We start from the raw sequence: 113956 nt of genomic DNA on the forward strand, positions 1-113956 counted from the left end.
GCAGGGCGAGCGCCCGCGCGATGCCGATGCGCTGGCGCTGGCCGCCGGAGAACTGGTGCGGGTAGCGGTTGAGGTGCTCGGGGTTGAGCCCGACGACCTCCAGCAGCTCCTGCACCTTCTTCGCGCGCGATCCCTTGGGCGCCACGTCGGAGTGGATCTCGAACGGCTCGCCGACGATGTCGCCGACGGTCATCCGCGGGTTCAGCGACGTGTACGGGTCCTGCAGCACGATCTGGATCTCGCGTCGCAGCTTCCGCAGTTCGGTGCCGCGCATCGCGAAGATGTCGCGGCCTTCGAACTTCGCGCTGCCGCCGGTCGGCTCCTCGAGGCGCATCAGCACCTGGGCGAGCGTCGACTTGCCGCAGCCGGACTCGCCGACGACGCCGAGCGTCTCGCCCGGCATCAGGTCGAACGAGACGCCGTCGACCGCCTTGACCTGGCCGATCGTGCGCTTGAACAGGATGCCGGTGCGGACTGGGAAGTACTTCTGGAGGTCGGTGACGGACAGGATCGGATCAGGCACGGGAGTTCACCACCTCTTCGGCGAAGTGGCACGCGCTGGTGCGGCCGAAGCCGATGCCGTGCGGGGCCGGGACTTCTTCGGAACACCGGGCTTCGGCGCGCTTGCAGCGCGGGTGGAACGGGCAGCCCGGCGGGATGTCGAGCAGGCTCGGCGGCAGTCCCTTGATGGTTTCCAGCGTCTGTCCCTTGAGGTCGAGCCGGGGCAGCGAATCCATCAGCGCCGCGGTGTAAGGGTGCGCCGGCGCGCGGAACAGCTCGACGACGTCGGCCTGCTCGACGATCCGGCCCGCGTACATCACCGCGATCCGGTCGGCGACCTCGGCGACGACGCCCAGGTCGTGGGTGATGAGCACGAGCCCCATCTTGCGTTCGGCCTGGATCTCGGCGAGCAGGTCCATGATCTGGGCCTGGACGGTGACGTCGAGCGCCGTGGTCGGCTCGTCGGCGATGAGCAGGTCCGGGTCGAGCGCCAGGGACATCGCGATCATCGCGCGCTGGCGCATGCCGCCGGAGAACTGGTGCGGGTAGTCCCGGATCCGCCGGTCCGCGGCCGGGATGCGGACGATGTCGAGCAGCTCGATCGCGCGCCGCCGGGCGTCCTTCTTGGACATGCCGAGCCGGACGCGCAGCTGCTCCTCGATCTGGAACCCCACGGTGAACACGGGGTTCAGCGCGGACAGCGCGTCCTGGAAGATCATCGCGACCTCGCTGCCGCGCACCTCGCGGCGGCGCTCCTCGGACGCGGTGAGCAGGTCTTCGCCGCGCCAGCGCACCGCGCCGGCGGTGATCACGCCGGGCGGCATGTCGAGGATGCCCATCACCGTCTGCGCGGTGACGCTCTTGCCGGAGCCGGACTCGCCCAGCACCGCCAGGGTCTCCCCGGCGTGCACCGAATAGCCGACGCCGTTGAGCACCTTGGCCACGCCGTCGGAGGTGCGGAACTCGACGTGCAGATCCTCTACTTCGAGCAGGAGTTCGTTGTCGGACAAGGGGATCTACCTCGACTTCGGATCGAGCGCGTCGCGGATGCCGTCACCCAGCATCACGAAGGCCAGCACGGTCAGGGTGACGAAGGCGCCGGGGAACAGCAGCATGTGCGGGTCGACGCGGAAGTAGTCCCGCGAGTCGCTGATCATCACGCCCCACGAGATCACCGGCGGGCGCACGCCGATGCCGAGGTAGGCCAGCGTCGCCTCGGCGCCGATGAACGCGCCGAGCGCGATGGTCGCGTAGACCAGCACCGGCGCGACCGTGTTCGGCAGCAGGTGCCGGAAGATGATCCGGGGCGTGCTCGCGCCGAGGCCGCGCGCGGCCTTGACGTAGTCGAGCTGCTTGGCCACCAGCGTCGCCGAGCGCATGATGCGCATGGCCACCGGCCAGCTCAGCACCGCGATGGAGCAGACCACCTGGACGATGATCGTGACCGCGCCGGGGTTCGAGCCGGGTGCGTTGAACGTCGTCAGGATGACGATCGCGCCGAGCACGAACGGCAGGCCCGCGAAGATGTCGCCGAAGCGCGACAGGACGCTGTCGACGAACCGCCCGTAGTAGCCGGCGAAGATGCCGACGAGCGATCCGAAGAGGACGGTCAGCAGGGTCGAGAACACGCCGACCAGCAGGGACGCGCGGGCGCCGTAGATGGTGCGGGCGTAGACGTCGTAGCCCTGGTTGTCGTAGCCGAACCAGGCGTCCGCGGACGGGCCCTCGTTGGCGTGGGTGAGGTCGCTGAACCCCGCTTCCCGCGAGCTGAACAGGCCGGGCGCGATGGCGATCAGCACGATCAGCAGGATGATCACGGCCGAGATGACGAACGCCGGTTTGCGCCGCAGCTGGCGCCACGCGTCGTTCCAGAGGCTGCGGGGTTTCTGCGGGCCGCTGCCGGAGTCGTCGATGCGGGACAGCTCGGCCGCGTCGGCCCCGCCGCCACCCACCAGGTTCGGGTCAGTCATAGCGGATCCTCGGGTCGAGAACGGCGTAGAGCAGGTCGACGATCAGGCTCATCAGCAGGTACACCAGCACCAGCAGGACGACCACGCCGACGACGGTCGCGCTCTCCCGGTTCTGGATGCCGCGGAAGATGAGCCCGCCGAGGCCGTTGATGTTGAACACGCCTTCGGTGACGATCGCGCCGCCCATCAGGGCACCCAGGTCGGTGCCGAGGAACGTGAGCACCGGGATCACCGAGTTGCGCAGCAGGTGGACGCCGACGACGCGGCTCTGCGGCTGCCCCTTCGCGATGGCCGTGCGGACGTAGTCGGCGCGGCGGTTTTCGGCGATGCTCGTTCTCGACAGCCTCGCGACGTAGGCCATGGACAGGCTGCCCAGCGCGATGCCGGGCACGATCAGCTCGCCGACGCTGGGGTTGTCGGACACGCTGGCCTCGATCAGGCCGAGGCCGTTGCTGCCCAGCGCGAGCTGCAGCACGATCGCGGTGACGAACACCGGCAGCGAGATCAGGAACGTCGTCGAGACCAGGACGAGGTTGTCGAGGAAACCCTTGCCCCGCAAGCCGGTCAGCACGCCGGCGGTGAGCCCGATGAGGGCCTCGATGACCACGGCGATCACGGCCAGCCGCAGCGTGATCGGGTACGACGTCGCGATCAGCTCGCCGACCGAGGTGCCGTTGAAGGTCTCGCCCCAGTCGCCGGTGAACAGGCTCCCGAGGTACTTGAAGTACTGGACGAAGAGGTTGTCGTCGAGGTTGAACTTCTCCGTCATCTGGGCGATGTAGGCCTTCGGGCAGGCGGTCTGGCCGCACTTGCCCGAGAACGGGTCGCCGGGCACGGCCCAGACCAGGACGTAGATGAGGAAGGTGGTGCCGAAGAACACCGGGATCAGCTGGAGCAGCCGTCGCAGGACGTAGCGGATCATGACGAGTTCCTAGTGCGCGCCGGGCGTCGTGGGCGGGAAGGTGCTCCCGCCCACGACGCCGTGGTGGTGGTTGCGGCAGATCAGCGCGGCACCACTACTTCTTCAGGACCTCGATGGACGGGTAGTCCGGCATGCGCCGGAAGTCCAGGGCCGCGGACTTGAGGTTCTTCGACTTCGCCGCGACGCCCTTCTCGTCCCACGTCGGGATCGACGGCAGGTCCTTCGCGATCAGGTCCTCGGCCTGCTGGTACAGCTTGACCGCGGCGTCCTTGTCGGCGGTGGCGTCCGCCTGCGCGAGGAGCGCGTCGACCTGCGGGTTCGAGTAGTTCGAGTCGTTCGAGGAGCCGCCGGTCTTGTAGATCGGGTTGAGGAAGTCCTCGATGGACGGGTAGTCCGCGGACCAGTCGGAGCGGCCCATCCCGGTCAGCTTCTTGCCGGTGACGATGCTGCGCCACTGGCCGAAGTCGGTGGCCGGCACGAAGTCGCATTCGACGCCGAGGGTGTTCTTGATGCTGTTGCACGCCGCGACCAGCGGTTCCTTGCGGCCGCCGTCCGCGTTGGACGCGATGGTCAGCTTGCCCTTGAAGCCGGACTTCGCGAAGGCCTCCTTGGCCGCCGCCGGGTCGAACTTGCAGAACTGGCAGACGCCGGAGCGGGCACCGGTGATGCCCTGGGCGACGTACCCGTCCAGCGGGACGTAGGTGTCGTTCATGACGGTCTTGGTGATCTGCGCGCGGTCGATCGACATCGAGATGGCCTTGCGCAGCTCGAGGTTGTCGTAGCCCGGCACGTAGTACGGCACGGCGATGGTGCTGACGCCGAGCAGGTTGCCGGTCACCAGGCGATCGCCCAGGTCGGCCTTGTACTTGCCGCCCGCGACCGCCGACGGCGGCAGCGCCTCCATGAAGTCGAGCCGCCCGCTCAGCAGGTCCTGGTAGGCGGTCTCCTGGCTGGAGTAGATCTTGATGTCGAGGTCCTTGAAGTGGACCTTGTCGTCACCCTTGTAGTCGTCGTTGCGGGTGAGCTTGATGTCCTGGTTCGGCGTCCGCGAGACGAACTTCATCGGGCCGTTGCCGATCGGGTGCTGCTCGAAACCCTTGGGGTCCTTGAAGAACGCGTCGGGCAGCGGCGCGAACGCCTGGTAGCCGACCTTGATGTCGAACACCGAGAACGGCGCGTCGAGCGTCACCTGGAACTCGTAGTCGCCCTTCTGCACCAGGCCGGACATCTTGTCGGTGGCCGGCTTGGCGTTCTCGTCCGCGGGGTGGACGTCCTTGTACCCCTGGATGTTCGAGTAGAAGTCGGTGTTGAGCTGCCCGTTCGGGGCGTAGGCGCCGTAGTTCCAGGCGTCGATGAAGTTGTGCGCCTTCACCTCGGTGCCGTCGTGGAACTTCCAGCCCTGCTTGATCTTGATGTCGTAGACCTTGGAGTCTGTCGTCGTGATCGAGTCGGCCATCAGGTTGAACGGCTTGGCGTCCGCCCCCTTGAAGCCGACCAGCGTCGCGAACATGACCTGGATCGCCTTGGTGCCGCCGAGGTCGTTGATGTTGGTCGGGACCAGCGCGTTCTGCGGCTCGGTGCCGTAGACGCTGACCGTGCCGTCCGGGTTCGTCTCGCCGGCGCCCGCGGAGCTGCCCGAACCGCCGCCGCAAGCGGCGAGCGCGAGCGCCAGCGAGGTCATCACCACCGTGGGTCCCCAGAACCTGCGCGAACGACGCATGTCCCCTCCATCTCCGTCTGTCCGAAAGGTGAGACGCACGCTATCGGGGGCGATGAAGCTGATCACAGGACTGCGGTGTTGCAAATCAGTGACGACCGTCGGGACCACCTGGTTGGAGCACAACCAAGGTAGGAAACCGGGTACTCCGGACGGCGTAGCGCGGACAGGTGGTCATCACGCGCTCACGGTGGGTTCGTGTTCGATTCCCGTTGCGGCACAACCTCTTTCGGATGTCCGAACGGGCCGGTGGGGTGGTTGTCAAGCCCCTCTCCTGGCCGGAACCGGAAAACCGGCGCGTCCGTCCGAACCGGATCAGGCGAGCGAGAGGGCGATGCCGTCCAGGATGTCGTGCTCGCTGACCACCAGCTCGGTCGGGCCGCCGCGGGCCGCGAGCTGCTCGGCGAGGGTCTGGACCACCACCGCGCCGCCGGCGATCACGTCGACGCGGCCCGGGTGGATCACCGGGTTCGCCGCGCGGGTGGCGTGGTTCTCGGCCAGCAGCTTCGTCGCGAGCCGGTCGATGTCCGCGGGGCCGAGCTTCGACAGGTGGACGCGGTCGCTGTCGTACTCCGGCAGTCCGAGCGCGATCGCCGAGAGCGTGGTCACCGTGCCGGCGACGCCCACCCACGTCTTCGCGCGGGCCACGTCGACGACGTCGAACGCCTCGGTCAGGACCTTGCCGGCCAGGTCGCGGGCGGCGGCGATCTCCTCGGCGGTCGGCGGGTCGCTCTTCAGCGCGCGCTCGGTGATCCGGACGCAGCCGATGTCGACGGACTTCGCCGCGATCACGTCGGCCTGCCTGCCGTCCCAGGTGCCGAGGACGAGCTCGGTCGAGCCGCCGCCGACGTCGGCCACGACGAACGGGCCGTCGTCCGGGTCCTGCTCCCCGACCGCGCCGGTGAAGGACAGCCGGGCTTCCTCGTCGCCGCTGATCACCTCGGCCTCGACGCCGAGGGTCTCGCGCGTCATGCGGAAGAAGTCGTCGCGGTTCTTCGCGTCGCGGGTGGCGGAGGTGGCGACCATCCGCACCTTCTCGACGCCCTTGCGCCGGGCGGCGACCGTGTAGTCGGCGAGCGCGGCGCGGGTGCGTTCGAGCGCCTCGGGCGCGAGTTCGCCGGTGGCGTCGACACCCTGGCCGAGCCGGACGATCCGCATCTCGCGGTGCAGGTCGCGCAGGTCGACCGTGCCGTCGTGGCGCGGCGTCAGCTCGGCGACGAGCAGGCGGATGGAGTTGGTCCCACAGTCGATCGCGGCAACACGAGGCATGCGATCACCCTAACCGGCGGGTGTTGTCGTCCCGACGGTCGTGGTCGTGGTGGTGGTCGTGACCGAGGTGGCCGTCTGACCGCAGGTCGGGGGCGGCGGTGTGGTTGTCGACTCCGGCGTGGTGGTCGTGGTCGGCGGGGTCGTCGTCGGCGGCGGGGTGGTCGTCGTGCTGATGACCGTCGTCGTCGTGGGTGTCGTCGTCGGCGGCTTCGTGCACGACGGCGGCGGGGTGGTCGTCGTCGGCGGCGGCTTCGAAGTACCGGTCGTCGGTGGCGCGCTGGTCGGCGTCGTCGTCGGGACCGGGGGCGGCGGTACCGACGGCGCGGGCGGGCCGGCCGCCGCGTTCGGGGCGCCGATCGGGACCGTGCTGTCCGGCACCTGCATGATCCCGTTGCGGTAGGCCTCGGCCCACAGGATCACGGTGTTCACGTACGTGTCGGAGTTGTTGTAGCGGTAGATCGCGCCGCGCAGCTGGTCCGGGTTCGCCAGGTCGAAGCCGCCGGAGCAGAGGTAGCGGCCGGTGGCCAGTGCCGCGTCGAAGATGTTGTTGGGGTCGGACTTGCCGTCGCCGTTGCCGTCGGAGGCGTACGCGCGCCAGGTCGCCGGGATGAACTGGGTCGGGCCGACCGCACGGTCCCATACCGGGTCCGTGTCGAGCTCGCCGTGATCGGTGTCCGGGATCGCGGCGAACGCGCCCTGGCCGTTGAGCTCCGGGCCGAGGATCGGCTCGCGGGTGGTGCCGTTCGCGTCGACGTAGCCGCCGCGCGCGTGGTTGGACTCGATCCGGCCGATGCTGGCGATCAGGGCCCAGTCGATGTGGCACGCGGCCTGCTCGTGGCCGAGGATGCCGGCGGCGTTCTTGTACGCGGCGAGCGCGCTGGCGGGGATGCCGAGGGGGCCGTCGGGGAGCTCGTAGGCCGGGAGCGGCAGCGGGGTGGGCGCGCCGGGGAGGGTGCCGTCGACGGCGATCTGCTGGATGGCGGCGTGCCCGGGGTCGTAGCCCTGGCCGAGCGCGGCGTCGCGGGTGTGGTCACCGGTGCCGCCGAGCCAGCCGAGCGTGACGCCGCCGGCCAGCAACGCCGGGATCACGGCCAGGATGCCGGTGATCAGGGGGTACGCCGTGCGGTGGCGGATCCCGAATCTTCGGGTGTGGCTCCCGACTGCGTCAGGCAGTCGCCGCACGCGCATAGCTCGAAGCCCTCCTGGCCGGATCGGTCACCCACCCTCGGGTGACAGCCTGCCGTACCCGGGGCACGGTTTCACCCCTTCGGGAGTCTGGATCTCGCCGGACGGGGGTTTTCGCTCACCCAGCCCAGTTATCTGTTTACGCGGCGCGAGCGTTACTCGGCACAGTCTCCCGTCGGCCACCCGTTCGCCTTAAGCAGCTCCAGCGTCTCGTCACCGAACGGATTGACGCCCGGTCCGACCGCCAGCGAGTGGGCGACGTGCACGTGCAGGCACTTGACGCGGCCGGGCATCCCGCCGGCGGTGACCTGGTGGCCGAGCGGCTCGATCGCGTCGCGCTCGGCGAGGTAGGTCTCGTGGGTGCGCTGGTAGTGCGCGGCGAGCTCGGGATCGGTGGAGAGCCGCTCGGTCATCTCCTTCATGATCCCGGACGCCTCGATGGTGCCGATCATCGAGTTCAGCTTCGGGCAGGTCAGGTAGTAGAGCGTCGGGAACGGCGTGCCGTTCTCCAGCCGCGGGCTGGTCTGCACCACCGAAGGGTGGCCGCTCGGGCACCGCGCGGCCACCGCCCGCAGCGCTCGCGGCGGCCGTCCGAGCTGCTCCGCGATGACCTCGCGGTCGGCGTCGGTGACGGGCTCGAACCGGTGCTGCTGCGTGCTGTTCACGCGGTCCAGGTTAGTTCAGCCGCCGGAGACCTGGTTCCAGAGGTTCTCGTACCAGGAGCCGTCCGGGACCTGCTGCTGTCCCGGCTGCGGGGCCGCGTCCGGGGCCTTGTCCTCGGGCAGCTGGACGATGTACGGCGTCTCGCCCGGCTTGACGTACCGCAGCCGGCGCCGGGCCTCGGCCTCGATCTGCGCCGGGTCGCTCAGCTCCGCCTTGCGGCCCTCGAGCTGGGCGACCGTCTGCTGCAGCTGCGCCTGCTGCGCCTGCTGTTCGCGGATCTCGGTCCGCTGGGCGAGGTACGTGCGCAGGGGCACGGCGATGGTGAACGCCAGCGCGCACACCACGATCGCCACCACCGCCGCGCGGCGGGTGGTGGACATGCCGAGCACCTTCGCCGCACCGGACGCGCGCTTCGCCGCCAGGCTCCGGCGCAGCCGGGTCCGGGTCGTCTCCACGTCGCCGGTGCGGCGGCGCACCGCCTCGGGACGACGGGCCGGCGCGGGCCGGTTGGCCCGCGTCGCCCCGCCGCCGCCTCGGCGGTTGCGCGTCGTCCTCCCCCGGTCCGCCATCGGCGATCAGCCCTCGGCGCTGAACCGCGGGAAGGCCAGCTCGCCGGCGTACCGGGCGGCGTCACCGAGGGTCTCCTCGATGCGCAGCAGCTGGTTGTACTTGGCGATCCGCTCGCCGCGGGCCGGGGCACCGGTCTTGATCTGGCCGACGCCGGTGGCGACCGCCAGGTCCGCGATGAACGTGTCCTCGGTCTCGCCGGAGCGGTGGCTCATCATCGACTTGTAGCCGAACGAGGTCGCCAGCGAGATCGCGTCGAGCGTCTCGGACAGGGTGCCGATCTGGTTGACCTTCACCAGCAGCGCGTTGGCGGCGCGGCGGGTGATGCCCTCCTCGAGGCGGTCCGGGTTGGTGACGAACAGGTCGTCGCCGACGATCTGGACCTTCTCGCCGATCTCGGCGGTCAGGGTGACCCAGCCGTCCCAGTCGTCCTCGCTCAGCGGGTCCTCGATGGAGACCATCGGGTAGTCGCGGATCAGCTCGGCGTAGTACGCGGACATCTGCTCCGCGCTCTTCTTGCTGCCCTCGAAGGTGTACGCGCCGTCGGCGAAGAACTCCGTCGCGGCGACGTCCAGCGCGAGCGCGACGTCGCGGCCCGGGGTGTAGCCGGCCTTCTCGATGGCCTGCAGGATCAGGTCGAGCGCCTCGCGGTTGTTCGCCAGGTTCGGCGCGAAGCCGCCTTCGTCGCCGAGACCGGTCGACAGGCCGCGGCCCTTCAGCACCGACTTCAGCGAGTGGTAGACCTCGGCGCCCCAGCGCAGGGCCTCGCGGAAGGTCTCCGCGCCGATCGGCGCGATCATGAACTCCTGGACGTCGACGTTGCTGTCCGCGTGCGAACCCCCGTTGAGGATGTTCAGCATCGGCACGGGCAGCACGTGCGCGTTCGGCCCGCCCAGGTAGCGGAACAGCTCCAGCTCGGCCGACTCTGCGGCGGCCTTCGCGACGGCCAGCGAGACGCCGAGGATGGCGTTCGCGCCGAGGCGGGACTTCGCCGGCGTGCCGTCGAGGTCGACCAGCTTCTGGTCGACGATCCGCTGGTCGACGGCTTCGATGCCGACCATCTCGGGGCCGATCTCGTCGAGCACCGCGGCGACCGCGCGCTCCACGCCCTTGCCGTTGTAGCGGCCGGTGTCGCCGTCACGGAGCTCGACAGCCTCGTGTTCGCCGGTGGACGCTCCCGACGGGACCGCGGCCCGCGCCAGGGTGCCGTCGTCGAGGGCCACCTCCACCTCGACGGTCGGGTTGCCACGCGAGTCCAGAATCTCGCGCGCGCCTACCTGCTCGATGAGAGCCACGCCATGCTCCTCGGTGCGTCGTGCCTGCGGTAACGCGCCCAGCCTAGCCGTCACCCGGGTTCACCCGTTGGAGGACTCACCGCCCGCGCGGATCGCCTGCCAGCCCGGCGGCAGCTCCACGGTCTCGGACGTCTGCTGCCAGAACGTCCAGCTGTTGCCGCCGAGATCGGCGACGGTGAACACCCGCGCGCCGTAGGGCTGGTCCTGCGGCGGGTCGAGCTCGCCCTCGTCGCCGATCGCCGCCGCGATCCGCGCGTAGGCGTCGTCGACGTCCTCGACGTAGAGGATGTTGAGCTGGCCGACCGGCCCGTCCACGCCCTTGGCCTGCCAGTAGTCCGGCCCGACGCCGGCGATCTGGATCCGCGCGGCGCCCGCGCACAGGGTCGCCTGGAAGACCTCGCCGGCGCCGTCGCAGAACCGGACCTCCTCGGTGAACCCGAAGACCCTGGTCAGCCAGGCGAGCGCCGCCGTGGCGTCGGAGTAGTACAGGTAGGGCGCCAGGCCCCGGTACGGGCTGCTCATGGCGGCACAGTCCATCACGTCCCGTCCGGAGGCGTGTGCGCGGTACTGCGCCGATGGTCGCCGATCCGGCCACAGTCACGGCCGAATGGCTCCGTAGCAGCGATCACGCGCCGCCCGAAGGGTTGGCCTCCTTTTGGCCGGATTGGTAACGTGGGATGACCATGACGGACGCCGCAGCTGCTTCGCAGCCTCCCGAAGAGTCGCGGTTCCATGCCTTCCGCCAGGCCGAAGATCTCGTCACCCGCCGCCGTCCGCTGGACGCGTTGAAGGCGTTGCAGCCCCTGTTGGAATCGGAGACGGACAAGCCGTCGGTCCACCTCCTGGCCGGGCGCGCGTACTTCCACTCCGCCCAGCTGCGGCGCGCCGAGCAGGCGTTCACCCGGGTGCTGGAGCTGGACCCGACGGACCACTACGCCCGGTTCATCCTCGGCCGCACCCTGCAGCGGCTCGGCCGGTTCGTCGAGGCGCTGGCCCAGATGCGGATGGCGTCGGCGATGAACCCGGTGCCGGAGTACCTCGAGGCGATCAGCGAGGTCAAAGCGCACATCGCGCTGCGCGAATCCTGATCGATCCGGCCACCAGGGCCGTTCGGCCCGGCGGAGATCAGACTTTCGGCCGATCGGGCCGGGCCCCTCGGCCGATCCGCGGCACCCCCTCTTCCGGCGAAGCTGGTTCCAGACCGAATCAGGGAGGAACCGGAAATGTCGATCTTCGCCACGCTGGGTGCTTACGCCGGCTTGCTGCTGCTGGTGCTCATGGCCGTCACGCCGCTGTTCGCCGACCGGGAGCTCTGACTCACGGCGCGACGCTCGCCTCCGCGTAGGCGTCCGCCGCGCTGAAGACGTCCTGGCCGTACGCGACTCCCGAGTTGTAGAACAAGATCGCGCGCCACCAGCCCGCCGGGGTGCCCAGGTCGTCGCCGCCCGAACACAGGTAGCGCGCCGCCGTGAACGACGCGTCGTCCACGTTCTGCGGGTCCGGGGTGCCGCCGTCGCCGTTGGCTCGCTCCTGGTACTTCTTCCACGTCGACGGCAGGAACTGCAGCGGCCCGATCGCGTGGTCCCACGACTTGTCGCCGTCGAGCTTGCCGCCGTCGGTGTCGTGCACCGCCGGGACGCCGGGCGAGCCGTCCAGCGGCGGGCCGACCACCGGCTTCGCGACGCGGCCGTCCGCGCCGATCGCCGAAAGGTCGAAGTCCCCGCGCCCGGCCTCGACCCGGCCGATGCCCGCGAGCGTCGCCCACGACAGGTGGCACGTCGGCTTCTGCCGCTGCATCCACATCTCCGCCCGCCCGTACGCGGCGAGCACGCGCCCCGGGAGGTGCGTCTTGTCCGCGACGCGCTTCGCCCACGCGTCCAGCTCGGCCTGGTCGGACACCGCCGGCCGGTCGACCGGCGCGGCGAGCCCGGCGCGCGGCGACTCGGCGCCCGGCTGCGGCCGCTGCTCCGGGATGGCCAGCGCCGGTTGCGCCGGCGGGGGCGCGGCCGGGGCGTCCGGGTTCCGGATACCGATCGTGACGACCAGGACGACGCCGGTGACCACGAGCGCCAGCGCGAGGGCGGCCCGGCTCAGATAGCGCCGCGGCGGACCGCCCGTAGGCGACGACGGAGGCGTGACGGTCGGCTGAGCGGTTTCGGCCACCCGATCAGGTTACGGAGCCACTCAAGAGGGACCCTCGGCCGTCTGACCAGGCAAGCGGAGGGTAAAACAGGTCCGCTGCCAGCGACGTCACAAAATTCGTTATCGAGTCGACGCGCAAGGCCCTGACCTGCGGTTACCCTAACCTAACTTCTGCGCTGAGTCCCATTTGTCCGGTTGCATCGTTTCGACGGGACGTACGCTCGCTGGACTTACAGGTGAGCCTTACCTAAAAACTTCCTGGTACCAGAAACTCAGGGAGGCGGAACCGGTGTTGTTCTCGAGCGCGCTGATCGGGCTGCGGGAAGGCCTGGAGGCCGCCCTGGTCGTCAGCATCCTCGTGGCCTTCCTCGTGAAGACCGAGCGCCGCCACGCGCTGCGCTGGGTGTGGCCGGGCGTCGGCGCCGCGGTGCTGCTGTCGGTCGCCGTCGGCGCGATCCTCACCTACACGACCGCCCAGCTGTCGTTCGAGCACCAGGAGCTGCTCGGCGGCAGCCTGTCGATCGTCGCGGTCGTGTTCGTGACGGCGATGATCTTCTGGATGCGCAAGGCGTCCAAGAGCATCGCGGCCGAGCTGCGCGGGAAGATGGACGACGCGCTGGACGTCGGCCCGATGGCCGTGCTGCTGCTGTCGTTCCTCGCGGTCGGGCGTGAAGGCCTGGAGACCGCGGTCTTCTTCTACTCCGCCGTCCAGACCGCGCAGTCGGACACCGTGCAGCCGCTGATCGGCTTCGCCGTCGGCATCGTGGTGGCGGTGCTCCTGGCGTGGCTGCTCTACAAGGGCGCCGTCCGGTTCAACCTGGCGAAGTTCTTCACGATCACCGGCGTCCTGCTCGTGTTCGTCGCCGCGGGCGTGCTCGGCTACGGCCTGCACGACCTGCAGGAGGCCGCGTTCCTGCCGGGCATCGACACCCTCGCGTTCGACGCGTCGAACGCGCTGCCCGAGACGTCCTGGTACGGCGCCCTGCTCAAGGGCATCTTCAACTACTCGCAGCAGACGACCGTGCTGCAGGCCGTCGCGTGGGTCGCCTACGTCGTCATCGTGCTTCCCCTGTTCCTCAAGCCCAGCAAGAAGACCGCGCCGGCACCCGTCGCCGCGGCCGCCTCGAAGGAGTGACCGTGCGCAAGACCACCCCGCTGGCCGTCGTGGCCGGCGCCGCCGCCCTGGTGGCGCTGTCCGCCTGCGACAGCAAGAGCGACACCGCCGGTGCCGCGGCGGCAGGCGGCCCGATCAAGGTGTCGGCGTCCGACACCGCGTGCGAGGTCTCGGCGAACGCGGCCGCCGCGGGCAACCTGACCTTCGAGATCACCAACAAGGGCAGCAAGGTCACGGAGTTCTACCTCTACGCCGAGGGCGACCGGATCATGGGCGAGGTCGAGAACATCGCGCCCGGGCTGAACCGGCGGCTGATCGTCGAGGTCGCCGACGCCGGCAAGTACCAGACCGCGTGCAAGCCGGGCATGGCGGGCGACGGCATCCGCGGCGACTTCACCGTCACCGGCGGCGCGCCCAAGCAGAACGACGCGAACGCGCAGAAGGCCCAGGCGACCAAGAGCTACAACGACTACATCGCGAACAACACCGCCGCCCTGGAAGAGGAGACGGCCAAGTTCGTCGACCTCGTCAAGGCCGGCAAGGTCGACGAGGCGAAGGCCGCGTACGCGCGCACCCGCACCTACTACGAGCGCATCGAGCCGGTCGCCGAGAAGTTCGGCGACCTCGACCCGGCCATCGACGTCCGCGAGGCCGACCTCGAGCCGGGCCAGCAGTTCACCGGCTTCCACCGGCTCGAGAAGGACCTGTACGTGACCGGCCTGAAGCCGGACAGCTCGCAGATCGCGGACAAGCTGCTGACCGACGTCAAGGACCTCGTCGCGAAGTCGAAGACGCTGCAGCTGACCGCGCTCGACCTGGCCAACGGCGCCAAGGGCCTGCTCGACGAGGTCGCGACCGGCAAGATCACCGGCGAGGAAGAGACCTTCTCGCACACCGACCTGTGGGACTTCCAGGCCAACGTGGACGGCTCGAAGGGCGCGATCGCCTCGCTGCGCCCGCTGCTGCAGGAGCGTGACGCCGCCCTGGTGTCCACTTTGGACAAGGAGTTCGCGAACGTCCAGGGTCTGCTGGACAAGACGCGCGTCGGTGACGGCTTCAAGTTCTACAACCAGCTGTCCCAGGACGAAATCAAGGCGTTCGCCTCGGCCGTCGACGCGCTGGGCGAGCCGCTGAGCAAGGTCGCGGAGGTCGTGTCGAAGTGACGTCGGCAGAGGGCACGCGGGTTTCGCGGCGGAAGCTCTTCGGCCTGGCGGGCGCGGGGGTCGCGCTCGCCGGGGCGGGGGCCGCCGCCGGGATCGGGATCGACAAGGCGACGGGCAGCGCCGAGGCGGCGGTGAACACCGTCGAGTTCGAGGGCGAGCACCAGGCCGGGATCGTCACGCCCGCGCAGGCGAACCTGCATTTCGCCGCCCTCGACGTCACCACCAAGGACCGCGAGAAGCTGCGGCAGCTGCTGAAGACGTGGACCGACGCGGCCCGCCGGATGACGGCGGGCCAGGAGGTCGTGCCGAACGGCGCGGTGGGCAGCGGCAACTACGCACCGCCCGGCGACACCGGCGAGGCGCTCGACCTGCCCGCGTCGCACCTGACGCTGACGATCGGCTTCGGCCCGTCGCTGTTCGACGGCCGGTTCGGCCTCGCGGGGAAGCGGCCGCCGCAGCTGATCGACCTGCCGCTGTTCCCGAAGGACAAGCTCGACCCGGCCCGCGGCGGCGGCGACCTGTGCATCCAGGCCTGCGCGGACGACCCGCAGGTGGCGGTGCACGCGGTCCGCAACCTGGTGCGGCTTGGCTTCGGCGTCACCGAGGTCCGCTGGTCGCAGCTCGGCTTCGGCCGCAGCTCGTCGACGTCGCGCGCGCAGCAGACGCCCCGGAACCTGTTCGGGTTCAAGGACGGCACGAACAACATCAAGTCCGAGGACACCGACTTCCTGCGTGACCAGGTGTGGGCCACGGCCGCCGACGGCCAGGCGTGGATGGCCGGCGGCTCGTACCTGGTGGCCCGCCGGATCCGCATGCACATCGAGACGTGGGACCGCGAAACCCTCGACGGCCAGCAGCGGATCGTCGGCCGCACGAAGGGCACCGGCGCCCCGCTGGGCCAGACCGCGGAGTTCGACGAGCTGGACCTCGACGTCGGCGGCGCGGGCGGCGAGAAGGTGATCGCCGAGGACGCGCACGTCCGGCTGGCGTCGCACCAGGCGCTGAACGGCGTGCGGATCCTGCGCCGCGGCTACAACTTCGTCGACGGCTCCGATGGCGTCGGCCACCTCGAAGCGGGGCTGTTCTTCCTGGCGTTCAACCGGGACACGCGGAAGCAGTACGTGCCGATGCAGCAGGCGCTGTCGTCGAAGGACGCGATGATGGAGTACGTCCAGCACACGGGTTCGGCGCACTTCGCCGTGCCGCCGGGCGTCTCGAAGACCGGCTGCTGGGGCGACGGGCTGTTTGCCTAAAGCCTTTAGGCTGATCTACACTCTCTTTAGGTAAAGGAGGGTGTAGTGATGGTTCGTGCCGGACTGACCACGGACCGCGTGGTCCACGCGGGCGCCGAGCTGGCCGACGAGATCGGGTTCGAGGCGGTGACGCCGTCGGAGCTGGCGCGACGGTTCGACGTCAAGGTCGCCAGCCTGTATTCGCACGTCAAGAACGCGCACGACCTGCGGACGCGGATCGCGCTGCTGGCGCTGGACGAGCTCGCCGACCGGGCCGCCGCCGCGTTGGCCGGCCGGGCCGGGCGGGAAGCCTTGGTCGCCTTCGCCGGCGTCTACCGCGACTACGCCCGCGAACACCCCGGCCGGTTCGCCGCAGCCCAGCTGCGGCTCGACCCGGAAACCGCGGCGGCGAGCGCGGGCGTGCGGCACGCGCAGCTGATGCGCGCGATCCTGCGCGGCTACGACCTGACCGGGCCGGACCAGACGCACGCCGTCCGGCTGCTCGGCAGCTTCTTCCGCGGGTTCGTCGCCCTCGAAGCCGACGGCGGCTTCGACCACAGCGCGCCCGCGGCGGCGGACAGCTGGGCCCGCCTCCTCGACGTCCTCGATTCCCTTCTCCGCGATTGGCCACGACCGTGATCACCACCCCGCTGACCGCCGGCATCGTCCGCGGCGCCCTCGAACTCGAAGACACTCCCCGCGGCCTGGTGCCGCACCGGCTGCCCGCCCGCGCGCGGGCACAGAACACCGACGAGCGGCTCGCGATGGCCGAGGCGCAGCCGGCCGGCGTCCACCTGCGGTTCCGCACGACGGCTCGCGTGATCGAACTCGAGACCGTGCCGACCAAGATCGAGTACCCTGGCGCGCCGCCGCGTCCGGACGGCGTCTACGACCTGCTGGTCGACGGCAAGCTCGCGGCCCAGGCGACCGCGCCCGGCGGCGTGCGGTTCGCGGACCTGCCCGGGCACGACAAGGACGTCGAGATCTGGTTGCCGCACAACGAACTCACGGCGCTGGTCGCCCTGCGGACGGACGCGCCGGTCTCGCCGGCCGGGGCGGCGGGCCGGGTGTGGCTGCACCACGGCAGTTCGATCAGCCAGGGTTCGAACGCGCTCAGCCCGTCGACGACGTGGACCGCGCTGACGGCGGCGTCCGCCGGGGTCGAGCTGGTCAACCTGGGGTTCAGCGGCAACGCGATGCTGGACCCGTTCGTGGCCCGGGCCATGCGGGACACCCCGGCCGACGTGGTCAGCGTCAAGATCGGCATCAACATCGTCAACGCCGACGTGATGCGCCCGCGCGCGTTCGGCCCGGCGGTCCACGGGTTCCTGGACACGATCCGCGACGGTCACCCGTCGGCGCCGCTGCTGGTCGTCTCGCCGTTGTACTGCCCGATCCACGAGCAGACACCCGGACCGGGCGACTTCGACCACGCGGCGCTGGCGTCGGGGATCGTGCGGTTCCGGGCGACCGGCGTCCCGGGCCCCGACAAGCTGACGCTGGAGGTGATCCGCGCGTCGCTGGCACAGATCGTCGCGCAGCGCGAGGACCCGGCCCTGCACTACCTGGACGGGCTTTCGCTGTACGGGCCGGCGGACTACGCCGAGTTCCCGCTGCCGGACGAGCTGCACCCGGACGCGGCGGCGCACCGGCTGATCGCGTCGCGCTTCACGGAACTCGCTTTCGGCGGCCCGTTCGCTTGACTTCAACCTCCCTTGAAGTTGAATTCTGGGGAGCATGTTCACCGAAGCAGAGCTCGCGTACCTCGACGCCCAGCCCCTGGGCCGGCTCGCCACCCGGCAGCCGAACGGAACCCTCCAGGTCAACCCGGTCGGCTTCCGGTACAACCCGGACGAGAAGACGATCGACGTCACCGGCCACAACCTGCGCGGCAGCAAGAAGTTCCGCAACCTGACGGCCGACGACCACGTCGCATTCGTCGTCGACGACCTGCCGTCAACGAACCCATGGCGCGTGCGCTGCCTGGAGATCCGCGGCCGCGCGGAGGGGCTGACCGGGGTGAACCTCCCGGACAACCACTTCGACGACGCCGTGATCCGGATCCGTCCGTCGCGGATCTTGGCGTTCGGGGTGGAGGACTGGGACCGGGAGCCCCTCGATCTGGTGACGAACATCCGCGACGTGTGAGATCGGAGGCGGGCGGCCGCCACGGGATTCTGGGGGTTCCCGTGGCGGCCGCCGCCAGTCGGGAGGCGGTGGTGCGGCCGGGTTGGCGAGCTGTGGGCGCGCGATCGATGGCCGCGCGGCCGGGTGGCTCCAGCTGGCGCGAGCCGAGCCGCGGCGGCCGGGCATCCGCGGCTACCCGATCCCGGCCCGCCCGCTGTGAGCGGAGGGGCATCTCCCGTGACTGGCGGGGCATCACACGTGATTGGGCGGGCATCTCGCGTGATTGGCGGGGCATCTCGCGTGACTGGGCGGGCATCTCGCGTGACTGGCGGGGCATCTCGCGTGATCAGGCGGGCATCTCGCGTGATTGGCGGGGCATCACTCCGGTCGGCGTCGGAACGGCTGGGTCAGCGGCGGCCGCCCCGTGCGGTGTACGTCGCCGCGCCGGTGACCGTCAGGGTCAGGGCTGTCCAGGTTGCTGCTGGGGTGCCGGACGGCTGGAGCAGCCAGGCTGCGATGTGGCTTGTTGTCGAACCGTCGTGCGGGACGAAGGGTGCTATGGCCGCCCAGAGCAGCGGGAGCGTCCAGCCGAACTGGCCGCCCACGATCGTGGCCGCCAACCCCGCCAAGCCCAGCAGGCCCGCCGCGTCGCGGGTGATGATCGATAAGTCGACAATGTTCGGTCCCAGCTCCTGGACCGCCAGGACCGCTCCCCCGGCCGCCACGCCGATCAGGGCTAGGTGCGCGAAGCGGCGGAGCGGCCACGGGATCGCCGCCGTGCGGTCGAGGTCCGGGTCCTGGCCGCTGAGCCCGATCGCCGCCACCGCGATCGCCGCCGTCAGGGTCAGCATGACCGGCAGGGGCGACCACGAGTCGCGCGCCAGGAACCACATGCCCGCCGTCGCCGTCAGCAGGGCGATGATCGCCGCCGGGACCTGGCGCGAACGCGCGTAGAGCGTCACCCACCTCATCGCAGCGCTCCCGGAACCAGCGTGTCCAACGGGTCGCCCTGGCAGGTCAGGAGAACCTGCCGCACCGCGACGATCCGTGAGAACTGCTCGTCCGCCGGGAGCGCGTGGAACTTCTGCCACGCCTGCTCGATCCGGCCGGACGACTGGCGGAACCAGCCGCCGCCGTACTCGGGCAGCCGCTTCAGCTCGCCGGTGAAGTACGCCGCCGCGATCACGCGACCGCCCAGGTCGGACAGATCGCCGTAGCTCGCCGGCTCGCAGGCGGGCAGCCCGGTGCCGGACAGCACCGCCGTCCGCAGCGTGCTCGCGTCCGCCGTCCGCAGGTCGTCGTTGGTCTGGAAGTCCAGGTAGACGACACCCGCATCACGGGAAGGCACGGTGTTGACGGCGGCCGGCACCGTCCGCTCCTCGATCCTGGTGGGCGCGCCGGGCAGCTTCGCCAGCATGGCCAGCGCCTCCCGCCCCGGCCCGGCCAACGCGGCCAGCCTGTCTTCGTGCGCCCGGCTGACGCAGATCGGGCCGTCGCAGAGCCTCTGGGCGGCGACGCTGTCGGGGGTCAGGAGCCCGTCCTCGGAAGCCGGGAAGACCGGTAGCGCGATCGCCGCCCCGGCCACCACGGGCAGCAGGCCCAGGGCCCTGGCCCGCGCGGAATCCGCCGCCAGCACCAGGAAGCCCGTCGCCGCGAGGCCCGCGAACCACGCCGCCTGCCCGAGATCCACCGAAGCGGCGGTCGTCGTCAGCACACCCCGCGGCTCCGCGAGGACCGGCGTCAGCAACCCGAATCGGCTGTACATCGCGGAAAACGCGCCCGACGCCCAGGCCAGCACCGACACGGCCAGTGTCAGCACGGCCAGCGCCGGCGCGGTCAGCGGGTGCGGCAGCAGCCGCCCGACCGCCAGCCCCACCCAGCTCCCCGCCACGACGGCGAGCAAGCCGACCAGGAGGACCGGCAGGAAGCTCGCCGACACGAACCCGCCGTGCCCGAGCAACTCCGCCCAGCCGACGGCGAACACCAGCAGGAACCCGAGCGCGGTCAACGTCCCCACCGCGCCGGCCAGCCTGATCGCCCGGTGCCAGCCCGGCCGCGACGTCGTGGACAGCAGCTCGACCATCCCGGAACGGCTGTCGCGCATGCCCTGGATCGCCCCGGCGGCGACGGCGATCGGCCACAGGAACACCAGCAGGAACCGCAGCCACAGCGCGGTGGTCGTCGTGTTGCCCGTCCACGGCGCGGGCACCTTCCACCACGGCCCGGAGAGCAGGAACAGGAAGCCGAGCGCCACCACGAGCAGCGCCAGCCCGGCCCAGGGCGCGATCGAGCGCCGCAGTTCGATGCGCAGGATCATCACCAGGCCCCCTGCCCCGGCTCGTGCTTCAGCAGCGCCGAGTAGCCACGCTCGATCGGGCTGTCGCCCACGTGCTGCGCGGTGCCCGCCTCGGCCAGCTCGCCGGGCGTCCCCTGGAACACCAGCTTGCCCTCGGCGAACAGGACGACGTCGGAGCACGCCGTCGCCACGTCCTCGACCAGGTGCGTCGAGATCAGCACGCACGAGTCCCGCCCGAGCTCCTGCACCAGCTCGCGGAACCGCACGCGCTGCGCCGGGTCGAGCCCGGCGGTCGGCTCGTCGAGCAGCAGGATGTCCGGGTCGTTGACGATCGCCTGCGCGATCCCGACCCGCCGGACCATGCCACCCGACAGCGTCTTCATCCGGTCGTCCGCGCGGTCGGCGAGCCCCACCCGCTCGAGCGCGCGCTGCACCGCTCCCGGGATGCCCTCTTTGGACACTTCCTTGAGCCACGCCATGTACTCGACGAACTCCCGGGCGGTGAACCGCTTGTAGAACCCGAAGTTCTGCGGCAGGTAGCCGATCCGCCGGCGCAGGCCGCGCTGCCCGGTGTGCCCCCCGACCGGCGCGCCGAGCAGCGACAGGCTCCCCGACGCGGGCCGGAGCACCGTCGCCAGCGCCCGGATCAGCGTCGTCTTGCCCGCGCCGTTGGGCCCGAGCAGGCCGTGCACCCCCTTGCCGAGCGACAGGTCCAGCCCGTCCACGGCCATTTTCCGCCGTCCGACCCGCACCTTCAGCCCTTCGGCCTGGATTTCCCAGGCGTAGGCCGTTGGCGCGACCTCGGCGGCCCCGACAGCACGCATGTCCGTCCTCCCTAGTTGCGCGCGCCGAGCCGGGTGAACGCGCCCTTGTGCAGGGCGACGACCACCGTCGTCAGCGCGAAGATCCCCGCCCACACCGGCACCGCGCCGGTACTGAGCGCAAACGTTTGCTCCTGGGCCGCCAGCGTGGGCAGCACCAGGCCCGCGACCCACACCGCGATCAGTGCGTACGCCGCCCGGGTGACGCCGATCAGCCCGCCCAGCGCGAGCGTCCCCGTGGTGAAGGCCAAGCTCGGCAGCAGCCAGAGCGCCAGCGCCGTGCCGGTCAGCCAGCCGGCGACCCCGAGCACCGGCAGGACGACGACGAGCACCGCCAGCGTCCGCCGCGTGATGAGGTACAGCCCGGCCCGCGGGGTCGCGACGACGACCTCGTACGCCGGATCCAGCCCCCTCGCCCACGACGCCGCGACGCCGAGCACCGGCAGCACCGGCGCGAAGAGCTGCACCGCCGTCACGTCCAGCGCCGAGCGCCAGATCTGGTCGAACGCCACCGCGAGCAACGTGACCAGCACGATCATCCCCAGCCACGGCAGCATCACCGGCGTGACCCACGTGTCGAGCCACCGCCGCCGGCGCCGGTACGGAACCGGCTCGGGCGGCGGCGGCCCGTGGGCCGGAACGGCCGAAAGCCGGATCTCGAAGCCGAGCCGGTTCCAGACGGCGTCCACCACCGGCTGGACGGGCGCGACTTCGGCGAGCCGCGCCCGGCACCCCCGGCACGTCTCCAGGTGCGCTTCGAGACCCCACAGCCGGTCGGCCGGGAGGTCGAAGCCCGCCACGTACTCGGCGATGAGCTCGTCCGACGCATGGGTCATGACAGTGCCTCCCGCATCGCGAACCGCGCCCGGCGAGCGCGGGTCTTGACGGTTCCTTCCGGCAGTCCCAGCAGGACGGCGGTCTCCCGGACGCTCAGCCCGTCGAGCACCATCGCCTGCAGCACCGCCCGCAGCTCGGGCGCGAGGTCGCGCAGCGCGTCACCGACCTCGTCACCGATCGTCGCCGCCAGGGCCACGTCCTCCGCCGCCGGCACCGGCGCGACGTCCAGAGCCACCTCCGACGGCAGCTCGGCGTGGTGCGCCCGGCGCCGGAACGCGTCGACCAGCCGGCGCGCCGCGATCGTCCACAGCCAGCCGACCGCGGTGCCGCCGGTCGCGGCCCCCGCGAACGACGCCGCCGCGCGCCACACGGCCAGGTACGTCTCCTGCATGACCTCGGCGACGACGTGCTCGTCGGCGCACCGGCGGCGCAGGCGCACGAGGAGCCAGGGCGACGTGCGGCGGTAGAGCTCCTCGAACGCCGCGCGGTCGCCCTTGGCCGTGCGCCGGACGAGGTGCTCCTCGTCGGCGTCCTCCAGTGGCAGTTTCCTCACACCAGGCAAGACGCCGGATCGGCCCCGGCGGTTCTCACACGATTGTGTGCTGCGTCACACTGGACGTGGCGGCCAGAACTTCCGCCAGCCGTCGGCTTCCAGGGTCGTCGGCTCCAGGCCCACGTCGCGCGCGGCCTGTTCGGCGGCCCGGACGTCGTTCGCGAACTGCTTCGCCAGCGCCCGCAGCTCGCCCTCGGGGTCGACGCCCGCGCGCCGCGCCGTCGCCGCAATGCGGAACAGCTGGGCGGCGGCCGCGGTGCCGGTCGGGAAGAGGTCGAGCGGGATGCCCGCGCGCCCGGAGCGCTGCCCGAGCTTGCCGGCCAGCGCCACCGCCGGCTGGCCGAGCGCCACACCGTCCACAATGGACTTGCGTTGCTTCTCCTGCTGCTTCAGCTCTTCCCACTTGACGTTCTGGTGCTCGACGGTGTGCACCGAATCGGCACCGGCGAAAACGTGCGGGTGCCGGCCGACCAGCTTCGCGACCAGGTCGGCGGCGACCTCGTCGATGCCGAACGGGTCGGCGGCGTCCTCGGCCGCGACCCGCGCGTGGAAGAGCACCTGGAGCAGGACGTCGCCGAGCTCCTCGCGGAGCGCCTCGCGGTCACCCGACTCGATGGCGTCGAGAAGCTCGTAGGTCTCCTCGACCAGGTACTGCCGGAGCGAATCGTGGGTCTGCGCCGCGTCCCACGGGCAGCCGCCCGGCGAGCGGAGCCGGTCCATCACCTCGGCGGCCTCGACCAACGGCGGCGCCGGCGTCTCGATGACCTCCGCGCCGGTCGCGATGAGCAGCGACGCCGCGGGCTCGTCCCGGGACCCGGCGAGCAGCACGACGTCCTTCAGCGAAGGTGCCTCAGTGACGGCCGGGACCCCGAACACGCTCGCGTCGAGGTCCGTGGCCGCGTAGACCGCGGTGGCGTCACGAAGAATCTTCAGCGCCGCGGCGGGCAGCGTCGCCCCGCGGACGACTACGACGACGCCCGTGCTCACTGCTGCGTACGGCCGGGACCCGCGACGGGCACGATGAGGGCCGGGACGGCGTCCAGGTTCGGCACGACGCCCATGGTCGCGACATCCCACACGCCGTAGCGCGGGTTGATGCGCAGGCCGCTCTCCCCGACATAGGGCTGGAGCAGGCGGGTGCCGATGGCGGTCAGCTGGTCGTCGGTGGGCTTCTGCGGCTCCCCGTCGGCGGGCACCGGCTGGTCGGTGCCGCGGGTCCGGAGGACGAAGACGTACCAGTCGGGCTTGGCCGGCATCCGCGGCTGGAACGCGACGACGCTGTTCGCCGGGGAGCCGAACAGCACGGTCTCGGCGAGGGCGGGGTACTGGGCGGCGCCGAAGACCGAGGTGAGTCCGGCGTCGGAGAACCCGTTGGGGCCGGGCTGGCCGGTCTGCTGGGACTGCTGAAGCTCCTGGCCCGCCGCCTGCACGGCCGCCTGGACCTTCGACGGGTCGGCGGCGAACTGCTTCGCGACGTCGAACGCCCGCGCCCGGGCCTCGGGGTCGTTCGCGGCGGTGGCGCTGAAGCCGACGTAGTCCGCGCTGACCGCGAGCTTCGGCAGGAACTTGGCGGCGAGCTGGCGCTCCAGGTAGGTGTCCGAGGCGCGCTCGCCGCGATCGCGCACGTTCGCGGCGATCTGCGCGACGGCGAGCGAGTCGCCCTGCCCGGTGTCGGTGACGGGCGCGCCCGGCAGCGTCACGGCGATCTGCGCGATCTTCGCCTGGTCCGCGACGAGGTTTTCCTTCTTCGCGGCGTAGGTGATGAGCTGGTGGAGCGCCCCTTGCCGGACGATCTCCCGGCCCAGCAGGACGACCTTGTTCTCACGGGCGAGCTTCTGCGCGTACGGCTGGTCGCGGACGGCCTGGTCGATCATCGACTGCACCCGGTCGAGGCCGAACGACTGGTCACCGAGGATCGAGGCCGCGCCGACCTGGCTGGGGCCCGAGCCGCACCCGGCGAGCAGAAGAGCAGAGGCAACAACCGCGACCAGCGCGCGAGGGCGCCCCATGATCCGCATCACAGGCCATACCCTCTCACACCATCGCACCCGAAACGCAACACCCGTGCGGTGTCGCCGGGCGTAACCTCGACGACATGGACCACTGGCTGACCATCGAGGTCTTCGATGGCGAGTCCACGGCTTCCTTGTGGCGGCTCGCCCGCGGTGACGCTCTCACCGAAGCAGCTTTGACGAACGGCGCGGAACAGTGGGTGTGGCACGAACACCGCTGGGGCGTGGTGCTGGAGATCGAGTTCAAGTCGGAGGAAAGCCGCGACGCGTTCCGCGCGCTGCCGGTCGTGACGGCGGCGCTGGACGCCGTACCGGATCCGACCCGGGGGTTGCTGGTCTATCCCGGGCGCGGTGGGGGTGCGGGGTCTCGGAAGCCGCGGAAGCCCCGGCCGTTGCCGATGACCGGGGCCGGGGCGGTTCCGGTGCCCGTGGAGTCGGTGAAGATGGGGTTGGCGGAGGCTTTGCCGCCGATGTTCAGCGAAGTCGGCTGAGCAGCTCGCGCCAGCTCGGGGCGGACGCGGTGAGGGTGCCGCCTTCGCGGTCTTTCGTGTCCCGCACCAGGACTTCGGAGCCGGGGAGCACCTCGACACAATCGCCTTGGCTGCTGTGGGTGCTCTTACGCCATGCTTCCGGCATCTGCTTCTCCGATGAGGTCGGCGATCAACTCCTCTGAGTTTGCCTCATCCAGGGCACGGCTTTCCAGCCCGCGCAGCACTCCCAAGTAGGCCTCGATTTCTCGCGATTCTTCCAGGTACAGCGAGGTCGACTCGCTTTCGATGCAGACAACCGGCTGGTAGGTGTCCGATTCCATCAGCTGGAAGTGCCCGGCCGAGGCGGGATGGCCACCCAAGCTCGCCGGGACGATCCGGATGGTCACGTTCTGCTGGGCCGACAGACGAACCAGCTGCCGGAGCTGGCCACCCATCACGCGCGGGCCACCGACCGGGAGGCGGAGTACGAATTCGTGCAGGAAGAACCGGAATCGCACGCTTGGCCTCGTCAAGATGGCCTGGCGTGACAGCCGGGCGAAAACCTGCTCATCCAGCTTGTCCGGCTCGGGCTGGTTGCCGATTTCGATCGCCAGGTTGCGGGCGTAGTCACCGGTTTGCAGCAGCCCCGGCACCACGTTCGCCTGGAAGGCCGAGATGGCGGTGGCGTGTTCTTCGTGGCTGACCAGCGTGCGAATGTCTTCGGAGCGTTCAAGTAAGCCGGGCTTGCGCATTTCGTCGGCCATGGCCATCAGTTCGCGGTATTCCGCTCCCCTGATCTCCAGCGTCGTCAGGAACCGCGCCAGGCGGGCCGGGTCGGGCCTTGTCAGCCCTCGCGTCACCGACGAGACCCACTGCGCACTCATCTCCAGCTTCCGGGACATCTCGCGGACACCCCAGTGCTTCTCCGCCATGCGCTGGAGCAGCCGTTCGCCGAGCTGTCTGCTACGGATGTTCATGCGGCGAACCTAGAAGCACCGGCCGCGAAAACCCTGACGCCACAACGAGAGTTCCCCCGAAGTGGCGTCAGGTGTCCGCAGCGCGTTACACGGCAGCCGGCTTCTTCGTCAGCTGCGTCAGGAGCTTCGTGCACCAGTCCAGCAGCTCTTCGTCCCGCAGCGTCGGCGCGCCGATCCGGCCGCCGGCCGGGCCCTCCGTGGGCTTCGGGACCGAGACCGTGTTCGTCACGGCCTTGAACGTCGCCTTCGGGTACAGCCTCTTCAACCGGACCATCTGCGAGTCCTGCAACGGCAGTGGCGCGAACCGGATCGTGTTGCCCTGGACCGCCACCTCCGTCACGCCCGCCTCGCGGCACGTGTGCCGGAACCGCGCCACCGACAGCAGCCGGTTCACCGGCGCCGGCGGCTGGCCGTAGCGGTCGATCAGCTCTTCGCGGACCGCGTCCAGCCCCTCGGTGTCCGGCGCCGCCGCGATCTTGCGGTACGCCTCCAGCCGCAACCGCTCACCCGGGACGTAGTCGTGGGGGATGTGAGCGTCGATCGGGAGGTCGACGCGGACGTCGGCCATCTCCTCGTCCTCCGCCGGCTCGGCGCCCGCGTGCCGCCGGAACGCGTCGACCGCTTCGCCGACCAACCGCACGTAGAGGTCGAACCCGACACCCGCGATGTGCCCGGACTGCTCCGCGCCCAGGATGTTGCCCGCGCCGCGGATCTCCAGGTCCTTCATCGCGACCGCCATGCCCGCGCCCAGCTCGGTGTTCTGGGCGATCGTCGCGAGCCGGTCGTGGGCCGTCTCGGTCAGCGGCGCCTCCGGCGGGTACAGGAAGTACGCGTACCCGCGCTCGCGCCCGCGCCCGACGCGGCCGCGCAGCTGGTGCAGCTGGGCCAGCCCGAGCAGGTCACCGCGCTCGACGAGCAGCGTGTTCGCGTTCGAGATGTCGAGCCCGGTCTCGACGATCGTGGTGCACACCAGGACGTCGTACTCGTTTTCCCAGAAGCCCTGGATGATCTTTTCGAGCTTGTCCTCGTTCATCTGCCCGTGCGCGGTGACGACACGCGCCTCCGGCACCAGCTCCCGGATGTGCCGCGCGGCCTTCTCGATCGAGGAGACGCGGTTGTGGACGTAGAACACCTGGCCGTCGCGCAGCAGCTCACGGCGGATCGCCGCGCCGACCTGCTTGTCGTCGTACGAACCGACGTACGTCAGGATCGGGTGCCGGTCCTCGGGCGGGGTGAGGATCGTCGACATCTCGCGGATGCCGGCCAGCGACATCTCCAGCGTCCGCGGGATCGGGGTCGCGGACATCGTCAGCACGTCGACGTGCGTGCGCAGCGCCTTGATGTGTTCCTTGTGCTCGACACCGAAGCGCTGCTCCTCGTCGACGATCACGAGGCCGAGGTCCTTGTAGCGGATGCCCGTCTGCAGCAGGCGGTGCGTGCCGATCACGATGTCGACCTCGCCGGCGGCGAGCTGCTCCAGAATGAGGTCCGACTCGGTCTTGTTCGTGAACCGGGACAGGCCCTTGATCGTCACCGGGAACGAGCGCATGCGCTCCTGGAACGTGTTCAGGTGCTGCTGCGCGAGCAGGGTCGTCGGGACGAGCACGGCGACCTGCTTGCCGTCCTGCACCGCCTTGAACGCCGCGCGCACGGCGATCTCCGTCTTGCCGTAGCCGACGTCGCCGCAGATGACGCGGTCCATCGGGACGCCGCGTTCCATGTCGGCCTTGACCTCGTCGATCGCGGCGAGCTGGTCGTTGGTTTCGGTGAACGGGAAGGCGTCCTCCAGCTCGCCCTGCCACGGCGTGTCCGGGCCGAACGCGTGCCCGGGCGCGGCCTGGCGCGCGGCGTAGAGCTGGACCAGCTCGGCGGCGATCTCCTTGACCGCCTTCTTGGCCCGGGCCTTGGTGTTCTTCCAGTCGGAGCCGCCGAGCTTGTTCAGCGTGGGCAGCTCGCCGCCGACGTACTTGGACACCTCGTCGAGCTGGTCGGTCGGCACGAACAGCCGGTCGCCCGGGTGCCCGCGCTTGGACGACCCGTACTCCAGCAGCAGGTACTCGCGGGTCGCGCCGGCGACCGTGCGCTGCACCATCTCGACGAACCGGCCGATGCCGTGCTGCTCGTGCACGACGTAGTCGCCGTTCTTGAGCGCCAGCGGGTCCACCGCGTTGCGCCGCCGGGACGGCATCTTGGTGGTGAGGTCCTTTGTGGACGTTCCGGCGCCGGACCCGCGGCCGGTCAGGTCCGCCTCGGTGAGCACGACCAGGGCGCGCTCCGGCGAGACGAAGCCGTCCGTCAGGCCGCCGCAGGTGACCGTGACCAGGCCCGCCGCGGGCACCCCGGTGAGACCGTCGCCGGCCTGCGTCGCCGGGACGTCCGCGCCCGAGAGCTGCTCGACCGCGCGCGCCGCGGTGCCCTGGCCGGCGACGACGAGCACCGCCGTGCCGCCCGCCGCCGTGTGGGCGCGCAGGTCCGTCATCGCGCGCTCGAGCTCGCCGCGGTACGCCGGCGCGGCTTCGACCGAGACGCGGTAGACGTCCGGGTCTTCGCTGGTCAGCTGGGTGAGCGTCCACCACGAGCGCTTGGTGTCCTGCGCGTGGGACGCGATCTCGTCGAGCCCGCGGTAGGCGGACGCGCCGAGGTCGATCGGGGCCTGGCCACCCGCCGCGGCCGTCGTCCAGGACGCTTCGAGGAACTCCTGGCCGGTGCGGACGAGGTCGGCGGCCCGGGCGCGGATCTTCTCCGGGTCGGTCACCAGGACGTGGGTGCCGATCGGCATCGCGTCGGTGAGCAGCTCCAGCTCGCCTTCGCAGAGCACCGGGATGAGGGCCTCCATGCCCTCGACCGGGATGCCGTCGGCGAGCTTGGTGAGCATCTCGGCCAGGTGCGCGTCGGCCTCGTACGTCTTCGCCAGCTCCGCGGCCTTCTCCTTGACCGGCGGCGTGAGCAGCAGCTCCCGGCACGGCGGCGCGGTGACGCGCGCGATCTCGCCGGGCAGCGACCGCTGGTCGGAGACGGCGAACGCGCGGATCTCGCTGACCTCGTCGCCCCAGAACTCGACGCGGACGGGGTGCTGCGCGGTCGGCCCGAACAGGTCGAGGATGCCGCCGCGGACGGCGAACTCGCCGCGCTTCTCGACCATGTCGACGCGGACGTACGCCAGCTCGACGAGCCGTTCGAGGAGACCCTCGAAGCTCTGCTCCTCGCCGACGACGAGGTCGACCGGCTCGAGCGAGCCGAGGCCGGGGGCCATGGGCTGGATGAGGCTGCGGACGGTCGCGACGACGACGCGCAGGGTGTCGTCCTCGGTCTTCAGCCGGTGCAGCACCTCCAGCCGGCGGCCGACGGTGTCGGCGCGCGGGGAGAGCCGCTCGTGCGGGAGGGTCTCCCAGGAGGGGAAATCGACCACCCGGTCCTGGCCGACGAGCGCGCCGAGCGCGGCGGTCAGCTCGTCGGCCTCGCGGCCGGTGGCGGTGACGGCGAGGACGGGCTTGCCCGCGCCCTCGTCGGCGGCGAGGGCGGCGGCGACGAGCTGCCGGGCGGCGATCGGGCCTTGCAGCTCGAGCAGCGGCGCACCGGCGCGCTCGACCACGCCGCGCAACGCCGGGTCGGGCAGGATGGCGGTGAGGAGTCCGGACAATGGAGCGTTTGTCACGGTCCCAGCCTACGTGCCACCCCCGACAGGTTTCCGATCACGGCTGGTCGCGCAGCAGTTCCGCCACCTCCGCGAGCCGCGGCAACTGCTCGTCGAACACCTTCGGGTCGGTGCTCGCGATCCGCAGCAGGACGTGCTCCGCTCCTTCGTACTCACGCAGCCGCGAAGCCACCTCCGCGACGCTTCCCGTCACCTGCATCTGGATGCCCTGGACGTACTCCGCCGGCGCGCCGTAGTTGGTCAGGCAGTACTCCTCCAGCAGCGCGCGCCCGCGGTCCACGTCGTCCTCCACCAGGACCGTCGCGAACAACGCCGGCGTCACCGGGCGCGACGCCCGTTCGCGGATCCGGGCCAGGCCGGACCCGTAGTCCGCCGGGTCGGGCGGGTAGGGCAGCCAGCCGTCGTACAGCCGGCCGACGCGCTCCAGCGCCCCCGGCGTGTACGCCGCCAGCCACACCGGCGGGCCGCCCGGCCGCGCGGGCGCGGGATAGGAAGGCAGCGAGTCGTAGTGGAGCACCTCGCCGTGGAACGACGACTCGCCGCTCCACGCCGCCCGCCACAGGCCCACGATGTCGTCGAGGCGCGCTCGCCGGCGCGCCCAAGGCACCCCCACGAACGCGAACTCCGGCTCGCTGCGGCCGGCGAACCCCGCGCCGACGGCCACCGTGAGGCGGCCGCCGCTGAGCAGATCGAGCGAAAGCAGCTGGTTCGCCGAAAGAACCGGGTCCCGCAACGCCGGGAGCAGCGCGGACGTCCCCAGGGTCACCCGGGAAGTCCGGGCGGCGAACGCGCCCAGCACGGTGAAAGCGTCCAGCGGAGCCCGCGCGAGGGTGTCGCCCACCCAGACCGAGTCGAGGCCGAGCGCTTCCGCGGAGACGGCGACGTCGACCAGCTCGGGCGCGGTCCGCCCGGCGTCGAGGATGGGCTGGTAGGTCGGCACGACCAGGCCGTAGTTCGTCATGCCGGAAGCCTCGCCGAAGCGGGGAATGCCCTCAATTCCCCGCGGGGAATGGCGCGCCCGAGCAGGATGGGACCGTGGACTTCGGAACGGCGCTCAAGGACTGGCGCACCCGGCGGCGGCTCAGCCAGCTCGACCTGGCCCTACGCGCGGGCACGACGCAGCGGCACGTGAGCTTCATGGAAAGCGGCCGCTCGGTGCCCGGCCGCGGGATGGTGCTGCGCGTCGCGGAGTCCCTCGAACTGCCGCTGCGCGAGCGCAACGGCCTGCTCCACGCGGCCGGCTACGCGCCGACGTACCCCGAAACCCAGCTCGGCGACCCGGCGATCCGGCCGGTGCTCGACGGGCTGCGGCGGCTGCTCGACGGCCACCGTCCCTACCCGGCGATCGTCGTCGACCGCTACGGCCTGCTCGTCGCGAAGAACGACGCGTTCTCCCTGCTCATCGAGGGTGTCGCGCCGGAGCTGCTCGAAGAACCGGTCGACACGCTGCGGCTCGCGCTGCACCCGCGCGGAATGGCGCCGCGCGTGCTGAATCTCGACGACTGGGCCCGGCACATCCTCGAGCGTCTCCGCAACGACCTCGCGCGCACCCCGGACGACCGGCTCGCCGCGCAGCTCGCCGAGCTGACGGGGTACCTGCCGCCGGAACGGCCGCCGAGCGCGGACCACCTCGGGTTCGCCGTCCCCGTGCGACTGTCCACTTCGGCCGGTGAACTGCGACTGATCACGGCGATCACGACGTTCGCGACCGCCGCCGACGTCACGGTGTCGGAGCTGAAGCTGGAGACGTTCCTGCCCGCGGACGCGGAAACCGCGGAACGCCTTCAGAGCACCAGCGCCGTCAGGTGACCCACCAGCAGTTCCGTGCTCGCCCACAGCACGGCCGCGCACACGCTGACCACGGCGAACCGGCGGTACGGCATCGCCGCCGACCCCGCGACGCGCGGCACCAACGTCCGGACGCCGGCCAGGCAGCGGCCCGCGATCACCGCCGGGACGCCGTAGCGCGCGACCGCCGCTTCGGCGCGGTCCCAGCGGTCCTGGCCGATGCGGCGGACCAGCCGGGACCGGCGGAGCCGCCGTCCTTCGAAGTAGGCCAGCTGGTCGCCCACGACCGCCGCGACCACGGCCACCGGCAAAGCGATTCCGAGGTGGAGCGTGCCCCGCTCGGCGAGGAACCCCATCAGCAGCAGCGCCGACAGCGTCGGCAGCACGATTCCGGGCAGCAGCGCGGTTTCCGCCGTGATCAGCAGCGCGCAGACGAGGTAGACGACCAGCGGGGGCGCGTCAAGCAGTGGCCGCAGCAGGCTGTCCATGGCTCGTCCTCCCCACCGCCACCGGCAGCGCCGCGCGGTAGACGAACGCGGGCGGCAGGTTCCCCCAGACGACAGAAGTGCGCTCCACGACGGCGAAACGGCTTCGCAGCGAAGCGGCGAAGCGCCGCGCGGGTGGCGTCCAAGCCGTGTGCGCGTACGCGAACGTCGTGAACCGGCCGTTCGGGGCGAGCGCCGCCGTGACCGCGTCCAGGATGCGGTGCCGGCGGTCCGCCGTCATGGCCGTCCACGGCAGTCCGGAGACGACGACGTCGAGGTCGCCGGCGTCGAGGTGCTCCGCCGAAGCGGTGACGACGTCGGCCTGGGGAAAGCGCTTGCGCAGCGAGGCGGCGAAACGCGGGTTGATCTCGTAAGCGGTCAGACGTGCTTCGGGACGAAGCAGCGCGAGGACCGCTTCGGTGAACACGCCGGTGCCCGGGCCGAGTTCGACGACGCGGGCCGCGCGTTCCAGGCCGAGGCCCGCCGTCATCGTTTCGGCCAGCCTCGGCGAGCTGGGCGCGATGGCGCCCGTCAGCATCGGGTGGCGGAGGAATTCCCTGGTGATCGACATGATCCCGACGCTAGGAACGGCGGCGGTGGCCGCGAATCCGCCGGATCGCCCGGTCCGGTCCTCCCCGGGGAGGACACGGTCTGGCCGGAGGGATGACGACCCGGGCCGGGTCACGGCATTACGTTCGGTGGCGTGGAACGACTCGTGAGGTGGGTGCGCGGGCACCGGTGGACGGTGGACCTGCCGCTGTACGCCGTGTTCGTCTTCCTCGGGCCCAACTGGAACGGGGAGCCGGCGTGGGGTGTCCGCGCGCTTTCGATGCTCTTCCTGCTCCCGATCCTGGTGCGCCGCCGGTACCCGCGCACGGCCGCGGTGCTGATCATCGCCGGGGCGGCGGTGGTGTACCTCGACGAGATCTGGGCCTACGACCGCGGCCGGACCGAGCTGGCCATGACGGTCGTGCTGTTCAACCTCGTGAAGCTGGGTGACCGGCGCTTCGCCGCGCTCATCGCGGCCGCCATCGTCGTGCTCGACTTCCAGTGGGGCGTCCTGTGGGGCCCGGGCACCCAGAACCCCACGTTGACGATCATCGGCATCCTGCCGCTGCACTTCGCCGCGTGGGCGCTCGGGGAGTTCTTCCGCAAGCAGGAGCAGCTCACCGCGGAGGAGGAGAAACGCGCCGAAGCCCAGTCACGCGCGGCCGTCGCGGAAGAGCGCGCCCGGATCGCGCGCGAGCTCCACGACGTCCTCGCGCACAGCATGAGCGTCATCGTGCTGAACGCCGAAGGCGCGAAGCTCGCCCGGCACCGCGACCCCGAAGCCGTCGACCGCACGCTCGACACGATCGGCCGCACGGGCCGGGACGCGCTGGCCGAGCTGCGGCGGCTCCTCGAAGTCATGCACGCCGGCCAGGCCGCGCGCAGTCCCCAGCCGACCGTCGACGAGCTGCGCGCCCTCGTCGAGCAGTGCGGGCGCGCCGTCGCGCTCGAGGTCACCGGCGACCCCGGTGGCCTGCCCGCGAGCGCCGCGCTGCAGGCGTACCGGATCGTCCAGGAGGCACTGACCAACATGATCAAGCACGCCCCGGCCGACGCGACCGGCCGCGTCGAAGTCGCCTTCGGGCCGGCGGAGATCCGGATCGAGGTGACGAACACCGGCGGGAAGGCCGCGCCGGTGCCCGCGTTGCCCTCGTCCGGGCGCGGGCTCACCGGGATGCGCCAGCGCGTCGAGATGTACCACGGCGAACTGGCAGCCGGGCCTTCGCCGGAGGGCGGATACCGGGTGTGCGCGAGCCTGGTGGTGGCGTCGTGACGACGCGGGTGCTGCTCTGCGACGACCAGGAGCTGGTGCGCGTCGGGCTGCGGATGATCGTCGAAAGCCAGGACGACCTCGTCGTCGCGGCCGAGGCGGCGAACGGCGAGGAAGCCGTCGCGAAGGCCCGGGAGCTGCGGCCGGACCTGGTGCTGATGGACGTCCGGATGCCGGTGCTCGACGGCGTCACCGCCACCGGGCGGATCTGCGCCGAGCTGCCGGACGTGCGCGTCCTGATCATCACGACGTTCGACCTCGACGAGTACGCGTACGCCGCCCTGCGCGCGGGTGCCAGCGGGTTCCTGGTGAAGGACGCGCCGTCGGAAGAGATGCTCGTCGCGATCCGCGGTGTGCTGCGCGGCGACTCGATGGTCTCGCCGTCGGTCACGCGGCGGCTGCTCGACCGCTACCTCGACGACGACCGCGATCCGGTGGACATCGCGAAGCTCGGCGTGCTGACCGAGCGCGAGAAGGACGTGCTGGGGCTGATCGCGCGCGGGCACTCCAACGGCGAGATCGCGGCGAAGCTGTACATCGGCGAGACGACGGTGAAGACGCACGTCGGGCGGATCCTCGGCAAGCTCCGGCTGCGCGACCGGGTGCACGCGGTGGTCTTCGCCTACGAATCCGGGTTGGTGCGTCCAGGGGCGTGATCACTCCCTATTTATCCCCTTGATAGGGACGTATAGAGTACTTTGCATGACGATATACAAGTCCAACGCGGGCGCGCGCCTTCTGCGTGAGCGCTACCTCGAGGCACTGACGAGCTGGCCGGTCCCGCGCGACGAAGTGCGCGTGCCAACCCCCGAAGGCGAGACGTTCGTCCTGGTCTCCGGCCCCGAGAGCGTGCCCCCGCTGGTGCTGCTGCACGGCTCCGGCAGCAACTCGGCGGAGTGGGCGCACCGGATCCCGGCGCTGGTGGAGCGGTTCCGGGTGTACGCCGTCGACATCATCGGCGAACCCGGGATGAGCGCCGAGACGCGGCCGCCGCTCGACAGCGACCGGTACGCGCAGTGGCTGGACGCGGTGCTGGACCACTTCGGTGTCTCGCGGGCGGCCTTCCTGACGTCGTCGTTCGGCGGCTGGCTGGCGCTCGACTACGCGACCCGGCGGCCCGAGCGCGTCGCGGCGCTCGCGCTGCGGTGCCCGATCGGTCTCGGCCCGATGAAGAAGGGGTTCGTCGTCAAGGCGGTGCTCCTGTCACTGCTCGGGGAGAAGGGACGGCGGAAGTCGGTGGCCGGCGTCGTGGGCGAGCCGGAGTCGTCGCCGATCGTCGAGCAGCAACTGCTCGTGTCGGCGAACTACCGGTACCGCACCGGCCCGTTCCCGGTCTTCGGCGACGCGGCGCTGGGCCGGCTGACCATGCCGGTGTACGCCGTCGCCGGGGCGGAGGACGCCATGGTCGACTCCCGGACGACCCAGCGGCGGCTCGAGGCGGCCGGCGCGGTCGTGGACCTGGTGCCCGGCACCGGGCACTACATCCCGGGCTCGGCCGACCTGGAGTTCCTGAAGGAGGCCGCGGCGAACGGTGATTTCACCGCTTGATGGCAGGATGGGCCGTATGCGGCGTGTGCTGGGTCTCATCGGTGCGGTGTCCCTGCTGGTCACGGGCTGCTCGGGGGCGTCGAGCGCGCCCGTCCAGAGCGTCCCGCCCGCGGCCACGCCGGCGGCGGCGAGCGGGAAGTTCAAGGTCGAGACCGTGACGGCCGGGCTGCAGCACGGCTGGGACATCGGCTTCCTGCCCGACGGCGGCATCCTCGTGCCGCAGCGGCCCGGCAAGCTCGCGCTGGTCCGCGGCGGGCAGGCGACCGACGTCAAGGCCGACTTCTCCGACGTCCTCGTGCAGGGCGAAGGCGGGCTGCTCGGCATGGCCGTCAGCCCCGACTTCACGACCAGCCGCGAGTTCATCACCTGCCAGGACCACCAGGAGGGCGGCAAGGCCGTCGACATCCGGCTGGTCACGTGGAAGCTGGCCGACGACGGCGCGAGCGCGTCGAAGGTCAAGAACCTGCTGACCGGGCTGCCGGTGAACCCGAGCGGCCGGCACTCCGGCTGCCGTCCGACGTTCGCACCGGACGGCGCGCTGCTGGTCGGCACCGGCGACACGGCGCGCGCGTCGATCGCGCAGGACCGCCACTCCCTGGGCGGCAAGGTGCTGCGGCTGGACGCGAAGACCGGGAACCCGTTGCCGGACAACCCGTTCATCACGTCGTCGGACCCGAAGGAACGGCTGATCTACACCTTCGGCCACCGCAACGTCCAGGGCGTGGCGATCCGGCCGGGCAGCGGGCAGGTGATCACGGCCGAGCACGGGCCGACCTTCGACGACGAGGTCAACCTGCTGAAGCCGGGCGCGAACTACGGCTGGGACCCGTCGAAGGGCGGCACGGACTCGAGTTACGACGAGAGCGTGCCGATGACCGACCTCAAGCGCTTCCCGGACGCGGTGAGTCCACTGTGGACATCCGGCAAGATCACCGAGGCGATCAGCGGCGACGCGTTCCTGACGGGCGCGCAGTGGGGCAAGAACGACGGCGCGCTGGTCGTGGTGGCGTTGAAGGGGCAGAAGCTGCTGCTGTACCACTTGGACGCGGCGGGCAAGGTCCTCGACGTCTCGCTCCCCCCGGAGTTCGACGACAAGTTCGGCCGCCTGCGCGCGGTCCGCAGCGGCCCGGACGGCGCCCTGTACGTGACGACTTCGGACGGAACGGACGACAAGCTGCTGAAGGTCACACCTGCCTGAGCATGAGAAAGCCACGGTCCGCCGGTGCCGTGGACACTTCCGCCGGGGTGGCGGATCGCGGAACATGTTCTGTACCAAGAGTTTTCGCCCGCCCCCGACGAGTGTTGGACGCGGTCCGAAGATAGCGTTCCCGCGGCAGCACCGCGCCGGTCCCCGAGCGCCATCGCCGACCTGGCGATCGGGGACCGGCCTCCACTCCTAAGATCAGGACATGACCGAGATCGACAAGATCGCGTGGATCCACCTGGTGGACGGCCGGATCCTGAGCACGCGTTCCCGCGGCAAGCAGGTCTACTACCTGCCCGGCGGCAAGCGCGAAGCGGGCGAGACGGACGTCGAGACGCTGGTCCGCGAGATCCGCGAAGAGGTCTCGGTGGAGATCGCCGAGCCGACGATCGCGCCCGCGGGCGTGTTCGAAGCCCAGGCCGACGGCAAGGCGGCGGGGATCGTCGTGCGCATGACCTGCTTCACCGCGGACTACACGGGAACGTTGGCGGCGAGCAGCGAGATCGAGGAGATCGCGTGGCTCGGCTACGCGGACCGGGAGCGGGTCTCGCCGGTGGACAAGATCATCTTCGACCACCTGCGCGAAACCGGGCGGCTGAGCTAGCCGAGCCGCAGCTTCGGCTTGTGCTCCAGGTGCGACAGCCCGTTCCACGCCAGATTCACGAGGTGCGCGGCGACCTCGTCCCGCTTCGGCTTCCGCGCGTCCAGCCACCACTGCCCGGTCAGCGCGACCATCCCCACCAAAGCCTGCGCGTACAACGCCGCCAGCTTCTCGTCGTACCCGCGAGCCGCGAACTGCTGGGCCAGGATGTGCTCCACCTGGCTCGCGATGTCGTTCAGCACCGTCGAGAACGTGCCCGTCGAACTCGCCACCGGGGAATCGCGGACCAGGATCCGGAAACCGTCGTGGGAATCCTCGACGTATGACAGCAAAGCCGTCGCCGCCTGTTCGAGCATCACGCGGGGGTGGCCGCCGTGCAGGGTGGACACCATGCGCTCCAGCAGCAGCTGGGTTTCGCGGTCCACCACCACCGCGTAGATGCCCTCTTTGCCGCCGAAGTGTTCGTACACCACGGGTTTCGACACGTTGGCGCGGTGCGCGATCTCCTCGATCGACGTGCCGTCGAAACCCTTTTCGGCGAACAACGCCCGCGCCACGTTCAGCAATTGCTGACGCCGCTCGCTGCCGGTCATCCGGACGCGCGTCACCGGGGCGACCGGACGCGCCCCGGTGACCTGCTCACGTTTGGAACGTCGTCTCCCCGCCATCGGGGCAGCCTAGTTGACTAGCCCTTTTCCGTCGCGATTCGGGCCAAGCGCTGCGGCGTCGGCCAGCGCACGTCGTGCACCCAGCCGAACTTCTCGAAGATCCAGATCAGCCGCGCGGAAATGTCGATCTGGCCGCGCTTCACGCCGTGGCGCGCGGACGTCGGGTCGGCGTGGTGGAGGTTGTGCCACGACTCGCCGAACGAGAAGATCGCCAGCGGCCAGAAGTTCGCCGACTTGTCGCGCGCGGCGAACGGGCGCTCGCCGATCATGTGGCAGATCGAGTTGACCGACCACGTCACGTGGTGCAGCACGCAGATGCGGACCAGCCCGGCCCAGAAGAACGCGGTGACCGCGCCCCACAGCGACCACGAGATCAATCCGCCCAGCAGGGCCGGCAGCGCCAGGCTGACCAGCGACCACAGCCAGAACAGGTCGTCGACCTTCTTGATGGCCGGGTCCTTGACGAGGTCGGGCGCGAAGCGCTCGGCGTTGGTCTGGTCGCGCTCGAACAGCCAGCCCATGTGCGCGTGCCAGAAGCCCTTGGCGATGGCCCACGGCGAGGTGCCGAACGCCCACGGCGAGTGCGGGTCGCCGTCGCGGTCGGAGAACGCGTGGTGACGGCGGTGGTCGGCGACCCAGGTGATGACCGGGCCCTGCAGCGCGATGCTGCCGGCGATGGCCATGACCACGCGCAGCCACGGCTTGGCCTTGAACGAGCCGTGCGTGAAGTAGCGGTGGTAGGACACCGTGATGCCGAGCCCGCTGATCGCGTAGAACACCACGAAGATGCCGACGTCGACCCAGCTCAGTCCCCAGCCCCACGCGAAGGGCACCGCGACCAGCAGTGCCACCAGCGGCGCGATCACGCCGAAGTAGACCGACAGCTGCACGCCGATGCCTCGCGTGCCTTCAGTAACGGGTTTGGGCCCCTTGGGAGCCGAAGGCTCCCCGGCGGGCTGAGAACGGTCGAGCGTGGCCGTCATACGCTTCACTTCTCCCTATGCGGGCAACCCAATGACGTAGGGTGCCCTAACCTACGATGCCGTAAGTTACGGTACAGGAGGTTTCGGCGACTGGGGAGTGCCGGAAGCCTCACACCCGTACTTCGGAACCGGGGTACCCGGCGGACTGGGCGGTAACGCATCCCCCGCGCGGACGACACCCGATCGTCGCTATCCTGACCAGGATCGATCCGCCGTAGTGTAATCGGCAGCACTTCAGATTTTGGTTCTGACAGTTCAGGTTCGAATCCTGGCGGCGGAGCAGCTCGAGGACCCGAACCCACGACACCGGGAGGTTGGCGCTGACCGACGAGGCGACCGACCCGGGTGCGGCCAGGCGTCCCGCCCTGGCCGAAATGTCCGATGCCTGGCTGGTCGGGCGTGCGCGGGAGCTGATCGCCGCGGTCCAGCGGCAGGACTACACCCAGCAGCTCCAGATCGTCGAGCTGATGGACGAGCTCCTCGACGAGACCCAGCGCCGCGGCGAGCCGACGATGATCGCGCAGCTCCTGCGCGCGTCCGCGATCGCCCGGCTGATCACCAAGGGCCTGGCCGCGGAGGCCGAACCGCGGCTCGACGAGATGCTCGCGCACACCCGGCGCCACGGCCTCGCGCTGCTGCGGGCCGACGCGCACGCGCTGCGCGGCCGGCGGCTGGTGATCGCCGCGCAGGAAGACCCCGCGCTCACCGAGATCGCCCGCGCGCTGGCCATCCTCGACGACTCCGCGATCCCGAACCGGCAGGTCGGCATCCGCCAGTGGAACCGGATGCTGTGGTCGGCGCTGAACGACTGCTGGATCGTGCTCAACCAGCTCGGCGTGTACGAAGCCGCCGAAGAGGTCATCGGCCGCGCCGCCTCCGTGATCCGCGAGAGCGCGAGCCCGCACGAGATCACGCTGCAGCTGATGAACCGGGTCAAGATGCTGCTCGGCTGGGGCCTGCGGCTCGAGCGCATCGACGAGTACGACGAAAGCGCCGAGAAGTTCCGCACCGCCGCTTCCATGGCCGTGGCCGCCGAAGGCCCGTTCACCGAGTCGCTGTTCCCGCGGAAGGCGGGCGTCCCGGCCGTCGACCAGGTCGGCGTCCTCGCCTCGGCGCAGGCGCTGCACAGCCCGAGCGCCGACCAGATCGACCGGCTCCGGGCGCTGCACGAAGGCACCGGCTACCCGGGCGAACGCGAGATCGTCGCGATCGCGCTGGCCCGCTGCCTCGACCAGGCCGGCCGCCGCGAAGACGCTCTCGGCGTGCTGCGGCACGCCCGCGAGTCGCTGACCGACGACACCTCGCAGCCGTCGATGCGGCTGAACATCGCCCGTGAGCTGGCCCGGCTGGACACCAGCCCGGACTACGCGTCCGGCGCCAGCCAGTCGCTGATCGACTACGCCACCCGGCTCGAGTCCGAGATGTGGAGCCTGCGCGAGTCGCAGATCGCCACGCTGAACGCGCGTCGCGAGCACGAACGGCTCTCGGCCGAGCACGGCGCGATCACGCAGCAGGCCCTGCAGGACCCGCTCACCGGCCTGCCGAACCGGCGCGCGCTGGACGAGAAGCTGCGCCAGCTCGCGTCGTCGGCCGACGCGCAGCCGCTCGCCGTCGCGCTCGTCGACCTCGACGGCTTCAAGGGCGTCAACGACAAGGCGTCCCACGCCGAAGGCGACAACGTGCTGCGCGTCGTCGCGAGCACGCTGCGTGACGCGCTGCGCGGCGACGACCTCGTGGCGCGCTACGGCGGCGACGAGTTCATCGTCCTGCTCCCGGGCACGCCGGCGTCCGCGGCGAAGATGGCGCTCGGGCGCGCGGTGAAGTCCGTCGCGGGCCTGCCGCACCACCTTTCGCACGGCGTCACGCTGTCCATCGGGCTCGTTTCGCTGCGGCCGCAGGAGCGTGGCGAGCAGGTCCTCGCACGCGCGGACGCGGCCATGTACCAGGCGAAACGCGGTGGCGGCAACCAGGTGGCGTCGGCGAACTCGATGGCCGCCGACCCGGCTGCCGCGTGGGCGGGCGAAGGCATACCCACCGACCCCGCGTGGGACCCCGAAGAGCCCAGTTAGGATCGTGTCCCGACAGAAGCCATTTTTTGGTAACCGTTGGGAGCGCCGTTGACCGGCCCGCTGAGCACGTTGATCCTCGCCGCGGGTGAGGGCACCCGCATGCGATCCGCGACCCCGAAGGTGTTGCACCCGATCGCCGGGCGGCCCCTCGTGGAACACGCCGTCCGGGCCGCGGCCGGCCTGGACCCGGAGCACCTCGTCGTGGTGACCGGCCACGGCCGCGAGGCGGTCGGCGCCCACCTCGCCGACGTCGGCACGGCCCTCGGGCGCGAGGTCGGCACCGCCGTGCAGGCCGAGCAGAAGGGCACCGGGCACGCCGTGGGCTGCGCGCTCGCGACCCTGCCGGCGGACCTCACCGGCACGGTGATCGTCAGCTACGGCGACGTCCCGCTGCTGGACACCGCGACCCTGGGCGCGCTCCTCGACGAGCACACCGAGGCGAAGAACGCCGTCACCGTGCTCACCGCCGTCGTCGCGAACCCGTCCGGGTACGGCCGGATCGTGCGCGACGCGGCCGGCAAGGTCACCGGGATCGTCGAGCACAAGGACGCGACCCCGGAGCAGGCGGAGATCACCGAGATCAACTCGGGCGTCTACGCCTTCGACGCCGCGGTGCTGCGCGACGGCCTCTCCCGCCTCTCGACGGACAACGCGCAGGGCGAGCTCTACCTCACCGACGTCCTGGGCATCGCGAACGGCGACGGGCTGCACGTCGGCGCGCTCGTCGTCGACGACCCGTGGCTGACCGAGGGCGTCAACGACCGCGTCCAGCTGTCGGTGCTCGGCGCCGAGCTCAACCGCCGGATCGTGCAGCGCTGGCAGCGGGAGGGCGTCACGGTCGTCGACCCGGCCACTACCTGGATCGACGCGGGCGTGACGCTGTCGCGGGACGTCGTCATCGAGCCCGGCGTCCAGCTCAAGGGCACGACGTCGGTCGGCGAGGGCACGATCCTCGGGCCGGACAGCACCCTGACGAACATGGTCATCGGCGCCGGCGCCTCCGTCGTGCGCGTGCACGGCTCGGACTCGGAACTGGGCGACGGCGTCAACGTCGGCCCGTTCACCTACCTGCGGCCGGGCACGAAGCTGGGCGAAAAGGGCAAGCTCGGCGCGTTCGTCGAGACGAAGGCGGCCGACATCGGCGCCGGCACGAAGGTGCCGCACCTGACCTACGTCGGCGACGCCACGATCGGCGAGCACAGCAACATCGGCTGCTCGAGCGTGTTCGTGAACTACGACGGCGTGAACAAGCACCGGACCGTTATCGGGTCCTATGTCCGGTTGGGCGCGGACAACACGTTCGTCGCTCCGGTGCAGGTCGGTGACGGCGCTTACAGTGGGGCGGGTGCCGTGATCCGCGAGGACGTCCCCCCGGGCACACTCGCGGTGTCGGCGCCGCCGCAGCGCAACATCGAAGGCTGGGCGATCCGGCGCCGGCCGGGTACGCCCGCGGCGGAGGCGGCCCAGGCCGCCCTCGACGCCGAGTCAGCAGCAGGAACCGACGGGGAGTCGCCAGCATGAGTCCGAAGCAAGGCACGCCGAAGAAGAACCTCATGCTCTTCTCCGGACGCGCACACCGGGAGCTCGCGGAAGAGGTCGCCGAGCACCTCAACGTGACGATCACCCCGCAGACGGCCCACACGTTCGCCAACGGCGAGCTGTTCGTCCGCTTCGAGGAGTCCGTCCGCGGGACCGACGCCTTCGTCATCCAGGCGCACACCACGCCCATCAACGAGTACGTGATGGAGCAGCTGATCATGGTGGACGCGCTCAAGCGGGCGAGCGCGAAGCGGATCACCGTGGTGATGCCGTTCTACCCGTACGCGCGCCAGGACAAGAAGCACAAGGGCCGCGAGCCGATCTCGGCGCGGCTGATCGCGGACCTGTTCAAGACGGCGGGCGCCGACCGGATCATGACGGTCGACCTGCACACCGCGCAGATCCAGGGCTTCTTCGACGGCCCCGTCGACCACCTGATGGCGCAGAGCGTGCTGGCCGACCACATCAAGAAGACCTACGGCGACGCCGACATCACGGTCGTCTCGCCGGACTCGGGCCGCGTGCGGCTGGCCGAGAAGTGGGCGCAGCAGCTGGGTGACCGGCCGATCGCGTTCATCCACAAGACGCGCGACCCGGACAAGCCGAACCAGGCCGTGGCGAACCGCGTGGTCGGCAAGGTCGAGGGCAAGCTCTGCGTCCTGATCGACGACATGATCGACACGGGCGGCACGATCGTGAAGGCCACCGAGGCCCTGATCGACGAGGGCGCGGCGGACGTGGTCATCGCGACGACCCACGGCATCCTGTCCGACCCGGCGACCGAGCGGCTCTCGCAGTGCAAGGCGCGCGAGGTGATCGTGACGAACTCGCTGCCGATCCCGGAGGAGAAGCGCTTCGACGGGCTGACAGTCCTGTCGATCGCCCCGATGCTGGCGGAGGCCATCCAGCAGGTCTTCGAAGACGGCTCGGTCACTTCGCTGTTCGACGGCAACGCCTGACGGTTCTTTCCCGGAAGCCCGCTCTCCCGCGTCGGGAGGGCGGGCTTTCCGCTGCCGTCGTCCGCCGGGCGCGAACTTCGCGCCCGGCGGCGGTTCCCGCCGCTAGCGTCAGCGGCATGGGGAACTTCAAGTTCGGCGTCAGCTTCCGCGAAATCGGCAGCCGGGACGCGTGGATCGCCAAGTGCCGTCGCGCCGAGGAACTCGGCTACGACGTCATCACCGTGCCCGACCACCTCGGCACCGGGCGGTTCGCGCCGTTCCCCGTGCTCGCCATGGCCGCCGCCGTCACCGAACGGCCGCGGCTCGGCACCCTCGTCTCCAACGTGCCCTTCTACAACCTCGCGCTCTTCGCACGCGAAGCCTCCTCGACGGCCGCGCTGCTCGACGGGCGGCTCGACCTCGGCCTCGGTGCCGGGCACATGAAGGCCGAGTTCGACGCCGCCGGCCTCCCCTGGCAGAACGCCGCCAAGCGGATCGCCTACCTCACCGAGAGCCTTTCCTACCTGCGAAAACACTTCGAGGACGAGGGTATCGACCACCCGCGGCTGCTGATCGCGGGCAACAGCGACGGCGTCCTGGAGCTGGCCGCCGAGCACGCGGACGTCGTCGGGTTCGGCGGGCTCCGGCAGCAGCCGGGCAAGCCGCCGGGCACCTTCAAGCTCGACAACGCCGAGGCGATGGACGAGCGCGTCGCGTACTTCCGTTCCCGCACCGGCCGCGACCCCGAATACAACATGCTGGTCCAGCACGTCGAGGTCACCGGCGACCGAGACCGCGCTGCCGCGGCGTGGCACGAGCTGACCGAGCGCGGCGCCGTCGCCCGGGAACTCCTCGACGCGCCCCAGCTCCTGCTGGGCACGGTCGAGGAGATCGCCGGGCAGCTCGAACAGCGGCGCGAACGCTACGGCTTCTCCTACATCACGGTCTTCGAGCCGTTCATCGAAACCTTCGCGCCCGTGCTGAAAGAACTTCAGTAAGCGACGGTGAACCGCGCGCGGCGGTGCTTCGGCTGCTCGATCTCGTCGACGTACGCGGTCGCGAAGTCGTCGCCGCCGATGTGCGACTTGCCGTTCTCGTCGGTCACCAGGACGTCGCCGCCGAGCCGGAACTCACCCTTGCGCTCGCCCGGGGTCCAGGCCCCGAACTCGGCGGCCGGGCTGACGTAGAACCAGTCGAGGTCCTCGGGCTGCTCGCGCAGCAGGCCGAGCACCTCGGCGTGGTTGCCGGCCTCTTCCTTGTACTCGGCCGGGAACTCCGGGGTGTCGAACAGCCGCGGACCGCCTTCGGCGACCAGCAGGCTCGCCGCACCGCCGACGAACGACAGCCGGACGCCGTTCTCCCGCGCGATCCGGGCCAGCGACGGCACCGCGTCGATCAGCTTCCGGCCGTCGATCGCGCGGGCCGGGGTGGCGACCACGATGACGTCCGCGTCCTTGGCGACCCGCGCGACGAACTCCTCGTCGTGCAGGGAGCCCTGGTGCTCGTCGACGCCATCGGGCACCGAGCCGGGGTTGCGCGCGACGCCGACCACCTCGTGCCCGCGCCGCAACGCCTCGGCGCCGATCTTGCCCCCGGCGTACCCCGTCGCTCCGAAAACCACCAGCTTGGCCATGTCATTTCTCCGTTCGTTTCGGCTGTCCGCAGCCGATGCTAGGAACGGAAGTCCACCTACTTCAACGGAAGGAACGCACCCCCGGGTAGGTGTCCAGCTCAGCCGCCCAGGCCCGCGAACTCCGCGGCGACCTTCTGCTTCACCGCGTTGACGTCGAGGGCCGCGCGCACCTCCGCCGTCGCGTTCGGCTTGGACAGCACCTGGTAGCTGGCCGTGCGGTTCGGCAGCTTGAACTTGACCGTGCAGGACATCTTCACCGTCGCGTACGGCTCGGCGTCGGCCGCCGTCGTGCAGGTCTGCGCACCGAGCGAGTCGGCGCTGACCTCGACCGAGAGGTTGATGTGGACGACGCTCTTCCCGCCCGAGGCCGACGAGCCGACCACGCTGGTGGAGACGTCGACGGTCGTCGTGCAGGAGCCGACGAAGTCCTTGCAGTCGAGGGTGTCGTTCGTGACGACGGCGCTGGCCTGCACCAGGCCCTCGAACGGCTGCCCCAGTCCGCCGACGGCGTTGTCGAGATCGGTGTGGAACGTCTTCAGCGCGTCGCCGGCGATCGGGTCGACGCGGAACTCGGCACCGAACTTCGGCCCGGCCTGCGGGTCGAGCAGCGCCGGGGCGAAGCTGACGACCCGGTTCGGCTTGGCCGTGGTGACGCGCAGGACGCTGGGCGCGGCGCCGAGCTGGTAGACCTCGGTGCCGTCCGGCAGCTTCGCCTTGACCGGGTCGCCCAGCCGGTCGAGGCCGGACAGGGCCTTGCGCAGCCCGTCGGCCAGCGCCTGCGGGGCCAACCGGGCCGCGGGGTCGAAGGGCAGCTCGGAGCCGAGCGAGCGCACCCAGCTCGTGCCGAACTGCGTGCCCTCGTCGATGGCGTGCGCCTTCCAGTAGTCGGCGTCGGCCTGCAGGTAGAACTGGCCCGCGGCCGACGTCACCTGGACGACGCGTCCCTCGAGCGGCAGCCCGCCGAACGCGCTGCCGCCGCGGGTGACCCGGAACTGCTGCTCGGCGCCCTTGGTCACCGACTTCAGGGAGAGCGCAGGCGCCTGGCCCAGCGCGGTGAGGGCCGCGTCGACCGCGGCGCGCTGCTCGGCGCGCCGGTCGGCCGTCTGCTGCCCCGCGGCCGAGACCCCGGCGGTGCCGGGGACCGCCACCTGGCAGCCGGCCAGCAGTCCGCCCAGCAGCAGCACCGCCGCCGCCATGGCCCGTCGAGCCCGCATCTTCCGCCCCTTGCTCTGCGCCTGCGTCCGAGCACACCTCGGCCGGTGAAGTCCCGCCACCGGATTTGTGTCGTCACGCACCGGGGTTCAGGAGGGTTCTAGCCTGGCCCGGGCCCCCGCCGCAACCCACCGTGATGAGGTTGGTTTACACTCTTGAGGTTGTCTCGGCGAGGCGGGGCCCTACTCGGGTGCCCGGCGTGATCGACGCGGCGGCTCGAGTAGCCCCGGCTGTCGTGCACGCCTGAAACTCGCCGCCGCAACCGCCTGAACAGAACAACGCAAGCATCCCCGCCGCAGCATGCTGTCTCCCGCACCATGTTCGTGATTTGAAGGAGTGCCACACCGTGTCCGAGGTACGTCTGTCCGTCGAGCCGCGCACCGAGTTCGGCAAGGGCGCCGCGCGTCGCACGCGTCGCGCCGGCAAGATCCCCGCCGTCCTGTACGGCCACGGCTCGGACCCGCGGCACTTCGCGCTGCCGGCCATCGAGTTCGCCCGCGTCGTCCGCGAGAACGGCTCCAACGCCGTCATCACCCTCGCGCTCGAGGGCTCCGACGAGCTCGCGCTGACGAAGACCATCGTCGTGCACCCGCTCAAGAACTACATCGAGCACGTCGACCTGCTGGTCGTGAAGCGCGGCGAGAAGATCGTCGTCGACGTGCCGGTCGTCGTCACGGGCAACCCCGGCCCCGGTGGCCTGGTCAACCAGGACGTCGACACCCTGCAGGTCGAGGTCGAGGCGCTGCACATCCCGGAGCAGTTCGAGGTCTCGATCGAGGGCCTCGAGGTCGGCAGCCAGGTCCTGGCCGGCCAGGTCGAGCTGCCGCAGGGCGCCACCCTGGTCACCGACCCCGAGTCGCTGGTCGTCGCCGTGAACGAGCCGCAGCGTGAAGAGGCCGACGACGACGCCGCCGAAGCGGGCGAAGAGTCGGCCGAAGCCGCCGAATAGCCTCCGCCTTCCTCCCCGCCACCACCCTCAACGGAGGAGCTTCGCTCCGCTGTTACCTTTTTTGCATGACCGAAGACCTGCCCGGGGCCGGCGAGCTGATCCTGCTCGCCGGCCTCGGCAATCCCGGACCCCAGTACGCCGGAAACCGGCACAATGTCGGCTTCATGGTGCTGGACGAGCTCGCCTCCCGGATCGGCGGCAAGTTCAAGACGCACAAGAGCGGCGGCGAGGTGCTCGAAGGCCGGCTGTCCGGCCGCCGGGTCGTGCTGGTGAAGCCGCGCACCTACATGAACCTCTCCGGCGGGCCCGTGGTCGGCGCGGCGCGGTTCTACAAGGTGCCGCCGACCGGCATCGTCGTCGTGCACGACGAGCTGGACGTCGACTTCGGCGCGCTGAAGCTCAAGTTCGGCGGCGGCGACAACGGGCACAACGGACTCCGCTCGATCACGAAGTCGCTCGGCACCCGTGACTACTACCGGGTCCGGTTCGGCATCGGCCGCCCGCCCGGCCGCCAGGACCCGGCGGACTTCGTGCTGAAGGACTTCGGGACGGTCGAGCGCAAGGAGCTCCCGTTCGAGGTGGACCGGTGCGCGGACGCGACCGAAGCCCTGGTCGGAACGGGTCTCGCGGCCGCGCAAAACGCCTTCCATGCAGGCTGACATCGGTGGCAAGGTGAACCCATGACCCCTGACGAAGTCCGGGCGATCGCGTTCGGCAAACCCCGTTTCGGCCGGCGCGGCTACAACGAGGACGAGGTCGACGCCTTCCTCGACCTGATCGCCGATGCGCTCGACGGCCGGAACATCCTGACCGCCGACGACATCCACTACGTCGACTTCACGATCATGCCGGTCGGCATGCGCAGCTACGACCAGGCTCAGGTCGACCTGTTCCTGGACGAGGCGGAGGCGGCGCTCATCGAGCTGCGGAACCCGCGGCCGGCGGTCGAGGAGCGGCGCCCGGAGGGCCCGCGGAAGTGGTTCGGCCGGTCCTGACGAGTGTGAATCCGGCCACACAGCGCTGAGTAGTCCCGGCTCACTCACAGGCGGACGGCGTCCGCCCGTCGGGGTGAGCTTCGAGGTCTGCCCCTTCCGGGGAACCCGTCCGCGGGTTAGGACGGTGTACGGCAGTTCGCACCGCACAACCCCGGAATCGGAGAGTTGCATGTCGTTCACCGCCGAAGACCTCGCCGAGGTCACCTTCGGTAACGCCCCGATCGGCCGCCGTGGCTACGCGAAGCACGAGGTCGACGAGTTCGTCCGGCGCGTCGCCAAGACGCTCGCCGAGGAGGACGACCTGACCGCCGCCGAAGTGCACCACGTCATGTTCGCGAAGCCGCTGATCGGCAAGCGCGGCTACGACGAGCGCGAGGTCGACGAGTTCCTCGACTCGGTGGAAGACCAGCTCGCCGCCCGCACCGGCCACGCACCGGGCCTCCCGGGCGCGCGTACCCCATCGGAAGCCACGACCGAACGCGCGGCCCCGCCGACGATCCACGCGGAACGTCTCCAGCAGCGCTGACCTCTCCGGCGGCGGGTCCCCACGGCCCGCCGCCGGAGTGCGTCAGGCGTCGGCGTTCTTCTTGATCTTGTCGGCGAACTGCTGGGCCGTCGCCGCGCGCTTGACCTTGCCCGACGGGGTCTTCGGCAGGCTCCCCGCCGGCAGCACCACCACCGCGTACGGCCGCATGTCGACGGCGTCGCGCACCCGGGCCGAGACCTGCTTCATCAGGTTCTTCTCGGCCTCGGCGTCGCCCGCCAGCTTCGACTCCACGACCACCGCGAACCGCTCGCGGCGGCTGCCCGCGTCCAGCCGCACCGCCACCGCGTTGCCCGCCCGGACGCCCTCGACCGACGTCGCCGCGCGCTCGATGTCCGTCGGGTACAGGTTGCGGCCGCCCATGATGATGACGTCCTTGCGGCGCCCGCAGATGACGATCTGGCCGTCCACCAGGTACCCGAGGTCGCCGGTGTTCAGCCAGCCGTCGGCGTCCTGGGTGTCGAGCGGGCCCTCCATGGTCAGGTAGCCGGGCGTCACGGCCTCGCCGCGCAGCCGGATCTCGCCGACTTCGCGGTCGCCGAGCGACGCACCCGCGTCGTCGACGATCTCGGCTTCCAGCCCGTCCAGCGGACGGCCGAGCAGCGCGAACGACCGGACGCTGTCGGTGCCGCGCCGCGGGTCGCCCTCGGGGACCGGCACCGCGCGGTTGTCCGCCTCCAGCGCGTCGGCCTCGACGACGTCGAGCGTGAGCCCGGTGAACAGCGGGGCGAACGACACGGCGAGCGTCGCCTCGGCCATGCCGTAGGCCGGGAAAACGCATTCCGCAGGCATCTTGAACCGGGCGCCGGCGTCCACAAAGGTCTGGACGGCGGTCTCGTCGATGGGCTCGGCGCCGTTCAGGGCGATCCGCAGCTTCGAGAGGTCATAGGCGTCGTCCTCGTCGACGCGCGCCATCCGGCGCCCGACGATGGCGTACGCGAAGTTCGGCGCCGCCGTCGTCGTGCCGCCGTACTTGGTGATCAGCTCGGGCCAGATCAACGGCCCGGAAAGGAACTCGACGGGCGTGATCTTGACCAGCTCGACGCCGAAGGTCATCGGCACGGTCAGGAAGCCGACCATCCCCATGTCGTGGAACGTCGGCAGCCAGGACACCATCACGTCGGTGTCGAAGTCGAACTCCGCGCGGTCGACCATGGCCTTGACGTTGGAGTAGAGGTTCCCGTAGGTGATCCGCACGGCCTTGGGGTCGGCGGTCGAGCCGCTGGTGAGCTGCAGGAGCGCGGTGTCGCCCTCGTCCGTGGTGACGACGTCGGCGAGCGGCTCGGCTTCGGTCAGCTCGGTGATGAGCCGGTAGCCGATGCCCTTCTCCTCGAGCACCGGCGCGAGCTGGTCGAAGGGCTCGCCCAGCAGCACGAGGTTCGAGCCGATCATCCCGAGCACGCGCACGGTGTCCTCGGCCCATTCGGCGAGGTCGGTGCGCGGGGTGGGCTGGTGCAGCATGGTGACGCTGCCCCCGGCCAGCCAGACGGCCTGCACGGTCGGCGCGATCAGCACCGGCGCGGCGGCCAGCACCCCGACCGCCGTCCCCTGCTCGAACCCACCCGCGACCAGGCCACCGGCGACCCGCCGGGCCTGTTCGTGCACCTCGGCCCAGGTCCGCCGGACCGGCTCCTTCGGCTCTCCGGTGACCATGCCACGCTGCTGACCCCGGCCCGCCGCGGTGGCGACGAGCGTGTCCACGAACCTGCTCATGGCCAGAGATTACTGTCTCGCTGTCAACATCCGCCGATCAAGGCGGAAACAGCTCACTCCAGCAGCTCGGAGGTCTCCAGCCAGCGGCCCTCGACGTCCGCCACCTCGGCCTGGACGCCCTTCAGCTCGGCGTTGAGCGACATCAGCTTCGCCGGGTCCGTCGCCGCCTCCAGCAAGGCCGCGTGGAGCTTCTCCTCCTTCGCGTGCAGCTGGTCCAGCTTGCGCTCCAGGCGCCCCAGATCCTTCTGTGCCGCGCGCAGGTCCGCCGCCGACTTCTTCGCCTCTGCCTTCGCCGCCGTCGGGGCCGCCGCGGCCGCCGGTTCCTTGGCCAGCGCGCGACGGTTCAAGTACTCCTCGATGCCGCCCGGCAGGTGGGTGATGCGGCCGTCGCCGAAGAGGGCGACGATCGTGTCGCAGACGCGTTCCACCAGGTAGCGGTCGTGCGAGACCACGACCATCGTGCCCGGCCAGCCGTCGAGGAGGTCCTCCAGCTGCTGCAGCGTGTCGATGTCCAGGTCGTTCGTCGGCTCGTCGAGGAGCAGGACGTTCGGCTCGGCCATCAGCAGCCGGCACAGCTGCAGCCGGCGCCGCTCGCCGCCCGACAGGTCGCCGACCGGGGTCCACTGGCGCTCCTGCGGGAAGCCGAGCTTCTCGCCCAGCTGCGACGCCGTCATCTCCTGCTTGCCGAACACCACGCTCCCGGCCACCTGCTCGATCGCCTGTAGCACGCGCAGGTCGCCGGGCAGGTCGTCGAGCTCCTGGCGCAGGTGCGCGAGCGCGACCGTCTTGCCCTCGATCCGGCGTCCGGTCGAGCCTTCGACGTCGCCGCCCAGCAGCTTCAGCAGGGATGTCTTGCCGGAGCCGTTGACCCCGACCAGGCCGATCCGGTCGCCCGGCCCGACCCGCCAGGTGACGTGGTCGAGCAGCGTCCGGTCGCCGACCGTGTACGTCGTGTCTTCCAGCTCCAGCACGGTCTTGCCCAAGCGCCGCTTCGCGAACGCCATCAGCTCGACGGAGTCGCGCGGCGGCGGCACGTCCGCGATCAGCGCCTCGGCCGCGTCGATGCGGTAGCGCGGCTTCGACGAGCGCGCCTGCGGGCCGCGGCGCAGCCACGCCAGCTCCTTGCGCGCCAGGTTCTGCCGCTTCTCCTCGGCCGTCGCGGCCAGCCGCGCCCGCTCGGCGCGCGCGAAGATCCAGTCGGCGTAACCACCTTCGTACTGCTCGACGCGGCCGTTCGCGACCTCCCACGTCAGGCTCGCGACGGTGTCGAGGAACCACCGGTCGTGGGTGACGACCACGACCGCGATCCGCCGGTTCAGCAGGTGGTCGGCGAGCCACTGGACACCTTCGACGTCCAGGTGGTTGGTCGGCTCGTCGAGCACGACGAGGTCGAGCTCGCCGGTCAGCGCGGCGGCCAGGGAGACCCGGCGCCGCTCGCCGCCGGAGAGGTTCGCGGTCGGCGTGTCCAGCCCGATCGCGGTGATGCCCAGGCCGTCCACAATGGACCGGACGCGCGCGTCGGCCGCCCATTCGTGCTCGGCGCCGTAGCGTTCGAGCACGACCTCGCCGACGCTGCTGCCGTCCGGCAGCTCGGTCCGCTGGGTGACCACGGCCATCCGCAGGCCGCCGACGTGGCTCACCCGCCCGGAATCCGGCGCGGCGAGTCCGGAAAGGACTTCCAGGAGGGTGGTCTTGCCGCCGCCGTTGAGACCGACGACACCGATGCGCTGCCCGGCCGCGACGCCCAGTGAGACGCCGTCCAGCAGTGGCTTCACCCCGTAGGACTTGCTCACCGCTTCCAGGTTGACCAGGTTGGCCATCCGCTCAGCCGTTCCTTTCCGAGAAGTATGAATCCACAGTGGACGATCAGGCGTGCACGCGCGGCGGCGCCGGGCGTGGGGCGTCGTCCCCGCCGACCACGCGGGCGCCGGGCACCGGGCCGTGCGCCACCCGGACCGTGCGGCACACCCCCGCGCCCGACAGCTCCGCGGCGACCTCCACCGCCGACCGCGCGTCCTCGCAGAGGAACGCGCACGTCGGGCCGGATCCGGAGACCGTGCCGGCGAGCGCGCCCGCGTTGACGCCCGCCCGCAGCGTCCGGCGCAGTTCGGGCCGCAGCGAAACCGCTGCCGCCTGGAGGTCGTTGCCCAGCAGCAGCGCCAGCTGCCGCGGGTCGCCCGAGGCCAGTGCTTCGACGACCGGGGTGTGCGAGCCGATCCGCGGCGGGTTGCCCGCCGCGCGCAGGCGGTCCAGCTCCTTGAACACCTTCGGCGTCGACAGGCCTTCGGAGTCGAAGGCCAGCACCCAGTGGAACGTGTGCCGCGACAGCACCGGGACGAGCTGCTCGCCCCGGCCGGTGCCCAGCGCCGTGCCGCCGTAGAGGGCGAACGGGACGTCGCTGCCCAGGCCGGCGGCGATCTCGGCCAGCTCGTCGCGCGTGACGTCGAGGTTCCAGAGGCTCGACAGCCCGACCAGGGTCGCCGCGGCGTCGGCGCTGCCGCCCGCCATGCCGCCCGCGACCGGGATGCCCTTGCGCAGCACCACCCGGACGTTCGGCTCTTCGGTGCGGCCGACGTGCGCGGAAAGCGCTTCGACCGCGCGCCAGGCCAGGTTGGTGCCGTCGGTGGGCACCGAGCCTTCGCCCTCGCCGTAGATCTCCAGCCCCGGCTCGTCGGTGACCGCGACGGTCACTTCGTCGGTCAACGACAGAGCCTGGAACACGGTCACCAGCTCGTGGTAACCGTCTTCGCGCAGGTCGTCGACCGCCAGGTGCAGGTTGACCTTGGCCGGGACCCGGACGGTGACTGGGGGCGGAACTACAGCGAGCACCCGACCAGCCTACGTGGCCACGGAAACGCCCCGATGCGACGTGCGCATCGGGGCGTCTTCGGCGTCCAAGGTCAGGCTGCAGCAACACCCTGGGGGCCACGCGCCGTGTGCGTCACGTGGCCGCCGCGCTCGGCGACCCACGCCAGCGCCGCGTCGGCCCGCTCGCCGCGGACGCCGAGGCGGAACCGGCCGACCGGCGTGTCGCCGATCCGGGTCAGGCCGCCGCCGATCGTGGCGAACTCGACGTCGAAGCGGCCCGCGGCCTCGGGCAGCAGCGCGCCGACCGACGCGAAGCCGACCAGCACGACGTCGGCCGAGCGGTCGTAGCGCGCGATCTGGGCGCGGGTGGTCTCGATGGCGGGCAGCAGCGCCTGCGCGGTGCGGCTGGCCGGGTTCGAGACCAGGTCGAGGACGGTGCCGCGCTCGACGACCGTGCCGTCTTCGAGCACCGCGACGTCGTCGCAGACCCGGCGGACCACGCCGGCGTCCGGGGTCGTGACCACGATGGTGGTGCCCAGCTCGGCGCGGGCGCGGTCGAGCACGGTGAGCACCGCGCCGGCCTCCTCCGGGTCGATGCCGGCGGTCGGGTCGTCGGCGAGCAGCACGGCCGGCGCCGCGGCCAGCGCCTTCGCGACCGCGACGCGGCGGAGCTGGCCCTCGGTCAGCTCGCCGGGCCGCTGCGTCGCGCGCTGCGTCAGGCCGACGAGGTCGAGGAGCGAGCCGACCCGGCTGCGGCGCTGCGGGCCGTCGACGCCGAGCTGCTCGAGCGGGGAGGCGATGTTGCCGGCGATCGTGCGCTCGGCGATCAGCTCCGGTTTCGTCGAAACGACGCCGAGCTGACGGCGGATTTCGCGCAGCCGGCGGCCGTCGAGGGTGCCGGTGTTGAGGCCGTCGAGGCGGACGACGCCGCGGTCGGGCCGCTCCTGCAGCGCGATGCAGCGGGCGAGGACGGACTTGCCGGACCCGGCCGGGCCGACCACGCCGAACAGCGAGCCGGCCTGGACCTCGACGCTCACGTCGCGCAGGGCGACGACCGAGTTTCCGTTGGTGGCAAAGGTTTTGGACAGGTTTTCGACGGTGATCACGAAGGCTCCAGAAAACGGGGTGCGCGCACGAAACGGCACCCGGCCGCAGGCGAAGTCCGTCCTATGTGGACGGTGCGTGAAGAAGGGGTGGACCGGCTACGACAAGCTCAGTGGGAGCGTCGACATGCGGTCACGGAGCGGCGGCCTTCGTCGACTACGCGACGCCTGGTCAGGAGCAGGGGGCGAGCTACCCTCTTCATCGGAAACGGCCTCCATCGGTCCTGGCGGTAGCACCTGCCCTGCGGAGGGTGGTTGCTGCGACTTCGGCGAGCCAGGTCTCTCAGTCGCTCGGGATGGACGCTTCCGAGTAAAGCCGATCCCGAGGAGCGAAAGCAAGCCTGTTGGCCCAGATCACACGAGTGGAGGTGTCCGAATCGCGAGATCGCACGTCAAGAGGCGTATTTTCACCGACCGGCGTTGACTTCCACTGTGGACGTGCTAACGCGCGGCGGCGAGCCTCGCGAAGTCGTGCACGTTCAGCTGTTCACCGCGGGTCTTCGGGTCGATCCCGGCGGCCGTGAGCAGCTCCCCGGCCCGCTCGGCCGAGCCCGCCCAGCCGGCGAGCGCGGCGCGGAGCGTCTTCCTGCGCTGTGAGAAAGCGGCGTCCACGAGGCCGAAGAGCCGATCGCGGTCGTCCGACGCCGGAGCGTCACCGCGCTCGAAGGCGACGAGCGCGGAGTCGACGTTCGGCACCGGCCAGAACACCGAACGCGGCACGGCGGCGACCTTGCGCGCCGGGCCGTACCAGGCGAGCTTGACGCTCGGCACGCCGTAGATCCGGCTGCCGGGGCCGGCCGCCATCCGGTCGGCGACCTCGGTCTGGACCATGACGAGGCCGGACGTCAGGGAGGGCACCTCGGCGAGCAGGTGCAGCACGACCGGGACGGCGACGTTGTAGGGCAGGTTGGCGACGAGCGCGGTCGGCTCGCCCAGGTCGTCCTTGCTGACGCGCATCGCGTCGGCTTCGACGACGGTCAGCCGCTCCGCGGCCTCGGGACCCCGCTCGGCGACGGTCTTGGGCAGCCGGTCGGCGAGCTTGGGATCGATCTCGACGGCGACGACGCGCGCGCCGGTGGCGAGCAGCCCGAGGGTGAGCGACCCGAGCCCGGGCCCGACCTCGAGGACGACGTCGTCCGGGCCGACGTTCGCCAGCTCGACGATCCGCCGGACGGTGTTGGGATCGTGCACGAAGTTCTGCCCGAGCTTCTTGGTCGGCCGCACGTCCAGCTCGGCCGCCAGCCCGCGGATCTCGGCAGGTCCCAACAGTTCAACCACCGCACGAGCCTACCCAGGGGGCATCGCACGTGATCGAGCGGTCGACACGCGTGACCAGAAGGTCGACACGCGTGATTGAGCAGTCGACACGGCTAGGCCGGCCGCCCGGGCCGTGTCGACCCTTGAATCACGCGTGTCGACCCTCGAATCACGGGTGTCGACTCTTCGCGCACGCGAAACGGCCCCCACCTCGGCGAGGTGGGGGCCGTTCGAAAAGCGTGTCAGGCCTTCTTGCCGCAGACCGGCCAGGCGCTGTAGCCGCCGCGCGCGTCGCGGACCTTCTCCGCGATCGCGATCTGCTGCTCACGCGAAGCCTGGCTCGGCAGGTTCGCGTACGCGTCGCCGCCGTAGGCGTCCCACGTGCGCTTGTCGAACTGGAGGCCGCCGTAGTAGCCGTTGCCGGTGTTGATGGCCCAGTTGCCGCCCGACTCGCACTGCGCGATGCGGTCCCACGAGGAACCGTCGCCGATCGCCGGCGTCGGGGCCTGCTTGGTGCCGACGTGGATGATCTTCGGCTTCGGCTGGGTGATGACCTGCTCGGAGATGCTCTCGCGGGAGACCTCTTTGCCGTTCTTCTGCGTGACCTTGTAGGTCACCATCTTCTCGCCCGGGGTGCCCGGGTCCTCGACCGAGGTCTTGCCCTTGGCCAGGTCCGGGTCGTCGACCTTCTGCTCGGGCGGGGCGATGTCTTCCTTCTGGACGACCGTCGAGACGCCGGTGCGGCTGATGTGCACCTCGGCGCCGTCGGTCAGCTTGACGTCCAGGCCACCCTCGGCCTGGTCCTCCGGGCCCAGGGTGAGCTTGTACTCGCCCAGGAACTCCTTCGTGGTGACCGCGGTCGTGGTGACCTTCTTCGGCGCGTTGGCGCCGTCGTAGAGCGTGAGGTTCTTGAGGGTCTTGATCTCGACCGTGGCGCCCTGCAGCGGCAGCTCGCCGTCCTTCGGCATCGACATCCACGTGCCGGGCTTGTCCACGCCGGCCATGCCGAGCTGGCCCAGCGCGTCGCCGAGGTGGGTCGCGCGGACCCAGGAGGTGTGCTCCGAGCCGTCGACGATCATCTTCAGCTGGCGGCCGCGCTCGAGCTTGATGACGCCGCCGTCGCCGACCTCCGCCTGGGGGGACGGGGAGAGCGAGTCGTGCGCGCCGACCGACAGGCCCGCGTCCTCCAGCACCTCGCCGACGGTGTCGCCGAACGAGTGCACGGTGGTCTGCTGGCCGTCGACGTCGACGGTGATGCTCTTGTTCATCGCCAGCGCGGCCGCGCCGCCGCCGGCGACGCTGATCATGACGCTGAGGACGGCGCCCTTGAGGAAGCGGCGCTTCCAGACCTTGGAGGTCGCCCGGATGCTCTCGTCCATCGCGGCCTTCTTGGCCTGCGGGGACGCGGTCCGGTCCGCCTCGAACTCGTCCGGGAGGACGATCGGGGGAAGGAAAGTGGTTTCCGCGTTGATGAGGCGGATCAGCTCGTCGACGTCGACGTCGATCTCGGCCATCATCGCGTCGGCGTCGGGGCCGAGCGCGGCGAGGATGTCCTGCTGCGTGATGTTCGGGTCGTCGGAGAAGTCGAGCTGACCGTACGCGGTGTCCTCGAAATAACTGCGTTCGAGGACGGCGGAGCGCGCTCCAGCCTGTCTGCTACCTGTCACCGGGTCGTTCCCTTTCCCAAGACGCCGTTCGGGGCGGCGTCTTTACGTCTGGGCCCGCAGCCGGCGCCATCGTCACGGTTCCGGTCGTACCTACCCGGTTCCGCTTCCCCGACGTGCACTGACGTGACTGTGGGCGTAACAGTCGGCAACTGCATGGTGCAGTACCGACCGGCACGATCACGGGACAGTAACGGGTCCCGCCGGGTTGCGCAAACACCCCCCGGAGTGTCGTGATCCCCGTCACTCCATCAGGTGGACGATCAAGGAACCCTGATGTCGCAGTGCGTTCACCCCGTTGTGACACTGGGGAGTCGGTAGACCCGCTCGGCAGTGGTCCGGACCGATTGGGCGACTTCGTGGACAGCTTCGCCCCTGAGCGCCGCGAGGTGACGGACGGTGTAAGCCGCGCCGAACGGCTCGTTCGGCCGTCCACGGAACGGGTGGGGGGTCAGAAACGGTGCGTCGGTCTCGACGAGGTACTGGTCCGCCGGGCAGAGCCGGGCCGCCTCGTGGAGCCCCTTCGCGTTCTTGAACGTCACCGTGCCGGCGAAGGAAAGGACGTATCCCGCGTCGACGCACTTGCGCGCCATTTCGGCGTCCCCGGAAAAACAATGGAAGATTACGGCATTCGGCGCATTCTCTTCGGCCAGGATGCGCAGCACGTCGTCGTGGGCCTCGCGGTCGTGGATCATCAGCGGCTTGTCCAGCCGCTTGGCGAGGTCGATGTGCCAGCGGAAGGCTTCCTGCTGGGCGTCGTGGGGCGAGTAGTCCCAGTAGTAGTCGAGGCCGGTCTCGCCGACGGCGACCACGCGGTCCTGCGCGGCCAAGCGCTCCACTTCGGACTTCTCGGCCTCGCCGAACTCCTTGGTCCGCGTCGGGTGGATCGCGACGGCGGCCCAGACCCGGCTGTCCCAGGTCGCCGCCTCGGCCGCCCAGCGGGCCGACGCGAGGTCGTCGGCCACCGTGACGACGCGGGCGACACCCGCGCGCTCGGCGCGGTCGACCACGGCCTTCACATCGGCCGCGGTGACCGCACCGCACGCGTCGAGATGGGTGTGCGCGTCCACCACCGACACCGGGAGCCGGTCCGGGACCGGCGGCAGCTCGCGCTTCTCGTCACCCATGCACTACCTCTAGTCCTTCGTGATCGGTGCCCACTCCGGGCCGGTCTCGCCGAGCGCCGGGTCGAGCTTGGTGAACAGCGGCGACGGCTTCTGCAGGGGCTTGCCGACCTCGATCGGCTTCGACTCCCACTTCGCCTGCTCGCCCGCGTAGTCGCCGGTGAGGATCGGGTTGACCCGGCCGTCGATGTCGAGGTCGTCGACCTCCTTGAGCTCCGGCTGCGCGGCCCAGACGCCGGTGCCGCCGAGGGCCTCGTGCACCTTCTGGGCCGAGTGCGGCAGGAACGGCGTCAGCAGCGTGTTGGCGTCGGAGACGACCTGCAGCGCGGTGTGCAGCACCGTGTCGCGCCGCGCGGGGTCGTCCTTGAGCTTCCACGGCTCCTGGTCGGAGATGTACTTGTTCGCCGCGGTGACGACCTTCATCGCCTCGCTCGCCGCCAGCTTGAACCGGGATCGGGCCAGGTGCGCGCCCGCGGTGTCGAAAGCCTTGCGGGACAAGGCCTTCAGGTCCTCATCGGCCGCCGTCGGGGCCTCCGGGCGCGGGATGGCGCCGACGTTCTTGTGCGCCATCGAGATGGACCGGTTGACCAGGTTGCCCCACTCGTTGGCCAGCTCGAAGTTGGTCCGGCGGACGAACTCGTCCCAGGTGAAGTCGGTGTCCTGGGTCTCCGGGCCGGCGACCGAGATGAAGTACCGCAGCGTGTCCGGGCCGAAGTCGCGCAGGAAGTCCTCGACGTAGATCACGCGCCCGCGCGAGGTCGAGAACTTCGAGCCGCTCATGGTGAGGAACTCGCTGGAGACGATCTCGTCGGGCAGGTGCAGCTTGCCGTACTTGCCCGGCTCGCCGCCCTTGTCGCCCTCGCCGTTGTGGCCGAACAGCAGGGCCGGCCAGATCTGGGCGTGGAAGGTGATGTTGTCCTTGCCCATGAAGTAGTACGACCGGGCGTCGGGGTTGTTCCACCACTCCTGCCACGCGTCGGGGTTGCCGGACCGGCGGGCCCACTCGACGCTCGCCGAGAAGTACCCGATCACCGCGTCGAACCAGACGTAGAACCGCTTCAGCGGCTGGTCGCGCCAGCCGTCGAGGGGGATCTTGACGCCCCAGTCGAGGTCGCGGGTGATCGGCCGCGGCCGCATGTCGTCGATCAGGTTCTTGGTGAAGTTGAGGACGTTCGGGCGCCAGTCGGTCTTGGTCGAGAGCCAGTCGCCGAGGGTCTTGGTGAACGCCGGCAGGTCGAGGAAGTAGTGCTCGGTCTCGACGAACTTCGGCGTCTCGCCGTTGATCCGCGACTTCGGGTTGATCAGCTCCGCGGCGTCGAGCTGGTTGCCGCAGTTGTCGCACTGGTCGCCGCGCGCGCCGTCGTACCCGCAGATCGGGCAGGTGCCCTCGACGTAGCGGTCGGGCAGCGTGCGGCCGGTGGACGGGCTGATCGCGCCGCGCGTGGTCTTCGGCACGACGTAGCCGTTGCGGTGCAGCGCCAGGAAGATCTGCTGCGTCACCTCGGCGTGGTTGCCGGTCGTGGTCCGGGTGAACAGGTCGTAGGAGAGGCCGAGGCCCTGCAGGTCGGTGCCGATCTGGCGGGTGTACTTGTCCGCCGTCAGCTGCGGGGTCGAGTTCTCCTTGTCGGCCTGGACCGTGATCGGGGTGCCGTGTTCGTCGGTGCCGGAGACCATGAGCACCCGGTTGCCGGCCATTCGCTGGTAGCGGGAGAAGACGTCGGACGGGACGCCGAATCCGGACACGTGGCCGATGTGGCGGGGGCCGTTGGCGTAGGGCCAGGCCACCGCGGTCAACACAGGGGTGCTCATACCTTATTAGCCTACGGAGGGCGTCACGCGCCTTGTCGGGAGGGAGGCCCGGTGGCCGGCGACCCGCTGGAACAGGCCGTCGGCGCGCCCGCCGTACCCGGCTCTCCGGGGTGCGGCACGGCCCGGTGACCGACGCCGGGCCGAAGAAATGCCTGATCAACCGCGCGTGGGTGACTGCGGGTCCGCTCTCCGCGACGTATGGTGTGCTCTTCATCGACGCGCCGGGGGCGGACTGTGACGGAGCCGGAAGCCGAACTCGGCATCTCGCTGTCCCACCGCGAGCGCGTGTCCGACTGGCAGGCCGTGCGCGGCGCGCAGAACCGGTTCGTCTCGGTGACGATCAGCGAGAACGTCAACTGGAGCAGCTCGGCGTCGGAACGGAACCTCGCGGGCGCGCAGGAAGCCGGGCTGCACGTCGGCGGCCGCCACTACGCGCGGCCGGGCGCGGTGCACGACCAGGCCGACCACTTCGTGCGGACGGCCAGCCGGCTCGGCGCGTTCTCCCCCGGCTCGCTGGCGCCCGCGCTGGAGGTGGCGGCCCCGAGCGTCGACGACCGGTTCATCAAGGCGTGGATCAAGTACGTCCGGCAGGCGGCGCGGATCGAGCGCGTGCTGGTCTACGCCGACTACGACTGCTGGCAGCACCGGCTGCACCCGGACCGCTGGGCCGACTCCGAAGTGGTGCTGTGGCTGATCCGGCACAACGGCATCCCGGGCCGGGCCGGGTGGTTCCACTCGCGGCTCGGCGTGCACCAGCACGCGTGCACGGCGGACGTGCCGGGCGTCGAGGGGCCGGTGGAGCAGAACGCCGTCGTGTACCCGTTCACATTGGGTGACCTGCTGCTCTGACGTGTGGTGGTATGGCGCCATGCGCGTGACGAGCAGGGCACTCCGGACGGATGTCACGCCCGCGCGCGCGTTTTCGGTACTTGCTCACCACAACGCTTCCCGCGGGCTGCCGCCGCCCGCGATGCTGTCCGGCGACTGGTTCGGCGCCCAGGCGGTGATCGCCCCCTCACTCGCCGTGTCCCCTCGCGACTTCCCTTCCCTCGGTGAAGCCGACGCCCCGCCCGGCGTGATCGGCGGCGGGTGGTTCGGCTACCTGGCGTACGACGCCTCCGGCTCGCTCCCCCCGGCGGCGTGGGGGTGGGCGGACCACGTGCTGCGGTGGTCCGCTTCGGGCGTCTGCCACCTGGAGTCCCTGGACGGTGGCGGCCCTTCGGCGTCCACAATGGAGTCGTTGCTGGCCGCCTCTCCGCCCGATCTCTCCTGGGAGGCCGGGCCGCTGCGACGCCCGCTGCCCTCGGAGCACCGGGACGCGGTGAAGGCGTGCGTGCACGCGATCGAGGCCGGCGAGCTGTTCCAGGCGAACATCTGCAGCCGGTTCACGGGGACGTTCTCCGGCTCGTCCGCCGGACTGTTCGCGGCCGGGGTGTCTTCGCTGGCGCCTCGCCGGGCGGCCTTCCTGTCCGGCTCGTGGGGGTCGGTGGTCTCGTTCTCGCCGGAGCTGTTCCTCGCGCGCCACGGCCGCGCCGTGCGGTCGACGCCGATCAAGGGGACGCTCCCCCGGCGCGGCCCGGCCGACGACGGGAACGCGCTGCTGCTGCGTCAGTCCACAAAGGACGTCGCGGAGAACGTGATGATCACCGACCTGGTGCGCAACGACCTGGGCCGCGTGTGCGAGGTGGGGACCGTGGCGGTGCCGTCGCTGCTGCGGGTCCGTCCGGCGCCGGGGGTCTGGCACCTGGACTCGACGGTGACCGGGGTGCTGCGCCCGTCGGTTTCGGACGCCTCGCTGCTTTCCGCGACGTTCCCGCCGGGCTCGGTGACGGGCGCGCCGAAGATCCGCGCGCTGGACCTGATCGCCGAGCTGGAACCCTGCGGACGCGGGGTCTACACGGGCGCGATCGGGCTGGTTTCGCCGGCGGCGGGACTGGAGCTGAACGTCGCGATCCGGACGTTCGAGATCGCCGGCGGCGCCGTTTCCCTCGGTGTCGGCGGCGGGATCACGGCGGACTCGGACCCGGAGGCGGAGTGGCAGGAGTGCCTCCACAAGGCGGCACCCCTGGAACGCCTACTTGCCGGGGTCGAGCAGTAGCTTGCCGACGGTCTTGCGGGAGCGCAGGGCCTCGTGCGCGCCGCGGGCGTCGGAGAGTCCGAACTCGCCGCCGGGGATGGCCTTGAGCTTGCCCTGCAGGACGAGGTCGAACAGCTCGTTCAGCGCGGTCCCGAAGACGTTGCCGGGCAGGCGGAAGACGTGCGGCAGCCACATGCCGCTGATCGTGGTGCTGTGCCCGAGGAGGTTGCGCATCTCGACCGGCTTGGGGTTCTCCCGCCCGGCCATGCCGTAGAAGGCGAGCCGCCCGAACGGCGCGAGCGCGGCGATGCTCTGGTCGGTGGTCGTACCGCCGACCATGTCGAGCACAACGTCCACGCGGCGTCCGTTGTTGGCCTCGATGAGGGTGGCGGTCATGTCCTCGGCGCGGGAGTCGACAGCGACATCGGCACCGAGTTCGAGCGCGAGGGCGCGCTTCTCGTCGCTGCTGGCGGTGGCGATGACGCGGCCGGCACCCCAGGCCTTGGCGAGCTGAACGGCGATGGTGCCAACGCCACCGGCAGCAGCGTGCACGACAACCGATTCGCCCTTTTCGAGGTGGGCGTTCTTGCGCAGGAGGACCCAGGCGGTGGCGCCCTGGACCAGCATGGACAGCGCGGTGAGGTCATCGATGCCGTCGGGAACGGGGAAGGTGGTCGCCTGGGGTGCGACGGCCTTCTCGGCGTAGCCGCCCCCGCCGTTGAGCAGGGCGACGACCCGCTTGCCTCCGCTTGTCCCGACCACTTCACCACCGGGAACGAGCGGCAGCTTGGAGGGCGCGAGGTAGGAGTTCTCGGCCTGGTGGGTGTCGGCGTAGTTGACGCCGATGCGGTCGACGTCGATGAGCACCTCGCCGGGGCCGGCCACGGGATCGGGCAGGTCGACGGGGGTGAGCACCTCGGGTCCGCCGAACTCGGTCACCTGCACTGCGCGCATGTCGTTTCCCTTCCCGCGGTCGTTGTGAGACATTCTGGCATATGTCTCACTCGGCTGCGTTCGACCTGGCCCGCGACTGGTTCCTGGCCGGTCGACGGGTCGACATGGGCGAGCTGGCGGAGGCCCTGTCGATCAGCCGGGCGACGTTGCACCGGCGGGTGGGGTCCCGGGATCTGCTGTTGGGCGAGATCCTGTGGTCGCTGTCGTCGGCTTCGATCGCCCGGCTGTTGCCCACTTGCGCCGGGCGCGGGGCTGCGGGGGTGGCTGACTTCGTGAGCGGATATGTCCGGTTCGCGAACGAGTCGCCGCCTTTTCGGGACTTCTTGCGGCGGGAGCCGGAGCGGGCATTGCGGCTGTTGACGACGCGCGCAAGCGTTTGCCAACAGCGGACGATCTCCCGGCTCGCCGAGCTGCTGAGCGCGGAGGTCGCGGCGGGGCGGTTGGTGCCGCCGTTGCCGGTGCCGGACCTGGCTTACCTGCTGGTGCGGATCGGGGAGTCGTTCGTGTACACGGACGTGATCACCGGGGATGCGCCCGATGCGGAGAAGGCGCATGCCGCGGTGACCGCTTTGCTGACGTAGTCGCCATTGAACGCGCAGCTCGGCGAGGAGGCCTTGATGACTTCTCGATGTGTCGCGAAGATCTCGACGTAGGCCGTGAAGCCACGGACACGTCGGCCGAAGACCGTCCGAAGTGCTTCGACTCGGGTACGCCCGCGTTCACGGGACAGGGCGCGGTGCGCGACCGGGTCGAACTCGCCATCCCGGGACAGCTCGTCCATCCCACGGCAAGTCCGCCTTCCGGGCAGAAGCACCGCGACGAGCGTCGCGCCGCCAGCATCTCTTCGGTCCGGGGCTCGCCCAGCCGCAGTGCCTGGCCGAAGGCGCTCCAACTCAACACGACGTTCGGGCGCCGTCAACTCCTCGCGCGAGGGCGATCGCCTTGCTGGGGCGAGTCTCAGTTTCCACCGAGTTCGGAACGCGAGTTCGAAATGGTCCGAGCCCGCGAGAAACTTGACATTCGCTAGGCTTCGCGCGAATCGCCGCCGACACCCAGCCACATCTGAGCGCACAGCGACCAATAAACCTCGAGGTCGAACTCTTCGAGGTTCTCGACCACGTCCGCGCCCCCGAGGAACAGCGGCACCTGGTACCCGGCACAGACGGCCCAGGAAACTCCCTTGCCGGAAACCTCCACTCACTCTTCGAAGAAGCTCTCCGCGAGCGCCGCGTCCGCCTCGTCGACCAGTTCCCCGTCGTGGAAATCGGCGAACACGCAGGGCACTTCGAGGACCTCACCGGTGCCTGGCTCGAATATCAGCACCTCGGCCTCGCCCTCGTCGAAGCCCGCCGAGACGTCGAGAGCGAACTGGCGGCCGAGCCAGTCGAACGCGAACGGCAGTACCCGCCCCGACCAGCGCGGATGCATCTGGATGACCGAATCGACCACCGACGCGGAGCGCGAGTCGTGCACTCGGTAGATCCCCGACCGGAACTCGCAGCCGTGGTTGGCCTCGAGGAAGGCGCGCACGGCCGGCATTTCCGCCAGCGCCGGCGACTCGGGCATCCCACCGGTGCCCGCTCGCCGCGGCGTCCCGTACCACTCGGAAAAACGTGACATCAGCGAATCCTCACCCGTTCGGGTACGTCACAGTGGATCGACATACCGATACTGCGCTTCGGCGATCTCCTCCACCGCGTCTTCTCCGATAACGCCTGCGAGCGCATCACCCACCAGAGCCCGATCGTGCGCCAGACACTCAGCAGGTTCCGCTCGACCACGAATCGGACCAGCTTGTCCGGCTCATCCCCCGCCCCGATCCTGGACAAAAGCCGATCGAGCGAGACGACGACCTCCTCCAGATCTCCGAACAACCTGGTCAGGTCTTCTTCGGACAACCGAGCCTCCGAGCTCGCCGCACTCATCTGATCATCCCGATGCTCCGAACTCGGCGATGCGCTTTCCCACGTTGGCAGGGGATGCGCGCGACGCTACCCGAGGTCCCGAGCGATCGAAACTCGACCGGCCCGCACGCGGTCAGCCAGTCGACTTTTCGGTATTGAATGAGGAATCCATCAGACTCCGGCGTCACCGAAACCGTGAACGCGACGGCAGCGAAGGATTTGATCGCCGAATCGTGCCGCGGTGACGGCGTTGTCGACGTGAGCCGGGTCAGCGGATCAGAGTGAGGTCCACATCCCACAACGCATCAACCCCACCAGCCGGGGTCGCGGTCACGCCGGCGATCGAGTCCCGCGCCGCGTTGCGCCTGCTGACCTCGCGGGCGTGTGTTTGCCAACAGCGGACCACGGCGAAGCTGGAGTCACTGCGCATTCCGCGGTGACCGCGCTGCTGACGTGACCGCTCGCCCGCCGCCCATTAGTCCAATTGCGCCATTTCCGAACGAATAAAATCTGTGAACGAATCCCACTCCGAGACCGGGGCGTCTTCATCTTCTTCGTACATCAGAACCTTGGGATCGGAGTTACCGACATCGGTAACCACGTAGACCTGATAACCCTGGTGCATGCCAAGGACAAGCGACTCCGAAACCGAAGAGACAAGATCACGTACGACCGGAAAGTCGTCCAAGGAGTCTTTCAGCGGTAAAATCGCGGGATAAAATATATCCGTTCCGACGAGCATTCCTCCCGCACGTCGGCCCATCAGCACAAGAAACCGTCGGTACTCCAGAGGCAGCTCTTCGACACCCTGACGGACTCGGACCTCTTCCACCTCATCCGGCGAAATTCCCACCACTTCACCATCACCATAACGTTCCCGCAAAACTGACGCGATTTCTTCGATTTCGCCCATCATCAACCCCACGACGTACTCACCTTGATACCAGGGAACATATCTCTGAACTGCGCAATGACACCGCGACAACTCGCACAGATCTCCCGTTCCGAATACAGCTTGATCGTACCAGTGGCGTTGCGCGGCAAGCTGGCCGCATAGGTTTCGAAGATCTTGGTCTCGGAGTCGAAGGGGCGAGTTCCCGGGTTGAACTGCCGCGTCGGCGGCATCGAGGTCGACCCGGGATGGGTATGTTTTCCACTGACTCCTACCAACTGCCCCGAGGACCCGTTGATTTCATGGTCTGCGACCGCAATATTCTTCGTGTGCGAGACGCCCTGCCCGTTGTTGGCGTTCGCACGAAACTCCTCGGCTGCCTCTTTGCCGCCGCAGTTGTGGACCAGGACGGCGGCCGCACCAGCGCCCACGAAGTAGTCGTGGACTGAATCCACCGTGAGGTCGTAGACCGGCGCCTGCTGCTCGAAGTGCCGGACCGCCGTGACGAGCACCGACCGACCATCAGCCGAGTGTAGGTGCTCACCCGCGACCAGCGAACCGATCGCGACCCAGTCACCCGTCTCTTCCACCCAGACGGGGTGCCAATCCGTCGCGACCAGTGAACCGCCCGATTCCAGCGTGACCTCGGCGCGCTCCTCCTCGTCACTGTGGACGAGCGTGCCCACCACCTTGTGCTGCTCGACCGCTCCCGTCGAGGGATCCGTAGTCGCGACCACGTCGCCGTCGTGGACCTGGTCGATCGGCTTCGTCGTACCGTCTGCCAAGAGGACCAGCGTCCCCGCGACAAAACTGTGCAACGCACACGAAGCGCCGCTCTCCGCGCCCTTCGCTTCCTCGGCCCCGTGGGCCACCTCCGACGCGGCCCGCTCCGCATCCGCAGCGGCATTCGCGGCCTTGTCCGCGTCGACCAGGACCTTCTCCGTGTCGACGATGACCTTCTCGGCCTTCTCGACCTCCTTGCCGAACGTGATGAGCGCCTTCGCGCCCTTCCAGAAGTCCGCGATGATCTCGCCGGCCTTCAGGATCTTGCCCCACGGGATGAAGTTGATGACCGTCCGGACGCATGCGCCGAACGCTCCCTGCGTCACGCAGTCCTTGATGTCGTCCCAGCCGATCAAGCCCTTGATCAGCTCGCCCGCCGCTTCGACGAACACGTCCCACTTGGACTTCTTCACCACCGCCTGCGCGTCCTCGTACGCCGCCTTGTCGATGTGGTGTTCGGCGAGGTAGCCGTCCTTCGCATTCTTGTAGCCGGCCGATGCCTGCGGGTGGCCCACCGTGTTGCAGTGCGGGTTGTCCTTGCACTTCTCCGCCTGCGGTGTGCCCGGATTGCACAGCAAGCCGTCCGAACCCATGCTGTGGCACGCCGACAAGCCCGACGGGTCCGACTCCGTCACCGGTGAGTTGTTCGCGTACGCGTACGCGTTCAGCGTCTGCGGCAGATCCGGCGTCAGCACCGGGTCGACCTTCGTGAACCGCCCCGTCGTCGGGTCGTAATCACGCGCGCCGAGGTGCGTCAAGCCCGTTGTGTCCTGGTAGCCGCCGACGAAACCGTGCTTGTCCGGCCACGTCGACGTCTGCGCGCGGACGTTGCCGAACGGGTCCGTGTACCGCTGGTTCGGCTGCAGCGTCCCCTGCGTGATCGACAGCCCGTTCGTGCCGTGCAGGTCGCCCAGCATCCACTTCAGCCCCGCCGACCCCGCCCGCTCCGCGATCTGCGCGCCGCCGTGGGAGTAGTAGCGGATCGCCGTCGCCGCCTGTGTGCCCGCCGCCTGGATGATCTCCAGGTCGCCGATCGACAGCGTCGAGCCCGTCGGGTCGTGGGCGATCAGGCGGTTGCCGTCCGCGTCGTAGACGTACGAGCTGGAACCCGCCGGGTCCGTCTCCTTAGCCGTGTGGCCTTCGGCGTCGTACGTGTACGTCTGCGTGTTGCCGCCGACGTCGCGGGTCTTGACCGAACCCGCCTCGTCGTAGGTGTACCCCGTCGTCGCCGTGCCCGTCGGGCCCGCCGCGTTCGTGCCCTGCAGGGCGTGCGGCCGGACCGCGGTCGCGCCCGAGGCCGGGTAGTTGTACGTCGTCGTCACATCGCCGGCCGGCTTGTGCTCGACCTGCGTCTTGCGGTTGCCCGTCTTGTCGAACGTGTACGTGTTCCAGTACGGCGCCGCGCCGTTCAGGGCCGACGCCGACTTCGCCGTCGAGCAGTCACCCGACGACGGCGTCCACGCGTCCGTCATCCGCTGCAGGTAGTCGTAGTCGAAGCACTGGATGTCCGCCGCCGCGCCGGCGGGCGTGTCCGCGATCTTCCGGACGTTGCCCGCCGGGTCGTAGCTGTAGGTCCGCTTCGTCAGCTCGGCGCCGATCTGCGTCTCCCGGCTGACCGTCGTGGTCTGCGCCCGCCGGGTCACCTCGTCGTAGGTCTGGGTGATGCCGACGTTCGAGATCGAGGTGGCGCCGTCCAGCTGCAGCGTCGACATCTCGTTGAGCGACGTGTACCCGGTGGCCGACACCAGGTCCGTGCGCGCGCCGGTCGTCGAGTCGAGCGCGTAGGTCGTCGACGCCAGGCCCAGGTCCGTGTAGCCGTGGACGACGTGCTCCTGGTGCAGGTTCCCGGCCGCCGGGCTCACGGTCTCCGCGATCGCGCCGGTCGCCGTGTACTTCGTCGAGAACTCGAAGGTGCCCTTGAGCGCGTCCTCCTTCTGCGGGATGTCGACGGCGGTCTTGGTCGGCCTGCTGAACGCGTCGTAGGCGACGACCCGGTTCGTGTAGCCGTCCGTGCCGTCCCAGCGGGTCGACGACGCCGGCAGGCCCAGCCCGTGCGCGACCGTGTCGTAGGCCCACGACGCCAGCAGGGTCCCGGTGTCGGAGTCCTTGTTCTCGCGGACCTTCCGGCCGAGGGTGTCGTAGGTGAAGGCCAGCGTCTGCCCGCGCGCGTCCGTCGTGGTCTTGACCTGGCCGGCCTGGTCGTACGTGGTGGTCGACTTGCCCGCGTCCGGGTCGTTCTGCTCGACCTTGCGGCCGCGCAGGTCGTACTTGGTCGACCAGACGTTGCCCGAGGAGTCCTGCACGGACGTCTGCGCGCCGGCGGCGTTGTACGCGTACGTCGTGACGTCGGCCGGGTTCGTCCCGCCCGCCGTGTAGCCGTTGGTGTACTGCAGCCGCTGGACGGTCTGCCCCTGCGCGTCGGTGACCACTGTGGACGGTGAGCCGCCCGCGGGCGGGATCGTCGTGGTCTTCTCGCCGTCGTAGCGGGTCGTCGTCCGCCACTGCTCGACGCTCTTCGACATCAGGATCGACGCCGTGGGCCGCGCCCGCCGGTCGAACTCGGTGACGGTCTGCGCCATCATCGTGTTGTCGGCCGCCCCGACCAGCGTGGCGTTCGGGCCCGACGCGTCGTTGTAGAACGGCGCGTTCGTCTTGAACTGCAGCCCGCGCGAGTCGTACAGGGTGTCGGAAAGGATCCGGCCGCCGCCCTCCGCCGGGACCTGGGTCTGCCGGGTCCGGCCGAGGTGGTCGTAGATCGTGTACGCGTCCGTGTAGGCGTTCGTGTCCTGCAGCGTCCGCGTGCGCACGTAGACCGGGCCGGTCTTGCTCTCGCCGTACTCGAAGGTCGCGCTCGCCGCCTGGCTCCGGGTCCGGCCCGGGTTCCAGACCGACGTCTTCCGGCCCAGCGCGTCGTAGTCGATGTCCGTCGTGACGCCGTTGACGTCGGCCGAGGTCGTCGGGTTGCCGCGCGCGGGCTCGAGCGTCGTGGTCGACGTCCAGCCGAGCGGGTTGGTCGTCTTGATCTGGGTGACCGGACCGCCCGTCGCCGGGGTGAAGCCGGTCTTGGTCAGGTTGCCGAACACGTCCGTCGACTCGGTCTCGCGGCCGAGGTCGTCGTAGCTGCTCTTCGCGGTGGCGACGTAGTGCTTGCCCGTCGCGTCCCACGTGTCGAGCGTGTCCTGCTCGGTGATGTCGCCCTGGGTCGGCGGCGCCCCGACCGCCTGGTGGTCGTAGGCCACCTGGACGTCGGTGATGCTGTTCGCCGCCGTCTGGGTGCCGGCGCAGTTCGCGCCGAACATGACGACCGCGCTCGACCGGTCGAACATCCCGGCGCCGTTCGCGACGTAGGTCGTGTTCGTGCAGGTGTCGTCGGTGGCGGTCGAGGTGTCGCCCAGGTCCTCGACCTGCGTCGTCATGCCCTGGTCGTCGAACTTCTTGTTCACCTGCGTCCGGCGGTAGGTCGTCCCGTCGGAGAGCAGCATGCGGCCGCGGACCGCCTGGGTGTCGGTCATGTACCCCTTGAGGCGCCCGTCCGCGCTGGTCGCGGTCGGGCCGCGCCACCACGGGTCGTTGATCGACGCCGAGTCGACGGTCTTGCCGTCCGCCAGGTACGTCCGGGACTCGCGCACGAACCCCTGCAGCCAGTCCTTGTCGGTGATGGTCCCCTTGTCGGAGTCGGTGACCACCTCGCCGTCCATCCCGCGCAGGTACAGGGATTCCGTGACGGTCTGGGTCGTGCCCGGCGCACCGATGGACGTCGTCACCACGTTGTAGCCGCGCCACTGGTTCCAGGTGCGGCGGTCGTCCGGCGTGAACTGGCTGTCGTCGTAGTGCCAGGCCGCGCTGTCGGCCGGGTACGAGTAGTGCGTCTCGACCGGGACCGAGTCACCCGGCCCGTCGTCCTCGGTGACGTCGGTGACGACGTACTTGTGGAACCAGTCCAGCACCGGGTCCTTCGACTCGGGCGGGCTCCAGTAGGAAGCGAAGCAGCGGTACTTGTCCGTCTGCGGCGACGCGGGCATCTTCGTGCCCGGCACGCAGTCCTGCGCCGAGTAGTTGACGGCGATCCGCCCGCCGGTCTCGGTCCGGATCTCCTTGAGCCGGCTGCGGGTGATCGCCGCGTACTTGTCGCCGAGCGTGTCGACGCGGTTGGGGAAGATGTACCGGTCGAACTCGGTGGGCGGCAGGGTGATCGGCGTCCCGGCCTTCCCGGTGTGCGTGACCGAGTTCAGCCACGGCGCGGGCGGGGCGGCGTCCCCCGACCCCGGGTAGGACTGCACGAGGTCCCACCGGTCGATGTCGTTCGGCGTGGTACCGCTGAAGTACTGCGTGCGGACCGCGGTCAGGCGCTTGCGGGTGAAGAAGGCGGGAGCACCGTAGTCGCAGGTGGCCCCTTCGGCGCAGATCTGGTCGAACGGGACGTCCGGCCAGTGCGACGCGTTCGCGGCGGTGAGCTTCGCCGGCGCGCAGTCGAAGGAAGCGTCCGGGATGCACCGCTCGGCCGTGTCGAACACGACCTGGTTCGTCGGGCCGGTGCCGTAGACGCTGCCGTCCTTGAGCCGCAGGCCGTACTCGACGCGCAGCGGGTAGCCGCCCGCGGCGTAGGACGTGCCGGCCGAGGTGACGTTCAGGTTCAGGCCGTAGGAGTTCTTCTCCGGCTGGTAGTAGTACGAGCTGACGTTGCCGTGCGGGTCAACCGAGTAGTCGAGGTTCCAGCGCCACCCCTGCTGGCACCACGAGTGCGCGAAGTCGCCGGCCTTGTAGCAGTCTTCGCCGTCGTTGTTGCCGAAGACCGGGACCGTCCACGCGGACTGCGTCTCGGGCTTGCCGCTGGTCCAGCCGGGCAGGTGGTTGAGGCCGAAGTAGTACTGGGTGCCGTCGCCGGTGGTGACGCGCCAGTGCTGTCCGTGGGAGACGCCGTTCGTGGCGCCGGTCAGGAGCTCCACCTTGGAGCCGTCGTCGGTCTTCGGTCGCCACAGCGTGTCGCTGACCTTGATCAGCTGCGTCGACCGGCCGCCGAGGACGAGCGACGCGTTGTCGGGACCCCAGCACTGGTCGCCGGTCTTCGTCTGGCCGTTGTTGCCGCCCAGGTCCTCGCCGCAGCCCTTGTAGTGGCGCTCGATGAACCCGCCGGGCGTGAAGTCCCAGCCGTCGCCGATCCACGACGCCTGGTTGTTCGTCGCCGACGTCAGGCCGTCGATGCTGCCCGAGGAGTAGGACAGCCCGAGGTTCGGCGCGGCGCCGTTCGGGGCCTTCGGCGTCGCGAACGGGTAGCTGTAGGAGAAGTCGCCACCCGAACCGCCGCCGGACCAGTCGCCGGCGGCCGACAGCGGCATCGCGGTGGTCGAGCCGGCCGAGCCGCTCGCGGTCGCCGCCGCGGCCAGCACCCGCGTCCCGCCACCGGCCGCGAGGTCGGCCGTGACCTGCTTCGTCTTGGCGTCGTTGGCCGAACCCGCGATCGGCGTGCGCTGCCGGCACTCGGGCTTGTCCGGTGTGGACAGTGCGCAGGCCGGCAGCGTGAACAGCCGGAGCCGGTCGCTCCAGCCACCGCCGAAGGCGTTCGCGAAGCCGCTGTAGTCCAGTCCGACGTGGACCGGGCCGTCCGTGGCGCCGGTGACCGCCAGGACCACGCCGTCGAGACCCAGCGCCTCGGCGGCCCGGTGGTCGGCGACCTTGACGTGCACCTTGGCGGGCTTGGCGGCGGCCGCGGCGCGCCCGACCCGCACCGGGGTGTCGGCGGCGCGCAGCTGCGTGGCCGCCGGCGCCAGGTCGACGTCGGTGTCCTTCGCGGCGGGCCAGACCGGCGGCGTGACGGGCGGGGTGCCGATCTTGATGTCCGGCAGCTTCCCGGTCGTCACCGGGCTCACCGGGACGCTCTTCTCCTGCTGCCCCGCCGGGACCGTCCAGTCACCGCCGGGCCGGGTGGGTGCGGCGACCGCCGTCCCGCCGGAGCCGAGCATGACGACCGCGAGCACCGCCGCCGTGACCCGGGAAAGCCGGCCCGACCGGGCCCATCTGGCACTTCTGCGCATGGAAGATCCACCCATTCTGGGAAGGTCGGGCTGGACTAGGGGTGGTCGAGGATGGCGTCGGCGTTGATGTGCTGCTGGTCGAGCACACCGCTGTAGACCCGGATGCCACGCAGGTCGCCGTACCAGTAGTCGCTGTCCTGGCCCTTGAACCGGCCGCGCCCGAGGAAGAGGTCCTCGAGGTCGCTCGCGCCATTCCAGCCGACGACGTTGCCGACGCACTTCGGGCTGTACTGGTAGGCGTCCGTCGTCGCGTAGAGGCAGGCCTGGTGCGCCACGGCGTCGTAGGTCCCGGCGAGGTGGGTCCAGACGCCCGACTCCGCGTCCACGTCCGGCGTCGCCAGGATGGCCACCGGCGTCGTCGGCGTGGACTCCGCCATCCACATCGCCCAGCTCCAGCGGGGGTGCCAGGTGCCGTTCGCGTCCTGCACGCCGCGGTAGCCCAGCAGGTACGGCGAGAAGTTCGCGCCGTTCGCCCCGAGCGCCGTCCGGCCGGGCTTGTCCACGCCGCCGGGATCGGACGGGTCACGCTGCTTCTCCCGCGCCGCGTCCGCCGCGGTCCAGGTGTGCTTGACCCAGGCCTCGGCGGTGAAACTCCGGTCGCTGCGGAAGTTCTGCGGACGCGGCCCTTCGACCTGGGAGCCCCAGTCGAACGGGAACCGGGCGACGTTCGCGCCGTTCTCGTCCGTCGTCATCTGGAAGTTCCCGGACGGCGTGCCCGTGACGCCGCTGACGGAGTCCTTCGTGGTGCCGTCGAGCTGGTAGTTCGCCCGCAGCACCGCGGTGTTGGCGAGGCCGGCCACCTCGGCGGCGGGCAGCGCGCGGTCCCAGACCTGGACCTGGTCGATCGAGCCGGCGAAGGCCCCGGCCGCCCGGCCGGGCAGCTTGCCGATCCCGAGGGGCCCGGTCGAGCGCCACACGCTGCCCGCGGGGATCACCGTCTCCGAGGCGAGCGCGCCGTTGACGTACAGCCGTTCCTTGCCCGCGACCGAGTCGTACTCCCCGGTCAGGTGCGTCCACTTCCCGGCGTACGGGGTGATCGACGTCCCGGCCCACCGCCAGTTGGCCGCGTCGCCGACGGAGTCCGTGGTGCTCATCCCGAACGCGACGTTGTCGGGTGAGGAGCTGAGCAGGAACGAGTCGTTGGCGGTGCCCTCCTGCTCCACGAGGGTGTAGAAGTCGGGCTTGTCCAGCTTCACCCAGGCCGACACCGAGAAGCTCTGCGCGGTGTCCACCACCGGGGACGACGTCGCCGCGTACCCCGGGCCCGAGCCCACCAGGGCCTGGCCGCTGCCGTGGCCGATCGAGTCGTCGGTGGCGGACTGCCCCGCCGAGTCCGAGTACCCCGGGCCGAACGGGAGGCCGGTGAACGCGAGGGTGCCCTCGGTGCCGGTGGCGTCCCGCGTGTCACCGTCCAATGTGTACTCCCGCGCGGCGGACAGTCCCGTGGGAACGCCGTTGGCGCCGGAGAGGGTGCCGACCTCCGCCGCGGAAAGGGCCCGGCCGAACACGGCCGCCTCGTCGATCGATCCCTTGGTCAGGTACGTGCGGACGCCGCCCCACTTGCCGCCGCCCAGGACGAGCGGGCCGGTCACGTTCGCCGCCGTCGCGGACACCGTCTGCTGCGGGGCACCGTTGACGTACAGGGCCGCGGTGTGCGCGGTCGCGTCGTACACCCCGGTGAGGTGGGTCCACGTCCCGGCGGCGGGTGCGGCCGTCGAAACAGCCGAGGTGACCGCCGGGTTGGCGACGTCCGAGCCGCTCAGGCTGAACGCCCACTTGCCGGTGCTCAGGTACTGCAGGGCGAACCCGCTGGCCTGGTCCCCGTCCTGGGAGAGCACGGTCCGCTGGCCGTTCAGGTCGGCGGCGTTCACCCAGGCCGAGACGGAGAACGACTTCGTGGTGTCGACGATCCGGGCCGGCGTCGCGAAGTAGTCGCCGGCCTGCCCGCTGAGCACGGCGGCCTGGCCGAGCTTGCCCGCGGCGAAGGTGCCGGTGCCGGCACCCGCGTAGCGCAGGCCCGTCACCTGCGAACGGCCGTCGCCCTCGAACTGCCAGGACGCGACCGGAGCCGCGGCGTCCTTCACCGTGAACGCGTAGTCGATGCGGCTCGACGGGGTCTTCGCCCGGTTGCACGACCACGCGCTGAGCACGTGCGGTCCCGAGGTGCCGGGCGCGATCGCCGTGGTGCCGGGCCCGTTGAGGGCCTGGGGCTTCACCGTGCCGGCCTCGGTGCCGTCGCAGCTCGGCGCGGCCGTGTCGTCGATCCGCCAGACGTAGTGGTCGACCGGGGCCGCCGTGCCCGCCGCGGTGAACGTGAAGTCACCGGGACGGCCGGGGCCGCCGCCGTACGCGCCGGACGGGTACGTCTGCGACGCGACGCCGGGCGCCGCGGGCGGGGTCAGCTCGACCTCGACCTCGCAGGGGACCGCCCACGCCTCCTCCTTGCCGTCCGTCGAATGGACGTCCCACGAGTAGAAGCCGTCGGCGTTCAGCTCGTCCTTGGGCAGCGTCGTGACCGCGTTCCGGTTCGCCTGGTTCGCGTCGCTCAGGACGTTGTTCGAGCTGAAGTCCCGGCCGTCCCAGGTGTAGCCGCCCTTGCTGACGAGTCCCTTGTAGACGCGGAACATGGCGTCCAGCTGGTAGCCGTCCGGGTCGGAGACGTTGGCCCGGGTGACGTAGCCGGTGCTGGTCGGGCCGAGGACCGGCCGGGAGGCGCCCTGGACGCAGGGGTAGGACTGCGTCCCGTTGAAGATCGCGAGGTTCTTCGGCTGGTTCGGCGGGGAGTTGTAGACGACCGAGAAACCGACCTGCGTCGAGTAGCGCTTCCAGGTCGCCTGGTCGCCTTCGTTCGGCGAAACGATGCCGAACGTCCACGTCGGCGAGTTGCCCTGGATCGCGGTCGCGATGGTCGAGGTGATGTCGAAGCTGACGTTCGTGTCCGCGGGGCAGTGGTTGCCGACCGTCGCGACGGTGTTCCACCAGGCCGGGCCGCTGTTGAACCTCAGCCCGGCGCCGATAACGCCCGACCAGACGATGTTGTTGGTCGCCGAGCAGGTGCCCGGGTTGGTCAGGCCGAGGTTCAGCTGTGCGCCGTAGATGGTCTTCCCGATGAGCCCGCCGAGGTTCATCTCGACGAACGACCGCGCGGTGACCAGGTGCCCGGCGCAGCTCGACCGGCTGTCGTAGGTGTAGCCGGCGCGCAGGTTGTCGTCGCTGTCCCACACCGCGTCACCCGGCGTCTTGCCCGAGCCGCAGGCGTACTGGACCAGGTAGTGGTTGCGCCCGCACGCGGAGCAGTAGTTGTCGTGCCAGGTCGGGTCGACGTAGACCGGGTAGACGGTGCCGGCGGCGGCCAGCAGCTTCGGGTCCGGGGTGAGGGTGAGCTTCGCCCCGGCGAGGTCCACGCCGACCGCCGCCTGGCGGCCGCCCGCGGCCGGGCCGCGGACGAAGTCGTGGTCACTCACGTCGATGCCCGACGAGTCCCACATGGTCGCGGGCGGCGCGGTGAACTTCTCGGCGCCCTTGGCGTCGCGCACGTGGAGGCTGCCGTCGGCATCCTTCGTCACCTTGCCGTTCTGCACGGGCACACCGAAACCGAGCGTCGCCACGTTCTTCGCCGCCTCGGGCGTCTTGACCACGACGACCTCGTGCACGGTGTCGACGTCGACCTGGACCCGCAGGTCGACGCCGGGCAGGACCTCCGGATAGGTCGCGGTCGAGCCGGTGACGACCGGTTCGGGCAGTGCGGCGGGCCAGTCGAACCCGGCCGACGTGCCGTCGCGGGTCAGGCGCAGCAGGGGCTGCGCGCCCACGGCCTTCTCCGACTGCTTCTTGCCCGCGGAAAGCGTGATGCCGGTCGTCGCGGCCTTCGGGGCGACCACGCCGTCCTTCGGCACCAGCGTCGAGTCCGGGGTCACCCAGCCACTGCCCTGCTTGACCCGCACGGGCCGCGTGTGGCGGGTGGTCGTCATCGTGCCGCCGGGGTCGGCGAACGTCTCCGCTGTCTCGGTGGTCTGGTCCATGACCTGAACGCGCTTTCGGGCCTGCCCGGCGTACCGGGCGGCGGTGGCCTCGTCCGGCGCGGTGTCCGGGACTTGCGCGACGACGTCGGCCGCGGCCGGCGGAGGGCGCAAAAAAGCCGTGGCCGGAAAGATTCCGAAGGCCACGGCCAGCACCAGGAAAAGCACGCCACGTCTGTATCTCGGCCGCGAAGAACGCACGAAAGCCACGCGAAGATTCCCCTCACTCCGCGGCGGGACAACCCCGGGCCGCGCCCGCCTTCACGATCACCGATGATCGAAAGCAGCGGTAGCGGCCGAATGGCTTAATTCGGATCTCACATCGATCACTTGCGGCAAAACGGACATCTTTTGCCGTGACCGGGATTACTTCCCCGCGCGCGCCGCCAGGACGGCGTCGTAAAGCTCCTTTTTGGACACTCCGGCCGCCTCCGCGACCTCCGCCGCCGCGGTCTTCAGGCGCTCGCCCGCCGACACCCGGTCCGACACCTCCGAAACCAGGTCCGCCACGGACAGCTCCCTCGGCTCGGCCCCGGACAGCACCACCGTGATCTCCCCGCGAACGCCTTCCTCGGCCCACGAAGCCAGCTCCGAAAGACTCCCCCGCTTGACCTCTTCGTAGGTCTTCGTCAGCTCGCGACACACCGCCGCCCGGCGAGCGGCACCCAGCACCGAAACCGCGTCCGCCAGCAGCGACGCCAGCCGGTGCGGCGACTCGAAGAACACCGCCGTCCGCGGCTCGTCCCGAAGCGACGTGAGCCAGCGAGTCCGCTCTCCCGGCTTACGCGGCGCGAAACCCTCGAAACAAAACCGGTCGCACGGCAAACCGGACAAAGCGAGCGCCGTCGTCACCGCGGACGGGCCCGGCAGGCAGGTGACCGGGATATCCGCGGCGACGCACGCCGACACCAAGCGGAACCCCGGATCGGACACACTGGGCATACCGGCGTCCGTCACCAGCACCACCGACTCGCCCGCGCGTAACGATTCGAGCAACTTGGGCAGGCGGGCCGTCTCGACGTCTTCGTAGAAGCTCACCACCCGGCCGCGCGGGGTCACCTCCAGCGCCGACGCCAGCGAGCGGAACCTGCGGGTGTCTTCGGCCGCGATGACGTCGGCTTCCGCCAGCGCTTCGGCCAGGCGGGGCGAGGCGTCGCGGACGTCGCCGAGCGGGGTTGCGGCCAGGACCAGGCGACCGGGAAGCACCGAGGGACTCACCGGGCCAGCCTAGGCTGATCAGCGGATCCGGACGACGCACGCCCTGTCCCGCCCGTAGGATCGCCCCGTGACCGCCGTGCTGACCCGTCCCGACGACGAAAGCGTCCGGCCGGACCCGGTCGAGGCGCTCCGGCCGCCGACCGACCGCGAAGTGACCCTGCTCGGCCGCGGCATGCCGGCCGACCGGCTGCGCGGCTGGGTCGTCACCCTCGTGCTGACCGTGATCGGCGGCATCGTCCGGCTGCAGAACCTCGGCGTGCCGACGGACAAGGGCAGCCCGGTCTTCGACGAGAAGCACTACGTGCCGCAGGCGTGGCAGATGCTGCGCAACGGCGGTTACGAAGACAACTACGGCTACGAGCTGGTCGTCCACCCGCCGCTGGCCAAGCAGCTGATCGCGATCGGCGAATGGCTGTTCGGCTACAACGGCTGGGGCTGGCGGATCATGCCCGCGCTGGCCGGCACCCTCATCGTCTTCCTGACCATCCGCGTCGCCCGCCGCCTGACCCGCTCGACGCTGCTCGGCGGCATCGCCGGCATCCTCGTGATCAGCGACGGCGTGCTGCACCTGCAGTCGCGGATGGGCATGCTCGACATCTTCATCGCGCTGTTCGTGCTCGCCGCGTTCGCCTGCCTGCTCGTCGACCGCGACCAGGTGCGCACCCGGCTCGCGACGGCGGTCCGCGAGGGCTGGGTCAACGAGTCCGTGTGGGGCCCCAAGCTGGGCTTCCGCTGGTGGCGGTTCGCGACCGGGCTGATGATCGGGCTCACCTTCGGCGTCAAGTGGTCGGCGCTGTACTACATCGTCGCGTTCGGGCTGCTGTGCGTGTTCTTCGACGTCGCGGCGCGCCGCGCGGCCGGCGTCGAGCGGCCCTGGCTGGGCACGATCCGCCGGGACGTGCTGCCCGCGCTGTGGGCGATCCTGCTCATCCCGTTCCTGATGTACCTGAGCGCGTACTGGGCGTGGTTCGCGAGCGAGACCGCGACCGACCGGCACTACACCGAGATCAAGGACATCGCGCCGGGCATCTGGTCGTGGGTGCCGGCGTCGCTGCGCTCGCTCGCCGACTACACGGGCAACGTCCTGCACTTCCACGAAACGCTGGTCACGCCCAAGGACAACCCGCACCCGTGGGAGTCGAAGCCGTGGACGTGGCCGATGGGGCTGCGCCCGATGCTCTACAGCTACGACGGCGACGTCACCGGCTGCGGCGAGTCCCGCTGCGTCAGCGCGACGATGCTGATCGGCACGCCGGCGATGTGGTGGCTGGCGATCCCGATGCTGGGCTGGTCGGTGTGGCGCTCGGTGTTCCGCGCGGACTGGCGCTACGCGGCGGTGCTGGTGGGCTACCTCGGCGGGTACGTCTTCTGGTTCACCAACATCGACCGCCAGATGTACTTCTTCTACGCGACGCCGTTGGCGGCGTTCCTGGTGCTCGGGTTGACGTTGTGCCTGGGCCAGATCCTGGGCAGCGCCCGGCGCGGGTTCGAAAGACGCGGGACCGGTCTGCTCGTGGTGTCGTTGTACGTGGGCCTGGTGGTGGCGAACTTCGCCTGGCTGTGGCCGATCCTGAACGGCGTCGCGATCACCACGGGCCAGTGGGACGCCGAACGCTGGCTGCCGTCCTGGCGGTAGCTCTGGCCGACCCCGCGCCGCCGACGGCGACGACTACCTCGGGCGGGTCCGGCTCAACCTGCGGCTCAACGACGAGCTGACCGAGTTCGGCGGCCACCTCGGCCACGACATCAGGCCGGCCGCACGAGGGCGCGGGCACGCCACCGCGCTGCTGCGGGCGAGCCTGCTGGTCTGCGGCTGCGGTACTGGTGCCGGCTCAGCCCGCGAAGTAGGCCCCCGGCGTGACCCCGACGGCCCGCCGGAACGCCGCGACGAACGCGCTCGCCGAGCTGTACCCCACCCGGTGGGCCACGGTCTCCATCGACGCTCCCTGGGCCAGCAGCGGCAGCGACGCCCGCAGCCGCACCTGCGTGCGCCACGTTCCGAACGGCATCCGGCACTCGCGGACGAAGATGCGCGCCAGTGTCCGTTCCGCCGCTCCGACGTCCCGCCCGAACTCCGCCAGGCCGCGCGGGTCCGCCGGGTTCGCCAGGACCGCCCGCTCGACGTCCCGCGCCCGCGGGTCGGCCGGGGACGGCACCACGATCGGGACCACGTCCAGCGGCTCCAGCAGGTCGAACGCCACGGCCTCGGCGCGCAGCCGCGCCGCCGGGGCCACGCTGTCGCCGGTCAGGTACTCCAGGAGCTCGCGCAGCAACGGCCGGACCACGACCAGCCGTGGCGACGGCCACGACACCGGGGACAACGCGGGGTCGGCGTAGATGCCGCGCAGCGCCGCCCGGCCGAGCGCGCCCGTGCGGTGCTGGATGCCCGCGGGCATCCACAGCGCCCGCGTCGGCGGGAGGACCCAGCCCGCGTCGCCGGACTTGACCGCGACGACTCCGCTGGCCGACCAGACCAGCTGGTGCACCGGGTGCTCGTGCCACGGGAACCACGTGCCGGCGGGCAGGTCGACCTCGCCGAGGAGCATGGCTTGGCTGTTTCGCGACATCGTTTGTCAGGCTATCGGCTACCGGTCACCGACGGGGCGTCCTAGCGTCGGACGCATGCCGATGAACCTGATCCACCGCAAGATCTGCAGCTCGGAGAAGTGGGCGGCCACCGTCGAGGAACGCCTGGCGCCGTGGCTGAAGGACCGCGACCTGGGCGACGACGTGCTCGAGATCGGGCCCGGGTTCGGCGCCACCACGAAGGTGCTGCTCGACGCCGTTCCGAAGCTGACGGTGCTGGAGATCGACCCCGCGTCGACCGAGCTGCTGAGGGCGAAATACGGCGACCGCGCCGAGGTCGTCGAGGGCAGCGGCGCGGAGATGCCCTTCGCCGACCGCCGGTTCTCGGCCGTCGTGTGCTTCACGATGCTGCACCACGTGCCGACCCGCGCACTGCAGGACGCGATCTTCGCGGAAGCCGCGCGGGTCCTGCGCCCGGGCGGCACGTACTGCGGCAGCGACGGCCAGCTCAACTTCCGCTTCCGGCTCCTGCACATCGGCGACACGATGAACGTCATCGACGCGACGACGTTCCCCGGCCGGCTCGAGAAGGCCGGGTTCGAGCAGGTCAGCGTGGACTTGCGGCCGAAGGAGCTGCTGATCTTCTCGGCCGTCAAGCCGGGCTAGCGGCGCGGCAGCTGGCCCCCCGGCTGACGCGGCACCACCCGCGTCACCGGACCATCGGCAGACTTCCCCGCCCTCGACAGCCAGCCCTCGACCTCACGCCGCACCGCGTTCAACGTCGGGCGGCGCCGCGGCTCCGGGTCCAGCGAAGCCGCCAGCAGGCGAGCGTGCGCACTTCGCTGCGGCAGGCGAGTCACCGGCTCGGCCCGGGCCGCCGCCATCAACGCCGCCATCGGGGTCTCGCGGGTTCCGCGCGGGGGCTGGCCCGACAGCGCGTAGCTGATCGTCGCCGCCAGCTGCCACGCGTCCGACGCCGGGGACGCCGTCGCGCCCATCGCCTGCTCCGGGGCCACGAAGTCGGGCGTGCCGATCATCATGCCGGTCGCCGTCATCTTCGAGTCGCCCTGGCTGCGGGCGATGCCGAAGTCGATCAGGTGGGCCAGGCCGCTCGGGTCGAGGATGACGTTCGACGGCTTGATGTCGCGGTGCAGGACGCCCTTCTCGTGCGCCGCGGCGAGCGCGCCCGCCATCGTCGCCCACAGGCGGCCGGCGGCGACGTCGTCGAGCGGGCCCTGGCCGTCGACCAGCTCGGCCAGCGGACGGCCCTCGAGGTACTCCATCACCAGCGCGAGCCCGTCCGGCTCCTCGGCGAGGTCGTACACCTTGACGCAGTTGGGGTGGCTGACCACGGCCAGCGCCCGGGCCTCGCGCTGCATGCGCTCGGCGGTGTCGCGGTCCGGCGCGTGCGCGATCTTCAACGCGACCGTGCGGTTGAGCTGGGTGTCGACGGCCTGCCAGACCGTGCCGAAGCCACCCGCGCCGAGCTGCTTGACGCGCCGGTAGCGGCTGCCGCCGGCGTTGCGCGAGCCGGGCGGCGGCGGGATCGGGCCCGGGGCCGCGGCGAGCGCGCCGGCCATCGGCGGGGGCTCGGGCGCGGCCGCGAGCGCCGTCTTCGGGTACGGCCGGTTGACCGGGGGTGGCGGAGGCGGCGGCGGGGTCGGGCGCGGCTGGACCTGCGACGGCGGCGGCCCCTGCGGCTCCTGGTCGCGGCGCGGCGGCACGTCCGGCCGGTTGATCACCGACCACGGCGGCGGCCCGACCATCGCGACCGGGATCAGGCCCAGCACGCTGAACGGCAGGAAACCCAGGAAGAAGTGCAGCGCGGTGTTGGCCTCCATGCCGACGCTGAACACGAGCATCGCGGCGAACGGGATCCAGAACAGCCGGGACGGCCACTTCGGGCCGCGGCGGAAGGCCGTGCGGCCCTGCAGCATCACGAACAGCAGCGAACCGGCGCCGAGCACGACGAAGGCCACCAGGTAGACGAAGACCGGGAGGTCGTCGGGGCCGGTGCTGCCGGCGGAAAAGACGTCGAAGACGGTCTGCCGCCCGCCCAGGTACGACTTCTGGTTGTCCACCCAGCAGAAGCCGCTGGTCAGCGTGGTCGTCTCCGCCTTGGACAGGCCGGACTTCTGGCCCGCGAACTCCGCCCGGAAGACCCCCGACACGCCGTTCGACAGCAACCACGGCAGTACCAGGGCGCTGAACAGCCCGATCGCGCCGAAGACCCCCAGCGTCGTGGCGTCGTACCGGTTGCCCGTGCCCTTCCGGATGATCGCCACGGCCAGCGCGCCGATCGGCGGCAGCAGTGCGACGAGCGCGCCGGCCGCACTCGTGGCCCAGACCCAGTCGCCGGGGCAGAAGCCCGGGCCGAACAAGGAATGGGCTAGCGAGAGCAACGCGCTCGCGAGTCCGTTCACCGCCGGGCTCCCCTCACTGTCCGTATTCGCTTGGTACCGCCACACGGCGTTTTCCTGCGGTCCAGCTTAGGACGCAGCCGGCCGCCGTGAGGTTGCCGGGTCTTCAGCGTGCCCGGAATCCGGCGAGCCCGCCGCCCGCGCGTCATGATGGGGTCGGAGCGGACGTCCGACGCGAAGGAGCGGGAATGGGTGCGTACTCCGAGGCCTACCAGCGGAGCCTGACCGAGCCGGACGCGTTCTGGCTGGAAGCGGCCGGGAAAATCAGCTGGACGAAGGCGCCGGAACGGGCCCTGGACGACTCGAACCCACCCTTCTACCGGTGGTTCCCGGACGCCGAGCTGAACACCTCCTACAACGCGCTCGACCGGCACGTCGAGGCCGGCCAGGGCGGCCAGGCCGCACTGATCTGGGACTCTCCCGTGACCGGACGGCAACGCACCTACACCTACGAAGAGCTGCGGGACGCGGTCGCCCGGTTCGCCGGTGCGCTCAGCTCCCTGGGGGTCACGAAGGGTGACCGGGTGATCGTCTACCTGCCGATGGTGCCCGAAGCCGCGATCGCGATGCTGGCCTGCGCGCGAATCGGCGCGGTGCACTCCGTGGTCTTCGGCGGCTTCGCTCCGAAGGAGCTCGCGGCACGGATCGAGGACGCGAAACCCAAGGTCATCCTGGCGGCATCCTGCGGCATCGAGCCAACGCGGGTGGTCGAGTACAAGCCGATCATCGACAGCGCCCTCGGCATGACCGAGCACCAGCCGGACCACGTCGTCGTGCTGCAGCGCGAGCAGGCGCCGGCCCAGCTGACCGGCCGTGACCTCGACTGGGACGAGCTGGCGGCCGGTGCGACCCCGGCGGACCCGGTGCCGGTCGCCGCCACCGACCCGCTCTACATCCTCTACACGTCCGGGACCACCGGGAAGCCGAAGGGCGTCGTGCGCGACACCGGCGGCCACGCGGTCGCGCTCGCCTACTCGATGGACGCGGTCTACGACGTCCACGCCGGCGACATCTGGTGGACGGCCTCCGATGTCGGCTGGGTCGTCGGGCACTCCTACATCGTGTACGCGCCGCTGCTGGTCGGCGCGACGACCGTGCTCTACGAAGGCAAGCCGGTCGGCACGCCGGACGCGGGCGCGTTCTGGCGCGTCATCGCCGAGCACGGCGTCCAGGCGCTGTTCACCGCGCCGACCGCGCTGCGGGCGATCAAGAAGGTCGACCCGGACGCCCGCGAGCTGGAGAAGTACGACCTCAAGGCGTTCAAGACACTGTTCATGGCCGGCGAGCGGCTCGACCCGGAGACCCACCACTGGGCGCACGAGAAGCTCGGCACGCCGGTGATCGACCACTGGTGGCAGACCGAGACCGGCTGGCCGATCGCGGCCAACCCGCGTGGCCTGGAGCCCATGGAGGTCAAAGCCGGGTCCGCGACCAAGCCCGTCCCCGGCTGGGACGTCCGGATCCTCGACCAGGCCGGCGACGAGCTGCCGGCCGGCCGCGAAGGCGCCATCACGGTGAAGCTGCCGCTGCCGCCGGGCTCGCTGCCGACGCTGTGGGGCGACGACGAGCGCTACCGCGAGGCCTACCTCTCCCGCTACGACGGCTACTACCTGACCGGCGACTCCGGCTACCTCGACGAAGACGGCTACCTGTTCGTCATGGGCCGCACCGACGACGTCATCAACGTCGCCGGGCACCGGCTTTCGACGGGTTCGATGGAGGCCGTGCTGGCCTCGCACCCGGCCGTCGCCGAGTGCGCCGTCATCGGCGTCGCCGACCAGCTCAAGGGCCAGCTGCCGCGCGGGTTCGTCGTGCTGAAGGCGGGTGCGGACATCCCCGAGGAGCAGCTGCGCGACGAACTGGTGGCCATGGTCCGCCGGGACATCGGGCCGGTCGCCGCGTTCCGCGATGTGTCCATTGTGGACGCACTGCCGAAGACGCGGTCCGGGAAGATCCTGCGCAAGACCATGCGCGCGATCGCCGACGGCCGCGACGAAGCCGTGCCCTCGACCATCGAGGACCCCGGCGTGCTCGACGCGATCCGGGCCGCCCTTCGTTAAGAGCTGTTCCAAATGCACCGGCTGGTCTGTACCTTTGGGAGGGAGTCCCCGACCGGAGGTGCCCTGATGCGCTTGTCCAGAGCCGTCTCGACCGCGGCGATCGTGAGTCTGACGGCAGTCGGCCTGCCCGCCGCCGCGGTGGCTGCCCCGGCCGCGCCGGAACGGAGCGTGACCGACGTCGTCCCCGCGCCCGTCTCGGCGAAGGCCTATCCGCGGGGTGGCTTCAAGCTGACGCCGTTCACCGTCATCAGCGCCGACCGCGGCGCCGGCCAGGTCGCGGACTACCTGCGCGGCCTGCTGCGCCCGGCCACCGGGTACCCGCTGCCGGTCGTGCCGCGGCCGGGAGGCCTGCCCGCGATCTCGTTGCAGCTGGGCCACGACTCCCGGATCGGCACCGAGGGTTACGAACTCAAGGTCACCCACGACGGCGTCTCCCTGAAGGCCAACACGGCGGACGGGCTCTTCGACGGCGTCCAGTCGCTGCGGCAGCTGCTGCCGTCGGCGATCGACGCGAAGCGCGTCCAGCACCGGACGTGGACGGTCGCCGGTGGCACGATCCTCGACTACCCGCGCTTCGGCGAGCGCGGCGCGATGCTCGACGTCGCCCGGCACTTCTTCAAGCCGGACCAGGTCAAGCTGTACATCGACCAGATCGCCCAGTACAAGATCAACACCCTGCACCTGCACCTCGCCGACGACCAGGGCTGGCGCATCGAGATCAAGAGCTGGCCGAAGCTCGCGACGGTCGGCGGCAAGACGGCGGTCGACGGCGACCCGGGCGGCTACTACACGCAGGCGCAGTACAAGGACATCGTCGCGTACGCGGCGTCGCGGCACATCACGGTGATCCCGGAGATCGACATGCCGGGCCACACGAACGCGGCGCAGTCGACGTACGCGGAGCTGAACTGCGACGGCAAGGCCGTCCCGGTCCGCACGGACACCGAGGTCGGCTACAGCTCGCTGTGCATCTCCTCGCCGACCACGTACAAGTTCGTCGAGGACGTCGTCCGCGAGCTGGCGGCCATCACCCCGGGCCAGTACCTGCACATCGGCGGCGACGAGGCCCACGCGACGCCGCCCGCGGACTACCTGACCTTCCAGCGGAAGGTGCAGCCGATCGTCGCCAAGTACGGCAAGAAGGTCACCGGCTGGCACGAGATCGCCAAGTCGGACCTGCCGGTGTCGGCCGTCCCGCAGTACTGGGACTTCGGCGGCGACAACGAGTCCGTCGCGGCCGCCGCGGCCCGGGGCAACAAGATCCTGATGTCGCCGGCGAACTTCGCTTACCTGGACATGAAGTACACCGAGCAGACGCCGCTGGGCCAGGACTGGGCGGCCCTGGTCGAGGTCAAGGACGGGTACAACTGGGATCCCGCGTCGCTGGTGACGGGCGTCGGCGAGAAGTCGGTCGCGGGCGTCGAGGCGCCGCTGTGGACCGAGACGATCCGGACGAGCAACGACATCGAATACATGGCGTTCCCGCGGCTGCCCGGCATCGCGGAGATCGGCTGGTCCCCGAAGTCGACGCACAACTGGGACGCCTACCGCGCGCGGCTGGCCAAGCAGTCGCCGCGCTGGGTGACCCAGGGCATCGACTTCTACCGGAGCCCGCAGGTCGACTGGAAGTAAGCGGTCGTGAGTGAGAAACAGTGTTCCAACACTGTTTCTCACTCACGACAGTCTTGCGCCGATGGCTCGTCTGGCCAGCGCGTACGCGTGGGTGCCGCCGTTGAGCACCGAGTCCGCGTTGGCCGCGCGGCCCAGCGCGTGCAGCTCGAACGCCAGCACTTCCGCGTCGGTGTCCAGGTGACCGAGTTTGACCGCTTCGACGGCCGTCTCGCGGATGAACTCGGCGAACGCGTTGCTCGCCGCCGCCACCGCGTCGTGCACCCGGCCCGGGCGCGCGTCGAACTCCGCGCCGGTGTTGAAGAAGAAGCAGCCGCCCGGGAACACGCGCTTTTCCGAGTACTCCAGCCAGTTTTCGCAGATCGCGCGCAGCCGCGGCAGGCCCGGCGGCACGTCCGAAGCGGGCGTCACGACGTGCGAGCGGAAGATCTCGAAGGCCGCCTCGACCGTCGCGAGCTGCAAGTCCTCCTTCGAGCCGAACAGCGCGAACACGCCGCTCTTGCTCAGCTCCAGCTCGGTGGCCAGCCGGCCGAGAGACAGCCCCTCCAGGCCGTCCACCGACGCGACGTCCACCGCCCGGCGCAGCACCAGGCGGCGGGTCGCGTCGCCGCGGGCGACCCGGCCGTCAACCGGCACGCCGCGCCCGCCAGCGGTCCACTGTGGACTGGATGCCCGCGCTCCACTGCTCCGCCAGCCCCGGCGTGGCCAGCACGCGGTCGGCGAAGTCCAGCGCCGCCCCGACGCGCTCCGGCGGCAGCTGCCCGTAGTTCGCGAACGAGATGACGTACACCTCCGCGACCGTCGGCGCGTCCGCGCGCTCGACCAGCTCGACCGCGCCCGACGTCGGCACGACGCCGGGCCGCAGCACGCGCAGGTACCAGCCGCTGCGCAGGGAGTCGATCATCGCCGGGGCGATGTCCTTGCGGTCGGTCTTCATCGCGAGCTTGTAGCACGGCGACCGCGGCTGCGAGACCTGCACGAGCGCGTCACCCCAGGCCCAGACGTCCCCGATCCGCACGTCGTCCTCGGTCAGCCCGGACAGCGAGATGTTCTCGCCGAAGTCGGCCGTCGCCACCTCGAAGCCGTCCTCGCGCCAGGCCGCGTAGTGCTCCGCCGGGTAGACGTAGACCGCCTTGTCGGGACCGCCGTGCACGGTGAGGTCGGCCTGCCGGTCGCCGTCGAGGTTCAGCTCGGTCAGGTTCAGCTCCGGCGCCGTGACCAGCGCCTTGGTGATCCCGCTCAGCACCGGCGCCTCGCGCCGGTACCCCAGGACGCTCGGTTCCCCCACGTAAACGCTGTCGACGTTCATGTCGCCGAATATAGCACGACCGTTCGTATTGTTTACCGTCTCTAAGCTGGCGGCCATGGAACTGCTCGACCAGGCCCGCGCCCACGTCGACTCCGGCGCCTTCTTCACCGAACTTGCCCGGCTCGTCGCCTACCCCACGGTCAGCGACGCCCCAGAAGGCCGGGAAGCGATCCAGGCCTACCTCGACGAAGTCCTGACGCCCGCGTTGACCGGTCTCGGCTGCGACGTCTCCCAGCACCCCAACCCGGACTCGGCGGGCGGGCCGTTCCTGGTCGGCGTCCGCGTCGAGTCGCCCGAGCTGCCGACGCTGCTCTGCTACGGCCACGCCGACGTCGTCGGGGAAGCGGGCAAGTGGAGCGACGGCCTGGACCCGTGGACGCTGACCGCGGACGGCGACCGCTGGTACGGCCGCGGCACCGCCGACAACAAGGGCCAGCACCTGATCAACCTGACGGCGTTGCGCCTGCTCCTCGAAGCACGCGGCCAGCTCGGCTTCAACCTGAAGTTTCTCTTCGAGACCGGCGAGGAGATCGGCTCACCGGGTCTCGACGAGTTCGCGTCGCAGCAGAAGGATCTGCTCGAAGCCGACGTCCTCATCGCCTCCGACGGCCCGCGCCTCGACGCGGCCACGCCGACGCTGTTCCTCGGCGCGCGCGGCGGAATCCGGATCGACCTGGACGTCGACCTGCGCCCGGGCGGCGCCCACTCCGGCAACTGGGGCGGCATCCTGCGCAACCCGGCCACGACGCTGGCCGCGGCGATCGCGAGCCTCGTCGACGGCCACGGCCGCATCCAGGTGCCCGCGCTGCTGCCGCCGGAACTGGCGGAGTCCGTCCGCGAAGCGCTGGCCGACGTCGTCGTCGACGCGCCGGACGAAGGCTGGGGCGACTCGCGGCTCAGCCCCGCCGAGCGGCTCTACGGCTGGAACACCCTGGAGGTGCTGGCGCTCGACGCCGGGAACGCCGACCGCCCGGTCAACGCCATCCCCGGCCGCGCCCGCGCGGTGCTGCAGCTGCGGTACGTCGCAGGCACCGACGTCGGCGACGTCACCGCGACGGTCCGGGAACACCTTGCCGCGCAAGGGTTCCCGATGATCAAGGTGACCACCCACGCCAGCTTCAAAGCCAGCCGCACGCCGGTCGACGACCCGTGGGTGGCCTGGGCGCGACAGGCCCTCGACGCCGTTGTCGAGAAGCCCGTCGCCCTCCTGCCCAGCTTCGGCGGCGGCCTGCCCAACCACGTCTTCACCGACGTCCTCGGGCTGGCGACACTGTGGCTGCCGCACTCCTACCCGGGCTGCCTGCAGCACGCGCCGGACGAGCACCTGCTCGCCCCGGTCGCCCGGGAGGGGCTGGTGCTCGCTACGGCGTTGTTCGGCGCTATCGGTTCAGCGCCGCCGACTCTTCGTCGGTGAGCAGCCGCGAGCGGATCAGGAAGCGCACGCCTTCGGGCGCCTCCAGGGAAAACCCGCTGCCGCGACCCGGCACGACGTCGATCGTCAGGTGCGTGTGCTTCCAGTACTCGAACTGCGGTCCGGACATCCAGACCGGCACGTCGGCGATGCCGTCGACCTCCAGCGAGCCGAGGGACACGTCCGACGCGCCGATGCGAAACTCGCCGGCCGGGTAACACATCGGGGCGCTGCCGTCGCAGCACCCGCCGGACTGGTGGAACATCACCGGCCCGTGGACCGACACCAGCTGCCGCAGGAGGTCCGCGGCCGCCGGTGTCAGGTCTACTCGCCGGGTCATCAGAAGAACCCGAGCGCCTGGTCCGAGTAGGAGACCAGCATGTTCTTCGTCTGCTGGTAGTGGTCCAGCATCATCTTGTGGTTCTCGCGGCCGATGCCGGACGCCTTGTAGCCGCCGAAGGCCGCGTGCGCCGGGTAGGCGTGGTAGTTGTTCACCCAGACGCGGCCCGCCTGGATGTCGCGGCCGGCGCGGTAGGCGGTGTTGCCGTCGCGGGACCAGACACCGGCGCCGAGACCGTACAGCGTGTCGTTGGCGATCTTCATGGCGTCGTCGTAGTCGTCGAACTTCGCCACCGACAGCACCGGGCCGAAGATCTCCTCCTGGAAGATGCGCATCTTGTTGTCGCCCGCGAACACCGTCGGCTCGACGTAGTAGCCGCCGGACAGCTCGCCGCCGAGGTCGGTGCGCGCACCGCCGGTGAGGATCTCGGCGCCCTCCTGCTTGCCGATGTCGATGTAGGACAGGATCTTCTCGAGCTGGTCGTTGGAGGCCTGCGCGCCGATCATCGTGTCGGTGTCGAGCGGGTGGCCTTGCTTGATGCCGCGGACGCGCTCGATCGCGTCACCCAGGAACTTGTCGTAGATGCCGCTCTGGATCAGCGCCCGCGACGGGCACGTGCAGACCTCGCCGTTGTTCAGCGCGAAGAGCGCGAAGCCCTCCTGCGCCTTGTTGTAGAAGTCGTCGTTGCGTGCGGCGACGTCGTCGAAGAAGATGTTCGGGCTCTTGCCGCCCAGCTCGACGGTCACCGGGATGATGTTCTCGCTGGCGTACTGCAGGATCAGCCGTCCGGTGGTGGTCTCGCCGGTGAAGGCGACCTTGCGGACCCGGTTGCTCGACGCCAGCGGCTTCCCCGCCTCGACGCCGAAGCCGTTGACGATGTTGACCACGCCCGGCGGGATCAGGTCGCCGATGATCGAGAACAGCAGGTGGATCGACGCCGGCGTCTGCTCGGCCGGCTTGAGCACGATCGCGTTGCCCGCGGCCAGCGCCGGGGCGAGCTTCCAGACGGCCATCAGGATCGGGAAGTTCCACGGGATGATCTGCGCGACCACGCCGAGCGGCTCGTGGAAGTGGTAGGCGACGGTGTTCTCGTCGATCTGCGAGATGCCGCCCTCCTGGGCGCGCAGCGCGCCGGCGAAGTAGCGGAAGTGGTCGATGGCCAGCGGGATGTCGGCGGCGAGGGTCTCGCGGACCGCCTTGCCGTTCTCCCACGCCTCGGCGACCGCGATCGCCTCGAGGTTCTGCTCCATCCGGTCGGCGATCTTGAGCAGGATCCCGGCGCGTTCCTCGACCGACGTCCGGCCCCAGGCCGGCGCCGCGCCGTGGGCGGCGTCCAGCGCCTTCTCGACGTCCTCGGCGGTACCGCGCGCGATCTCGCAGAAGGCCTTCCCGGTGACGGGGGTCGGGTTTTCGAAGTACTGGCCGCTCGCGGGCGGTACGTACTCGCCGCCGATGTAGTGGTCGTAGCGCGACTCGTAGCTGACGACGCTGCCTTCGGTGTTCGGTGCGGCGTACTGGACCATCTTCCCTGCCTCGTTGCTCGGAGTGACGGTGTGCTGGTGGCGGCGAACGTAAGCGGGGCGACGTTGCACGCGCGTTGCACGGCCGCGCACCGGCTATCTACGCTGGTGAACGTGGCAGAGGCGCCCGAACCGGAGCTGCTGCGCGACCCCGAGTCGTACGCGCGGCTGCTGGAGCACGTCCGCGAGGCGGTGCTCCAGGGCGTTCCCGGGCCCCGGCCGCCACGCTCGGTCGTCTCCGACTCGTGGAACCGCTCGCTCGCGGCGCGCGTCGACCCGGACGAGGGCGAGGCCCCGTTCGTCTTCGACACCGAAGCCCTCGCTTCACTGCGTGAAGCCCATCCGCTGGCACCGGTGCTGCCGGTGCTCCGGCAGATGCTGGTGAGCATCGCCGACGACGCCGAGCACGTGATGATCGTGACCGACGCCGACGGCCTGATCCTGTGGCGCGAGGGCGAGACGGCGCAACTCCTGCGCGGCGACCGCGTCGGCCTCACCGAAGGCACGCGCTGGAGCGAAGCGGCGATCGGCACGAACGCCATGGGGACGGCGCTCGCGACCGGCGAGCCGGTGCAGATCCACTCGGCCGAGCACCTGGTCCGGCGCTACCACACGTGGACGTGCGCGGCGGCGCCCGTGCGCGACCCCGAGACCGGTGTGCTGCTCGGCTCCATCGACGTCAGCGGGCCGCTGCGCACGGTCCACCCGGCGATGATCTCCCTGGTCACGGCCACGGCGCAGCTCGCCGAGGGCCAGCTGCGCGCCCACCTCGCGGTCCGCGACGAGCGCCTGCGGCGCGTCAACATGCCGCACCTGGAATCCCTGCGCGGACGCCCCGGCGCCCTGCTCTCGGCGGGCGGCCGGGTGCTGGCCGCCCAGGCGTGCCTGCTGCCGTCCACAGTGGACGTCCGGCGCGGCGGCGGGACGGTCGCGCTCTCCGACGGCCGCCTCGCGACCGTGGAGCCCCTCGCCGAGGGCTACCTCCTCCGGCTTTCCGCCGGCGGTGCGGGGCAGCGCTCCCGCCTGCGCCTCGGCTACCTTTCCGACGGCGCGCATTCGACCACTGTGGACGGTCGCGAAGTACCGGTGACGTTGCGGCACGCGGAGATCCTGACCCTGCTGGCCCTGCACCCGAACGGCCTGTCCGCGGAACGGCTGGCGCTGCAGCTCTACGGCGAAACGGGCAACCCCGTGACGGTCCGCGCGGAGATCCACCGCCTGCGCTCCCAGCTGGGCGCGCAGGTGGTGCAGACGCGCCCGTACCGCCTGGCGGCCGACGTCGACGCCGACTTCGTCCGGGCGCGAACGTCGTTGCGCACCGGTTCGCCGGCCGACGTCCTGCGCGTCTTCCGCGGGCCGCTGCTGCCGGAGTCGGAAGCGCCCGCGGTCCGCGAGGAGCGCGAGTCCCTCACGGCGCAGGTCCGCCAGGTGGCGTTGAACAGCGAAGACCCGGGCGTGCTGTGGTCGTTCTGGGAGACGGCGTGCGGGGCCGACGACCTCGCGGTGCTGGACGCCCTGCTGGAGACGCTCCCGGCGGCCGACCCGCGGCGGGCCGCCGTCTCGGCCCACCGCGCCCGGCTCGCCTGAGGCGTCAGGGCTCGAGGTCGGCCACGCCCCGGCCGGTCGCCATGTCGAACGGCACCGAAGCCTGGTCGTGGACGATGACCCAGCCGTCCTCCCGCTTCCGCAGGACGAACGTGGCGCGGACCCACATGCCTTTCGTCGCCGTTCCGTCGCGCAGGGTGCCGCTGACCCGGCCGAAGCCGTGTCCGACGGCCAGGTCCGTGCTCACGATGAGCGTGAGGTCGCGCAGCTCGTAGTCCACCTTTTCGAAGAGGGTGAAGACCTTGGCCCAGTTCTTCAGTTTCGCGTCGATCCCGACGTGCTGCAGCGGCGGCTCGACGTCGAAGGACACGACGTCCTCGGCGTAGACCCGCCTGAGCGCGTCGAGGTCCTTGGCTCGCAGCCCTTCGACGATCTCACCGATGTGCTGCCCGACTTCCGATTCGAGTGTCATGCCAGTACGACGGAGCGCCCCGCCGGATTGTGACGACCCGAAGTAGACAGCGTCTACATAAGTTTGATAGACAGTGTCCACAAGGTGAACCACGGGTTACGGAGATCGGAATGAGCTACCACCGTTTCGTCGTCCTCGGCGACAGCTGCGCCGAAGGTCTCGACGACCCGTACCCGGACCAGCGCGCCTACCGGGGCTGGGCGGACTTCGTCGCCGCGCGCCTCGCGCAGGACGAGCCCGGCTTCCGGTACGCCAACCTGGCGGTCCGCGGACGGCGGCTCGACCAGATCGTCCCCGAGCAGGTGCCCGCCGCGACGCGCCTCGAACCCGACCTCATCGCGCTCTTCGGCGGCGGCAACGACGTCATGAGCCGCGGCTGGGACGCGCGGACCGTCGCCCGGCGGGTCGACGCCGCGATCCGGGCCTGCACCGAGATCTCGCCCACCGTCGTCACCTTCACCCTCAGCGACATCTCCCACCGGATGCCGCTCGGACGCCGGATGCGGCCGCGGATCGTCGCGCTCAACGAGGCCATCCGCGAAGCCGCCGTCAGCTACGGCGCGCAGCTCATCGACCTCTGGCCCGACCAGGCCGTCACCGACTCGCGGTACTTCGGCGCCGACCGGCTCCACCTCTCCACGCACGGCCACCGGCGGCTCGCCGCGTACGTCCTCGGCCTGCTCGGCGTCAGCCACGACCCCGCCTGGCTCGACCCGCTGCCCGGCGTCGCGGCGCCGGGGAGCTGGCGCGCCGACGCGCACTGGCTGCTGCGCGAGGTCCTGCCGGTCGCTGTGACCCGCACGCGCAACCGGATGATCGGCCGCCAGCCCGGCGACGGCTTCTTCCCGAAGCGCCCGGACCTGCTCCCCATGACCCGGGACGAGGCATGGGCACCCGGCAACGCCTGATCGACACCGCGTCCGAGCTGCTGGCCGGCGAAGGCGTCGACGCGGTGACGTTGCGCGGGATAGCCAAGGCCGCCGGCGTGTCGCACGGCGCCCCGCTGCGGCACTTCTCGGGCCGCGCCGAACTGCTGTCCGCCGTGGCGACGCGCGGGTACGCCGACCTGCTCTCGCGCCGGGAGACGCTGCCGGGGAACTCGCCGCGCGAGCGGCTGACGGCCGCCTGTCACAGCTACCTCGACTTCGCGCTGGCCAACCCGGCGATGTTCGAGCTGATGTTCCGCCGCGACCTGGTCGATCCGGACGACCCGGCGCTCTCGGCGGCGGCGAGCGCGGTGTTCGACACCTTCGCCGTGCTGGTGGCGGCGGTGCCGACGCCGCTCGCGCGCTCGGGCGCCGACCTGCGGCTGGTCGCCGCTTCGCTGTGGGCCGCGCTGCACGGGCTCGCGCAGCTGTGGCTGTGGGGCGGGCTGGCCGGCGCGAGCTTCGCACCGTCGCCGGAGTCGGCGCTGGCCGTCACGCTCGACGCGTACCTGAACTGAACGCCCGACATCGCCGCGGGCGCACCCCCAAGCTCAGCGCCCAACCTCGCCGCGGGCACACCGCTACTGAGCGCCCGGCGAAGAGGGCGCACCAAAGCCCTCCCCCTTGCCTTGGGTTGGGACCCCCTCTCCACCGAGCCGGGCGAGGTTAGCGATGAGTGACCACGCAGCGGAAGCAACCGGCGACGCAGTGCTGGGTAAACCTTGGCGGTACTCCTCGGGGTCCGCCTACCGCGAAAGATCGACCAGGTAGCTTCGCAGCGTGCCGGGACTCCTTCGCGCGCGGCCGCGGCTCGCCGACGCCGTGCTCGCGGTCGTCGTCGCGGCCTACCAGCTCGTCGGCGCCACCGACCTCGGCGGGCACTTCGGCGACCACGCGCGACCCCTCGGCCTGGTCCTCGCCGCCGTGAGCGCGCTGCCGCTCGCGGCGCGCCGCCGGTTCCCGATCTCGGCCCTGGCCGCCTGCGTCGTCCTGATGGGCCTGTTCTACGGCCTCGGTTTTCGGTCGCAGCTCGGCCAGCTCAGCGTGGTCGTGGCCGCGTACACGGTGTGGGCGCACTGCCGGTTCCGGGACGCGCTGGCCGTGACGCTGCTCGGCCTGGCCGCCTACGAGACGTCGATGCTGTCCGGCAGCCCGGTTTCCCCGGTCGGCGACTCGCTCCTGGCGCTGCTGCTCGCCGCCGGGGTCGCGGCGATCGGGCGCACCGCCTACGTGCGCAGCCACCGCTTGCGCGACGCCGAGCACGAGGCCGAGGAGGCCGTCGCCGAGGAGCGCGTCCGGATCGCGCACGAGCTGCACGACGTCGTCTCGCACCACCTTTCGGTGATCTCGGTGCAGGCCAACCTCGCGCGGTACGTCTTCGAATCGTCGCCGGACACCGCGCGCACGGCGCTGGACACGATCACCGGCACGACCACCGAAGCGCTCGACGAGCTGCGACGCCTCCTCAGCGTCCTCCGCCCGCCGCAGCACGCGCCGGCGGAGTACCGGCCCCAGCCCGGGCTCGCCGACCTGGACGCGCTCGCCGCGCGGGTCCGCGAGGCCGGGATCCCGGTCGAGGTGAGCGTCACCGGCGAGCCGCGGACGTTGCCGCCGGGCCAGCAGCTGTGCGCGTACCGCGTCGCACAGGAAGCGCTGACGAACGTGCTCAAGCACGCCGGTTCGGCCGCTTCGCTGGTCCTCGAATACGGGCCTTCGCAGCTGGTGCTCAGCGTGACGGACGCGGGCGGGCGCGAGGTGACGCCGAACCCGGCCGGGCACGGGCTGGTCGGCATGCGCGAACGCGCCCGGATGTACGGTGGCGTGATCGAGATCGGTCCCCGGGAGCCGGCCGGGTTCGCCGTCGTGCTGACCCTGCCGTACCCGAGCCGCCCGTCGCCCGAACCGCAGGAGCCCGAGTGACCAGCGTGCTGGTGGTCGACGACCAGGACCTCGTCCGCGCCGGGTTCGCCGCGCTACTCGCCGCGGTGCCGGGCATCGACGTCATCGGCGAAGCGCGCGACGGGCTCGAGGCCGTCTCGAAGGCGGCGGCACTGAGGCCGGACGTCGTCCTGATGGACATCCGGCTGCCCGAGCTGGACGGCGTGCGGGCGACCGAGCGGATCCTCGCGGCGCCGCCGCCGCGCCCCAGCGTGCTCATGCTGACGGTGTTCGACCTCGACGAGTACGTCTACGCGGCGTTGCGCGCGGGCGCGTCCGGCTTCCTGCTCAAGGACAGCCCGCCGGAGACGCTGGTCGCGGGCATCCACGCGGCCGCCCGCGGCGACATGCTGTCCGGCCCGGCCATCACCCGCCGGCTGGTGGAGGCGTTCACCGCGGCCCGGCCCGCCGCCGCGCCGGAACTGCCGGGACTGACCGACCGCGAGCGCGAGGTGCTGGAGTTCGTCGGCACGGGCGCGACGAACGGCGACATCGCGGCCGAGCTGCGCGTCAGCGAGGCGACGGTGAAGACGCACCTCAACCGGCTGATGGCCAAGCTGGGCATTTCGAGCCGGGCGCAGGCGGTGGTCGTGGCGTACGAAACCGGGCTCGTGTCGCCGGGCGACACGCGCACCCGGTGCACGCGTCCGAACACCTGATCGAATACCCTCCCTCCATGACCGAGTCAGACCCGCAGCTCGAGCGCATCCGCAAGCTGCTGGCCAAGGCCGAGGACCCGGCGGTCACCGAGGCGGAGGCCGAGGCTTACAACACGAAGGCCGCCGAGCTGGTCGCGCGCTACGGGATCGACCAGGCGATGCTCGCCGCGTCCGGTGCGAACTCCGACGAGATCGGGACGCTGAAGATCCCGATGAACGACCCGTACAGCCGCGACAAGGCGAGCCTGCTGACCTCGGTCGCCTACCCGCTGCGCTGCCGGACGCTGCTGCACCGCTTCGGCCAGAAGGTCGACAGCGTCACCGTGTTCGGCTTCAAGTCCGACCTCGGCCGGGTCGAGCTGCTGTTCACCAGCCTGCTGCTGCAGGCGAGCACGCAGCTGACCCGCGTCCGGCCGGACGGTTTCTTCCCCGGCGAGTCGCTCGCCGCCTACCGGCGCACGTGGCTGCACGGGTTCGCCCGCGCGGTGCACGAACGGCTGACCCACGCCGAGCAGGAAGCGGTCCGCACGGCGGCGCCCGGCGAGCGGTCGGCCGAGCTGGTGGTCCGCGACCGCGCGCAGCTGGTGCAGCACGCGTTCGACTCCGAATACGGTGGCCTGCGCTCCGCCGCACCCCGCCGGCTGTCCGGCAGCGGGTACCTCGACGGCCACGACGCCGGCACGCGGGCGAACCTCGACCCGTCGGCGTTGACCCGCCGCCAGAAGGCCCTGCGCTGACGTTCCCGGCTCTTCAGGGATCACCCTGATACCCCTCCGGCCGACCACCTGCTAACTTTTGTTGGCATGTGGACCACGGGCGACGACCTGCTGCGGCAGCTGGGCGCCCTCGGCAACCCGCACCGGCTGCGGATCGTCGCCGCCCTGCGCGCCGAACGCACCTACGTCAGCAAGCTCGCGCGCGAGCTGCGGATCAGCCGCGCGCTGCTGCAGGTCCACCTGCGCAAGCTCGAAGCCGCGGGCCTGGTCGAGGCGAGCTTCGAGGTCGGCGAAGACGGCAAGACGCTGCGGTTCTACGAGCTCACCCCGTTTTCCGTCGTGCTGACGCCGGAGACGATCGCGGCCGCCGTGCCGACGCTGACCACACCGGATTCCGTCCAGCGGGACGGCGAGGAGGGACGAACATGAACTGGCACCAGTGGCAGGAGATCATCGGCGTGACCGGGGTCTTCGTCCTGATCACCGTCGTGCTGTCGATCGGGATCGTGCAGCTGGCCTCGACCTGGCGCGCCAAGGCCGCGCTCGCCCGCGAGCACGAATACCGTTCGCTGGCCGAAAAAGCCGTCCGGACGCAGGAAGAAACCGAACGGCAGCTCCGCGACGTCCAGGACCGCCTGCGGTCCATCGAATACGTGCTCAAGGAGGTCGACTGACCTGAGGCCCTGGACCGCCGAGCGGCAACTCGGCGGCCCAGGAAGAAGAAGCACCCACTCGCCCGAGGGCGAACTCTCATCGGATCACTCCTTCACGGAAGGACTTTAGTTCATGCTGCCTGCAGGCACGCCTGTGGTCGAACGCGTCACGAACTGGTCGTTGCGCCACCGCACCGCCGCGATCCTCGGCTGGCTGGCGCTCGTCGCGCTCGCCTGGGTCATCGGCACGTTCGCCCCCGGCACCGACGCGCGGTCGAGCCCGGCCGGCGACGCCGGGACCGGCCAAGCGGTCCTCGACCGCCAGTCCACCCGCGAACCGTTCCGGGAAAACGTCCTGGTACCAAGGGAATCCCCGGCGGTCGCCGACCTGGTGACGACGTTGAGGACGTCCGGCGCGGTCGCCGACATCCGCTCCCCGCTCGACGACCCGGCCCAGGTCTCCGCCGACGGCCGCTCCGGCCTGGTCACGTTCCGCCTGCTCGGCACGGGTGCGCAGGTCCGGGCGAGTCTCACGACGGCGACCGCCGCCGTCGACGCGGTGGCGGCCCGGCACCCGGACGCGCGCCTCGCCCAGGCCGGCGACCTGAGCGTGTCCGGCGCGGTCGACCAGAGCATCAAGGAAGACATCAAGCGGTCCGAAACCCGCTCGCTCCCGATCACCGTCCTGATCCTGCTCGTCGTGTTCGGCTCGCTGGTCGCGGCCGCGGTCCCGGTGCTGCTCGCGGGGACGACGGTGTTCGCCGCCTTCGGCTTTCTGTCCCTTGTGGACAACTGGGTTCCGGTCAACAGCGCCACTTCCGCGATGACGCTGCTCATCGGCATGGCGGTCGGCGTCGACTACTCGCTGTTCTTCCTGCGCCGGGCACGCGAAGAGCGCGCTCACGGCGTGGACGAGTCGATCCGGATCGCCGCGCGGACGTCGGGGCACGTGATCGTCGTGTCGGGGCTGACCGTCGTGCTGTGCGTGACCGGCCTGCTGTTCACCGGCCTCGACAACCTCCGCGGCCTGACCGTGAGCACGGTCCTCGTCGTCGGGCTGGCCGTCCTGGCGGCGGTGACAGTGCTGCCGGCGACGCTTTCGGCGCTCGGGCCCCGCGTCGACCGCGGCCGGATCCCGTGGCTCGGCACCCGGAGCACGCGCTCGCGGTTATGGGCGGCGGTCGCCGGGGTGGTCACCCGGCGGCCCGCGCTGTGGAGCGGGGTCACCGCCGCGTTGCTGATCGTGCTCGCGGTGCCCGCGTCCGGCATCCGGCTGCAGGACCCCGCGCCGACCGAGAGCCTGCCGCGCGGCATCCCGGTGATCGACGCCGCCGCGCGCGTCCAGGAAGCGTTTCCCGGCGTGACGATGCCCGCGCACGTCGTCCTCTGGAACGAACGCGGCGGGCCGGTCGACACCCCCGCGGTCCGGCGAGCCATCGGCGAACTCACCGCGGGCACCCCGCGACCGGCCGTCGTCGTCCCGGTGGACCAGGCCCTCGTCGTCCGGATTCCGCTGGGCGGCAACGGAAACGACGCAGCGGCGAGCCGCACGCTCACGACGTTGCGGGAAACCCTGCTGCCCCGGACGATCGGCCGGCTCGACGGCGTCGGGTACGCGGTGGCGGGCCGCACGGCGGAAGCGCACGACTTAACCGCGCGGGTGCTCGCGCGAGCGCCGTACGTCTTCGGGTTCATCCTGCTGCTCGCGTTCGTGCTGCTGCTCGTCGTGTTCCGGTCGGTCGCCGTGCCCGCGGTGTCGATCCTGCTCAACCTGCTCTCGGTCGGCGCCGCCTACGGCGTGCTCACGCTCGTGTTCCAAGACGGCTTTCTCGCACCACTGCTGGGTTTCACGCCCTACGGCGGCGTGCTGGGCTGGCTGCCGATGTTCCTGTTCGTGCTGCTGTTCGGGCTGAGCACGGACTACCACGTGTTCATCCTCAGCCGGATCCGCGAACGACGGCTCGCGGGCGGTTCGGCGCGGGAAGCGATCATCGAAGGCACCGCGCGCAGCTCCGGCGTCGTGACGAGCGCCGCGCTGATCATGACCGGGGTGTTCAGCATCTTCCTGAGCCTCGCGGCGATCGAGTACAAGATGCTCGGGCTCGGCATGGCGTTCGCGATCCTGCTCGACGCGACGCTCGTGCGCGGCGTGCTGCTGCCCGCGGCGCTGGCGCTGTTCGGCGATCGGCTGTGGCGGCCGAAGCTGTAGCAAGTCTTAAAGGTTGGTCCAGAACTCTTCACTTGTCCTGACAGATCATGTTCGGCACGGTGGAGGACGTGACTGGATGGGTGCGCATCGCGGTGTTGGCTCTGCTGTGGGGATCGGGTTTCCTCTGGATCAAGCTGGCCCTGACCGGGCTGAGCCCGGTCCACCTCACGCTGGTCCGCTGCGCGCTCGGGGCGCTGACGCTGCTGGCCATGGCCTTCGCGACCCGCCAGCGCCTGCCGCGCGACCGGCGGACGTGGGGACGGCTGGTCGTCGCCGCGTTCTTCTGCAACGCGCTGCCGTTCGCCCTCTTCGGGATCGGGGAACGCACGGTGGACTCCGGCGTGGCGGGCGTCATGAACGCGACGACACCGTTGTGGTCACTGCTGATCGGCGTCGTGCTCGGCACGGACCGCCGCCTCGGGCCGGCCCGGTTGCTCGGGCTGGCCCTGGGGTTCGCGGGCGTGCTGGTGATCTTCGCACCGTGGCAGCAGGCAGGCCTGCTGAGCGGCGGCGCGCTCGCCCTGCTCGGCGCCGGCCTGAGCTACGCGATCGCGTTCGCCTACATGGCCCGGAAACTGCCCCCCGACGGCGCACCGCTGGCGCTGTCGGCCGCCCAGCTGATGACGGCGACGGCGTTGACCGCGCTGGCCCTGCCGGTGTCCGGCGCGGCCCCGCACCTGAACCTGACCGCCGTGGTGGCGGTGACGATCCTCGGCGTCTTCGGGACGGGCATCACGTTCTACCTGAACTACCGGATCCTGACCGACGAAGGCCCCACGGCGGCCGCGACGGTCGGCTACCTGCTCCCGGTGGTGTCGGTGGCGCTCGGCGCGCTCGTCCTGGGGGAACCGCTGACGCCCCGGGTCGTGGGCGGGATGGTGATCGTGCTGGCCGCGGTCGGCCTGACCCGGTGGCCCGCTCAAGCGAAAGCAGCCGCCAGCTCCCCCGGCGGCCTGGCGGCCCCGAAGTAATCACCCGTACCCAATTCCGCCCCCGCCTGGCCCCACCAGCTCGCCTGGTCCTCGGTGTGGATCCCGTCGACCACGAGCGTCGCACCGACCTCCCGGACCAGCGGCACCAGCGCGCCCAGGAACGTCGACTCCGAACGCGCCTGCCACTCCGCGAGCCGGCGGTCCACGCGGACGATGTCGACCGGCAGGTCCTCCACCGCCCGCAGGTCGTCCGGCCCAAGCCCGAAGTCGTCGAGCATGACGCGGACCCCGAGGCCGGCCAGCGCCGTGACGTTCTCGGGGACGCCGGACACCGGCAGCGCGCGCACCGGGACGCCGAGCAGCAGCTGGTCCGGCGGCAAGCCGGTGTCCGCGAGCAGCCGGGTCACGCGCGTGCCCAGAGCGTCGTCGGCCACCTGGTGCCCGGTGAGCCCGGCGACCACCGGCAGCCGGGAATCCGCGCGCTGCCGCCACCACTCGCTCTGCCGGCCCGCCGCGCGCAGCAGCCAGTCGCCGAGCGGCAGCGCCAGCCCGGTCGACTCGGCCAGCTCCGCGCACCGCTCGTGCGCCAGCGGCCGCCCGTCCGGCCGCTCCCAGTGCAGGCGGGCCTCGAACCCGGCGACCTCGCCGTCGGCCAGCCGCGCCATCGGCCGGTAGCGGACGCCGAGCTCGCCGTTTTCCCAGGCGCCCGCCATGCCGACGGCCAGCGCCTGCGTCCGGCGGTCCTCGGCGTCGGCCTCCCGGTCGAACATCTTCCACTGGCCGCTGCGCCCCTCCTTGGCACGCCGCAGCGTCTGGTCGGCCGCGCGCAGCACCTCCGCGGGGTCGATGCCCTTGGCCGGCCGGTGGACCACGCCCGCGCTGGCCGACAGCGCGAGCCCGTGGCCGCCGCAGAAGAACGGCTCGGCGAGCTCGTCGTTGATCGCGCGCACGATGGCGTCGATGTCCGGCGTCGTCGCCGAATTCTCGACGAGGATGCCGAACTCGTCGGCGTGGAACCGGGCGACCATCGCACGCTCGCGGGCCAGGACGGCCTTCAGCCGCTGGGCGAAGTGCACCAGCACCTGCTCGCCGACGCGGCGGCCGAGGCTGTTGCAGACCATGCCGAACGCGTCGAGGTCGACGTGGAAGAGGGTGACGCCGTACTCGGGGTCGGCGCGCCGCAGCGCCGCCTCCAGGTGGGTGCCGAAGTACTGGCGGTTCGGCAGGCCGGTCAGCACGTCGTGCAGCGCCTGGCGGCTGAGTTCGCCTTGCAGCAACATGAGTTCGGTGCCGTCCTCGACCACGACGACGAAGTGGCCGGGCCGGCCGTCGGCGTCACGCAGCAGCGACGCGGTGAGCGAGATGCGGGCGACGTCGCCGTCCTTGCGCAGCAGCCGCTGGGACTGCCGGATCCGTTCCTTGGCACCGTCGGCCAGCTCCGCCATCGCCTCGCGGAGGACCTCGGCGGTCTCCGGGTGGACGTGGTCCTCCAGCCGCGTCCCGGCCAGCTCGCCCGCCGGGTGCCCGAGCATCTCGGCCAGCGCGGCGTTCGCCCGCACGATCCGGCCGTCGAGGGCGACCAGCGCGACGCCGCTCGCGGACGTCGTCACGACTTGGTCGAAGCGCGCTTCACTCTGCTTGAGGTTCCACTGCGCGTCGCGGACCGCCTTGAGCAGCGAGAGGTGCATGATCTCCTGCTGCTCGAGGACGCTGCGCTCGTACGCGAGCAGGAAGCCGCAGGAGAGCGCGCCCAGCGTCAGCACGATCCGCTCGGTGAAGCGGTCCGCCGGCCGCAGTTCGGGCAGGCCCGGCAGGCCCTTCCCGAGGACGTCGAGGGTGCACCGCAGCCCCGGCTCGCCGACGTAGCCGAGCCCGACCAGCCGCGCGCCGATCCGCTCGGCGGGCGCGGTGTCCGCGGACGTGCCGCGCAGCGAGTCGATCAGGGTGTCGAGCATTCCGCGCAGTTCTTCGTCGAGCAGCTCCCGGCTCAGCGAAACGACGGTCACGCCGCTGAGCAGGTACGCCCATTTGCGGGCGAGCACGGTCCGCGCGCGTTCCGGGTCGGCGCTCGCCGGCTGCTCCGGCAGTTTTTCGATCATCGGCATCCGAAGCGTCCGCTCAGCTCTTTCGGCCGATTCCGGCGTAGACGAGCATGTTCATCTCGGCCGCGGCGGCGATGTCCGCCGGCCCGGACGGCCGCCATTCGCCGCAGCCGACCAAACCGGGTTCGACGATTTCGAAACCGGCGAAGAGTGCTGAAACCTGGTCGTGCGTCCGCAATGTCACCTGATCGGGGCTCCGGCTTTCTTTGATCACTTCGGTCGCTTCTCCGAGATTTTCGCCTTGGTGGTCGCCGGTGACGTGGGTCAGCGCGAGAAAACTCCCCGGCACCAGCGCCGAACTGTAGCGTGCGACGAGGTCGAGCGGATCCGATTCGTCCGGGACCCAGTGCAACATCAACAGCATGAGCAGCCCGACGGGCTTTTCGAGATCGAGCAGACCGCGCACCTCCGGCGATTCGAGGATCTTCTCCGGGTCCCGCATGTCGGCCTGCACGACCGCCGCGCGATCGTTTCCCGCCAGCAGGAGCTCGCTGTGCGCGACCGCCACCGGGTCGCGGTCGACGTACACCACGCGGCAGTCCGGATCCTGCTCCTGCGCGACCTCGTGCACGTTCGCCACCGTGGGGATACCGGAGCCGATGTCGAGGAACTGCCGGATCCCGTGGCCGGTCATGAACCGCACCGCGCGCCCGAGGAACGCGCGGTTCACTCGTGCCGCGTCGCGCAGCCCGGGCATCGCGCGCTCGATCTGCTCCCCCACCGCGCGATCGACGGCGAAGTTGTGGCCGCCGCCGAGCATGAAGTCGTAAGTGCGCGCCATGCTGGGCACGGAGATATCGACACCCCGGGGAACCCATTCCGGTGATCGAGTCACGGAAAACACCTTCTCAGCCGTGTCGGACCGGAAAGAGCTTAGCGATTCCCGATGGCTCGGTGATTGCGCCATCCGCGTGAGTGCACACCACCCGATCGGGCACTGTCCCGTTCGACCGGACGCGCCTACCGTAGGCCGTCTCCTTGGGTAATCCACACAATGGCGTAACGAGGAGTCCGTATGACCGTCCCGGTGGCCCCGGGCCGGTGGCCTTTTCTCGGGCACACTCCGGCACTGCTGCGGCAACGCTCCGCATTCACCGATTCCTTGCACGAACACGGGGAAATCGTCAAACTCCATCTCGGCCCGATGCCCGCCTACTTCGTCACCAGTCCACGACTGGCCCATGAAGTGCTGGTCACGGCGGGGCCGAAGTTCCGCAAGGGCGTCATGTTCGACAAGTTCAAGCCGTTCGTCGGAAATGGCTTGGTGCTTTCGAACGGCGACTTCCACCTCCACCAGCGAAGGCTGATGCAGCCGGCGTTCCACCGCGACCGCCTGGCCGCGTACGCCGGGACCATGCGGCGCGCGGCGGCGGAGCTGAGCGAATCGTGGCAGCCGGGCGAGGTGCGGCCGCTCGACGAAGACCTGCAGGAGCTCGCGGTGACGATCGTCGGCGAGGCCCTGTTCTCCACGGAAATCGGGAAAGCGGCGGTCGACGAAGCCCGCCGGTCCATTTACCTCATCATCCAGCAGGGAATGATTCGCGCGCTGTCCCCGAAGTTCGTCGAAAACCTGCCGATACCCGGCAACCGGCGGTTCGACGAAGCCATCGGGCGAATGCGGGAGATCGTCGTCGAGGTGATCCGCGACTGGCGCACCGAAAGCGTCGACCGCGGCGACCTGCTTTCGACGCTCCTGCTCGCCGGCATGACCGACGAGCAGGCCCGCGACGAGGTGCTCACCCTGCTCACCGCGGGCATCGAGACGACCGCGCTGGCGCTGTCCTGGACGTTCCACGAGCTCGGCAGGCACCCGGACGTCGAGGCGCGCGTGCACGCCGAAGTCGACGAGGTACTGGACGGCCGCCCGGTCACCGTCGACGACATCGCCCGGCTGACCTACGTCCGGCAGGTCGTCGACGAAGTGCTGCGCTGCTACCCGCTTTGGATGCTGATGCGCCGGACGCTCGAGGACGTCGACCTCGGCGGCACCCGGCTCCCGGCGGGCGCCGAGGTGATCGTCAGCCCGCACGCCCTGCACCACGACCCCGCGTCGTTCCCCGACCCGGACCGGTTCGACCCCGGCCGCTGGGCCCCCGAGCGGGCGGCGCTGCTGCCCAAGGGCGCGTTCATCCCGTTCGGCGCGGGCGGGCGGCAGTGCATCGGAAACCGCTTCGCCCAGAACGAAATCGTCATCACGGTGGCCACGGTGGCCGCGCGCTGGCGGCTGGTCCCGGTCCCGGGCCGGCCGGTGCGCGTGAAGTTCACCTCCGCCGCCTACCCGGACAACCTGCCGATGACGGTTGTCCCCCGTCGCTAGTTGGAGGTCTTTCCCTTGCTACGCCGATTTTGTGCTGTCCTCGCGCTGTTCGCGGCCACGCTGTTCGTGCCCGCCCCGGCCCAGGCCGCAGTGACCTGCGAGGACCTGTACGTCCCGGTCACGGTGGCGCTGCTGCCGCAGACGGTGCACGGCCGCCTGTGCACCCCGGCCGGCGCGTCGACCGTGGTGGTCCTGATCCCCGGCGGCACGTACAACGCGTCCTATTGGGACATCGGCTACACGCCGGAGACGCGGTCGTTCCGGCTGGCGGAGAACCAGGCGGGGATCGCGACGCTCGCCCTCGACCGCCTCGGCACCGGGCGGAGCTCGAAGCCGTTGAGCACGTTGCTGAGCGCGTCCGTCCAGGCGACCGCGGCGCACGCGGTGGTCCAGGCGGTGCGCCCGAGGTTCGCGAAGGTGGTCATCGGCGGCCACTCGATCGGCTCGGCGATGGCGATGATCGAGGCGGGCCGCTACCGCGACGTCGACGGCGTGCTCGTCACCGGGATGACGCACCGGATGAACCTGGTCTCGGTGATCCCCACGCTGGCGCAGATGATCCCGGCCCCGCTGGACCCGGCCGTCCCGGGCCGTGACGCGGGCTACCTGACCACCGACCCGGGCACCCGCTACGCGGCCTTCCACACACCGGGCCCGTACGACGCCGCCGCGATCGGCTACGACGAGTCCACAAAGGACGTCTTCGCCGCGACCGAAGCGGTGGACAGCCTGACGCTGACGACCGTGGTCAACCCGGCGTCCCGCCAGATCACGGCCCCGGTCCTGCTGGTGGTCGGCGACGACCCGAACTTCTGCGGCACCTTGGGCAGCGACTGTTCGTCCCCGGCGGCGCTGCGGGCGTCCGAAGCGCCGTTCTTCGGCACTTCGCAGCTGCAGACGTACATCCTGAACGGCTACGGCCACGCGATCAACTACGCCCCGAACGCGCCGACCTACTTCGGCGTGGTGGGAAATTGGCTGAAAGCGCTGCCGTAACGACCACGGTCACGGACGCGACCCTCATTCGCGACGAGGGGAGCGTCCGACATGACCGACTACGCGCACCAGCACCACGTCCTGGACGAATGCGTCCGCGGCGAGCACCGCGAAGAGTCATTGACGGCGCTGAGGCGCTACTTCGACCAGCGCCGCTACACGGGCCGCTGGTTCGAGCGGTTCGCCGGCGGCGGCGACGGCCCGTCGGTCGCCAACACGGTGACCGAAGCGGACGTCCTGGCGCTGAACTTCCTCAGCATCACCAGCCTGGCGAACGTGGCCATCGACACGACGATCACGTACGCGCTCCAGATCCGGGAACTGCTGGAGCAGATCCCGGTGGACATCCCCATGCACTCGGCCCCGTGGTCGGTCTACGAACCGGGAGCGCCGGCCCACCGGCTGTGGGAGCTGTTCCGCCAGTGCGGCGGCAACCACCGCCCGGTGACGGCGTCCAAGCTGCTGGCCCGCAAGCGTCCCCGCCTGACCCCGGTGTACGACAGCCAGGTCAGAGCGATCCTCAAGGCGCCCGCGAGCCCGTGGAACTGCCTGTGGAACTGGTTCCACACCGACCCGACCCGCGCCTCGGCGGTGGCGAAGCTGCGCAAGGAAGCGGGCGGGATCGAGGACATCAGCCTGCTGCGCTGCCTCGACGTGATCCTGTGGATGCGGGCCCGGAAGGGGTCGTGACACGCGGCCGATCCCGCGTGTCACGGCCGAAGCTCACCAGGTGACCGGCAGTTCGTGCACCCCGTAGATGTTCATGTCGGTCCGCAGCTTCACCTCCCCGGCGGGCACGGCGAGCCGAAGCGTCGGGAACCGCCGCAGCAGGCCCTCGAACCCGGCCCGCATCTCGATCCTCGCCAGCTGCTGCCCCAGGCACTGGTGCACGCCGTGGCCGAACGACAGCAGCCCTCGTGCGTTGCGGCGGATGTCCAAGACGTCCGGGTTCTCGAACCGCTGCGGGTCGCGGTTGGCCGCCAGCAGCGACACGACCACCGTCGACCCCTTGAGGATCGTTTCGCCTCCCAGCGAAAGGTCCTCCGTCGCGTACCGGAAGAAGATGTCGGCGACGGACAGGTACCGCAGCAGCTCCTCCACCGCGCCCGGCATCAACGCCGGGTCGGCATTCAGCGAAGCCAGCTCCGAAGGGTGCTCCAGCAGCGCGAAAGTGCCCAGCGACAGCATGTTCGCCGTCGTCTCGTGCCCCGCGATCAGCAACAGGAACGCGGCGCCGGTCAGCTCCTCGATCGTCAGGTCCTCGTGGGAGGCCAGGTCGGACAGGATGTCCTCGCCCGGCGAAGTGCGCTTGTGGGTGACCAGCTCGGACAGGTACGTGTTCAGCGCGATGTACGCGCCCATCTTCTCTTCGAGCGTCTGGTCCCGGATCATGAACTGGGCCGAGTTGGCCTGGAAGCTCTCGCGGTCTTCGTAGGCGACGCCGAGCAGTTCGCAGATCACCAGCGACGGCACCGGCAGCGCGAACTCCTTCACCAGGTCGATCGGCGGCGCCAGCCGCGCCACGTGGTCCAGCTGCTGCTCGACGATCTCGGCGATGTGCTCTTCGAGCTGCTTCATCCGCTTCACGGTGAAGGCGCCGGTGAGCCGCTTGCGCAGCCGGCCGTGGTCCGGCGGGTCCATCGCGATGAACATGCCCGGCAGCTGCGGGGACGGCTCGGTCGCGACGGGCATGCCGGGCGTCTCGTACGGCACGTGGACGACGTCGAGGTCCAGCCGCGAGCTGAACCGCGTGTCGGCCATCATCTCGCGCACCGCTTCGTAGCCGGTGACGAGCCAGCCCTCGTGCCCGTCGGGGAAGACCATCGGGCTGACCGGGCGGGTGTCGCGCAGGCGGGTGACCTCGCGGGGCGGGTCGAAGGGCCCCGCGTCGCGCTCCATCGGAAGTCCCTGAGGGATGTCGCTCATCGGAGGTCCTTTCGTGGTGGGTGTGCCGACCACGATCGCCGCCCGGCCTGACATGGCGCTGACACGGCCCGGACACCCGGGCGCCCGTGGCATGATCGGCCTGGTGCAGATCGGGATACTGGGGTCATTCGAAGTTCGCGCGGACGACGGCGCCGTGGCCGACGTGCCGGGCGCCCGGCTGCGCGGACTGCTGATCGCGCTCGCGCTCGACCCGGGCCGGGTGGTCCCGAAGGCGACGCTCGTCGACTGGATCTGGGGCGAGAACCCGCCCGCCGACGCGGCGAACGCGTTGCAGCGCTTGGTTTCCCGGCTGCGGAAGGTCCTCCCGGACGGCGCCGCCGTCGAAGGCCGGCCCGCCGGCTACCGGCTGACCGTCGACCCCGACGCCGTCGACGCCGTGCGGTTCGAACGCCTCGTCACCCAGGCCGGTGACGACGTCCGGCAGCTGCGTGCGGCGCTGGCGCTGTGGCGGGGTGCGGCCATGCAGGACGTCGGCCTGACCGAGAGCGCCGCGTTCGACGCCGCGGTCACGCGGCTCGAAGGACTCCGGCTGGCCGCCCTCGAGGACCGTTTCGACGCGGAGACCGAGTTCGGCCAGAGCGTCGTCACCGAGCTCACCGACCTGGTGGCCGCGCACCCGGCCCGGGAGCGGCTCGTCGGCGCGCTGATGCGCGGCCTGGTCGCGACCGGCCGGGACACCGAAGCCCTGCGGGTCTACGAGCGCACGCGCGAGACGCTGGCCGACGAACTGGGCGTCGACCCGTCGCCGGAGCTGGCCGCACTGCACGTCGCGCTGCTGCGCGGCGAGCTGACCCGGCGCGAAGAGCCGCGCAAGACGAACCTGCGCGCCGAGCTGACCAGTTACGTCGGCAAGGACGACGACGTCGCCGCCGTCCGCGGGCTCGTCACCGAACACCGGCTCACCACGCTGGTCGGACCAGGCGGCTCGGGCAAGACCCGGCTGGCCACCGAGACGGCGCGCACGCTGCTCGACGACTTTCCGGACGGCGCCTGGCTGGTGGAGCTCGCGCCGACCGAGGGCGACGTGGCCCAGGCGACGCTCGCCGCGCTCAAGCTGCGCGACGCCCTGCTCGGCGACGCGCCGGAGGCCGAACCCACCGACCGGGTGATCGCCGCGCTGCGGGACCGCGACCTGGTGCTGGTCCTGGACAACTGCGAGCACGTCATCGAGTCCGCGGCGGCCTTCGCCCACCGGGTGCTCGGCGAGTGCCGGCGGCTGCGCATCCTCGCGACGAGCCGCGAACCCCTCGGCATCACCGGTGAGTCGCTGTGGCCGGTGGCCCCGCTCGTCCTGCCCGCCGAAGGCGCCGACCCCGCAAAGATCGAGGAAGCCCCGGCGGTTCGGCTGCTGCGAGACCGGGCCGGCGCGGTGCGCAAGGACTTCGTGGCCGACGCCCCGACGCTCGCCCGCGTCTGCCGGGCGCTGGACGGGATGCCGCTGGCCATCGAGCTCGCCGCGGCCAGGCTGCGCACGATGTCCCTCGACCAGCTCGCCAACCGCCTCGACGACCGGTTCCGCCTGCTGACCGGCGGCAGCCGCACCGCGCTGCCGCGGCACCGGACGCTGCGCGCGGTGATCGACTGGAGCTGGGAGCTGCTGTCCGACGACGAACGCGTCGTCCTCTGCCGGCTTTCGGTGTTCTCCGGTGGCGCGAGCCTGGAGGCCGCCGAGCGGGTCTGCGGAACCGACGCGGCCGAGGAGCTGCTGACCGCGCTGGCCGAGAAGTCACTGGTCGTCAGCGCGGGCGACCGGGCGCCGCGGTACCGGATGCTCGGCACGATCAAGGAGTACGCCGAGCAGCGGCTCGCCGAGGCCGGGGACACGGACTCGGCGCGCCGGGCGCACCTCGCGTACTTCACCGAACTCGCCGAAACCGCGGAGCCCCACCTCCGCCGCGCCGACCAGCTCACCTGGCTGGCCACCCTCGACGCCGAACACGACAACATCGTCGCCGCGATGCGGGGAGCCCTCGCGGCCGGCGAGACACCCGAGGCGATGCGGCTCGCGGCGGCCGCCGGCTGGTACTGGTGGCTCGCCGGGCACAAGACCGAGGGCAACGAGCTGCTCATGGCGGCCACCGCCCTGCCCGGCGAGGTGCTCGACGAAATCCGCGCCACGGTGTACGCGTTCGTCACCGGGTTCCTGACGTCCGGCCGGGAAAGCGACCAGTTCGAGGCGGCGGACTGGATCCGTCAGGTCCACGAGCTCAGCGGCCGCGTTCAGCACCCGCACCCGGCGGTGTCGCTGGTCGCCGCGCTGGAACGGATGCTGCGGACGCCGGAAGACTTCCTGCCCGCGTGGGAACCGCTGCTCGCCGACGAAGACCCGTGGGTCCGCGGCCTCGCCCGGCTGCAGCTCGGCAAGATGCGGATCCAGCTCGGCGAGGACGAGCAGGAGGCCGACGCTTTCCTCGAGACGGCGCTGACCGAGTTCCGCGCGCTCGGCGAACGGTGGGGGACGTCGTTCGCCCTGACCGAGCTGGCCGACCGGATCGCCATGCGCGGCGAGTTCGCCGGTGCGTGCGAGCACTACGAACAGGCGATCGTCGTCGTCACCGAGGTCGGCGCCATCGAGGACGTCGTGCGGATGCGGTCGCGGCAGGCCCAGCTGTACTGGCTGTCGGGGGACGAGGACGCTGGCGCGTCGGCGATGGCCGAGGCCCAGCGGCTCGCGGAACGGGTCGCCTGGCCGGAGGCGCTGACCGAGCTGGCCCTGGCGAAAGCGGACATCGCCCGCTGGAGCGGCGACGCCGTCCAAGCACGCCGGCAGCTCGACGTCGCGACGGCGACGCTGGGCACGGCCGCCGAGCGGGCGAACATCCAGGTCACGACCCACGATCTGCTCGGCTACCTCGCCGAAGACCTCGGTGAGGCCCGCGACCACCGCGTCGCGGCCTTCCGGGCGGCATCGGAGACGGGGGCCGCACCCATGATCGCGCAGGTGCTCGTCGGCATCGCGGACTTGGCTCTGCGCAAGGAAGAGTACGAACAGGCGGCGCGGCTGCTCGCGGCGAGCGCCGCCGTGCGCGGTGTGACGGACCGCTCGCAGCCGGACATCGCGCGGATCGAGCAGGCCACGCGGAATCGCCTCGGTGACACGAAGTTCACCGAGGCGATTCAGGAGGGGAAACGGGCGAGCTGGCGCGAGCTGGCCGAAGTCACGCTCGCTTCTTGAACGTGGACCGCGCCCAGAAGTACCCGACGAGCGCGATCCCGAGGCACCAGGCGACCGCGGCGAGCGCGTAGCCGGTCGAGGGCGTGCCGTTGAGCAGCCCGCGCACGGTTTCGATGATCGGCGTGAAGGGCTGGTACTCCGCGAACTCCCGCAGTCCCGGCCCCATCTTGTCCGCCGGGGCGATCGCGCTGCTGAAGAACGGCAGCATGACCAGCGGCACGGACGCAAGGCCCGCCGTCTCCGGCGACTTGGCGAACAGTCCCAATGCGACAGTGAGCCAGCCGGCCGCGAAGGCGAGCAGCAGGACCACGCCGACGACACCGAGCCAGTCGAGGAAGCTCGCGTTCGGACGGAACCCCAGCGCGAACGCCACGCCGACGAGAGCGGCGATGGCGACGACGTTCGTCAGGACGCTGGCGACGACGTGCCCGGTGAGCACCGCGCCGCGCGAGACGTCCATGACCTTGAACCGGTTGATGATGCCCTTGGTCATGTCGGAGTTCACCGACGTCGCGGTGGCGCCGAGGCCATAGCAGATGGCGAGCAGCATCAGGCCGGGTGTCGCGTAGTCGACGTAGTTCACGCCGACGTCGAAGGCGTCGCCCAGCATGTAGACGAACATCAGCATGATCACAATCGGCATCAGGACCGCGTTGAACACCGAGGTCGGGTTCCGGGCGATGTGCTTGAAGTTGCGGCGCAACATGACGGTCTGGGCGCTCATTTCGCGGGAACCTCCGTGGTGTGGCCCGTCAGGGCGAGGAAGACGTCGTCGAGATCGGGGGTGTGGACGGAAAACTCTTCGGCGTTGATGGCGTACTCGTCGAGCCGGTCGAGCAGGGTGCGCAGCGAGTTCGTGCCGCCGTCGCCGGGAACCCGCAGGGTGAGCGACTCGTCGTCCCGGGTGGACCCGGCGATGACCCGCGCGGCCGCGTCGAGCTCGGCGACGTTCGTGAATCGGAGCCGGACGTGCGTCCCGGGGATCTGCCGCTTGAGCTCATCGGGCGTGCCCTGGGCGACGAGGCGCCCGCGGTCGAGCACGGCGATCCGGTCGGCGAGCTGGTCGGCCTCGTCGAGGTACTGGGTGGTGAGGAAGATGGTGACGCCGTCGGCGACGAGGTCCTTGACGATGGACCACATGGTCCGCCGGCTGCGCGGGTCCAGGCCGGTGGTGGGTTCGTCGAGGAAGATGATCCGCGGGTCCCCGACGAGGGTCATGGCGAGGTCGAGCTTCCGGCGCATGCCCCCGGAGTAGGTAGAGGTGGGTTTCTGCGCGGACTCCGTGAGTTCGAAGCGCTCGAGCAGGTCCGCGACAACGCGCTTGCCGTTCTTGACGGGGCTGAGATCGACCATGAGCTGCAGGTTTTCCTGCCCGGTGAGCAACTCGTCAACGGCGGCGAACTGCCCGGTGACCCCGATGACTTTCCGAACAGCCTTGGCATCCGAGCCGACATCGTGCCCGGCAACGCGCACGCTGCCGCCATCGGCCTGCGCAAGAGTGGTGAGAATGTTGACGGTGGTGGTCTTCCCGGCCCCGTTGGGCCCGAGCAGCGAGAAAACGGACCCGGCGGCAACATCCAGATCGATGCCATCGAGCACGACTTTGTCTTGGTAGGCCTTCCGGAGGCCGGTAGCGGTGATCGCTGAGGTGGTCATGGAAAGGACTGTGCAGCCCCGCCCTGACACGAACCTGACCCCGAACTGACACGACGCCTGTCACGGCTCCGTCTCATCCTCGCCCGCCCCCGTAACAACGATCGGCGACGAGCCGCCTTTCCCGTCAGGTTCTTCTTCCGGAACCCCCGGGTGATGCGGAGATCAGATGAGAGACGTGCTGTGGCCGTTCACGATCATCGGCGGCGTGGTCATGGCGCTCGGCCTCGTGATCGCGATCGCGGCCGTCGCGGATCGACGTGATGCCAGTACCGAGGGAAAGGTGGGCATTACCTTCGGAATCTTCAAGTTCGACGGGCCCGCCAGGATCGTCTTGGCCCTGCTCTTGGTGGTACTCGGCTTCGCCGGCATCGTGTTTTCCTTCTTTCACACCAAGATCGAGGACTACGTCGACGCGAAGGGCAAACCCGGCCAGAGCGAACAGCCGCGGTGGATCGACCCGGCGACGACCCCGGCGTCACCCCTTGCGACCACCTCCACTCCGCCGACCCAGCCCCGGCCGTCGTCATCCACGCCGCCTCCAGCGCCGCCTGGCACCACTACACCCACCAGCATCGGTCCCCCGGCGCCGCGAGACTTCGTGACCACGACCGTGCGGACCGACGGCGGCGAGGCCGAGGTGTTCGTCGGCAAACGAGCGGCGATCATGGATCATCTGCG

102 protein-coding genes, 1 tRNA gene and 1 riboswitch (1 of these 104 cut by a window edge) are annotated in these 113956 nt (G+C 70.7%); of the genes, 46 read left to right on the forward strand and 57 right to left on the reverse strand.

What is annotated here, in order from left to right; genetic code table 11:
• The 11 genes from ABZ342_RS19845 to ABZ342_RS19895 all read right to left on the reverse strand — a co-directional run.
• On the reverse strand, nt 1-523 hold a 523-nt coding region (locus ABZ342_RS19845), incomplete at its 3' end, for a dipeptide/oligopeptide/nickel ABC transporter ATP-binding protein (protein ID WP_360474823.1).
• Complete coding sequence (locus ABZ342_RS19850; RefSeq protein ID WP_360474826.1) at nt 516-1511, reverse strand: ABC transporter ATP-binding protein; 996 nt, start codon at nt 1509-1511, stop codon at nt 516-518. The genes ABZ342_RS19845 and ABZ342_RS19850, both read right to left, overlap by 8 nt.
• Nucleotides 1512-1517: 6 nt before the next feature.
• Entirely contained in the window at nt 1518-2471 is a 954-nt protein-coding gene (locus ABZ342_RS19855) for an ABC transporter permease (RefSeq protein WP_360474829.1), read from the reverse strand.
• Nucleotides 2464-3393, reverse strand: coding sequence for an ABC transporter permease (locus ABZ342_RS19860; RefSeq protein ID WP_360474832.1), 930 nt, complete (start codon nt 3391-3393; stop codon nt 2464-2466). The genes ABZ342_RS19855 and ABZ342_RS19860 overlap by 8 nt, the downstream gene beginning before the upstream one ends.
• A 94-nt stretch (nt 3394-3487) precedes the next feature.
• Nucleotides 3488-5113 (reverse strand): ABC transporter substrate-binding protein, encoded by a 1626-nt coding sequence (locus ABZ342_RS19865; RefSeq protein WP_155540938.1) that lies wholly within the window; start codon nt 5111-5113, stop codon nt 3488-3490.
• A gap of 312 nt (nt 5114-5425) precedes the next feature.
• On the reverse strand, nt 5426-6379 hold the full coding sequence (locus tag ABZ342_RS19870; protein ID WP_155540937.1) for a Ppx/GppA phosphatase family protein: 954 nt from the start codon (nt 6377-6379) through the stop codon (nt 5426-5428).
• 9 nt (nt 6380-6388) lie between these two features.
• Nucleotides 6389-7567: a lytic murein transglycosylase gene (locus ABZ342_RS19875; protein ID WP_360474836.1), complete on the reverse strand. Its 1179-nt coding sequence runs from the start codon at nt 7565-7567 to the stop codon at nt 6389-6391.
• A gap of 152 nt (nt 7568-7719) precedes the next feature.
• Nucleotides 7720-8229, reverse strand: a complete 510-nt coding sequence (locus tag ABZ342_RS19880) for a DUF501 domain-containing protein (RefSeq protein WP_360474839.1) — start codon at nt 8227-8229, stop codon at nt 7720-7722.
• Between the two features lie 15 nt (nt 8230-8244).
• The gene (locus ABZ342_RS19885; RefSeq protein ID WP_230862309.1) at nt 8245-8796 is read right to left on the reverse strand and encodes a septum formation initiator family protein; all 552 of its coding nucleotides are present in this window, start codon (nt 8794-8796) and stop codon (nt 8245-8247) included.
• Nucleotides 8797-8802: 6 nt separating this feature from the next.
• Complete coding sequence (gene eno, locus ABZ342_RS19890) at nt 8803-10089, reverse strand: phosphopyruvate hydratase (RefSeq protein ID WP_155540934.1); 1287 nt, start codon at nt 10087-10089, stop codon at nt 8803-8805.
• Between the two features lie 60 nt (nt 10090-10149).
• Nucleotides 10150-10611, reverse strand: a complete 462-nt coding sequence (locus ABZ342_RS19895) for a VOC family protein (RefSeq protein ID WP_155540933.1) — start codon at nt 10609-10611, stop codon at nt 10150-10152.
• 161 nt (nt 10612-10772) lie between these two features.
• Between ABZ342_RS19895 and ABZ342_RS19900 the strand changes: the two genes are divergently transcribed.
• Entirely contained in the window at nt 10773-11177 is a 405-nt protein-coding gene (locus ABZ342_RS19900; RefSeq protein WP_196425151.1) for a tetratricopeptide repeat protein, read from the forward strand.
• Between the two features lie 229 nt (nt 11178-11406).
• Here ABZ342_RS19900 and ABZ342_RS19905 read toward each other — a convergent pair whose 3' ends face one another.
• A complete protein-coding gene (locus ABZ342_RS19905) occupies nt 11407-12153 on the reverse strand; it encodes a murein transglycosylase (RefSeq protein WP_360475112.1) in 747 nt (248 codons plus the stop codon).
• 367 nt (nt 12154-12520) lie between these two features.
• Between ABZ342_RS19905 and efeU the strand changes: the two genes are divergently transcribed.
• The 6 genes from efeU to ABZ342_RS19935 are packed head-to-tail and all read left to right on the forward strand — an operon-like array spanning nt 12521 to nt 17888.
• Complete coding sequence (efeU, locus tag ABZ342_RS19910; RefSeq protein WP_360474844.1) at nt 12521-13366, forward strand: iron uptake transporter permease EfeU; 846 nt, start codon at nt 12521-12523, stop codon at nt 13364-13366.
• Complete coding sequence (gene efeO, locus ABZ342_RS19915; protein WP_360474848.1) at nt 13363-14508, forward strand: iron uptake system protein EfeO; 1146 nt, start codon at nt 13363-13365, stop codon at nt 14506-14508. Before efeU ends, efeO begins: the two co-directional genes overlap by 4 nt.
• A complete protein-coding gene (efeB, locus tag ABZ342_RS19920) occupies nt 14505-15761 on the forward strand; it encodes an iron uptake transporter deferrochelatase/peroxidase subunit (protein WP_360474851.1) in 1257 nt (418 codons plus the stop codon). Before efeO ends, efeB begins: the two co-directional genes overlap by 4 nt.
• A 48-nt stretch (nt 15762-15809) precedes the next feature.
• Nucleotides 15810-16379, forward strand: coding sequence for a TetR/AcrR family transcriptional regulator (locus tag ABZ342_RS19925; protein WP_196425398.1), 570 nt, complete (start codon nt 15810-15812; stop codon nt 16377-16379).
• A complete protein-coding gene (locus tag ABZ342_RS19930; RefSeq protein ID WP_360475115.1) occupies nt 16376-17443 on the forward strand; it encodes an SGNH/GDSL hydrolase family protein in 1068 nt (355 codons plus the stop codon). The genes ABZ342_RS19925 and ABZ342_RS19930 overlap by 4 nt, the downstream gene beginning before the upstream one ends.
• Before the next feature lie 34 nt (nt 17444-17477).
• Nucleotides 17478-17888 carry a PPOX class F420-dependent oxidoreductase gene (locus ABZ342_RS19935; protein WP_360474855.1) on the forward strand — a complete coding sequence of 137 codons (411 nt, stop codon included), beginning with the start codon at nt 17478-17480 and terminating at the stop codon, nt 17886-17888.
• 386 nt (nt 17889-18274) lie between these two features.
• Here ABZ342_RS19935 and ABZ342_RS19940 read toward each other — a convergent pair whose 3' ends face one another.
• Genes ABZ342_RS19940 through ABZ342_RS19970 form a run of 7 tightly spaced genes read right to left on the reverse strand, consistent with a single transcriptional unit; the run spans nt 18275 to nt 24383 of the window.
• Nucleotides 18275-18838 (reverse strand): hypothetical protein, encoded by a 564-nt coding sequence (locus ABZ342_RS19940; RefSeq protein ID WP_360474858.1) that lies wholly within the window; start codon nt 18836-18838, stop codon nt 18275-18277.
• Nucleotides 18835-20184, reverse strand: a complete 1350-nt coding sequence (locus tag ABZ342_RS19945) for a hypothetical protein (protein ID WP_360474861.1) — start codon at nt 20182-20184, stop codon at nt 18835-18837. The genes ABZ342_RS19940 and ABZ342_RS19945 overlap by 4 nt, the downstream gene beginning before the upstream one ends.
• Complete coding sequence (locus ABZ342_RS19950) at nt 20184-20987, reverse strand: ABC transporter ATP-binding protein (RefSeq protein ID WP_360474864.1); 804 nt, start codon at nt 20985-20987, stop codon at nt 20184-20186. The genes ABZ342_RS19945 and ABZ342_RS19950 overlap by 1 nt, the downstream gene beginning before the upstream one ends.
• A gap of 11 nt (nt 20988-20998) precedes the next feature.
• Nucleotides 20999-21820 carry a zf-HC2 domain-containing protein gene (locus ABZ342_RS19955; protein ID WP_360474867.1) on the reverse strand — a complete coding sequence of 274 codons (822 nt, stop codon included), beginning with the start codon at nt 21818-21820 and terminating at the stop codon, nt 20999-21001.
• Nucleotides 21817-22374 (reverse strand): RNA polymerase sigma factor, encoded by a 558-nt coding sequence (locus ABZ342_RS19960; protein ID WP_360474870.1) that lies wholly within the window; start codon nt 22372-22374, stop codon nt 21817-21819. The genes ABZ342_RS19955 and ABZ342_RS19960 overlap by 4 nt, the downstream gene beginning before the upstream one ends.
• A gap of 54 nt (nt 22375-22428) precedes the next feature.
• Nucleotides 22429-23361: a MazG family protein gene (locus tag ABZ342_RS19965; protein WP_360474873.1), complete on the reverse strand. Its 933-nt coding sequence runs from the start codon at nt 23359-23361 to the stop codon at nt 22429-22431.
• A complete protein-coding gene (locus tag ABZ342_RS19970) occupies nt 23358-24383 on the reverse strand; it encodes a hypothetical protein (RefSeq protein WP_360474876.1) in 1026 nt (341 codons plus the stop codon). Before ABZ342_RS19970 ends, ABZ342_RS19965 begins: the two co-directional genes overlap by 4 nt.
• An 86-nt stretch (nt 24384-24469) precedes the next feature.
• Between ABZ342_RS19970 and ABZ342_RS19975 the strand changes: the two genes are divergently transcribed.
• Nucleotides 24470-24877 carry a hypothetical protein gene (locus ABZ342_RS19975; protein WP_360474879.1) on the forward strand — a complete coding sequence of 136 codons (408 nt, stop codon included), beginning with the start codon at nt 24470-24472 and terminating at the stop codon, nt 24875-24877.
• On the opposite strand, the gene ABZ342_RS19980 is transcribed toward ABZ342_RS19975, so the two are convergent.
• The 4 genes from ABZ342_RS19980 to ABZ342_RS19995 form a co-directional block, all read right to left on the reverse strand.
• Entirely contained in the window at nt 24861-25022 is a 162-nt protein-coding gene (locus ABZ342_RS19980; protein WP_360474882.1) for a DUF397 domain-containing protein, read from the reverse strand. The two genes, ABZ342_RS19975 and ABZ342_RS19980, sit on opposite strands and share 17 nt — an antisense overlap.
• The gene (locus ABZ342_RS19985; protein WP_360474885.1) at nt 25003-25833 is read right to left on the reverse strand and encodes a DUF5753 domain-containing protein; all 831 of its coding nucleotides are present in this window, start codon (nt 25831-25833) and stop codon (nt 25003-25005) included. Before ABZ342_RS19985 ends, ABZ342_RS19980 begins: the two co-directional genes overlap by 20 nt.
• An 85-nt stretch (nt 25834-25918) precedes the next feature.
• On the reverse strand, nt 25919-29473 hold the full coding sequence (gene mfd / locus ABZ342_RS19990; RefSeq protein WP_155544198.1) for a transcription-repair coupling factor: 3555 nt from the start codon (nt 29471-29473) through the stop codon (nt 25919-25921).
• Between the two features lie 52 nt (nt 29474-29525).
• The gene (locus ABZ342_RS19995; protein ID WP_360474888.1) at nt 29526-30449 is read right to left on the reverse strand and encodes an LLM class flavin-dependent oxidoreductase; all 924 of its coding nucleotides are present in this window, start codon (nt 30447-30449) and stop codon (nt 29526-29528) included.
• Between the two features lie 74 nt (nt 30450-30523).
• Here ABZ342_RS19995 and ABZ342_RS20000 point away from each other — a divergent pair, with 74 nt between their 5' ends.
• The gene (locus ABZ342_RS20000) at nt 30524-31297 is read left to right on the forward strand and encodes a helix-turn-helix transcriptional regulator (protein ID WP_360474891.1); all 774 of its coding nucleotides are present in this window, start codon (nt 30524-30526) and stop codon (nt 31295-31297) included.
• Here ABZ342_RS20000 and ABZ342_RS20005 read toward each other — a convergent pair.
• Together ABZ342_RS20005 and ABZ342_RS20010 are read right to left on the reverse strand one after the other, a co-directional pair.
• Nucleotides 31273-31764, reverse strand: a complete 492-nt coding sequence (locus tag ABZ342_RS20005) for a DedA family protein (protein WP_360474894.1) — start codon at nt 31762-31764, stop codon at nt 31273-31275. The genes ABZ342_RS20000 and ABZ342_RS20005 overlap by 25 nt on opposite strands.
• Nucleotides 31736-32332 carry a methyltransferase domain-containing protein gene (locus tag ABZ342_RS20010; RefSeq protein ID WP_360474897.1) on the reverse strand — a complete coding sequence of 199 codons (597 nt, stop codon included), beginning with the start codon at nt 32330-32332 and terminating at the stop codon, nt 31736-31738. Before ABZ342_RS20010 ends, ABZ342_RS20005 begins: the two co-directional genes overlap by 29 nt.
• Before the next feature lie 132 nt (nt 32333-32464).
• On the opposite strand from ABZ342_RS20010, the gene ABZ342_RS20015 reads away from it, so the two are divergent.
• The 5 genes from ABZ342_RS20015 to ABZ342_RS20035 all read left to right on the forward strand — a co-directional run bounded on the left by ABZ342_RS20015 (nt 32465) and on the right by ABZ342_RS20035 (nt 36936).
• The gene (locus ABZ342_RS20015) at nt 32465-33583 is read left to right on the forward strand and encodes a histidine kinase (RefSeq protein WP_230862306.1); all 1119 of its coding nucleotides are present in this window, start codon (nt 32465-32467) and stop codon (nt 33581-33583) included.
• Complete coding sequence (locus tag ABZ342_RS20020) at nt 33580-34236, forward strand: response regulator transcription factor (RefSeq protein WP_155540911.1); 657 nt, start codon at nt 33580-33582, stop codon at nt 34234-34236. Before ABZ342_RS20015 ends, ABZ342_RS20020 begins: the two co-directional genes overlap by 4 nt.
• 46 nt (nt 34237-34282) lie before the next feature.
• The gene (locus tag ABZ342_RS20025) at nt 34283-35128 is read left to right on the forward strand and encodes an alpha/beta fold hydrolase (protein WP_360474902.1); all 846 of its coding nucleotides are present in this window, start codon (nt 34283-34285) and stop codon (nt 35126-35128) included.
• A 16-nt stretch (nt 35129-35144) separates the two neighbouring features.
• The gene (locus tag ABZ342_RS20030) at nt 35145-36326 is read left to right on the forward strand and encodes a PQQ-dependent sugar dehydrogenase (RefSeq protein ID WP_360474905.1); all 1182 of its coding nucleotides are present in this window, start codon (nt 35145-35147) and stop codon (nt 36324-36326) included.
• A gap of 211 nt (nt 36327-36537) precedes the next feature.
• Nucleotides 36538-36936, forward strand: a complete 399-nt coding sequence (locus ABZ342_RS20035; protein ID WP_360474908.1) for an NUDIX domain-containing protein — start codon at nt 36538-36540, stop codon at nt 36934-36936.
• Here the strand turns inward: ABZ342_RS20035 and ABZ342_RS20040 are convergent.
• Both ABZ342_RS20040 and ABZ342_RS20045 read right to left on the reverse strand, forming a co-directional pair.
• On the reverse strand, nt 36933-37526 hold the full coding sequence (locus ABZ342_RS20040) for a TetR/AcrR family transcriptional regulator (RefSeq protein ID WP_155544196.1): 594 nt from the start codon (nt 37524-37526) through the stop codon (nt 36933-36935). The two genes, ABZ342_RS20035 and ABZ342_RS20040, sit on opposite strands and share 4 nt — an antisense overlap.
• Before the next feature lie 92 nt (nt 37527-37618).
• Nucleotides 37619-38584, reverse strand: coding sequence for an acyl-CoA desaturase (locus ABZ342_RS20045; RefSeq protein WP_155540905.1), 966 nt, complete (start codon nt 38582-38584; stop codon nt 37619-37621).
• Between the two features lie 208 nt (nt 38585-38792).
• Between ABZ342_RS20045 and ABZ342_RS20050 the strand changes: the two genes are divergently transcribed.
• The 5 genes from ABZ342_RS20050 (at nt 38793) to ABZ342_RS20070 (ending at nt 44128) form a co-directional block, all read left to right on the forward strand.
• Nucleotides 38793-38864: transfer RNA gene (locus ABZ342_RS20050), tRNA-Gln, on the forward strand.
• 34 nt (nt 38865-38898) lie between these two features.
• Nucleotides 38899-40653, forward strand: a complete 1755-nt coding sequence (locus ABZ342_RS20055) for a GGDEF domain-containing protein (RefSeq protein WP_360474911.1) — start codon at nt 38899-38901, stop codon at nt 40651-40653.
• A 48-nt stretch (nt 40654-40701) separates the two neighbouring features.
• Nucleotides 40702-42174 (forward strand): bifunctional UDP-N-acetylglucosamine diphosphorylase/glucosamine-1-phosphate N-acetyltransferase GlmU, encoded by a 1473-nt coding sequence (glmU, locus tag ABZ342_RS20060; protein ID WP_360474914.1) that lies wholly within the window; start codon nt 40702-40704, stop codon nt 42172-42174.
• The gene (locus ABZ342_RS20065) at nt 42171-43151 is read left to right on the forward strand and encodes a ribose-phosphate diphosphokinase (protein WP_155540902.1); all 981 of its coding nucleotides are present in this window, start codon (nt 42171-42173) and stop codon (nt 43149-43151) included. The genes glmU and ABZ342_RS20065 overlap by 4 nt, the downstream gene beginning before the upstream one ends.
• A 116-nt stretch (nt 43152-43267) precedes the next feature.
• Nucleotides 43268-44128: a TIGR03621 family F420-dependent LLM class oxidoreductase gene (locus ABZ342_RS20070; protein WP_360474918.1), complete on the forward strand. Its 861-nt coding sequence runs from the start codon at nt 43268-43270 to the stop codon at nt 44126-44128.
• Here ABZ342_RS20070 and ABZ342_RS20075 read toward each other — a convergent pair.
• Together ABZ342_RS20075 and ABZ342_RS20080 are read right to left on the reverse strand one after the other, a co-directional pair.
• Nucleotides 44122-44763, reverse strand: coding sequence for an NAD(P)H-binding protein (locus tag ABZ342_RS20075; protein ID WP_155540900.1), 642 nt, complete (start codon nt 44761-44763; stop codon nt 44122-44124). The two genes, ABZ342_RS20070 and ABZ342_RS20075, sit on opposite strands and share 7 nt — an antisense overlap.
• Nucleotides 44764-44861: 98 nt before the next feature.
• Entirely contained in the window at nt 44862-45977 is a 1116-nt protein-coding gene (locus tag ABZ342_RS20080) for a hypothetical protein (RefSeq protein ID WP_360474922.1), read from the reverse strand.
• A 344-nt stretch (nt 45978-46321) separates the two neighbouring features.
• Between ABZ342_RS20080 and ABZ342_RS20085 the strand changes: the two genes are divergently transcribed.
• The 4 genes from ABZ342_RS20085 to ABZ342_RS20100 all read left to right on the forward strand — a co-directional run bounded on the left by ABZ342_RS20085 (nt 46322) and on the right by ABZ342_RS20100 (nt 48445).
• Nucleotides 46322-46924, forward strand: coding sequence for a 50S ribosomal protein L25/general stress protein Ctc (locus ABZ342_RS20085; protein WP_155540899.1), 603 nt, complete (start codon nt 46322-46324; stop codon nt 46922-46924).
• A gap of 65 nt (nt 46925-46989) precedes the next feature.
• On the forward strand, nt 46990-47583 hold the full coding sequence (gene pth, locus ABZ342_RS20090) for an aminoacyl-tRNA hydrolase (RefSeq protein ID WP_155540898.1): 594 nt from the start codon (nt 46990-46992) through the stop codon (nt 47581-47583).
• A 21-nt stretch (nt 47584-47604) separates the two neighbouring features.
• Nucleotides 47605-47919, forward strand: a complete 315-nt coding sequence (locus ABZ342_RS20095) for a DivIVA domain-containing protein (protein ID WP_155540897.1) — start codon at nt 47605-47607, stop codon at nt 47917-47919.
• Between the two features lie 169 nt (nt 47920-48088).
• Complete coding sequence (locus tag ABZ342_RS20100) at nt 48089-48445, forward strand: DivIVA domain-containing protein (protein WP_155540896.1); 357 nt, start codon at nt 48089-48091, stop codon at nt 48443-48445.
• 42 nt (nt 48446-48487) lie between these two features.
• Here ABZ342_RS20100 and ABZ342_RS20105 read toward each other — a convergent pair whose 3' ends face one another.
• The 8 genes from ABZ342_RS20105 to metG form a co-directional block, all read right to left on the reverse strand.
• On the reverse strand, nt 48488-50176 hold the full coding sequence (locus tag ABZ342_RS20105; protein WP_360474927.1) for a fatty acyl-AMP ligase: 1689 nt from the start codon (nt 50174-50176) through the stop codon (nt 48488-48490).
• Nucleotides 50177-50229: 53 nt separating this feature from the next.
• Nucleotides 50230-51996 (reverse strand): ABC-F family ATP-binding cassette domain-containing protein, encoded by a 1767-nt coding sequence (locus ABZ342_RS20110; RefSeq protein ID WP_360474930.1) that lies wholly within the window; start codon nt 51994-51996, stop codon nt 50230-50232.
• Between the two features lie 46 nt (nt 51997-52042).
• The gene (locus tag ABZ342_RS20115; RefSeq protein ID WP_360474933.1) at nt 52043-53005 is read right to left on the reverse strand and encodes a 4-(cytidine 5'-diphospho)-2-C-methyl-D-erythritol kinase; all 963 of its coding nucleotides are present in this window, start codon (nt 53003-53005) and stop codon (nt 52043-52045) included.
• Nucleotides 53006-53076: 71 nt separating this feature from the next.
• Nucleotides 53077-54090, reverse strand: coding sequence for an ATP-binding cassette domain-containing protein (locus tag ABZ342_RS20120; RefSeq protein WP_155540892.1), 1014 nt, complete (start codon nt 54088-54090; stop codon nt 53077-53079).
• 209 nt (nt 54091-54299) lie between these two features.
• Nucleotides 54300-54390: riboswitch (SAM riboswitch) on the reverse strand.
• A 138-nt stretch (nt 54391-54528) separates the two neighbouring features.
• Nucleotides 54529-55365: a 16S rRNA (adenine(1518)-N(6)/adenine(1519)-N(6))-dimethyltransferase RsmA gene (rsmA, locus tag ABZ342_RS20125; RefSeq protein WP_360474936.1), complete on the reverse strand. Its 837-nt coding sequence runs from the start codon at nt 55363-55365 to the stop codon at nt 54529-54531.
• Nucleotides 55366-55586: 221 nt separating this feature from the next.
• On the reverse strand, nt 55587-57011 hold the full coding sequence (locus ABZ342_RS20130; RefSeq protein WP_155540890.1) for a resuscitation-promoting factor: 1425 nt from the start codon (nt 57009-57011) through the stop codon (nt 55587-55589).
• A 287-nt stretch (nt 57012-57298) separates the two neighbouring features.
• Nucleotides 57299-58135, reverse strand: a complete 837-nt coding sequence (locus ABZ342_RS20135; protein WP_360474939.1) for a TatD family hydrolase — start codon at nt 58133-58135, stop codon at nt 57299-57301.
• Nucleotides 58136-58144: 9 nt separating this feature from the next.
• Nucleotides 58145-59941, reverse strand: a complete 1797-nt coding sequence (gene metG / locus ABZ342_RS20140) for a methionine--tRNA ligase (RefSeq protein ID WP_360474942.1) — start codon at nt 59939-59941, stop codon at nt 58145-58147.
• 234 nt (nt 59942-60175) lie between these two features.
• Between metG and ABZ342_RS20145 the strand changes: the two genes are divergently transcribed.
• Nucleotides 60176-60790, forward strand: a complete 615-nt coding sequence (locus tag ABZ342_RS20145; protein ID WP_360474945.1) for a GH25 family lysozyme — start codon at nt 60176-60178, stop codon at nt 60788-60790.
• Nucleotides 60791-60809: 19 nt separating this feature from the next.
• Nucleotides 60810-62039, forward strand: coding sequence for an aminodeoxychorismate synthase component I (locus ABZ342_RS20150; protein ID WP_360474948.1), 1230 nt, complete (start codon nt 60810-60812; stop codon nt 62037-62039).
• Here the strand turns inward: ABZ342_RS20150 and ABZ342_RS20155 are convergent.
• Nucleotides 62016-62972 (reverse strand): zinc-binding dehydrogenase, encoded by a 957-nt coding sequence (locus tag ABZ342_RS20155; RefSeq protein WP_360474951.1) that lies wholly within the window; start codon nt 62970-62972, stop codon nt 62016-62018. The genes ABZ342_RS20150 and ABZ342_RS20155 overlap by 24 nt on opposite strands.
• A gap of 41 nt (nt 62973-63013) precedes the next feature.
• Between ABZ342_RS20155 and ABZ342_RS20160 the strand changes: the two genes are divergently transcribed.
• Nucleotides 63014-63553, forward strand: a complete 540-nt coding sequence (locus ABZ342_RS20160) for a QsdR family transcriptional regulator (protein WP_360474954.1) — start codon at nt 63014-63016, stop codon at nt 63551-63553.
• A gap of 442 nt (nt 63554-63995) precedes the next feature.
• Here the strand turns inward: ABZ342_RS20160 and ABZ342_RS20165 are convergent, their stop codons facing one another.
• From ABZ342_RS20165 to rsmI, 7 genes are all read right to left on the reverse strand, one after another.
• Nucleotides 63996-64169, reverse strand: a complete 174-nt coding sequence (locus ABZ342_RS20165) for a T6SS immunity protein Tdi1 domain-containing protein (protein ID WP_360474957.1) — start codon at nt 64167-64169, stop codon at nt 63996-63998.
• The gene (locus tag ABZ342_RS20170) at nt 64170-64592 is read right to left on the reverse strand and encodes a hypothetical protein (protein ID WP_360474960.1); all 423 of its coding nucleotides are present in this window, start codon (nt 64590-64592) and stop codon (nt 64170-64172) included.
• Nucleotides 64592-64870, reverse strand: coding sequence for a hypothetical protein (locus ABZ342_RS20175; RefSeq protein ID WP_360474963.1), 279 nt, complete (start codon nt 64868-64870; stop codon nt 64592-64594). Before ABZ342_RS20175 ends, ABZ342_RS20170 begins: the two co-directional genes overlap by 1 nt.
• 481 nt (nt 64871-65351) lie before the next feature.
• A complete protein-coding gene (locus ABZ342_RS20180) occupies nt 65352-65792 on the reverse strand; it encodes an SMI1/KNR4 family protein (protein WP_360475119.1) in 441 nt (146 codons plus the stop codon).
• Entirely contained in the window at nt 65792-72583 is a 6792-nt protein-coding gene (locus ABZ342_RS20185) for an RHS repeat-associated core domain-containing protein (RefSeq protein WP_360474966.1), read from the reverse strand. The genes ABZ342_RS20180 and ABZ342_RS20185 overlap by 1 nt, the downstream gene beginning before the upstream one ends.
• 35 nt (nt 72584-72618) lie before the next feature.
• On the reverse strand, nt 72619-76716 hold the full coding sequence (locus ABZ342_RS20190; protein WP_360474969.1) for a LamG-like jellyroll fold domain-containing protein: 4098 nt from the start codon (nt 76714-76716) through the stop codon (nt 72619-72621).
• A gap of 252 nt (nt 76717-76968) precedes the next feature.
• Nucleotides 76969-77808: a 16S rRNA (cytidine(1402)-2'-O)-methyltransferase gene (rsmI, locus tag ABZ342_RS20195; protein WP_360475122.1), complete on the reverse strand. Its 840-nt coding sequence runs from the start codon at nt 77806-77808 to the stop codon at nt 76969-76971.
• A gap of 79 nt (nt 77809-77887) precedes the next feature.
• Between rsmI and ABZ342_RS20200 the strand changes: the two genes are divergently transcribed.
• Nucleotides 77888-79456: a phospholipid carrier-dependent glycosyltransferase gene (locus ABZ342_RS20200; RefSeq protein ID WP_360474972.1), complete on the forward strand. Its 1569-nt coding sequence runs from the start codon at nt 77888-77890 to the stop codon at nt 79454-79456.
• A gap of 196 nt (nt 79457-79652) precedes the next feature.
• On the opposite strand, the gene ABZ342_RS20205 is transcribed toward ABZ342_RS20200, so the two are convergent.
• Complete coding sequence (locus tag ABZ342_RS20205; protein WP_360475125.1) at nt 79653-80366, reverse strand: helix-turn-helix transcriptional regulator; 714 nt, start codon at nt 80364-80366, stop codon at nt 79653-79655.
• A gap of 76 nt (nt 80367-80442) precedes the next feature.
• Here ABZ342_RS20205 and ABZ342_RS20210 point away from each other — a divergent pair, with 76 nt between their 5' ends.
• Nucleotides 80443-81012 (forward strand): class I SAM-dependent methyltransferase, encoded by a 570-nt coding sequence (locus ABZ342_RS20210; RefSeq protein WP_360474975.1) that lies wholly within the window; start codon nt 80443-80445, stop codon nt 81010-81012.
• Here the strand turns inward: ABZ342_RS20210 and ABZ342_RS20215 are convergent.
• Nucleotides 81009-82769 carry a serine/threonine-protein kinase gene (locus tag ABZ342_RS20215; protein WP_360474978.1) on the reverse strand — a complete coding sequence of 587 codons (1761 nt, stop codon included), beginning with the start codon at nt 82767-82769 and terminating at the stop codon, nt 81009-81011. The genes ABZ342_RS20210 and ABZ342_RS20215 overlap by 4 nt on opposite strands.
• A 185-nt stretch (nt 82770-82954) precedes the next feature.
• Between ABZ342_RS20215 and ABZ342_RS20220 the strand changes: the two genes are divergently transcribed.
• The gene (locus tag ABZ342_RS20220) at nt 82955-84826 is read left to right on the forward strand and encodes a propionyl-CoA synthetase (protein ID WP_360474981.1); all 1872 of its coding nucleotides are present in this window, start codon (nt 82955-82957) and stop codon (nt 84824-84826) included.
• A 66-nt stretch (nt 84827-84892) separates the two neighbouring features.
• Nucleotides 84893-86458 carry a beta-N-acetylhexosaminidase gene (locus ABZ342_RS20225; protein ID WP_360474984.1) on the forward strand — a complete coding sequence of 522 codons (1566 nt, stop codon included), beginning with the start codon at nt 84893-84895 and terminating at the stop codon, nt 86456-86458.
• Between the two features lie 42 nt (nt 86459-86500).
• On the opposite strand, the gene ABZ342_RS20230 is transcribed toward ABZ342_RS20225, so the two are convergent.
• Together ABZ342_RS20230 and ABZ342_RS20235 are read right to left on the reverse strand one after the other, a co-directional pair.
• Nucleotides 86501-87091, reverse strand: a complete 591-nt coding sequence (locus ABZ342_RS20230; protein WP_360474987.1) for a TetR/AcrR family transcriptional regulator — start codon at nt 87089-87091, stop codon at nt 86501-86503.
• On the reverse strand, nt 87081-87764 hold the full coding sequence (locus ABZ342_RS20235; protein WP_360474990.1) for an MOSC domain-containing protein: 684 nt from the start codon (nt 87762-87764) through the stop codon (nt 87081-87083). The genes ABZ342_RS20230 and ABZ342_RS20235 overlap by 11 nt, the downstream gene beginning before the upstream one ends.
• 55 nt (nt 87765-87819) lie before the next feature.
• Here ABZ342_RS20235 and ABZ342_RS20240 point away from each other — a divergent pair, with 55 nt between their 5' ends.
• The gene (locus tag ABZ342_RS20240) at nt 87820-89178 is read left to right on the forward strand and encodes a M20 family metallopeptidase (RefSeq protein ID WP_360474993.1); all 1359 of its coding nucleotides are present in this window, start codon (nt 87820-87822) and stop codon (nt 89176-89178) included.
• Here ABZ342_RS20240 and ABZ342_RS20245 read toward each other — a convergent pair.
• Nucleotides 89144-89515 (reverse strand): DUF779 domain-containing protein, encoded by a 372-nt coding sequence (locus ABZ342_RS20245; RefSeq protein WP_360474996.1) that lies wholly within the window; start codon nt 89513-89515, stop codon nt 89144-89146. The two genes, ABZ342_RS20240 and ABZ342_RS20245, sit on opposite strands and share 35 nt — an antisense overlap.
• A complete protein-coding gene (locus tag ABZ342_RS20250; RefSeq protein WP_360474999.1) occupies nt 89515-91038 on the reverse strand; it encodes an aldehyde dehydrogenase family protein in 1524 nt (507 codons plus the stop codon). Before ABZ342_RS20250 ends, ABZ342_RS20245 begins: the two co-directional genes overlap by 1 nt.
• Nucleotides 91039-91143: 105 nt before the next feature.
• Between ABZ342_RS20250 and ABZ342_RS20255 the strand changes: the two genes are divergently transcribed.
• Nucleotides 91144-92622: a GAF domain-containing protein gene (locus ABZ342_RS20255; protein WP_360475002.1), complete on the forward strand. Its 1479-nt coding sequence runs from the start codon at nt 91144-91146 to the stop codon at nt 92620-92622.
• A gap of 4 nt (nt 92623-92626) precedes the next feature.
• Here ABZ342_RS20255 and ABZ342_RS20260 read toward each other — a convergent pair whose 3' ends face one another.
• Nucleotides 92627-93052, reverse strand: coding sequence for a nuclear transport factor 2 family protein (locus ABZ342_RS20260; protein WP_360475005.1), 426 nt, complete (start codon nt 93050-93052; stop codon nt 92627-92629).
• 110 nt (nt 93053-93162) lie between these two features.
• Here ABZ342_RS20260 and ABZ342_RS20265 point away from each other — a divergent pair, with 110 nt between their 5' ends.
• The 9 genes from ABZ342_RS20265 (at nt 93163) to ABZ342_RS20305 (ending at nt 101124) form a co-directional block, all read left to right on the forward strand.
• Nucleotides 93163-93960 carry an SGNH/GDSL hydrolase family protein gene (locus ABZ342_RS20265; RefSeq protein ID WP_360475008.1) on the forward strand — a complete coding sequence of 266 codons (798 nt, stop codon included), beginning with the start codon at nt 93163-93165 and terminating at the stop codon, nt 93958-93960.
• A complete protein-coding gene (locus ABZ342_RS20270; RefSeq protein WP_360475011.1) occupies nt 93939-94496 on the forward strand; it encodes a TetR/AcrR family transcriptional regulator in 558 nt (185 codons plus the stop codon). The genes ABZ342_RS20265 and ABZ342_RS20270 overlap by 22 nt, the downstream gene beginning before the upstream one ends.
• Nucleotides 94497-94758: 262 nt before the next feature.
• A complete protein-coding gene (locus ABZ342_RS20275) occupies nt 94759-95898 on the forward strand; it encodes a sensor histidine kinase (protein ID WP_360475014.1) in 1140 nt (379 codons plus the stop codon).
• A complete protein-coding gene (locus ABZ342_RS20280; RefSeq protein WP_360475017.1) occupies nt 95895-96575 on the forward strand; it encodes a response regulator transcription factor in 681 nt (226 codons plus the stop codon). Before ABZ342_RS20275 ends, ABZ342_RS20280 begins: the two co-directional genes overlap by 4 nt.
• A 17-nt stretch (nt 96576-96592) precedes the next feature.
• Entirely contained in the window at nt 96593-97312 is a 720-nt protein-coding gene (locus tag ABZ342_RS20285; RefSeq protein WP_155540862.1) for a DUF2786 domain-containing protein, read from the forward strand.
• A 66-nt stretch (nt 97313-97378) separates the two neighbouring features.
• Nucleotides 97379-97720: a winged helix-turn-helix domain-containing protein gene (locus ABZ342_RS20290; protein ID WP_155540861.1), complete on the forward strand. Its 342-nt coding sequence runs from the start codon at nt 97379-97381 to the stop codon at nt 97718-97720.
• Nucleotides 97717-97965, forward strand: a complete 249-nt coding sequence (locus ABZ342_RS20295) for a hypothetical protein (protein ID WP_360475022.1) — start codon at nt 97717-97719, stop codon at nt 97963-97965. The genes ABZ342_RS20290 and ABZ342_RS20295 overlap by 4 nt, the downstream gene beginning before the upstream one ends.
• 112 nt (nt 97966-98077) lie before the next feature.
• Nucleotides 98078-100153 carry an MMPL family transporter gene (locus tag ABZ342_RS20300; protein WP_360475025.1) on the forward strand — a complete coding sequence of 692 codons (2076 nt, stop codon included), beginning with the start codon at nt 98078-98080 and terminating at the stop codon, nt 100151-100153.
• Nucleotides 100154-100221: 68 nt separating this feature from the next.
• Nucleotides 100222-101124 (forward strand): DMT family transporter, encoded by a 903-nt coding sequence (locus ABZ342_RS20305; RefSeq protein ID WP_230862302.1) that lies wholly within the window; start codon nt 100222-100224, stop codon nt 101122-101124.
• On the opposite strand, the gene ABZ342_RS20310 is transcribed toward ABZ342_RS20305, so the two are convergent.
• Nucleotides 101073-103184 carry an EAL domain-containing protein gene (locus tag ABZ342_RS20310; RefSeq protein WP_360475028.1) on the reverse strand — a complete coding sequence of 704 codons (2112 nt, stop codon included), beginning with the start codon at nt 103182-103184 and terminating at the stop codon, nt 101073-101075. The genes ABZ342_RS20305 and ABZ342_RS20310 overlap by 52 nt on opposite strands.
• A gap of 19 nt (nt 103185-103203) precedes the next feature.
• On the reverse strand, nt 103204-104022 hold the full coding sequence (locus ABZ342_RS20315) for an SAM-dependent methyltransferase (RefSeq protein ID WP_360475031.1): 819 nt from the start codon (nt 104020-104022) through the stop codon (nt 103204-103206).
• Between the two features lie 180 nt (nt 104023-104202).
• Here ABZ342_RS20315 and ABZ342_RS20320 point away from each other — a divergent pair, with 180 nt between their 5' ends.
• From ABZ342_RS20320 to ABZ342_RS20330, 3 genes are read left to right on the forward strand one after another with little or no spacing between them, the layout of a single operon-like run.
• The gene (locus tag ABZ342_RS20320; protein ID WP_360475034.1) at nt 104203-105504 is read left to right on the forward strand and encodes a cytochrome P450; all 1302 of its coding nucleotides are present in this window, start codon (nt 104203-104205) and stop codon (nt 105502-105504) included.
• A complete protein-coding gene (locus ABZ342_RS20325; RefSeq protein WP_360475037.1) occupies nt 105505-106500 on the forward strand; it encodes an alpha/beta hydrolase in 996 nt (331 codons plus the stop codon).
• Nucleotides 106501-106551: 51 nt separating this feature from the next.
• Complete coding sequence (locus ABZ342_RS20330) at nt 106552-107190, forward strand: DUF6308 family protein (protein ID WP_360475040.1); 639 nt, start codon at nt 106552-106554, stop codon at nt 107188-107190.
• A 33-nt stretch (nt 107191-107223) separates the two neighbouring features.
• Here the strand turns inward: ABZ342_RS20330 and ABZ342_RS20335 are convergent, their stop codons facing one another.
• Entirely contained in the window at nt 107224-108426 is a 1203-nt protein-coding gene (locus tag ABZ342_RS20335; protein WP_360475043.1) for a cytochrome P450, read from the reverse strand.
• 103 nt (nt 108427-108529) lie between these two features.
• Between ABZ342_RS20335 and ABZ342_RS20340 the strand changes: the two genes are divergently transcribed.
• A complete protein-coding gene (locus tag ABZ342_RS20340) occupies nt 108530-111622 on the forward strand; it encodes a BTAD domain-containing putative transcriptional regulator (RefSeq protein WP_360475046.1) in 3093 nt (1030 codons plus the stop codon).
• Here ABZ342_RS20340 and ABZ342_RS20345 read toward each other — a convergent pair.
• On the reverse strand, nt 111606-112346 hold the full coding sequence (locus ABZ342_RS20345) for an ABC transporter permease (protein WP_155540852.1): 741 nt from the start codon (nt 112344-112346) through the stop codon (nt 111606-111608). The genes ABZ342_RS20340 and ABZ342_RS20345 overlap by 17 nt on opposite strands.
• Nucleotides 112343-113278 (reverse strand): ATP-binding cassette domain-containing protein, encoded by a 936-nt coding sequence (locus ABZ342_RS20350; protein ID WP_360475049.1) that lies wholly within the window; start codon nt 113276-113278, stop codon nt 112343-112345. The genes ABZ342_RS20345 and ABZ342_RS20350 overlap by 4 nt, the downstream gene beginning before the upstream one ends.
• A 166-nt stretch (nt 113279-113444) precedes the next feature.
• Between ABZ342_RS20350 and ABZ342_RS20355 the strand changes: the two genes are divergently transcribed.
• Nucleotides 113445-113956 carry the 5' portion of a hypothetical protein gene (locus ABZ342_RS20355; protein WP_360475052.1) on the forward strand. 355 nt of this gene lie beyond the right edge of the window, so the window shows 512 of its 867 coding nt (coding positions 1-512); the start codon lies at nt 113445-113447; its stop codon lies beyond the right edge, outside the window.

The sequence above is a fragment of the Amycolatopsis sp. NPDC005961 genome (genome assembly GCF_040629235.1).
GTDB lineage: Bacteria > Actinomycetota > Actinomycetes > Mycobacteriales > Pseudonocardiaceae > Amycolatopsis > Amycolatopsis camponoti.

Bases quoted from the DNA above. Each gene is read 5' to 3' on its own strand.
- ABZ342_RS19855 (WP_360474829.1), bottom strand. From the start codon at position 2,471: ATGACTGACCCGAACCTGGTGGGTGGCGGCGGGGCCGACGCGGCCGAG.
- ABZ342_RS19860 (WP_360474832.1), bottom strand. From the start codon at position 3,393: ATGATCCGCTACGTCCTGCGACGGCTGCTCCAGCTGATCCCGGTGTTC.
- ABZ342_RS19865 (WP_155540938.1), bottom strand. From the start codon at position 5,113: ATGCGTCGTTCGCGCAGGTTCTGGGGACCCACGGTGGTGATGACCTCG.
- ABZ342_RS19870 (WP_155540937.1), bottom strand. From the start codon at position 6,379: ATGCCTCGTGTTGCCGCGATCGACTGTGGGACCAACTCCATCCGCCTG.
- ABZ342_RS19875 (WP_360474836.1), bottom strand. From the start codon at position 7,567: ATGCGCGTGCGGCGACTGCCTGACGCAGTCGGGAGCCACACCCGAAGA.
- ABZ342_RS19885 (WP_230862309.1), bottom strand. From the start codon at position 8,796: ATGGCGGACCGGGGGAGGACGACGCGCAACCGCCGAGGCGGCGGCGGG.
- ABZ342_RS19895 (WP_155540933.1), bottom strand. From the start codon at position 10,611: ATGAGCAGCCCGTACCGGGGCCTGGCGCCCTACCTGTACTACTCCGAC.
- ABZ342_RS19900 (WP_196425151.1), top strand. From the start codon at position 10,773: ATGACGGACGCCGCAGCTGCTTCGCAGCCTCCCGAAGAGTCGCGGTTC.
- ABZ342_RS19925 (WP_196425398.1), top strand. From the start codon at position 15,810: ATGGTTCGTGCCGGACTGACCACGGACCGCGTGGTCCACGCGGGCGCC.
- ABZ342_RS19935 (WP_360474855.1), top strand. From the start codon at position 17,478: ATGTTCACCGAAGCAGAGCTCGCGTACCTCGACGCCCAGCCCCTGGGC.
- ABZ342_RS19940 (WP_360474858.1), bottom strand. From the start codon at position 18,838: ATGAGGTGGGTGACGCTCTACGCGCGTTCGCGCCAGGTCCCGGCGGCG.
- ABZ342_RS19945 (WP_360474861.1), bottom strand. From the start codon at position 20,184: ATGATCCTGCGCATCGAACTGCGGCGCTCGATCGCGCCCTGGGCCGGG.
- ABZ342_RS19950 (WP_360474864.1), bottom strand. From the start codon at position 20,987: ATGCGTGCTGTCGGGGCCGCCGAGGTCGCGCCAACGGCCTACGCCTGG.
- ABZ342_RS19955 (WP_360474867.1), bottom strand. From the start codon at position 21,820: ATGACCCATGCGTCGGACGAGCTCATCGCCGAGTACGTGGCGGGCTTC.
- ABZ342_RS19970 (WP_360474876.1), bottom strand. From the start codon at position 24,383: ATGGGGCGCCCTCGCGCGCTGGTCGCGGTTGTTGCCTCTGCTCTTCTG.
- ABZ342_RS19975 (WP_360474879.1), top strand. From the start codon at position 24,470: ATGGACCACTGGCTGACCATCGAGGTCTTCGATGGCGAGTCCACGGCT.
- ABZ342_RS19980 (WP_360474882.1), bottom strand. From the start codon at position 25,022: ATGCCGGAAGCATGGCGTAAGAGCACCCACAGCAGCCAAGGCGATTGT.
- ABZ342_RS19985 (WP_360474885.1), bottom strand. From the start codon at position 25,833: ATGAACATCCGTAGCAGACAGCTCGGCGAACGGCTGCTCCAGCGCATG.
- ABZ342_RS19995 (WP_360474888.1), bottom strand. From the start codon at position 30,449: ATGACGAACTACGGCCTGGTCGTGCCGACCTACCAGCCCATCCTCGAC.
- ABZ342_RS20005 (WP_360474894.1), bottom strand. From the start codon at position 31,764: ATGGACAGCCTGCTGCGGCCACTGCTTGACGCGCCCCCGCTGGTCGTC.
- ABZ342_RS20010 (WP_360474897.1), bottom strand. From the start codon at position 32,332: ATGTCGATCACCAGGGAATTCCTCCGCCACCCGATGCTGACGGGCGCC.
- ABZ342_RS20025 (WP_360474902.1), top strand. From the start codon at position 34,283: ATGACGATATACAAGTCCAACGCGGGCGCGCGCCTTCTGCGTGAGCGC.
- ABZ342_RS20030 (WP_360474905.1), top strand. From the start codon at position 35,145: ATGCGGCGTGTGCTGGGTCTCATCGGTGCGGTGTCCCTGCTGGTCACG.
- ABZ342_RS20035 (WP_360474908.1), top strand. From the start codon at position 36,538: ATGACCGAGATCGACAAGATCGCGTGGATCCACCTGGTGGACGGCCGG.
- ABZ342_RS20040 (WP_155544196.1), bottom strand. From the start codon at position 37,526: ATGACCGGCAGCGAGCGGCGTCAGCAATTGCTGAACGTGGCGCGGGCG.
- ABZ342_RS20045 (WP_155540905.1), bottom strand. From the start codon at position 38,584: ATGACGGCCACGCTCGACCGTTCTCAGCCCGCCGGGGAGCCTTCGGCT.
- ABZ342_RS20065 (WP_155540902.1), top strand. From the start codon at position 42,171: ATGAGTCCGAAGCAAGGCACGCCGAAGAAGAACCTCATGCTCTTCTCC.
- ABZ342_RS20070 (WP_360474918.1), top strand. From the start codon at position 43,268: ATGGGGAACTTCAAGTTCGGCGTCAGCTTCCGCGAAATCGGCAGCCGG.
- ABZ342_RS20075 (WP_155540900.1), bottom strand. From the start codon at position 44,763: ATGGCCAAGCTGGTGGTTTTCGGAGCGACGGGGTACGCCGGGGGCAAG.
- ABZ342_RS20080 (WP_360474922.1), bottom strand. From the start codon at position 45,977: ATGCGGGCTCGACGGGCCATGGCGGCGGCGGTGCTGCTGCTGGGCGGA.
- pth (WP_155540898.1), top strand. From the start codon at position 46,990: ATGACCGAAGACCTGCCCGGGGCCGGCGAGCTGATCCTGCTCGCCGGC.
- ABZ342_RS20095 (WP_155540897.1), top strand. From the start codon at position 47,605: ATGACCCCTGACGAAGTCCGGGCGATCGCGTTCGGCAAACCCCGTTTC.
- ABZ342_RS20100 (WP_155540896.1), top strand. From the start codon at position 48,089: ATGTCGTTCACCGCCGAAGACCTCGCCGAGGTCACCTTCGGTAACGCC.
- ABZ342_RS20105 (WP_360474927.1), bottom strand. From the start codon at position 50,176: ATGAGCAGGTTCGTGGACACGCTCGTCGCCACCGCGGCGGGCCGGGGT.
- ABZ342_RS20110 (WP_360474930.1), bottom strand. From the start codon at position 51,996: ATGGCCAACCTGGTCAACCTGGAAGCGGTGAGCAAGTCCTACGGGGTG.
- ABZ342_RS20135 (WP_360474939.1), bottom strand. From the start codon at position 58,135: ATGGGTGACGAGAAGCGCGAGCTGCCGCCGGTCCCGGACCGGCTCCCG.
- metG (WP_360474942.1), bottom strand. From the start codon at position 59,941: ATGAGCACCCCTGTGTTGACCGCGGTGGCCTGGCCCTACGCCAACGGC.
- ABZ342_RS20150 (WP_360474948.1), top strand. From the start codon at position 60,810: ATGCGCGTGACGAGCAGGGCACTCCGGACGGATGTCACGCCCGCGCGC.
- ABZ342_RS20155 (WP_360474951.1), bottom strand. From the start codon at position 62,972: ATGCGCGCAGTGCAGGTGACCGAGTTCGGCGGACCCGAGGTGCTCACC.
- ABZ342_RS20160 (WP_360474954.1), top strand. From the start codon at position 63,014: ATGTCTCACTCGGCTGCGTTCGACCTGGCCCGCGACTGGTTCCTGGCC.
- ABZ342_RS20170 (WP_360474960.1), bottom strand. From the start codon at position 64,592: ATGTCACGTTTTTCCGAGTGGTACGGGACGCCGCGGCGAGCGGGCACC.
- ABZ342_RS20180 (WP_360475119.1), bottom strand. From the start codon at position 65,792: ATGATGGGCGAAATCGAAGAAATCGCGTCAGTTTTGCGGGAACGTTAT.
- ABZ342_RS20185 (WP_360474966.1), bottom strand. From the start codon at position 72,583: ATGCGCAGAAGTGCCAGATGGGCCCGGTCGGGCCGGCTTTCCCGGGTC.
- ABZ342_RS20205 (WP_360475125.1), bottom strand. From the start codon at position 80,366: ATGCTCCTCGGCGAGGTCGACCTGCCCGCCGGCACGTGGTTCCCGTGG.
- ABZ342_RS20210 (WP_360474975.1), top strand. From the start codon at position 80,443: ATGCCGATGAACCTGATCCACCGCAAGATCTGCAGCTCGGAGAAGTGG.
- ABZ342_RS20220 (WP_360474981.1), top strand. From the start codon at position 82,955: ATGGGTGCGTACTCCGAGGCCTACCAGCGGAGCCTGACCGAGCCGGAC.
- ABZ342_RS20225 (WP_360474984.1), top strand. From the start codon at position 84,893: ATGCGCTTGTCCAGAGCCGTCTCGACCGCGGCGATCGTGAGTCTGACG.
- ABZ342_RS20235 (WP_360474990.1), bottom strand. From the start codon at position 87,764: ATGAACGTCGACAGCGTTTACGTGGGGGAACCGAGCGTCCTGGGGTAC.
- ABZ342_RS20240 (WP_360474993.1), top strand. From the start codon at position 87,820: ATGGAACTGCTCGACCAGGCCCGCGCCCACGTCGACTCCGGCGCCTTC.
- ABZ342_RS20245 (WP_360474996.1), bottom strand. From the start codon at position 89,515: ATGACCCGGCGAGTAGACCTGACACCGGCGGCCGCGGACCTCCTGCGG.
- ABZ342_RS20250 (WP_360474999.1), bottom strand. From the start codon at position 91,038: ATGGTCCAGTACGCCGCACCGAACACCGAAGGCAGCGTCGTCAGCTAC.
- ABZ342_RS20260 (WP_360475005.1), bottom strand. From the start codon at position 93,052: ATGACACTCGAATCGGAAGTCGGGCAGCACATCGGTGAGATCGTCGAA.
- ABZ342_RS20265 (WP_360475008.1), top strand. From the start codon at position 93,163: ATGAGCTACCACCGTTTCGTCGTCCTCGGCGACAGCTGCGCCGAAGGT.
- ABZ342_RS20270 (WP_360475011.1), top strand. From the start codon at position 93,939: ATGGGCACCCGGCAACGCCTGATCGACACCGCGTCCGAGCTGCTGGCC.
- ABZ342_RS20285 (WP_155540862.1), top strand. From the start codon at position 96,593: ATGACCGAGTCAGACCCGCAGCTCGAGCGCATCCGCAAGCTGCTGGCC.
- ABZ342_RS20290 (WP_155540861.1), top strand. From the start codon at position 97,379: ATGTGGACCACGGGCGACGACCTGCTGCGGCAGCTGGGCGCCCTCGGC.
- ABZ342_RS20295 (WP_360475022.1), top strand. From the start codon at position 97,717: ATGAACTGGCACCAGTGGCAGGAGATCATCGGCGTGACCGGGGTCTTC.
- ABZ342_RS20300 (WP_360475025.1), top strand. From the start codon at position 98,078: ATGCTGCCTGCAGGCACGCCTGTGGTCGAACGCGTCACGAACTGGTCG.
- ABZ342_RS20310 (WP_360475028.1), bottom strand. From the start codon at position 103,184: ATGATCGAAAAACTGCCGGAGCAGCCGGCGAGCGCCGACCCGGAACGC.
- ABZ342_RS20320 (WP_360475034.1), top strand. From the start codon at position 104,203: ATGACCGTCCCGGTGGCCCCGGGCCGGTGGCCTTTTCTCGGGCACACT.
- ABZ342_RS20330 (WP_360475040.1), top strand. From the start codon at position 106,552: ATGACCGACTACGCGCACCAGCACCACGTCCTGGACGAATGCGTCCGC.
- ABZ342_RS20335 (WP_360475043.1), bottom strand. From the start codon at position 108,426: ATGAGCGACATCCCTCAGGGACTTCCGATGGAGCGCGACGCGGGGCCC.
- ABZ342_RS20345 (WP_155540852.1), bottom strand. From the start codon at position 112,346: ATGAGCGCCCAGACCGTCATGTTGCGCCGCAACTTCAAGCACATCGCC.
- ABZ342_RS20350 (WP_360475049.1), bottom strand. From the start codon at position 113,278: ATGACCACCTCAGCGATCACCGCTACCGGCCTCCGGAAGGCCTACCAA.